Here is a 115,343-nt window from a genome sequence, read left to right as displayed (position 1 = left end):
TCCATTTTTACCCACCTCAATTAAGTTGTAAATGTGTTTAGTGGTCGCGTCAATACCTAAAAGCACGTGTTTTATCTCTGAGTTGGTGTCCATAGGATTCAGTTTAACGTACTGAATTTTTCTGCCTTTGACATTTTGAACGATATCCATGTTGTAGGTATAACCATCTTCATAAAATGAGAGCATTTTACTTGGTGTTATCGTTCCTTCTTCCTCAGTGTTATCTGAAGAAATGGTAACTTCTTCATCTTCCGGACTAATGGTATAAAGTGTAGTGCCATCATATATTCTTGTGATACCCAAAATATTTAGTTTATACTTATTGCCCTCAATAACCACATCTCCACGAGTCTCTTGATTAATATTTTCACTAAGGTTATTGAGCTCGTATTTAAAGTCTAGACTTATATTCTTATAAGTCTTTATTTTAGCACTTACTTCATTTAGTAGTGCTTTTGCTTTACTATCGTTTTGAGAAAATCCAAAACTGCTTACCACTAATACTGCAATTAAAACGATCCTTTTCATTTTATATTTATCTGTACTTGTTATTGTTTTTCATCCTCTAATAGTTGGTCTAATGCAACTAAATCCGGTACTAATACCTGTCTTGCTTTACTGCCTTCAAAAGGGCCTACAATACCTGCTGCTTCAAGCTGATCAATGATACGGCCTGCTCGATTATACCCAAGTTTTAACTTTCGCTGTAATAGCGATGCCGATCCTTGTTGCGCTGTAACTAAAACCTCAGCTGCTTCACGGAATAATTTATCGCGATCTGATATATCAATATCAAGATTTGTGCCACCTTCTTCACCAATAAATTCTGGTAATAGGTGGGCATCAGGATATGCTTTTTGCGCACCAATAAATTCAGTAATTTTTTCTACTTCTGGTGTATCAACAAAAGCACATTGTAGCCTAATAAGGTCGTTACCTTGAGTGTAGAGCATGTCACCTCTACCGATCAATTGGTCTGCGCCAGAACCATCTAAAATAGTGCGTGAATCTATTTTACTTGTTACTCTAAAAGCAATCCTCGCCGGAAAATTGGCTTTTATAATTCCGGTAATTACATTTACAGAAGGGCGCTGCGTAGCAATAATGAGATGTATGCCAATGGCCCTTGCCAATTGTGCTAATCTGGCAATAGGAGTTTCAACTTCCTTACCAGCCGTCATTATTAAATCCGCAAACTCGTCTACCACCAAAACGATGTACGGCAAGAATTGATGACCGTCATTAGGATTGAGTTTTCTTGCTTTAAACTTAGCGTTGTACTCAGCAATGTTTCTACAAAATGCATTTTTAAGCATTTCATATCTGTTATCCATTTCAATACACAGTGAATTTAACGTATTGATTACCTTGGTATTATCAGTTATAATAGCATCCTCACTGTCTGGAAGCTTCGCTAGATAGTGCCGTTCTATCTTATTAAATAGTGTAAGTTCTACTTTCTTAGGGTCAACCAAAACAAATTTAACTTCCGCTGGATGTTTCTTGTACAGAAGTGAAGTCAGAACGGCATTTAGACCTACGGATTTACCCTGACCAGTTGCTCCCGCCATAAGTAAATGAGGCATTTTCGCCAAATCCACGACAAACGTTTCATTACTAATTGTTTTGCCAAAAGCAATTGGTAATTGCATTTTTGAATTCTGAAATTTCTGTGATGAAATAACGGAACGCATCGAAACAATAGTAGCTTTTTTGTTTGGAACTTCTATACCAATAGTGCCTTTACCAGGTATTGGAGCTATGATACGAATACCTAATGCCGCTAACGATAATGCGATATCGTCTTCGAGGTTTTTAATTTTAGAAATTCGTATTCCAGCATCTGGTACAATTTCGTAAAGCGTTACCGTAGGACCAATAGTAGCCTTAATACTGCTTATGCCTATCTTATAATTGTTGAGTGTTTCAACGATTCTGTTTTTGTTTTCCTCTAGTTCTTCTTGATCAATAGATATACCTTCATTATCATATTTTTTAAGCAAATCTAAAGTTGGGAATTGGTAATTGCCTAATTCTAAGGTAGGGTCAAATTGTCCAAAATCCTCAACAAGTTTGTTAGCTTTTACATCAGTGTCGCTTAACTCTTCAGTTACTGTTGGTTCTACTTCTACCGTGAGCTCAGGTACCTCCTTTTTTTCTGATTTAGGTGTCTTTATTGGTTTTATCGGTTCTGAATGGCTAGAAATAGTTGGTTCTGGATTTTCTAGAGGAATCTCAAAGGCAGATTTAATGGCTTCAGCTTCTTCACTTAAACTATTATCTACTGCAGGAATGGTTGCTTCTTCCGCGTTTACAGATTTAATGTCATTCGTAATTTCTCGTTTAGCGCGCTTAAAAACATTGAGAATACTTTGACCTGTGACTTTAAACCGAACAGCTATATATGTAATAAGACCAAAAAGAAGCACTAAAGCCGTACCGATAATACCAATGTAGTCTTGTAAAAAATGATTTATCTCATAGCCTATGGTTCCACCAAGACTATCGTATTTATGTGTAAAAAACCCAAAAAATACAGACAGCCATATGACAGTAAGAATACCCCAAATCCAAGAGCGTAACAGTTTAGTTTTATTGAGGTTTAACGTAACATAAACGCCAGAGAGGAATACCAGTCCCGAGAAAATGAATGACGGTAGTCCAAAACCCTTGGTTATAAAGAACTCACTAACCCATGCTCCCAATTGGCTAGCCCAATTTTTATAAGCGTCTGACCGCTCAGGAAAATTACTTAGGACGCTTTGGTCTTCTTTACCGGTAAAAATGAAAGATAAAAACGATATAAAAAGAAGTACTCCCAAAATAATCAACAGGCTACCGAAAATGAGCTTTTGTTGATTGGATAGTTTAAACGAAGGCCTTTTTAATGAAGCTTTCGATTTGGATTTAGTAGATTTTTTTCTGGTATTTTTTTTTGCCATGTTTACCTAAAGTGTAAACGGTATTTAATAACTAGGGATATCCAAAATTTCCGAAATGAAAATTAACAAATGGACACCTCAACAAAAATACAAATATGTAACGTTTATCCTAGTAGTTTGGTATTTAAAGCAATTTAGGTAAATATATTATACATGCTACGATTACAGCAATTAAAGCCGATATAAATACAGCACCAGCCGCAACGTCTTTTATTAGACCGATTTTTTCGTGTTTTTCTGGATGAACAAAATCTGCAATGTGCTCAATAGCCGTATTCATACCTTCCATGCTCATCACTAATCCAATCATTGTAATTTGGGCTATCCATTCGGTATTAGAGATATTAAAATAGAAACCGCCAATAGTAACGAAAACGGCAATAACGACTTGTATTTTTATACTAGCCTCCGTTTTTAATAGAATAAGCATTCCTTTAAATGCAAAGCCAACACTTTTTAGTCTATTAATTATAAAAGGCTCCTTAGTTTGCATAAAAATTATCCTAAGCTTTCTAGAGCAGCCTCATAATTAGGCTCGTCTCCAGTTTCGCCAACTTGTTCTGTGTAAATAACATCACCAACCGCATTTACTACTACAATACAACGCGAGTGTAATCCTTCAAAGCCACCAGTTTTAAAGGTTACGCCGTAGTTATCTCCAAACGCTCCTGTTTTAAAATCAGATAACATCACTACGTTATCTAAGCCTTCTGCTGCACAAAACTGGTCTTGCGCAAATGGTAAGTCCCTAGAGATACACAATACTTTGGTATTGTCTATACTTGAGGCCCTTTCGTTAAATGTTCTCACTGAGGTGGCGCATACGCCAGTATTAACACTCGGAAAAATATTAAGAACTAAATTATGACCAGCAAAATCGGCCATGGTTTTGGTGCTTAAATCAATCGCTGTAAGTTTAAAATCTGGTGCTTTTGAGCCTGTTTTTGGAAGTGTTCCAACCGTTTCTACAGGCGTTCCACCTAAAGTTATATTTGCCATACTGTATTTTTTAACAAAAATATGCAAACAGAAATTAAATAATCTAAAGAAGTAAATATTTGTTATCTAATATTTTGAAAAAGAGGACTTAACAGTTTGAAATATGTAATGTCTACCATATTGATTTTAAACGTCAAAATCTGCGCTTCATCCCCTTTATTACTCACTTTAAAGAAAAACGGTCATCTTAAAAGAATATATAATACTGATGCCCATTTGTTTAAAGCAACGTAATATTTTTAAGTGCCTTCTACTGGCAATTTTAGGATTATTAATCTGCAATATATTATCTCAGATTTTTATAGGCTACATAGATGTATCCCAAGAGAGCGGATTAAGCATCATCAAAAAGGCATTTGATTTCAATACAGAACATAACATTCCGACCCTTTTTTCTTTTCTTTTGCTTTTTTCAGTTGGATGTTTATCGGTTTTTATTTCTAGCCTAGAAAAGACAACTTACTCGAGGAGATGGCTTCTTATGGGCCTTTTTTTTTATTTTTTAGCGGTAGATGAAATACTTCGTATTCATGAACATCTCAATGTTCCTATGAGAAATTTGTTTGACACTTCTGGTGTTTTTTATTTTGCATGGGTAATTCCCTATTCGATAATTATATTATTACTTGGCATCTATTTCTATAAATTTCTACTGTCACTGCCGGTGAGGACAAAAGTTTTATTTGGTTTGTCCTTAGTTGTATTTGTTTCTGGAGCTATCGGAATTGAGCTTTTGGAAGGCCAACAAGCTGAAGATTATGGAATGGACAATACTACCTTTTTCATTCTATATACCATCGAAGAATCCTTGGAGATGATTGGTTCTTCAATTTTCTGTTTCGCCTTGTTGGATTATATCTCAAAAACATATAAAGAGGTAAACTTGGTCTTCAATTCTAAATGAAAATTGAAAAACATATATAAGTATTAAGTTGAATTTTCCTCTACTAGAACTAACTGAGTATTTTAGAAAGTACCAATAAATCCAATTTGGTTGGGAGCAAAACTTATGTTCCAAGAAATGGTTTTTTCTTTGTGAGGATATTTATAGGCTTTTTCCTTGAATAAATACTTATCAATAGAATCTACAACTAGAATGCTCATTGCGGTACTAAAAGCAACATCGGTAATCCAATGTGCATCATCTATAAGTCTTGATATTGGAGGAATAGCTCCAATAGTATAAATACCAATTTTTACCCAAGTATTTTTAAATTGTTTGGCAATAGAATGGGCCATTGTAACGGCTAATACTGTATGTCCCGAAGGAAAAGAATGGTAAGCACCTTTACTAGAAAAAGGTCTAAAGTCGTAATTATCAATTCCCGGCCCAGGTCTGGCTCTACCTACGGCCGTTTTTAAAAAGGTCTGAAGGAGTCCTGAGGTTATGGAAGATGAGATAATAAGGACGCTTGTTTTTCTAATTTTTTCATTTTTAGTAAACAGGCCCAAACTATAAAGTCCTGCGTTGATCATGAAGTAGTTTTGTGGACTACCAAAATACCAACCAAAATCTCTTACGACTTTAGGGAAATCCTCTTGTTGATTAACAAAAAAATCTCGAGCGGTATTATCTAAAGTGGTAAGTGCAGCAGTTCCTCCAATAAGAATACCGAGTTTTGCAAAGTCGTCACCCTTCCAACGCAATGGTTGTGTTAAGGAATGCCCCACACTTTTAGCAATATTTTTAGTGTCGTACTTTAATAAATCCCAAATCTTAGTGCTATCCTTTTTAGAAACGGTTTCAATTTGTCCAAAGTTTAGAAGAGGCCAAAGAAAAAATAATAGGATAAAACTTGTCTTCATTTAGTGGCTCATACATTATCGTAGTTCGGCGCCAAGCTTATTTTCAAAATTAGCTTGCAGCTTAGACATAATTTTATCTATTTGCTTGTCGGTCAATGTTTTGTTTTCATCTTGCAGTGTAAAACTCACGGCATAACTCTTTTTACCTTCTGGTAAATTCTCACCTTCGTACACATCAAAGAGATTGATATTTTTCAGGAGTTTTTTCTCGGTATTTTTAGCTATGCTATAAATATCATCAAAGCTCACAGTGTTATCAATAAGCAAAGCAAAATCACGTCGAACTTCAGGATATTTAGGGATAGGTGTAAAGGTGATGGCATTGTGCTTGGCCAAACTCAAAATATTGTCCCAATTAAAATCGGCATAGAGTAGTGGTTGCGAGATTCCAAAATCCTTTAAAACAGATTTTTTGACCAAACCAAAATTCACCAGCTTATGCTTTCCTTTAGATATTACCAGGCCTTCACTTAAAATATCTTGCTTGGTAGGTGCGCTTGTCGTTTGGTTTAAGCCCAAGCGTTCTAATACCGCGTCAATAATACCTTTAAGGTAAAAGAAATCACTAGGTTTTACCGTGGCGTTCCAGCGTTCTTCAGTGCTATTTCCAGTAACAAACAAAGATAGGTGCTTGTATTCCTCACGGCCACTCTCGTAATTATGATAAGTTTTCCCGAATTCAAAAAGGCGTAAATCGCTACGCTTTCTATTAATGTTGTGGGCTACAGCTTCTAGACCAGAAAATAGCATGGACTGGCGCATTACGCCCAAATCCTGACTCAAAGGATTGAGCATTTCTACATTGTGATCATCATTGATAGCGTCACTCAAGCTATTATAAGACGCTGTAGTTAGCGAATTGGCCATGATTTCAAAAAATCCTTGCGATGCTAATTGATTGCTAATTACATTTTGAAGCTTGTAGTCTTCAAATCGAGTTGAGTTAGAGATGGAAGCGTTTAATTTTTCCGTAGTCCCTACATTATTATAGCCATAAACCCTCAGGATTTCTTCGATAATATCAGCTTCACGCTGTACGTCGTTTCTATAAGCAGGTACGGTTAAGCCTAATCCGGCTTCGGTAACATTATTCACTTTAATATCCAAGGAGGTTAAAATACTTTTTATGGTTTCCCTTGGTATTTCTTCTCCGATTAATCGCTTGGCATTATCAAAACTCAATCGTACTTCATAATCTTTAATCTTGTTAGGATAGGAGTCTGAAATATCACTCGTAATTTCACCACCAGCGATATCTATAATCAATAAAGCAGCACGCTTTAGTGCGTATTCTGTGATATTTGGGTCAATGCCGCGCTCAAATCTAAAAGAGGCATCGGTATTAAGGCCATGGCGTTTCGCTGTTTTTCTAATACTTACCGGATTAAAATAAGCACTCTCCAAAAAGATATTTGTGGTTTGCTCTGTAACCCCAGAGTCTATACCTCCGAAGACACCAGCGATACACATAGGCTTTTCTGCATCACATATCATAAGGTCTTCAGCATCGAGTTTACGTTCTTCGCCATCTAATGTTGTAAAGCTTGTGCCAGCGGCACAAGTCTTAACTTCAATTTTATTGCCCGAAATTTTATGAGCATCAAAGGCATGTAGCGGTTGCCCAAGTTCATGAAGCACATAATTGGTGATATCTACAATGTTGTTTATTGGCGAAAGCCCAATGGCCCTGAGCCTGTTTTGTAACCAGCTTGGTGAGGCTTCTACTTTTACACCAGAAATAGTCACACCACAGTAGCGCGGACATTTTTCTTTGTCCTTTACATCAACATCTATTTTTAAGGCACGTGCATCAACGTGGAAAGAACTTACCGAAGGTGTAATGAGCTCTAGACTAATTTCTTTTTGCAGTAAGCCTGCCTTAAGGTCGCGCGCTACACCATAATGGCTCATGGCATCTGCGCGGTTTGGCGTTAGGCCAATTTCAAAAACCTCGTCTTTTTCTACTTTAAAAACTGTAGCTGCTGGTGAACCTACTTTTAATTTAGGGTCTAACACCATTATGCCATCGTGAGATTCGCCAAGACCTAATTCATCTTCGGCACAGATCATGCCATGGCTTTCTTCACCGCGTATTTTCCCTTTCTTAATTTTCCAAGCTTCACCTTCTGGTGTGTAAAGGGTAGTGCCAATTGTAGCTACAGGGACTTTTTGTCCGGTAGCTACATTAGGCGCACCACAGACAATTTGTAATGGGTTCTCTTCACCAATATCAACAGTGGTTACTTTTAAGCGGTCTGCGTTTGGGTGTTGCCCACAAGTTAACACTTCACCGATAACCACACCTTCTAAACCACCTTTTACAGACTCAAAAGGCTCAATACCTTCAATTTCCAATCCTAAGTCCGTAAGAAGCTCACCTGTTTTTTCGGCCTTCCAATTAATATTTATAAACTGCTTTAACCAGTTGTATGAAATCTTCATAACCCTTAACCTATTTTAAGTGCCCAAAGATAGCAATTCCCTAGATGTCATGAAATTTGAAAATGGCTTTTTTATGTAAGGGATTTATCGTTATTTCGACCTTTGAATAATGATGATTATGAGAAGAATATTTGGTTTGGTGCTTCTAGTGGTTTCAGCCTCGTGTAAGAACGAGATATCGCCTAAAGTTTTAAAAAATGGGAGTTACCGAGCACTGCTCCAAGTACAAGATGGTTATGAGCTACCCTTTATTTTTGAAGTAGAAGCACCAAAACGTTTAAGGATTTTTAATGCTGAAGAAGTGATTGAGGTCGACGAGATCGATTATCGTAACGATTCTGTATTTATTACCACACCTGTGTTTGAAGGCTATTTTGCCGCTGTTTTTGAAGGTGATAACCTTAAAGGTCAGTTTATTAAGGAAAGTCGTGACCATATCGTACCGTTTTCTGCGTTGTTTAATTCAACGGAACGCTTTACCGAAACTTCCACATCCAATACTGACGTGTCTGGCGTTTGGGAAACTGTATTTAGTCCTAATATTGAGGGTGACGAATACATTGCCAAGGGCATTTTTGAACAAAAAGACGGTAAGGTAACCGGAACCTTTAGAACCGAAACTGGCGATTACCGTTATTTAGAAGGGGTAATGTCTGGCGACAGTTTAAAACTCTCAACTTTTGATGGTGCCCATGCCTTTTTGTTTGTGGCTAAAGTGAAGGACGCTTCTTTAGAAGGTATGTTTTATTCTGAAAATCATTTTAAAGAGCCATTTATTGCCAAGCGCAATGCTAATTATGAGCTCCCAAGTGCAGATGCCTTAACCTATCTTAAAGAAGGTTACGACAGTTTGGCCTTTTCCTTCCCAGATGCTCAGGGTAATATGGTGTCTTTAAGTGATGAGCGCTTTAAGGGCAAAGTAGTGGTGGTGCAGGTTATGGGGACTTGGTGCCCTAACTGCTTAGATGAAAGTAAATACTACACCCAATTTTATAAGGCAAATAAAGACAAGGGTTTTGAAATTGTGGCTTTAGCTTTTGAATATGCCAAAACCGAAGCCAAAGCCTTTGACCGCATCGCACGTTTAACCTCTGGCTTAGAGATAGACTATCCTGTGCTTTTGGCACAATATGGTGGTACAGATAAAGAGGATGCCCAGAAAAAATTACCGATGCTTAATCGCGTATTGTCTTATCCTACCAGTATCTTTATAGATAAAACCGGAAAGGTCCGAAAGATTCACACAGGTTTTAATGGCCCAGCCACAGGTGACAAATACATCGAATTTACGACTGAATTTGAAGATTTTGTCAACCAATTATTGGATGAGTAATTAACCTTGCCGCTTGGCTAAATAATACGCGGTCGTTTTAATGCTTTAAATCAATCTTTAAATGAAGTTTGGGTTTTTTTGAAATGCCACGGATTCAAGGGTTTAGTAATTAGGAATTATTAACAACTCGTGAGGTTAAAGTAAAACAATTAGCGCGTTAAATAGCTTTAAGTTTTGAGTATATGCTCTTTGAGCCGAAACTCACACTTTGGTGAAAAAACGTCCTTTTTAAAATTCAAATTTTGCCATGGTCTGAAAACGGCTGGCACTGCCAAAAGCATCATTAGCCGTTCGTTGCGCTCCCCACATGAATTCTGCCCCTACAGAAAAGTTTCTATCAAACTGATAAATGAGATTTAAGTGGCCAATTCCTCCTCGTTTCAAGGCAAAATCTGCACGTGTCTCAGGCGCATCGAGCCAACCATAGGCATAGTTAAAGTTAGATTCCCATTTAGGCGCCCAGCGGTGCATAAAACCTACCATCGCTGATAGTGCTGAAATACCCTCAAGGTCTCCCTCTTCATTTAAAATAGCATTGGCTTCACTTCCAGTAAAGGATATGATGTTCTCTCCATAGGCGTTACCAGCACTGACATTAAATGTGAAATAATTGTGTTCTCCAATATATTGCCTACCGGCTATCACAAAGGCGATTTGTGGAATCTGATCACTTGGGCCTGTATCCCCACCATCCCAGCGCAGTTGAGCAGCACTCGCACCCAAGAATAAAACCCCGGATTTCCAACGTTTATCCAAGCGCAATGCTAACAGCGGCAGCTGAACATTTGCCTGTCCGCTAAAGCCAAAAGAATTCTCAATCCCTAGGCTACTTAAATACTCCAGCCCAATGGACAACTGGTAACCTTTATCCAATTTTTTTTGATACCTGATCTGTGCAGATCTGCCCCCAAATAGGGCATCACCGGCTGCAAAATCTATCATAAATGCCATAGACTCTAAAAATGACAAGGTGGTCCAGGTTTGTCCTATAATAAAGTCACCCGCCGTGATATAGGCGTGCCTTAGGCGGAAGCGATTTTCATCATTAAAGAAATCACCTTCTACAAATAATTGCAGAGGAATTTTGCCTTCGGTAGTTCGTCTAATATCCACATTAACCCGTGTCTCTCTAGCAAAAAATGACAAATACCCTTCATTGCCAAAGTCAGGTTCTCCTTCCACGGGTATAGTAGACATTAAAAACTGCGATTTATCTCTTGTGCCGTCCACATCATAAACGAAATCTGCTTTTAGGTAACCACCGATCTTCATTTGTAAACCGGTACCGAACATGGGCCAGGATCCGGGGAAATCTGAATTTTTGAGCAATTGACCAGCGGTTTGTAGGACCGCTTCCCTCAAATCTCTATCTGGTATCACTAAACGATTAGTAATGGTGTCCGTTATTATTGTTTGCTGAGCGTAACCATTAAAATATGTAACAATCATTATAATTAACCCAATTAGCGCCTTTTGCTTGAGGAATGAGTTTTTATTCTTTTTCATTTATTGCATTGAATTAGGATTTTGACGAAATACTGTTACCAGGGTAAGGGAATAACAGGAGCAATCGTTAGCCTGAACTGGTGTTGTGGACCAAAGGCATCTGGTGAAGCAACATAATACCAGTACTGAGCACCAAACCGAATAGGTAGTTTTCCAATTTTGGTTACCTTTTGAATTCCAGTACCCAAAGGTAAGGTTAATTTATTTCCACTTGCCGCTTTATGATTATAAGCAAATGTGGGTGAGGCATTAATTTGCCAGCCGTTTTTTAGATTAATAGTATAAAAATATTGCCCACCTGTTATACTCACCCCATCTGAAGCTGTGGTTGCAGTTTGCCACATTGCGTCCGCCAGAATACTTGATGTATTAGGATCGGCATCACTACCGCTACCAACACTCCAGGCTTGAGTAAGAATCATTCCTAAGGCTCCAAAACTTGTAAGCTTTGCCACCATAATTTCCGGTCCAATCGTGGTATAACTGGCTCTTAAGGCTTCATCAGAAGCTGTTTTAAAACCTCCAAATACACCTACCAAAGTAATCCATTTAGAAGGCCAGGTTTTACCAATCGCAACATCTGCACTAATATTTCCCAAGCCTGATTTTTGTTCAAAGCCATTGGCCGTAATTGTGGGTTGTGATATGTACATAGGTATTAAGGGTCTTACATACAGATTGACGCCTTCTGAAATTGGAATGGGTAAGGACGGTTGAAAATTAATAACAGTGGCACTCTGACTGCTTGCATCATTAATATCCCCATTGTAACCAATAAAATCAATTGGGAATAACATTTGTCCTAAAGTCGCATTAGGATTCGCTAGTTCTTTGGCTAAATCAGAAGAACTTTTTTGAGGTGATTCTTCTTCCTGAGCATGAATCACATGATTCATAAATACCAGGCCTACAATAATTAAAATATGTTTAATTGTTTTCATAAATGAAGATTATAATTTTGGATACTTTATTTATTTAGCTCTTCCAGATTATCGAATATTTGATAGAAGAAGCCAATAGATTTAGCATACTCGGCTACCAAAATACGTTCGTTTACCCCATGAAACCCTTTAAATTCTTCGGTGTTCTCCAATTGGATGGCGGTAATGGTATAGACATCTGGTGCAAAATCCCGAGCCTGGAAATGTTTGGAGTCTGATCCACCTACCACAAAGAAAGGCGCAACAATCAAGTCATTGCCATAAATTTGTCGGATGGTTTTTTCCAGCATGTTATAAGCAGGATTACCTACTTCAGCAATGTTGGTTGCGGGTGTAGAAGCCGAAATATCTTTGATCTCAATGCGATCATCTTGAATAGCGTTTTTTACATGTTGTATAATCACTTCTGGTGTATCACCCGGCATGGGTCTAAAGTTAACCACTGCTGTGGCTGTAGGAGGAAGGACATTGTCCTTGATGCCAGCATTAAAGATGGTTGTCGCTATTGTGGTGTGTAGCATCGCTCGAGTAACCTCGTTTTTTGACATCACATCAATAAATTTCTGCTCCATTTCGGTCAATTCATCATCTTTGCCGAAGGCTACCGCAGCATATAAAGGTTGATTTTCCTCATCTAACTCAGGTCCCATATACCGGTATTGAGAGCGCACGGCAGGATGAATTTTGTAAGGGAATTGCGCTGCTTCTAATTTGGTAATGGCTTCAGCCAAAATACCAATATTGGATTCTTCAGGTGGCATCGAAGAGTGACCTCCTATGCCATTGATTTGTAATTGTAGACTAATGAATCCCTTTTGGGCAATACCAATTAGGGCTGTATTGTCATCTATGCCCGGAAAAATACCTGGTGTCAAAGGTGCAGATTCATCCATAACATAGGCAAAGCGTTCAATACCGCGCTGTTCTAAAACATCAGCAATTGCCTTAGCGCCCTCGGCTCCACCGACTTCTTCATCCTGACCAAAGACAAAATAGATGGTCCGTGATGGTTGCCAGCCAGCTGCAATTTTCATTTCCGCTGCTTCAAGAATGGCCTGAACCTGATTTTTATCGTCTAGAACACCTCTTCCCCAGATGTAGCCATCTTTTACAGTCCCTGCAAAAGGATCTTCTTTCCATTGATCCCTAGAGTCTTCAGGGACAGGAACAACATCGAGATGTGCATAAAAAAGGGCTGGTTGCAGTGAGGTGTCTTTCCCTTCCCAGGTGTAGAGTAAACTGTAGGGGCGAGGATCGCCGTGTACTTCTTTTTTCAAAGTTTTATGCACATTAGGATAGGACTCTTCCAAAAACTTGTGATAGGCAAGAAAAGCTTCAGTATCAAAATCTTCCCGATCCTGATTAGAAATAGTTTTGTAGGTGACCCCTTTTGATAAACGTTCTACAGCACCATCCAAATCTACATCAATGGCGACTTGTTCAACACCGGTCATCTGCATGGAGGTGAAATCTTGAGGCATTTCGGTGGAGCTTGTGTCAGATACCTGACTTTTTTCCGATTTCTCACCACAACTTAGACATAAGACTAAGGAAATAAGTATCATAGAAGGACGTGAAAGTAAGTTCATATGTTTATTTTTTAAGGTTAAAAATTAGTTTTAGTGTTAACAGATTATTATTAGTACAAAACTCACAAAAATCTTTAATTTAAGCTTATACTTTTGTTCTAAAAGTTTAACCTATTGTTCACATGTGAAGGGATAGGTGCTGTTACTAAAATAGAATAGCCCTGCAGTGCTTTAAGAGTAAGCCTTGCGTAAAATGCAACCTAACAACAATAATAATCCTAGTCTTTGGATTGTATCTGTTCTCTAAAGTGTTTTGGGGACAGTCCGGTTTCCTCATGAAACATTTTGGAAAAATACTGAATACTAGAAATACCAACTTCTGTGGCAATTTCACTAATGTTCAAATTAGAGGTTTTCAAAAGTTCCTTGGCCTTATTAATTCTAATTTTGCGAATAAGTCGCGTTGTGGACTGATTAGTTAGAGCTTTTATCTTGTTGTGAAGCTGGGTACGACTCATGGCCAGTTCTTGACACATTTGCCTTACCCCAAAGCTTTCATCGCCCAGATGCTCCTGTATAATTTGACGTGCCTTTAAAAGAAAAACATCTTCCTGCGCCAGTTTTGGATTTTGACTTGGTTCTAAATGTTCTAAATTCTTGTAGCGTTCTTGCAATTTTTGACGAAGGTTCAGAAGATTTTTTAATTGTGCCCTCAATTCTCTTTCGTGAAATGGTTTAGTGAGATAGGCATCAGCACCCTCAACCAGACCTGCGACTTTAGAAGCGATGTCAGCTTTGGCGGTTAGTAAGATGACAGGAATATGACTTGTTCGTTCGTCTGATTTTAAGGCCTGACATAAGGCAAAGCCATCCATTCCTGGCATCATCACATCACTAATGATGACATCAGGGACTATTTCAATTGCCTTTTGTAAGCCTTCATTTCCATTTTTTGCCTGAACGCATTCTAAAGTACCTCGAAGCGTAATTACCAGATACTCGCGTACGTCTGAATTGTCTTCTACAATTAAGAGAACCGGTAGCTCCTTTGCATTATTATGTTGAACCAATATGGGGTCAGCTCCTGAGGTCTGAGATTTTAAAGGGATGTGCTGCTTTCTAAGGCTAGTTTGTATGTTTGCATTCCTAGTAAGGGGCAATTCTACTGTGAACCGCGTGCCATGTTCAGTATCACTTTCTACAGAAATTTCACCATCTAAGAGCTGTACCAATTCTTTAACTAGTGTTAAGCCCAGACCCGTGCCAACTCCTGTTTGGCTTATCTCATCTTCAACCTGATAAAACCTGTCAAAAATATGACTCAATTGATCAGCGGGGATGCCCTTGCCCGTATCTGATACACTGAGTCGATACCTTGGCGTGTTTGATTCTGAAATTTCCTCTAGGAATAGCTTCACTTGTCCTGCTTCTGGTGTATGCTTTATAGCATTAGATAAAAGATTAGATAAAATGTGCCTAAGTTTCTCAGGATCATAATCTGCCAAGAGGCTATTTTGTTTGCACTCAAGGGTCAGTGTAATACGTTTATCTTCGGCTAACGAATGAAATGATTCCAGCAAATACTGTAAATATGTCACCAGGTCACCTTGCTGGTAATGTGCATGCATCTTTCCCGATTCTAATTTTCTTAAATCTAAAATTTGATTGACAAGACCAAGAATCTGACGGCTGTTTCGGCGTATAAGTTCTTTTGGGCCTTCAAAACCTTTAATTTGATCCAGAATACCAATAATAACCGTTAAGGGAGTTCTAAACTCATGCGAAATATTGGTAAAGAATCGTGTTTTCGCGCGGTCTAAATATGCTAGTCTATTGGCTTGGTTTTCAATAGTACTTTTATCTTTTTGAATTTGTTGGGTCCTGCGCTCAACTTCTAGTTGAAGTCGTTTTTTCTCTTGTTTGTTCCGTCTTAGCCAGGCGATGGTGAATAACAAAAAAGGAATGAGAATAAGGGCATAAAACCACCATTTTTGATAAAAAAATGCTTGCACACTTACAGGAATTTCCAAAGGACTTAAACTTTGATTGGAGTGTTCATCAAAACCAATAATTTGAATGTTAAAGTCACCTGATGGTAGATTATTGATGGTTAATTCTGAACTGTTACCTAAATTAATCCACGGGGTTTCAATCTCCTGAAATTCATCTGTTTGAATTGGAATGATGCGATATGCATAGTTATGACGCTCAATATTGGTATATACGGATTGTGCATAATCCAATTTTAAATAGTTAGCCTCAGCAGAAATTAAGATTGGACTGTTTAATAGGGTATTAGAGCTAAGGGAAGTCCTTGACGCTTTTTGTTTATCGTAGTACTCGATTCCAGTAAGGTACAGTTTATTTTGATTTCTGTCTGATAAGGTTTTTATAATCACCTTCGGATTTAAAATATTTAAACCATTAATACCGCCAAACACCAAACGCCCGTCAGGGAGTTTCTTAGATGACATTCTGTTAAATTCATGATCACTTAGGCCATCAGATTGGTCTAATGTAAATTGTACAACGCCATTATTGTCCATGACTGATATCCCCGAATAGGTAGCAGCCCATTTATAATTGTCGTTATCTTCCAGAAGACTGACCACCGTATTGTTAGACAAGCCATTTGTTGACTTAATCTGTTGAATAGTGTTTGAAGTGGTATCAAAAATAACAACACCCTGTTTTGAAGATCCCAACCAAAGTCTGCCGTCCTGGTTTATATGGATGGTCATGAGACTTTCGCCCAGTAAAGGATGAATGGTTTTATAGTCCTTTAAAACCTTGTTTGCGGAATCAAAAGACCACAAACCATTTAAGGCCGATAGCCATATGAGACCATTATCAGCTAATTTTATATCAGTAACTTCTGAATTAATACCTATGGGAGCAGTCCCGGATTCAATTTGACTAAGGACTTTAGTATTGGTATTATATGTATATAGCTCACCATATTTTGAGGCTAAAAACATAGTATTCGCATCAAGAAAAAGAAACTTTTCTGAATAGATACCTAAGTCGATCTGTTCACAAAATAAATTATCCAAATCACACTTTAGCATTGTATTGTTTCGTTGAGCTGCCCATAAATTCCCACCCTGTTTTACGACTTTAGACAAGGGTAAGGCCTCCATCTTCATACCTTTAAAAGGTTTAAATTGTCCAGTATTAAGATCGAGTTCATCAATGTTTTGAAAGTCGGTATTCACCAATAAACGCTGTTGTGAGAGGTAATTGATACTGCGCATTCCTACTCTATACGCTTCAAGTTTTTTATAGGTTTTAATCTGCAAGTCTGGGCTTAAAGCTGCAGTGAACAGACCGTTTTCAGTAACCCAGGACATTTCGTAGTTTAAATTGGAGCTAATGAATTTGTCAGGCCTCTCAAAGGCGTGAATTCCGAGGTAAACATCATCATCTAATAAGGTTTCTGAAATATTGCGCCAGCTTCCATCGCGCTTCCAAATCCAGGCTTCGAGTACATCAAAATCATTTGTTGGAACCCCTGTGGTATTTACTGTAGCGGAGATGATTAGAACATTACCAAGATCGTCTTGAGCTAGATGAATTTTAAAAAGTGCGCCGGGTCTTTTAGCTATCGTCCCTTGATTTAAATTTGCTAAGGGCGTCAAAACTGAAGATTCAGTGTCATAAGTGAAAAATCCATTTTTTATCCCTAAATACATTAGCAGTTTACCATTGGGTAAAGCCATCATTTTCCAGGGTTGAACCTCACAGCAAAGATCTGACCAGTGTGGCTGAATATTTGCTGAGGGGTTTAAGTCCTTCCAGGTTTGGAACCTCATTTCCTGCGTTTTAAAATCGATGCACACCATACCTTCGTTCTCGTAAAAAAACCAAGCCTTATCGCCTACAAAACTAAACCCGTAAGGAAATTGAAATAATTCTCTCGCCTTGCTCGGAAAAGGTAAAGCAGCATTTTTGACCCAACTGCCAGAGCTGTTGCTGATAATTTGGAAGGTATCACCCTTTCGCAGTAGCGCAAATAGTACATTCTCGTGATTGGCGTGGAGCCCGATGAGAATCTCACCTGTTTTTAACTGATAATATGCCTGTTCATTCGTATCGGGATGCCATTGAAAAATAACCTCCTCCCCAGTCTTTTGCTGATAATTTAGTCCATACAAGGTGCCGTCATCTGCTATCCCTGAAAGTTTCCAGGCATAGGACCGGTCATTGTTATTGGTCCAATCTGGTTGAAAGTTGTAGCTGAAGGATTTTGTTCCATCAAACTGAAAAAAAGAAAACCCTAGTCCTATGGCCGATTCATCACAGGGGTTAAGCCAAAGTCTTCCGGCTTTATCTTTAAACCCCCTATCGAGGCAGTCTAGCATTAATCCGTCACTTAGGCCAAAATGATCTACAGTGGCTAAAATCGATTTATCCGTAGCCTTGAGCCCCTCTGCCTGTTGAGCTACTAGTGGAACAGATACAACAAATCCAAGTAGCATCAAAAACCTTTTAGGGATTTGACACTTTATCTTGAATGGAGTCCATTCTATCATGAAAATATGAAGAAGAAAAGGCATAGTGCTAAAAGGGCATCATAGATGATTAAATTAATGTCGTAATTTTTATAAAGGCAAAAACAACAGCCTCAGGGTTGATATATTCAAAATTATTGAAAAATATCTTAGGTGTCCATGCTGCTTTTTTCAAATTTATTATGAATAATTAAAATAAGCAGCCCAAAAGACACAGCTCCTACGATCAAGGCATCATTAATTAAGCCGTCCACTGAAAAGGATACTTTGATCAACACCGTAGAGATGATAAACCCAGAGTTTCTAATGATTTTATGAAATTCATTAGAAAAAAAGAAAGAAGCTAATAACAATAAAACATCTACAATAATCAACACGGTAAAAAATTCGTCGAAAAAAATATTATTAATGTCTTTAAAGGCTTCTACACCATTTTGGTAATCTGTAACTACCGCGTCGCCCCAGTGGAATAAGGTGTAAGCTGCTAATACCATTAAAACAGGTACTAGTAAAGTTGCAATGATACGTTTCAGCTGAATAAACCGTCTCAGAGTTGATTCGTTAAAGCCATCTTCGTCGGTTTCAGGTGATGAGGTTTTAATCACATTTTTGTAGAAATAGTAGATAAGGATAAATAGGATTAGCGCACTAATGACGTCATAGGTAAATTGCAGGTCGTATTTTAAATCGAACCAATTAGAGGATAATTCAAGATTAGAGATATCCTTAAAAATGCGCCTTATGACTATTAGGGTAATAATTTCGTATTGCTTTCCAATATAGGAGGAGATGGACTTAGGGAGATAGAATATCAATAAATAGACCTCATAGACTAAAATGAACGAAAAGGGTGTGTAGATGGCAGCGATTGGATTTTCAAAAAAGCTAGAATTTAATTCGATAAAGCCCTTGGCATTAAGAAATATCAATACTAGGTGCGCCAAATAACTGGTTATAGCAATAGCCAGAATGACGCGCTCACTGCGCTCCTTAATTCTTTCAGATAAAAACCAATGAAAAGCTTTATTTACAAAATTTTGGTTGGTCATAAGGTCGTTTTTCAGTCTATCATAGCATGATTTACAGCTTAAAAGCTAAGAATTTAAAACTACTTATGTCGTTAAACCGTTATTAAAACTCTAAAACTTTATTTTTTATTGCTATTTATTGTACCTTATTGGACCTGAACAAAGGTGCTCGAGATAGCTTAAATAATAAACCTCTCCGCCGCCTAGAGTTTCCCCAAAATAGCTTGCCCTGGAAATTTATTTTCAATCAATGTTCCTTTGTTGAGGAGTAAAGTGCCATTAACAATGACAAATTCAACTCCTTCTGAAAAATCTAAGCCATCCTCAAATGTCGCTTTATCAATGATGGTTTCAGGATTAAATACCGTAATATCTGCGTCTGCTCCAATTTGCAATCGGCCTTTTGATTTCATGGCTGGTGCTATATCTTCAAGGCGCTTTGCTGGTAGCCATGTCATTTTACCAAGGGCTTCTTTTAAATCGATTAATTGATCTTCACGCACATATTTACCTAAAATACGAGAAAAGGTTCCTGCAGTCCTTGGATGAGCCAGTTTGGAATAGGGCATGCCATCCGAGGCAATCATTACATTTTTAGTATTAATACCTGCTGCTATCCATTCAGGTTTCATCATATGGATAATGACCAATTCATTATTGGCTTTATTGGTTTTGAATGTACTCTCGGTGAGACGTTCGCCAGTCTTTACCAATTGAATATCAGAATAGCTAATAGCTAATCGCTCCTTCCAACCAGCGTCGAATATAGCTGAATTTAATCCTGTTGATGCCGCTGTGTAGGGATAAACTTCGGTTGTAATGTCAAAACCCTTTTCTTGGGCTAATGCGACCATTTCCAATGTTAAACCAATTTCACCAAGAGCCATACTGTTCATGTGAACAATGTGAAGCGATGCTCCAGATAGCATGGCATTAGCAATAGCCTGCTGAATAGCAACGGCACCACCTGAGCGCACATGGGAAAAGACCAATGAATTATGCTTATTGGCAAATTTATATACTTCAAACACTTCCTCACGCGTTGCCCCATTTAAATATCCAACAGGAACACCAAGGCCAATACCGCCTTCATTCAATGATTTTTCCAGTAGTTTGAGCATCTTTGGATATCTGTCTCGGCTAAGTGTAGTTTCAAATGACGGCATTAGGGCAACAAATAATTCATCTAATTCTAAATAATTGATTTGGTTTTTATTATTCGATTTCTGTGGAATGGCACCCATTGCTTTAGCCCTGTAATAGGGCCAATTAACACTTGCGCCATAATTAATTAAAGCCTTGCCATTACGCTGTGCGTACCATTGCTGTAATTCGGCAACACCCCATTCTAATTCCAGTGCTGTTGTAACACCATCTTTAATTTGGTATTCTTGTTCCTTATTGCTAATGCCATGGACATGCAAATCAATAAACCCTGGAGATACGACGAAACCCTTGACGTCAATAACCTGTTTGCCCGAAAGGTCATTATATGAGATTTCAACTATTTTCCCATCTGAAATCCCAACATTTTTAATAGTATCTAATGCTGTTTCTGGGTCTATGACCCGACCACCTTGCAGCACAATGTCATACCTCATTTGATTTTGGGCTTCCATTGCGGATAGTACGGTTAGTAATACCAGCCCTAAAAGCTTCATTTTAGTATTAACGTTATTGAAATAGAAAGGTTTTAAGTATGCTGAAAAAGAGGCTTTCATAATTGTTGGTTTAGTTGCAGGTACTCAAGGTATTTAAATTTATTTAGATAGGCATATAAATTACCAATAAGGACTGTATGACGAACAAAAAAATAAAAGGAATCACCAAATACCCCATGACATCTCTAGCTTGAATCTTTATGCCCTTGCCCATCACAGGAAAAACCAGTAATAAATAAAACGGCTGTAAGAGATTGCTCGTACTTTCGCCGTAAGCAATGGATAGTGATGCTCTAGAAACCATTTGCGTCATTTGCTCTGGTGACAAACCTTGCGCAATGGATTTAACAGCTTCTATAATACTAGGGCCAACAACTGCAAATTCGCCACCAGCCGAGGGTATGGCAAAATTCATAAAGCCACCTGTGACATACGCAAAAAACGGATAAGAATCTTTGGTCGCCACAGAAGACATCAAATCAGCGATTTGGTCGCCTAAACCTGTATAAAGCATGATGCCCATAATACCTGCATAAAATGGATACTGAAATAGTATCCCTGAAATATTACTGCTCGAGCGTTTCATGGCGATGCTAAATTGCATTGGTGTTTTATGCAATAGCAGGCCAATGATGATAAAGATAAATATCATGATGTTGAAGTTGAGGTCAAAGCTGTTGGTATAAAAATAGTAAGCTATATAAACCACACCGAGTAGAGCCACAGCAAATTGCAGTAACGAGCTGTTGTTAAGTGCATCAGATAAGGTTTTGAATGGAAGTTTAAAACTTTCTGCTTCTTCAGCAATACTTTTGTCCTCTTCGGAAGGATTTTCACTAAGTAAATCTTTTAATTCCTTCACTTTAGTGCCTTTTGGAACAATGATAAATGCAATTAAGGGTACAATTATTAAAAACACAAAAAGCATTGCTAAATTTAGTGGCGAGGTTAAAGTTTGAGCCGTGGGTATGGTCGTGGATAAAATCTCACGCTCTATCAAAAAATTAGCCTCAGTATTTAAAAGCAAAGGTATAGAACTTGAGAGGCCGCAAACCCAAGAGCCACCCGAAAAATAGACGCAAGCGATTAAAAAGGGATAATTTACACCCTTAACACGTAATGCCAATTCCCTAGCTAAAACAGCAGTAATAACAATCCATCCAAAACTAACTAAACTCAAGACCGCGCCAATAAAAACCACAAAAACATAAACATGCTTTGGGTTGGAAATCTTCTTGGCTACGGTATCTATATAACGACTTATAACGGGAGAGAGTGCAATGCTAAAACCAGTGATAATAATAAGTGTAATCTGCATCCCAAAGGTCAATAGGTCAAAAAAGCCATCATACCACGAAGCTATAATTTTTAGGGGACTCGAACCGGTCCATACAAAGGCAATAATAGCTGTAATCAGTGTGAGGAGCAGCGCAAATACAAAAGAGCTCGGCATAAACCGTGTGAACAGGTCTGTAAATTTTTGGCCAATTTTGGTAATCATAGTGAGGGTGTTATTAGCAATGTAAGATATGAAAATTTAGAATTAAGGATTGCAGTAATCGCAATACATAGGGTCTGCTGAGGTTTTCCCGTGCGGTGGTGGTTTTTCTGTATTAAATTCACATTTTAGACATTGATAAATAAGGCTCTGTACGGACGCCGTCGGCATGCTGCACAAATTGCAAGGAAGTCCAGTTTTAGTCTCGATGACACCAAAGCCTGGAGTATTGCATTCTGGACATCTAGATTGAATTTTGTCCACTAACTTTTTGGCTGCTTTGGCAATAACGGCCATGCGGCTTGGATTGAGCATAGCGCGCATATCTGTTTCGGCATAGACTTGGCCGTGCTTCGCAATAAGGTCTTCAAAAGCTGTTTTTAAATTGTCTGCATTGGTGATGCCTTTTACCATATCTTCAGTATTGTCTTTTGAAGGTTTAAGAATTAGGGCATGAGAGGGGAATTTCACCAAGCTAGCGAATTGCACAAGGTCGTTTTCGCTTCTAATGGCCTGGCCGTTAAAATTGGTGTCTGTGCTAAGTTCCCTTACAATAATTTCCAAGTCATTTTTTTTGTCAATAAAAATCAAAAATTCGTCATCAGCCGATGCAAAGAATATTGATGGGTGAGGCCCAAAAGAGCCTTCGCTAGCCACACCCAAATCGCAATTTGTTTTTTCCATGGCCATTAAACACTTTTTTCTAGCGGTGCTCAGTGGATCTAATTGGCGCTGAACTTCACCAGAGAAGGTGCCCAGAGTATCTGTGTCAAAGGTGTCATCTACAAAACAAGCGACACCAAGTTTAGTTTCTAATATTGGCGCTATAACCTCTTGCTTGCGATGCTTTGTAGCAATGATTAGTCTTCGTCCTTTAAACAACTCCATAGATTAGCTGATGTAGTTCCAGATATTTTTGTATTTACCCATTTGCCTGTAGGTGTTCAATATCATTTTATGCTCTTGTAATCCTAAGCTCGGATCTAGTTTTAAGATGTCTTTGGCGTAATTACGTGCTGTATTAAGAATATCTTTATCCTTTACCACGTCAGCTATTCTTAAGTTTAAAACACCACTCTGTTGAGTGCCCATGATATCTCCTGGTCCTCGCAGTCTCAGGTCCACTTCGGCTATTTCAAAACCGTCATTTGTCCGTACCATTGTTTCTAAACGCGTCTTACTAGCCTCACTTAATTTGTGACTAGTCATTAAAATACAATAGCTCTGTTCAGCACCGCGACCAACACGACCACGTAGTTGATGTAATTGCGACAATCCAAAACGTTCAGCACTTTCAATGACCATTACAGAGGCATTTGGCACGTTTACGCCTACCTCGATTACCGTAGTAGCAACCATAATCTGGGTTAAGCCATTGGCAAAACGTTGCATTTCGTAATCTTTGTCAGCAGCTTTCATTTTTCCATGTACTATAGAAATCTGATACTCTGGCATAGGGAATTCTCTAGATATACTGTCGTAACCGTCCATAAGGTCTTTGTAATCCATTTTCTCACTTTCCTGAATTAAGGGGTAGACAACGTAGATTTGTCGACCCTTAGCAATCTCTTCTCTCATAAAGCGGAAAACTTTCAGGCGATTATTATCATAACGGTGAACCGTTTTAATGGGTTTGCGTCCAGCAGGTAATTCGTCAATTACGGAAATATCTAAATCACCATATACAGACATGGCTAAAGTTCTTGGAATTGGTGTTGCCGTCATCACTAAAATATGGGGCGGTGTAAACGATTTTTTCTCACCTTCAGAATCCTTCTTATTTTGAGATGAAGCTTCTGCGCCTTTTTTCCAAAGTTTACTTCTTTGAGCTACACCAAAACGATGTTGTTCGTCTATAATGGCAAGACCTAAATTTTGAAATTTTACTTTGTCTTCGAGTAGGGCATGAGTGCCTACGAGGATTTGTAAAGTCCCATTTTCAAGCTTTTTATGAATTTCTCTCCGTTCTGAAGTAGTACTTGAACCTGTTAGAATTGAAATACTGATATTCAATGGTTTGCAGAGTTCTTGTAAACTGTTATAGTGTTGGACTGACAAAATTTCAGTTGGCGCCATTAAGCAACATTGAAAACCGTTGTCAAGTCCCATGAGCATTGACATAAAGGCTACTATGGTTTTTCCTGAGCCCACATCGCCTTGTAATAATCGATTCATTTGCGCATTGCTGCCTAAATCGGACCGAATTTCTTTCAAAACACGTTTCTGTGCATTTGTTAAATCGAAGGGTAAATGCTCCTTAAAAAAGGTGTTGAAATAGTCTCCAACTTTTATAAAGGTCAATCCTTTTATTTTTGATTTATGGATGAGGTTCTTTAAAATTAATTGTAATTGTATATAGAAAAATTCCTCAAATTTTAATCGAAATTGTGCCTTGGAAAGTAAGTTGGTGGACTTTGGAAAATGAATATTGAATAGGGCATCAGACTTTGATATTAATTTTAAATTGCTACGCAATGAAGAAGGTAAAGTTTCCGAAAACTGACCTTTGGTTTCCAAAAACAGGTTTTGCATGATTTTAGAAATAACCCTGTTAGAAACCCCTTTGTTTGATAGCTTCTCTGTAGACGGATAGATGGGCTGCATGGTGGAACGCAGATTCTTCTCGTGTTCGTTTAAGAGTTCTAGTTCTGGATGAGGCATACTAAATTTGCCGCTAAACCAGTTGGTTTTACCAAAAATGACATAGGGTTGATTGAGTTTTAGGCTTTCGCGTATCCATTTTTGGCCTCTAAACCAAACGAGCTCCATGGTCCCGGTGTCATCCCTAAAATCTGCAACTAGGCGTTTACCTCGTTTTTGTGCTACTTCTCTAAAGCCTGTAATCTTTCCAGTTATCTGCACTTCGGCATTGTTGCGTTGTAGTTCATTGATTTTATAGTATTGTGTCCGGTCTATATAGCGATTAGGGAAAAGATTAATAAGGTCTTGGTAGGTGTGTATGCCTAATTCAGAGCGTAATAAATCTGCTCGGTTGGGTCCAACGCCCTTAAGATAGTCGATAGGTGTTTGAAGATTAACACTCATAAGACGAAATTAATTAATTCCCGCGAGGACTGAAATCTCTTTGCTGATAAATAATTGATTTTGGTCCTATAATTGTGTAGGTTTATTGCATGAAATTATTTGGTTGCCTTTTATTCTTAAGTTTAGGGTTTTTAAGTTATGCCCAACAAACAAAATATGTGGATTTTGAAGAGGCTAATTCTGTGCTGGTGCTAAATCCAGATTCATCCAAGGTTTCTGGCTTGGTGACTTATCAGATGAAGGCTTTGCGTTCTGTAGATTCTGTTTTTATTGATGCTAAGGCCATGCGCTTTCCGGGCGGTATCTCAATTAATAATACAGGTGTTGATTACAAGAATGACCAACAGCGCCTTTGGATTTACAATCGTTTCGAGAAAGATAGTACTTATAGAATTACCTTTAATTATGAATGTTATCCAAAACAAACCCTTTACTTTTTAAAACAAAAGGGTGTTTGGAATATCTGGACACAAGGCCAAGGTAAATATACCAGTCATTGGTTCCCAAGTTTCGATGATGTCAATGAAAAAGTGGTGTTCAAAATTGGCACGGCATTTAAGGCAGGTTATGAGATTCTTTCAAATGGTAAAAGGTTGCAGGGCTCAAGTGATAAGGGAGTCAATACTTGTGTTTATGTTATGCGGAAACCCATCTCTAGCTACCTTTTGGCGCTTGTAATAGGTAAATATTATAAAAAAACAGAAAGCTCTAAGAGCGGTATTCCGCTTGAATTTTATTACTATCCTGAGGATTCTTTAAAATTAGAGCCCACCTATCGCTACTCTAAACGTATGTTCGATTTTTTGGAGGCTGAGATTGGATTTCCTTATCCTTGGCAAAATTACAAGCAAGTACCTGTACATGATTTTCTTTACGCTGGTATGGAAAACACTAGCTTAACTATTTTTTCCGATGCCTTTATGGTGGATTCCACAGGGTTTAATGATAAGAGTTATGTAAGCGTTAATGCTCATGAGTTAGCGCACCAATGGTTTGGTAATTTAGTTACCGCAAAATCTGGTGAGCATCACTGGTTGCAAGAAGGTTTTGCAACCTACTATGCGCTATTGGCAGAACGCGATATTTATGGTGATGACTATTATCATTTTAAATTAGTTGAATCGGCAGTAAATTTAGGGCGTCAAGATTTGTCTGGTGATGGCACATCCTTGTTAAATCCAAAATCGAGCAGCTTAACCTTTTACCAGCGTGGCGCTTGGGTACTACATGCGTTACGAACTAAAGTGGGTGACAAAATCTTTAAAGCTGCCGTAAAGAATTATTTGACAAAGTTTCAGTTTGGTAGTGCAGAGACTTCCGATTTTATTCGGGAGGTTGAGAAGCGCTATGGCCGAAACCTTAATAATTTTAAGCAAAAATGGATTTTAAATAAGACCTTCCCAGTAGATGAGGCTATTGCCATGTTGCAAAAACAGTCGCCTTATGTGCAGGAGTATATTATGATAGATTGCGAAGTGAAGTCGGGCAAGTGCAATGAGTATTTAAAGTTCTACGCTTCTGATGACGCAAAAGTCAAGGTGATTTCTCAAGCGCCAGAATTAATCACAGAAGACACGTTTAAGCAAAGTTTAAAAGTGCGACAAGCGATATCTCAATACCTCAAAACCATTCCTAAATCGCTAAAAGCACCTTATGAAACCTTATTGGATGATGCTTCGTATATCACCATTGAAAATGCGCTCTATAATTTATGGGTAAGTTTTCCGGAAGACCGCCCTAAGTATTTAGCTAAAACTCGTGGTGTCTATGGATTTAACGATTTTAATGTGCGATTACTCTGGATAGTTTTAAATTTGAATACACCGTTTTATGAAGCCGATAACAAACAAGGGCTGTACAATGAGCTTGTTGGATACACGGACGAGGGAAATACTATGGAATTGCGCATGAATGCCTTTAGGTATCTCAATATGATTGGGACATGCGATGCGCAATGTAAATCGAACTTAGAAAATGCAAAAACCCACCATAATTGGCGTATGGTAAAGTTTGCTAAGGATATGTCTAAACAATTGGAAGAAAAAAAGCAATAATGAAGGCTCTGGTTATTTCAGGAGGTGGTAGTAAAGGTGCTTTTGCAGGTGGTGTTGCACAATACCTAATGCAAGAAGAGAAACGTACCTATGATTTATTTCTTGGCACTTCAACAGGGAGTTTGCTCGTTCCTCATTTGGCAGTTAATAATATTCCGAAACTTTACAAAATTTATACTAATGTGCAACAGCACGATATTTTTAGTGTGAGCCCTTTTGTACAGCGCAAAAAAGGAGATAGGGAATATGTCTCCATAGATTTTGTAAATTCGTTGTGGCAGTTTATAAAACGTAAACGGACCTTCGGTGAAAGCAAGGCCTTGAAACGTAATATTAAGCGTAATTTTACTTATGAAGAATACCTTGCTATAAAAGAGAACAAGCACGATATTGTAGTAACAGTCTCTAATCTCTCTTTAAATCGGGTAGAATATAAATCTATCAATGACTGTTCTTATGAAGAATTTTGCAATTGGATCTGGATTTCTTGTAACTATATACCATTTATGTCCTTGGCTACGGTTAATGGCTATGAGTATGCAGATGGAGGATTGGGCTGCGTAATTCCTATACGTGAGGCTATCTTAAGAGGGGCCACTGAGGTTGATGCGGTTATTTTAGAAGCGGAAAATTTAGAAAAGCAAAAGGTGCTCGGTCGTAATCCGTTTTCCTTAATGCTTAATCTTTTTGGGCATTTGATGAATCAGGTGGAACGAAGTGATATTACAATTGGTAAGCTGGCAGCAACTAACAACGATGTAAAATTGAATTTATATTACACGCCAACTACGCTCACAGAGAACTCTTTGATTTTTAGCAAGCGACTTATGGAAAAGTGGTGGAAGCAAGGCTTTGAATACGCCAAAAGAAAGCACAACGCTTGTTAAAAAGAAGATGCTCTAGGCACATAACGACATTTATTTGTAATAACAAAGCGCTCTCATTTTAGTCTACCACATTTCACCAACCTCTTTTTTGATGAAGGAAAGCGCGGCATTACTAGGAGCAGAGGTTTCCATTAATTCAGTAAGAATAACCTCTCTAAGTTTGTTGGCTGAATCTGTTTTTTCGTTCATGTTAGCCTTTCTAATTAATTGAATCGTGGCATTTTTAGCAGCAATAATAACGGTCCAACAATCGTCACTTAAATAGATTTGTTGAGATAGGTTATGTTCAAACTCTTGTTGAATGCTTGCTACAAGTAAAGCTTCATAATCCTCTTTATTAGAAGATGTTGGGTTGACTCTAGTCAATAGCTTTGATGGTGTTATACGCTCCAAAAACAACGCCATACGTTCATAAGCTTGTAGCCTAATCGGAAAGGATTCTTTCTGTCTATCTTTTTGTAAAAGGAAGCGTCTTCTGCCAGCTTCGTTTTCAATATGTTGTTTAAAGAAATAATAGGCAATAGCTCCTACAATGGCAGCAGGTAATAGGTTAAATAAAATGTCAATGATTCGTTCTAGTTCCATATGTTAGTTCAACTTGGTATTAATATTTATGCCAAGATAATGACAATCTTTTAAAAATTGTTCACCATCGGAAGCCACTCACTCCTTTTGGTATTGAAAAATTTCATTGAATTTTCTTGTTAATTATTCAAGTAGTCAAATGTAATTTGAGTAAAAGCTCTAACACCAAGAAGCATACCACTATCGTCAATTCTAAAGTCTGGAGTATGGTGCGGGTAGGGTTCTGTCGTTCCAGGAGACATTCCACCTAGAAAGAAATATACACCTGGCACCTTTTCTTGAAAATATGAAAAGTCCTCTCCACCTGTAGTAGCTTTCATTAGTTCCACCTTCTCTTTACTGGCTACCTTCTGTAGAGAAGGAAGTATTTGAGCTGTTAGCTCAGGGTCGTTGTAGGTAATGGATGTATTATTCTGAAAGCTAATTTCCACTTCTCCACCATAGGCTTCTGCAATAGATTTAGACATTTCTCTCATGCGATTAATAATCATTTCCCTCATTTTTGGGTCTAAGGTTCTAACGGTACCAATAAGTTCAGCAGATTCTGGTATAATATTAAAGCGGGTACCTGCTGTGATTTTACCAACGGTAATTACCGCAGCCTCGTCTGTTAATTTGGCTTCTCTACTAATAATAGTCTGGAGGCCATCAATAATTTTAGCTGAAATCATAATCGGGTCTACGCCAGACCATGGTTGGGAGCCATGAGTTTGTTTCCCCTTTACAGTGATGACAAAGCGCTCCACCGAAGCCATAATACCCTCGGTTTTGTATTTTATAGTGCCAACTGGAGTTTCGGAATTGATATGAAGCCCAAAAATGGCATCAACCTTAGGATTCTCAAGGGCACCTTCTTTTATCATTAATTTGGCTCCGCCTTCTTCGCCAGGTGGAGGACCTTCTTCAGCGGGTTGAAAAATAAATTTAACGGTACCTTTTATCTTGTCCTTGTGTTTAGCTAAGATTTCAGCCGTTGCCATTAGTATAGCAATGTGAGTATCGTGCCCGCAAGCGTGCATTACACCAGTTTCAGTATTTAAAAATGTGGTTCTCACCTCAGATTTAAAAGGAAGGTTGTTACGCTCGGTAACAGGAAGTGCGTCTATATCTGCACGTAGGGCTATAACTTTGCCAGGTTGGTCACCTTTCAAAATACCAATTACACCAGTTTTCGCAATACCTGTTTCTACATCAAGTCCGAGATTTTCAAGATGCTCGGCAATCTTTTCTGCGGTTTTATACTCACGGTTGGAAAGTTCTGGATTTTGGTGAAAATAATGACGCCAATCTATTAGTTTTTCTTCAACATTGGCAATGTCTTTGTCAATATTAGCTTGAGAAAATACCACGCACGGCAATAAAAGAAGTAGGGTTAAAATGTATTTCATGTGGATTAAAATTTTCACTAAGATATTGAAATTTCAGTTACCTCTGTTTTTGAAACATTGTTTATAATTAATAAGCATTAGTCATGGAAAAACTTAGGACAATACGTATTTTCACAGCTGAAAAAAATTGATTTTGGAGAAGTATTTAAGTCAACTTAACGAGGCGCAGTTAGCACCAACCCTGCAGAAGGATGGTCCAATGATTGTAATAGCTGGTGCGGGCTCTGGTAAGACAAGAGTTTTGACTTTTAGAATTGCCTATCTCATGAGTCAAGGGATTGATCCATTCAATATTCTGGCTTTAACCTTTACCAATAAGGCTGCTCGTGAGATGAAGGGCAGAATTGCCAGTATCGTTGGAGATTCTGAAGCAAAAAATTTGTGGATGGGCACCTTCCATTCCGTATTTGCCAAGATTTTGAGAATTGAATCTGACCGCTTAGGCTATCCCAGTAATTTCACCATTTATGACACTCAAGATTCAGACCGTCTAATTTCATCCATTATTAAAGAAATGGGCTTAGACAAGGATGTTTATAAGTACAAACAGATTAGGTCTAGGATTTCTTCTTACAAAAACAGTTTAATTACGGTTAAGGCCTATTTTAATAATCCTGAATTGATGGAGGCGGATGCTGCTGCGCGAAGACCTCGGATTGGTGAAATCTATCAAAATTATGTAGAGCGTTGTTTTAAGGCTGGTGCTATGGATTTTGATGATTTGTTACTGAAGACCAATGAGCTTCTTACGAGGTTCCCAGATGTTTTAGCAAAATACCAAGACCGATTCAGGTATATTTTAGTAGATGAGTACCAGGATACCAACCATTCTCAATATCTTATTGTAAGGGCCTTGGCAGACCGGTTTCATAATATATGCGTAGTTGGCGATGATGCTCAGAGTATTTATGCTTTTAGAGGCGCTAATATTAGTAATATTCTCAATTTTCAGCGCGATTATGATGATGTGAAGGTGTTTAGATTGGAACAGAATTATAGGTCCACAAAGAACATAGTTAATGCGGCCAATTCTGTAATAGATAAAAACCAAAATAAACTCGATAAGATTGTTTGGACAGCCAATGAAGAAGGTCCAAAAATAAAGGTTAATCGCTTAATGACTGATGGTGACGAAGGACGTTATGTCGCAAGTACCATTTTTGAAGCCAAGATGCAACATCAGTTACAGAGTCAAGACTTTGCAGTGCTGTATAGAACTAATGCACAATCAAGAGCTATAGAAGATGCCTTGAGGAAGCGCGATATAAATTACAGAATTTATGGAGGTCTCTCTTTTTACCAAAGAAAGGAAATAAAGGATGTATTGTCCTATTTACGGTTGATTTTGAACCCAGCAGATGAAGAGGCCCTTAAACGAATTATAAATTTTCCAGCTCGTGGCATAGGCCAAACTACTTTAGACCGTTTAGTTGTTGCTGCTAATGCATATGATATTTCCATTTTTGATGTTATAAGGCGTATTGATGAACTTGATGTAAAAGTAAACTCTGGAACTCGCAATAAGTTGAAGGACTTTGCGACCATGACTGAAAGTTTCCAGGTGATGAATGCTAATGCCAATGCTTTTGAATTGGCAGAGCACGTTGTTAAAGTTACCGGGTTGATTAGGGAATTTAAAAAGGATGGCACTCCAGAGGGTATTGCCAAAATGGAGAATATTGAAGAATTATTAAATGGTATAAAAGACTTTGTAGAAGGACAGGTGGAAGTTGCAGACGCTACAGCATCTCTATCCGAGTTTTTGGAAGATGTGGCGTTGGCAACGGATTTAGATTCCGATAAAGGCGATCCTAATCACGTTGCTTTAATGACAATACATTTGGCCAAAGGATTAGAGTTTCCGCATGTATTCATTGTAGGTATGGAGGAAGATTTGTTTCCTAGCGCTATGAGTATGAATACACGAAGCGAGCTTGAAGAAGAACGACGTCTATTTTACGTGGCTTTAACTAGAGCAGAAAAACAAGCCTATCTCACCTATACCTTATCGCGTTACCGGTGGGGAAAACTCATCGATGCAGAACCTAGTCGGTTTATAGAAGAAATAGATGAGCAATACCTAGATGTTATAACACCGTTGCAAGAGCAGCGCTTTAATCCTATGTTAGATGCTTCGATTTTTGGAGATATAGAACCGAACAAAGTACGGTTTGCAAAACCAAAGTCTCCAAAACTCCAGAAAAAAAGCAATCAGAAAAAAGCCGAACCGTTTAAAATTAGTACACCAAAAAAATTGAAACCAGTGACTAAATCTAAAGGAAGTTCTAATCTGTTTGATGGTAAGTTAGCTGTAGGAAACATAGTTAACCATCAGAGATTTGGTCGAGGTGAGGTGCTAAAAATTGAAGGGGTAGGAAGTGATTTAAAAGCCGAAATAAAATTTAAAAATGGGGATACCAAAAAGCTTTTACTTCGGTTTGCTAAACTGGAGATTTTGGGTTAGATTGTTTTACAGATTTATTTATGGCTGACTTTATCAAAATATATCCCGAGAACCCAAACCCAAAAGCGATTCAAAAAGTGGTAGATGTGTTAAAAAAGGGAGGTCTCGTTATTTACCCAACAGATACGGTTTATGGCTTAGGTTGCGATATTACTAATATCAAAGCTTTGGAGCGCATTGCAAAAATTAAGGGTGTAAAACTCGAAAAATCTAACTTCTCTTTCATTTGTGAAGACCTTAGTAATCTTAGTGATTATGTTAAGCAAATAGATACCACAACATTTAAAATATTAAAACGAGCCTTGCCAGGACCGTATACCTTTATTCTTCCAGGTTCTAAAAACTTACCAAACCCATTTAAGAAGCGCAAAACAGTTGGGATAAGAGTGCCCGATAATCCAATTACCTTGGCCATAGTTAACAGTTTAGGGCATCCACTCGTATCAACTTCCATACGAGATGATGATGAAATAGTGGAGTATACCACTGATCCTGAGTTAATTTTAGAAAAATGGGATAAGCGCGTTGATCTTGTTGTTGACGGTGGGTACGGAGGTAATGAGGGTTCTACCATTATTGACCTCTCTGAAGGCGAGCCCATTATCGTTAGACAAGGGAAAGGCAATTTAGAGATTTTTTAAATCTGTTTTAAAAGTTTGGTAACTCTATTGCTGTTAGAATAAAAGAGTAGCAATGATATCATCCCGCAGACCAAGAATCCTGCGAAAAGCGGAATTACTGAATCCTTTACAAACCCACCAATAAAATCGGCAATCGGAACTGCCATAACGGTAGAAATAAAACCATTTAATGCCGAACCAACTCCTGCAATGTGCCCCATTGGCTCCATGGCTAAAGCTCTGAGATTACCAAAAAGAAAACCTATTGTAAAAAATTGAAGTGCAAAGAAACCAACTAAGATTTCTATAGGTGGGTTCAGTTGAGAATTAAAAATCAATAGGAATATTAGTGATATACTAACAAAAGATAGCATAGCTGTGTGTACTATCCTTCGCATGCCATACTTAATTACGAGTTGGCTATTAAAGAATGTGGCTAATCCAACGGAAATAGCCAAGCTGGCAAAAATTAAAGGAAACTCCTCAGCGAGCCCATATTGATTTTCAAAAATTTGCTGAGATGTGCTTAAGTATACCATAAATGAACCGGTTATTAGTCCCGATAAAATGGTATAAATAACAGCAGAGCGTATTTTAAAGAATTCAATAGCTCCTGTTTTAAAGATGCTTAGCCGATAGGGTATTTTATATTTTTCTTTGAGGGTTTCCTCCTGCCTAAGCCAAAACCAAAGCATGACAATAACGCCGAAACCAAGTGTAAAAATGAATATGGATTTCCAACTGAAATACACCATTAATAGTTGCCCTAAGGTTGGTGCTATAACCGGTACTAGGATAAAAATCATCACAACAATCGATAATATTTTAGCCATATAATCGCCACTGTAGCTATCCCTTACCATGGCAATACACATGGTTCTTGGTGAAGCAAGACCAATACCTTGAAGTATTCGGCCAAAAATCATCATTTCAAAACTCTTAGTGGTGATACAAATGATAGATGCAATTATGAATACCACAAATCCCATATATACAATGGGCTTGCGTCCAAAACTATCTGAGAGAGGTCCAAAGACAAGCTGGCCCATACCTAATCCCAAAAAAATCATTGTTATGATTTTTTGATTATTGCTAGGATCTGTAACACTTAGATGGTCACCAATATTTGGCAAGGCTGGTAGTACTGCGTCAATAGACAGTGCTACAATAGACATTAATGCTGCCATCAATACTACAAATTCTGCTTGAGACCGATTTTTCATGGCGCAAAAGTAAGTCAATTATCAACTATTATTTGAAGGAAGAGACATTTAAATCAAATATTAAGATCTAATACGTATTTAAACCTACTTTTGCACCCTCCAAGGTTCAGCATTTACATTACGATTAGCCTTTATTAAATTAAAACAAGGCGTTAAAATGTCTAGTGCTAGCTTTAAACAAAGGTTAAGTTTTAGAATATTTAATACAATCAGATGCCATGAAGCATTTAAAAGACAAATCCAAACCATCTCAATCGAATAAACCTAAAGTTACAATGGCAACCGCCTTTAAGACTATTATTTGGCCTAGACGTAATCTTGTTTTTATTGGGTTGGTACTTATAGTTATAAGGAGTTTATCTGGCCTTATTTTGCCATGGCAAAGTAAAGTGTTGTTGGATGATGTGGTTCCTAATAAGGATGTCGATGCCTTATATGTGCTTATTGCAATAGTTCTAGCGGCCATTTTGGTACAAGCGGTGACTTCGTTTTTGCTTACACGTATTTTGAGTGTGCAAGCACAGTATTTAATTTCGGAATTGAGGGCACAAGTTCAAAAGAAAGTGTTATCGCTTCCAATTCGTTTTTTTGACAATACAAAGTCGGGTGCTTTGGTATCTCGTATTATGAGCGATGTTGAAGGTGTAAGGAATTTAATTGGTACAGGTTTAGTGCAGCTGGTAGGAGGCTCCTTCACAGCCATAGTATCATTGGTGATTTTAATAAAATTAAATCCTTGGATGACACTTTTTGTCTTCGTACCTCTATCTATTTTTGGACTAGTGGCTTTAAAAGCCTTTAAATTTATACGTCCGGTTTTTAGAAATCGTGGAAAAATCAATGCCGAAGTTACTGGTCGTTTGACGGAAACCCTTGCAGGTGTTAGGGTTATTAAAGCTTTTAATGCTGAGGAACAAGAAAATAAGACTTTTGAGAAAGGCGTGGAGCGTTTGTATGAAAACGTAAAAAAGAGTTTGACGGCAACCGCCTTAATGACGAGCTCTTCAACCTTCTTAATAGGTGTAGCAACCACTGGTATTATGGGTATTGGAGGTTATTATATGATAAGTGATAGCATGACCACTGGAGAATTTTTATTTTTCACTTTGATTCTTGGTTTCATGATCGCACCTATTGTTCAAATGAGTAATATAGGTAGCCAGCTCACTGAGGCTCTAGCTGGTTTAGACCGAACAGAAGAGCTAATGAATTTAGCTGCTGAAGACGAACAACCCGAAAGGACCATTCAATTAGATGGTATTCATGGTGATATAAAATTTAGTGACGTATCCTTTGCTTATGAAGAAGGAAAGCCAGTATTGTACAATATTGATTTTGAAGCACCATCTGGCACGGTTACGGCTCTGGTGGGCAGTTCAGGCTCTGGTAAATCTACCATCGCTGGTTTGTCGGCAACCTTCTTAGATCCAGAGTCAGGATTAATTACTATTGATGGTCATGATTTATCAAAGGTAAAGCTCAATAGTTTTAGGCAGCACTTAGGCGTTGTGTTGCAGGATGAGTTTTTGTTTGAAGGTACGATACGAGAAAATATTATGTTTCCAAGACCAAATGCGACTGAAGCTCAACTTCAAAATGCAGTGAAAGCGGCTTATGTTAATGAGTTTACAGATCGTTTTGATGATGGCCTAGATACCTTAATAGGTGAGAGAGGTGTAAAACTATCAGGAGGACAACGTCAGCGTATTGCGATAGCTAGGGCGATTTTGGCCGATCCTAAAATCATTATTCTAGATGAGGCAACTTCTAATTTAGATACCGAAAGTGAGGGATTGATTCAGAAAAGCTTATCTCAATTAACCAACAATAGAACCACTATTGTTATTGCCCACCGCCTGAGTACTATAAAAAGAGCAGATCAGATTTTGGTCATAGAAACTGGTCGTATTGTAGAACGTGGTACACATGATGATTTATTAGCGTTGAAGGGCCGCTACTATGATTTGTATACATTCCAGGCAAAAATATAGACTTAGGGGAATGTTGTCTCAAAAAATTTATAGTTTTATAATGCCATCGTTGTTCTATGTGTTATCAAACCCGACAAATAAGAACTATAAAGGATTTGGAGTTACGTTACAATGTAACTTTGAGTAATCCATCTTATGGCCCTTTATTTGATCAGCCAGCCTATCATCTTAATGGATTTTCCCACCCCAATATGCTGGTGATTCCCCAACAAAAGCCAGAAGTAATAGCACCGGGAATTTGGGGCATAGTTCCTTCTAATAAACAACCAGAGGAGATTAAAGCTTATTATAAAGAAAGTATTCGGTATGGTTCGGGTTTAAATGCACAAAGTGAAAAGCTCTTTCAACATTTTATTTACAAACATTCAGCACTAACAAAGCGTTGTATTATTCCAGTTAATGGATTTTATGAACCCCATACCGTAGACAAGAAAAAATATCCTGTTTTCATTCACAGAGATGACGATTCTATTTTTTCGTTGGCGGGAATATACACTGTGATAGGAAAGTATATTACCTTTACTATACTAACCAGAGAAGCCTCGCCATTTTTTGAGCGTATTCACAATATAAAAAAGCGTCAACCTGTCCTTATATCAGAAAAAGACGAGAAACTTTGGTTAGATGACAGCTTGAAACAAAATGATGTTTTAGAAATTATTGGTAGGGAATTTAATGATAAACAACTTGAGGCCTATACCATAAGTAAAGACTTATATAGACCTCAAGTAGATAGTAACCACGATACTATTGCGGAGCCAAAGACATATTCCGAATTGGACTATACCTATCTATAATGGTATATTGCCATGTTTTCGTTTAGGTCTATTAACTTGCTTATCCTGTAACATGCTAAAAGCTTTTATCAATTTACGTCGTGTGTTTTTTGGCAAAATCACTTCATCAATAAAACCGCGTTCAGCGGCGCTATAAGGATTTGCGAATAATTCGGCATATTCAGCTTCTTTTTCTTTCCATTTAGCTTCCTTGTCCTCTGCGGATGCAATTTCACGTCTAAATATGATTTCGGCCGCACCCTTAGCGCCCATAACGGCAATTTCAGCAGATGGCCATGCAAAATTCATGTCGGCACCAATATGCTTAGAGTTCATAACGTCATAGGCACCACCGTAAGCTTTTCTTGTAATTACGGTAACTCTTGGTACCGTTGCTTCACTAAAAGCATATAATAATTTAGCACCATGAACAATAATTCCATTCCACTCTTGGTCTGTACCGGGAAGGAATCCTGGAACATCCTCTAATACCAACATAGGAATGTTGAATGCATCACAGAACCTCACGAATCTAGCCGCTTTTTTAGAGCTTTTAACCCCAAGAACACCAGCCAAAAACATAGGTTGGTTGGCAATGATACCAATTGATTTTCCGCCTAATCGTGCAAAACCAACGATGATATTCTCTGCGTAGTCCTTGTGGATTTCGTAGAAGGAGTCCTCATCAATGATGCCGTTAATAACATCATGCATATCATATGGTTTATTGGGATTATCTGGAACAATAGTAGATAAACTATCACGTACCTCGTCCTTAAGCTCAAATTCTAAATCATGTGGTTTTTCTCTATTGCTTTGTGGGAGGTAGCTTAGTAATGTCTTTACATCTTCTAGGCACTCAATATCATTAGATGAGGTTTTATGAGCTACACCAGACTTTGTAGAATGTACACTAGCACCACCAAGTTCTTCGCTTGTAACCTCTTCATTAGTAACCGTTTTAACCACGTTAGGTCCGGTAACAAACATATAACTGGTATCTTGAACCATTATGGTAAAATCTGTCATTGCAGGGGAGTAGACAGCACCACCAGCACAAGGACCCATTATAGCTGAAATTTGAGGAATTACACCAGAGGCTTGCACATTTCGATAAAAAATATCGGCATAACCACCAAGTGATTTAACCCCTTCTTGGATACGTGCTCCACCAGAATCATTTAATCCAATAACAGGAGCACCTACATTCACTGCCATATCCATAATCTTGCAAATCTTCTCGGCATGCGTTTCAGAGAGCGAACCACCAAAAACGGTAAAGTCTTGAGCGAACACGTAGACTAATCTTCCTTCTACTGTGCCATAACCAGTAACAACACCATCGCCATAAAATTTTTGTTTATCCATACCAAATTCTTTGGTACGATGTGTTACCAAGGCACCAATTTCTTCAAATGAACCTTCGTCGAGTAGATATAGGACACGTTCTCTAGCGGTTAATTTCTTTTTTTGATGTTGCTTGTCAATACGTTCTTGACCACCTCCTAATTTGGCTAAATCAAGCTTTTCGTTAAGAGTTTTTATTTTTGAATCCATAGTATCTTAATTAGGTAGTCTTAATAGTGTTTTATCCATTAGATATTCTTTGAGAGCTATCTTGGCCGCAATTTCAGCTTCTTTAGCATGTTGTTCTTCTAACAGGGCTGGTGAGTAGTAGTTTTTTACAAAGTGGGTATCGAAGTTTCCACTTGTAAAGGCTTCATGTTCACAAACGAAACGGCCAAATGGTAAAGTGGTCTCAACCCCTTTTACATGATAATTGTCAATAGCCTTAATCATAAGTTGTATAGCTTCATTTCTAGTTTTGCCATAGGTAATTAACTTAGACAGCATAGGGTCGTAATAAATAGGAATATCCATTCCCTCTTCAAAACCATTATCAACTCTTATATTTTCACCAACAGGGAGTTTGTAAACTTCCAATTTTCCCACGCTTGGTAAAAAGTCGTTCATTGGGTCTTCTGCGTAAACCCTAAGTTCTATGGCATGCCCATTTATTTTTAAATCCTGTTGTTTTATTTGAAGTTCTTCGCCTCTGGCTACGTTAATTTGTAATTCTACTAAGTCTACTCCAGAAATCCACTCAGAAACAGGGTGTTCTACCTGTAGTCTGGTATTCATTTCTAGAAAATAAAAATTATGATCGGCATCCATTAAGAACTCAACCGTACCAGCACCTAAATAATCACAGGATCGTGCAACGTTTATTGCGGCTTGTCCCATTCTTTCTCTCAGTTCTGGAGTTAGAATTGCTGAAGGTGCTTCTTCTACTACTTTTTGATGTCGGCGTTGAACAGAACATTCGCGCTCAAAGAAATGTAATATATTACCATGGCTATCTGCCATAACCTGAATTTCTATATGTCTTGGTGAGCTCACATATTTTTCTACAAAGACAGAGCCATCTCCAAAAGCAGAGGTTGCTTCGCTTATAGCGCGTTTCATTTGACTTTCGATGTCCTTTTCATTTTCTACAACGCGCATTCCTTTTCCACCGCCACCCGCAGCCGCTTTTATTAAAATGGGAAGTCCTATTTGTTTAGCGATTTCAACAGCTTCTTTTGGGTCAGTAACGGCGTGATCTACACCTGGAACCATTGGGATGTCATAGTCCTTAACCGCATCTTTGGCAGCGAGTTTATCACCCATCATTTTTATGGCCTTTGATCTTGGTCCTATAAAAATGATATCGTTTTTTTCGCAAAGCTCCGCAAAATCAGCATTTTCACTTAAGAATCCGTATCCGGGATGGATGCCTTCCACGTTTAATGCCTTCGAGATTTCAATGATCTTGTCACCTCTTAGGTAAGATTCATTGGAAGGAGCTGGGCCTATACAAACGGCTTCATCTGCGTATTTTACATGAGGTGCATTTCTATCCGCTTCAGAAAATACAGCTACGGTTTTTATTCCCATCTTTTTAGCAGTACGCATAACGCGTATAGCGATTTCGCCTCTGTTGGCGACTAATATTTTTTTCATCTTATTCGAATTCTATTAAAAGAGCATTTTTATCAACAGCCTCACCTTGTTTTACCTTTAAGGATTTAATGACGCCGTCTCTTGGTGAATTGAGAACGTTTTCCATTTTCATGGCTTCAAGAATCAATAATGGGTCATCCTCTTTAACCTCTTGACCTTCATTTACGTTGATTTCTAAGATAAGTCCAGGCATTGGAGCCTTAATGTCATTTATTTTTTTAGAAGCGCCTAATGCAAATCCCAAACTAGCAATCTGTTGATCTAGAGTGTCCTGTATAGATACTTCATAGGTGTTATTATTAACCATAACACTGTATGTCTTTTCGTTAAAATCTGAACGCAGCACTTTTGCCTTTATGGATTGATTATTCTGAAGAATGTGATAGGTGTTTTTTGAGGTAGACACCACATCAAGTTGTTTTGCATCTTCTTCACTAATATCAAAATTGTGAGAAGCATTTACTTTTGTTTTATACATGTACTTCGAATTATTAAACTTGGGCTAAATTAGAGATAAGCCTTTCCCTAAAATATGAAATTAATCATGTTTCAGAAAAACTTTACATAGATTTAAACTTAGAATCCCTTTGATGATTAATAATGGCTTTTCTAGAAAGAAAAACACCAATCATTAAAGAGATAATGGCACCGATAGATATACCTGGAATAAATCCAATAAATAAAAAGAAATCATAAGTTCCATGAAAAAGGACTGCTAGGAGCAAACCCGTAATATTCAACCAAAAACGGTTGTTGGAAAACTTCGCTTTACCCATAAAATAACCCATTAAAATACCAAATGTGGCGTGTGCTGGCACCGCTGTAAATGCCCTTATGAGTGCAACATCGTAACCGCCACCTATAACATATAGTACGTTTTCTGTACAGGCAAATCCCATAGACACCATAACGGCATAAATAATGCCGTCGTAGGGCTCGTTAAACGCTTTTCTTGGTTGAGCAAAATATCTTACCACAATGTATTTACTGAACTCTTCAGAGAACCCAACAATTACAAATGCCTTTATAAATTGTTGCCAAATACTGTATTTGTCTGTGATAGGAATGAGCTCATCTGTAACTAAATAAATAAGGGTTACAATAATTACGCTTACAATGGCACCAAATACAAAACTCAAAAGCAGAAGACCTAGAGGTTCTTTATCATATTTATCTTGTAGATAGATGAATATAATAATAACCAATATAGGTGCTACAGCACTTAGAATTATATTCATAGGTGCAGATGTGCTTTGATGCTGTCAATAACAAACCTATAATAGTTTCGATTGCTGGCAATAAAGTGATTGTTATTTTGGCTACCTTCCAAAAGATTAAAGAATTCCTTAAAGCTTACTAATTTTAGTGCTTCAACTTCATCTTCTTGAGGTACCAAGTCCTCTAGCCTTATTCTGAGTTGAGCGATAAATATTTGGTGAAATTCGAAATCCTTAATTTTGCCGTTGTTATAGTTTGATTTGTGAAGTTTTACACCAATTTTAATAAGGTCTTTTTTACCTATGGCTAAGCCTATTTCCTCTTGAGTTTCTCTCACAGCGGCATCTATAAAACTTTCGCCAGCATCAATATGTCCTGCTACGGACACGTCCCAGAGTAGAGGATAGATTATTTTTTTGCGAGACCTCTGTTGTAAAAGTACTTTACCACTTTTGGTATAAAACCAGACATGTATAGTATTGTGATACCATCCATTTTTATGGGCATCAGATTTTAAGGCTACTTTACCAGTGGGTTCTCCGGTTTTGGTAACAATATCTATGAGTTCGTCCATGTAAAAAAGATTCCCACTTTCGTGGGAATTAGTTATTCGAAATAGCTAAAGGTATCTCCATCCTTTATTTTAAGCAAGGACTCATAAATTAACCTAATTACATTTTCTACATCATCTCTATGCACCATCTCAACGGTAGTATGCATATAGCGCAATGGTAAAGAAATCAAAGCAGATGCTACACCACCATTACTATAGGCAAAGGCATCAGTGTCGGTCCCTGTGGCTCTTGACAAAGCGGCACGTTGGAATGGAATTTTCTTATCTTCAGCAGTATCGGTTATCAGATCTCTTAGTTTTTGTTGTACGGCAGGAGCGTAAGCTACAACAGGACCCTTACCAATTTCTGCATATCCTTGTTTTTTCTGGTCTATCATTGGTGTGGTTGTATCGTGAGTTACGTCGGTAACAATAGCCACATTTGGTTTTATAGTTTGGGTAATCATCTCCGCACCTCTGAGGCCAATTTCTTCCTGTACAGAATTTGTAACATAAAGACCAAAGGGTAATTTTTGCTTGTTTTCGTGAAGTAAACGTGCTACTTCCGCTATCATAAATCCACCCATTCTATTGTCTAATGCACGGCAAACAAACTTATCGCCATTTAGGATGTGGAACTCATCTGGATACGTGATAACACAGCCAACATGCACACCCATTTTCTCAACCTCTGCTTTGTCTTTGGCGCCAATATCAATGCAAATATTATCTGGTTTTGGTGGTTCTTCTTTTGCTCTGTTCCTAGTATGTATGGCTGGCCAGCCAAATACGCCTTTCACAACACCTTTTTTAGTATGGATATTAACTATTTTACTAGGTGCAATTTGGTGATCGCTACCACCATTTCTAATCACATACAGAAGACCTTTGTCAGAAATGTAATTGACGTACCAAGAGATTTCATCAGCGTGGCCTTCAATAACCACCTTGTACTTTGCCTTTGGATTAATAACTGCAACAGCGCTGCCATAGGTGTCTGTTACAAATTCATCTACATAGGGTTTAAGATAGTCCATCCATATTTTTTGACCATCCCATTCGTAACCTGTTGGAGAGGCATTATTTAAATATTTTTCTAAAAAGTCTATAGACTTTTTGGTGAGTAAACGCTTTTTTGCCATGTGGTAAATTTTTTCCTAAAAATAATAATATTAATAGGATTATAAGGTTTAATGGTGGTATTAATTCTTAATTTTGGAATAGGTATTAATCTATGCATTGGTACGGTTTTGGTCCAAGGTAAAAGAGATGAAACGACTAGTTTATTTGATCATAGTTTTAGGCCCAATGGCTTGGGCTCAGATTTTGCCTGTTGAGCAAGATTCAACAAAGGTTGAATATATTATTATTGAAGGCGACTCCATTCCTCGCAGGTCTATAGATTTAGACGAAGTTATTCTTCTGCCAGACTTGAGTTTTGATAATAGGGATGCCAGAATTCGGTATTTGATTTTAAAACGTAAGACCTTAAAGGTTTATCCTTATGCTAAGCTAGCAGCCGAGCGCTTAGAGGCGCTGCAAGAGCGCCTTGCCACCTTAACACGAAAGCGAGATAAAAAAAAATATGCTAAGGTCATTCAAAAATACATTGAAGAAGAATTCTCTGCAGAATTAAAAAAACTCACAAAAACCGAAGGGCAGATTTTAGTAAAACTTATCCATAGGCAAACAGGAAAAACTACGTTCTCGCTTATTAAAGAGCTTCGCAGTGGTTGGCGCGCATTTTGGTACAATAATACGGCAAGCTTGTTTGATATCTCATTAAAACGAGAATTTAGTCCAATTAATGTTTTGGAAGATTATTTGATTGAGGACATCTTACAACGTGCCTTTCAAAACGAACGCTTGGAGCGCCAAAATCCTGCTTTCGATATTGATTTTTATGCCTGTGTTAACAAATGGGCAAAACCAAAAAATAAGAATAAAAGTTAGTGCGTAGACAAACAACAACAGAAGAACGGCTTAATGCTATATCTCATGGTATTGGTGCGGGATTAGGTATTGCTGCACTCGTATTATTAGTTGTTAACTCTAATTTGGATGTTCCGAGGCATCTTTTTAGCGTTATCGTTTATGGGGTTTCTTTAATTGTTTTATTTACAGCCTCTACATTATATCACTCGGTAAGAGATGAAAGACGTAAGCACTATTTTAGAATTGTAGATCATGTTAGTATTTATTTACTTATAGCTGGTACATACACACCAGTATTGCTAATTTCTTTAACTAATAGTCTTGGTTGGACGCTCTTTTGGGTGGTTTGGGGTGTTGCGGCGTTTGGAGTGGTTTTAAAATTGTTTTTTACGGGGAAATATGAAGTATTCTCTACATTGCTATATCTTGTAATGGGATGGTTAATCGTCTTTGATTTTTCTAACCTTTCAAACGCAATTGGGTCGAACGGCGTATTGTGGTTATTTGCTGGAGGCCTATTCTATACAGTCGGCATCATTTTTTATGCCGTTGAAAAGATTCCATACAATCATGTAATCTGGCATCTATTTGTATTGGGTGGAGCAATAAGTCATTTTTTTATGATTTTTAATCACGTCATTTAGACGCTTCAATCATTTTATTGAGAACGACTATTTGTCCTAGATGGTAGTGGGTGTGCTCAATAAGACCAAGGATATTGCTGTAGTAGGATCCATATTTTTCGTCCGTAAAGAATGTATTCCACTTGGAATTTGGAAAATTTACAATGAGATCAACGAATTCTTTAGCTTCTTGCCACATGCTTTGCTGTAACTGCTCCCATTCTTTTTGGTTAGTAATTTTAGGATGTTGGTAACTGAATTTATCACGAATATCAAGACTTTCACCTTTAAAGACTTGGGCAACACCTTTAATAAAATAGTGGATATGGAACGAAAGCGCTAAAATGGTATTAAAACCTTGGATCTTATGATTTGCTACGTCTATATTAATTTTAGAGATTGTGTCCTTAACATTTACCTCGGCCCAGTTACCACCAAAGTAGGCTTGCTCTATATGTTTTGAGAGTTGCTGTGATGTTGTCATGAGAATTAAGATTTACTAAAAACTAGGCAATGTTGCCAAGGCAAATTATCAATGTTTTCATCTAATTTAAAACCTGCAGCCTTCATTTCTTTCACGGCCTGCGCTTCAGACATTTTGTGTACTTTTTTTATTGGAACGGTTTCATCCTCACCACGGTATTCTATGAGATAAATTTTGCCATTTGGTTTTAAGGCCTTTTTTATTGACATTATCATTTCAAAAGGATAATTAAACTCATGATAAACATCGACCATTAAGATTTTATCTATAGAATTCTCTGGAAGATTCACACTTTTTTCGTCGCCTAGTATGGTTTTAATATTGTTGAGCTTCTTGTAAATATTATTAGATGTAATAGCCTTTAGCATTTCGGGTTGTATATCTACTGCATAGACCTTACCATTAGCTGCTAACGGTGCCATTTTAAAAACATGATAACCAGAACCAGCACCGATATCTGCGATGATATCTGTAGTTTGGATATCCATGTTTGATAGTAATGTAGAAACATTTTCTTCAGCCTCGCGTTCAGGACGTTCTAGCCATTTGATGCCTTGATATCCCATTACATAGGCAATTTCTCGTCCTAGATACCATTTCCCTATACCATTATAGTCACCTTGTTTATAGGTATAGCGCTCATCGTTGGTTTGCTGGCAAAAACAAAGGCCACATAAAAAAAGACATATTATCTGGGTAGATATTGTAAATTGCTTCATTGTCATTTCATCTTTATTCCTTTATAAATCTAATTGATTTTAGTGAGCTTATTCTTAAAAAATAAATTCCAGGTGTTAAGGTTTGAATATTAATTCTATTATCAGGCTTGATAATTCCGGTTTTAACAATGCGACTATCAAGGCTGTAAATAGTAAATGGTAGAATTTGGTTTATGCCAGTTGCTTGTAAGTAATTGCTCGAGGGGTTTGGAAATAGCGATATGGGGTTTTTATTAAACTCTTCTGTACTGAGGATAAAGCAATCTAAGCTAATAACATAGTTGTTAGAACCAAAAAAGAAAAAGGAAGAATTAATATTAGCGTTGACATAGTCCACATCATCTACCTGAACACAATTTAAATTAGGGCAATCCGAAGCACCAAGTAGCATATTGGTGTTATTTCCATTTTGGATATTGACCTTAAGCAGAGTATTCATTTGTGCACAGTCTAAAAGTTCTAGATTGTTATTTTGTGATACGTCAATTGTGGTCAAAAGATTTCGAGATAAATCCAAGGTTTCTAAAGCTGCAAAAGCTTCTATTCCTGTTAAATCAGAGATATCAAGGTCTTCGAGTTGTAGACTAGTGACAGTATCGATATTAGAAGTAAGCACTTGATTATCTAAAATATCATCATAGCCAAAATCTATTAAGGCTTGTTCAAAGTTATTGTCTGGTATAAAGGTGTTTTGGGCGAATGAATTTAGACCAAAAAGTAGAATGAGAATTATTAAAAATTTATTCAAAATGAGTTATTTATGAAATGCAAATTAAAAAAGCCTCCTAATAGGCCAATTTTTGAACCGCGAAGATATGGAATGTAGGGCTTTTTTAAGATTATTTAGAAATGCAAATTTAAAATACTGTTTATTAATCTAGGACCATTTCTGTGACCTCAAGTTTGTATTCAAACCTATTTTCGGTTGGTTCCATAAAAACCCAAAGTTCATCGTCTATTGGATTCTGTGCGTATACTAGGATAAAACTTTCATTCTCGTTTTTGTAAAGCTTAATACTATTAAAAACCAAGGATTGGGAAGGTGGAATAGGTAAGGTCTCTGAGTTAAGTTCGCTTGCCAAGGTAATTATTCCGTCTTCTGGAACATTTATAAAGTTATTAGATGCAGTTAAATAAAACAAGTCTATACCAGTACTGTTTTCTATATAATAGGTGGTTTCAAAGCCAGAATTTTCATCAGCTTCACATTGCATCGCTAATAGGAAAGGAAATAGGAACAGTATTACAGATATCTTTTTCATCTTTTTATTTATAGATGGAAAACTTATAAAAGGGTTGCTTTAAAACAAAAGCTATTTTTTTCAAGCTCAAACCTTTTTGCACAATTAGTTTTACTGTAATCTAGCGCATACCTCTGTGCTGAGCCCCATCAACAGAAACGCATTCTCCTGTAATCCAACTTGCTCGCGAAGAGGATAAAAAAACCGCTACATCAGCTACTTCATCTGGTGTACCCAAACGACCGGCAGGAATCATTGATTTTGCCATGTCATATAAATCGGGTTGCTCTTTTTTTATCATATCCCAGACACCACCTTCAAACTCTGTTGAGCCTGGTGCTATAGCATTAGCCCGTATATTCTGTGGTGCATGCATTACCGCTAACTTTTTTGCATAAGCAATCAAAGCTGCTTTCGCGGCTGTATAACCATAATCTGGAGTAGGATCGCATTCTAGTCCAGAGGTAGACGATACTAACAAAATTGAACCGCCACCAGCTTCCGTCATCCAAGGGATTACTGTGTTACAGGCATTGACTGCTCCCATCAGGTCTACATCAATACTAGCTTTCCAATCATTAAGAGTAGGGCCTAACGCTAAAGCTGACGCATTGTGAACTAAGATGTCCACGCTGCCAAGATGGCGTTTAGAGTTAATTAAAAAGGATTCTAATTCATCAGAACTACCAACATCACAGGTTTGTGAATATACTCTTACTCCTGTTTTTTCTATTTCAGCGGCAGTGTTTTTTAAGGTGTCTTCACCTCGAGCGCATATAGCTACATTGGCGCCTTCTTGTGCTAATATTAGAGCGATACTTTTGCCTATACCCTTACTGCCTCCGGTAATTATGGCATTTTTGCCTTTTAAGTTTAAATCCATATGCTAAGGTTTTAGTAAACTATTCTTAGTTGTAAACCGGTTGTTTCACAATAGTAGGAATAACAAAATAATTTCGGGCAACTCCTTAAAGATAATTAATTTCAACACAATGGAAGATTTTTAAACCATTTTAGCTTTGTAGCTAAATAGCTTAAAAATATTTGATTTACTTTTTCGGTTTCTTTAGCATAAGCAGAATGCTAGCTAAAAAAGTAACTCCATAAATAATGGCTAATGCAGGCTTTTCAATAGTTAAATTTTGAAAATCGATTTGCCTAAATAAGGCTGAACCTACTATTAATGCAACGACAATAAAGAAAAAGTTTGGTCTTAATTTATATTTCATTGGATTAAAAAGGTAATGTTAAATTGATTTAAATTGAAAATCGCAATGCTATATAAGAACCTAAAATAAGTTTTAATATTAAATTGCTCTTAACAGCGCTATCTATATCTAAACTAATTTAAACGGCTCTTATCTACAGACAAATATCTGTTTTTCTGAGGTGTCGGTAAATGGACCTTCCTCAAAATCTCCAAATTTATGAGCAATGGTAAAACCGGACTGTTCTAAACATGAATCTAATTCTTGAGGAAAAAAAAGTCTCATATCCAGATTTTGAATAGAATGAAAGGCACCATTAATATAATAATGCCACGCAATGCGATTAACTTGGGTTGTACTTTCATAGCGCATAATTTCTTTGATTACAACCTGTCTACCGTCTTTAGTTGTATATTCCGAAATTTTCTTTAGCTCTTTTTCCCCTTCAACAATAAATTGAATATTGGGATTAAAACAATCTAACAGAAATAAACCGTCTTCTTTAAGATGCTTTTTAACCATTTTGAAAGTTTTTAGCACATCTTCGTTTTTATATAGATGATGAATTGAGTTAAACGGAATAAATATGAGGTCGTATTTTTCTGGTAACTCTAAAGTTCTAATGTCTGCTTCAATAAAGGTAATGTCCAGTCCGAATGCAGCAGCATTATTACGTGCTTTTTCGAGCATTGAAGTTGTGAAATCTACACCTGTAATATTGTAATCATCTTTACCAATGGGAATCGTAAGCCTGCCCGTGCCACAACAGAGTTCAAGAATGCGAGTGTTCTTTTGTTTTGGTAACCAACGTTTGATAAATGGTAAATCGGCTAGATTGGTATTCATTCCATCATAAATATTAGCGTCATACAATAAATCACCAACTTTATATTTACTATCCATATTACCTTATAATTTCTGTTTATTAACTATTTGTATTTCTTTTTCAAATCACCTTTTTTGGCATGTTTTCCCTTTTTAGTTTTTTTCACATTTAATACTTAATGCTTTAATTTTAAATGAAAATTTGTCCTTTCGTTTGAACTAAAGCTACAATTATTATTACATGCACCAGGTATTTACAAGACGGATAAAGATGTTGAATATCAAAACAAATATAAACGTTTAAAAGATTGAGATGCTCTATTGGAGTTGACTATTGAGTGTAATCTAAGATTTAATGACATCCTTGTACTCCATAAAAAACGCTTCAAACAGTTGCATGTTAGAATTAAAGAACTCCATAACCTCACGCCATGTGCCTTTATCGTGTATGGAAACCTTTTGGTCTAATAGAGGGACATAAATTCTCGAAATCTCCTTACCATTATCTAAAATGTAGATTTCTTCATAAATGGTATTAGGCAAATAATCATTTTGCAGAATCCCTTGCAGAGCAACTAATCGTTCCCAGCAATTGATTCGGTTTTCTAAATCATCTTCTAAGTCTAAAGCTACTAAGGCCCTTTTTGTGTCAAAGTAAAATTTAAAACTAAGCCCTTTTATCTTAGTGTTGTACAGTAGCCATTTTCGTGGAAAGGATTTCCCGAAGCTTGTCCAGAAGTTTTCACGTAGTTTTCTGCTTTCTTCCTTGCTAAACATGATTAGAATAAATAGGCAATAAAAACACCAAGTGCAATTGCCAGTAATTTAGTGAGATTAAATTTGTGACCTTCGCCAGATTCAAACAAAATTGTAGTGGAAATATGCAAAAATATACCAATAACCACTGCATTGATGAGAATTATGGAATCTTGCGGTAATGTATTGCTATTGGAAATAAAGGTACCTAAGGGTGTCATGGCCCCAAAGACTACTAAAAAAGATATTACCTGTAGCTTACTAAAAGGAGCTTGTAAAAGAAAAGCGGTTATTAGGGTCGCAATAGGTATTTTATGAATGAGTACGCCATACACCATGTCGTTATGCTGGTGAATAGGAAAACCTTCTAAAAAACTATGTATACAAAGACTGGCAAATAATAACCATGGAAACTCACTTTGGGTTTGGTGAATGTGTACGTGGCCATGTTCGGCACCTTTGGAGAAAAGCTCTAAGATAATCTGTAAAAGGATACCTACCATTATAAAAAGGCCTGTTTGTTTGGCTTCTAAATCCTCATAAACCTCAGGAAGCAATTCAAAGAGTGTCATTGCCAAAAGGAAGGCACCACTAAAAGACAATAGGAGCTTATTACCCTTAGATTTCTGTTTTCTGGTTAAAAGCGCTATAACAACACCAATGATGATGGCGTAAACAGGAAACAAGTACTTATTCATGCCTGCAATTTACTTAAAAATCATTATCAAACGTTCTGAAGATTCTGGATGATAGGCTTGCAATTTGTAGTCACCAAAAACATCTAATAGATGCACGCCGGCTTTTTCAAATAAAATTTTAAAATCCTTAAGGTTCAAAGCTTTAACGCGTTCTTGAAATTCAAAGGACTTATCCTCTGCTGTAAATGAAATATCCTTAACAATGTAGCCGTTCTCTAAACGTCGTTTTTGATGAAACTCAATGTCATTGACAGTTTTAATATTTTCGGCAACAAGGTTATCTATTACATATTTAACATTCATAAAATCAATAACACCGAATCCATAAGTGTTAAGCTCAGACTTAATAGCTTTTATAGTTTTAAGATTGCAAGACTCATCCTCAAAATAGCCAAAACTTGTAAATAGATTAAAGACAGCATCAAACCTTTTGGGATAAGGCTTGGTCATATCGTGAACTTCAAAGTGCAAACTATCGTTTTCATAAGATTTGGCAGCTGCAATACTTTGTTCAGAAAGGTCTATACCTGTGACGTCATAACCTAATGTATTAAGATAAATAGAATGCCGTCCTTTGCCACAGGCCAAATCTAAAATTTTACCTTTCTCGGGTAGATTTAGATAATTAGTGAGATTATCCATAAAGAGTTGTGCTTCGGAGTAATCTCTGTCTTTATATAAAATATGGTAGTATGGTGTATCAAACCAAGATGCATACCATTGATGGGTCAATTTTGTCATGCTGCTTAACTGTGGCACAAAAATACTGTATTTTTGCAACGCATTAGACGAGACGTATGGACAATAATTTTAAAATGGTAGCCAAGACCTTATTTGGTTTTGAAGAAATCCTAGCTAAAGAACTAACGCAGCTTGGCGCCATGGATGTAGAGAAAGGTATACGCAGTGTAAGCTTTGTCGGTGATAAAGGCTTTATGTATAAGGCTAATATGGGATTACGCACAGCCATTAAAATTTTAAAACCCATTGCGCAGTTTAGAGTCGTTAGGGAAGATGATCTTTATAAAAATGTAAAGGCTATGCCATGGGAAAAATACCTAAAAGCAGCAGGTAGTTTAGCAGTTGATGCAACAGTACATCATAGTGTATTTAACCATACCAAATACACGGCCTTAAAAGCTAAGGATGCTATTGTTGATCGGTTTAGGGAAAATTCTGGTGAAAGGCCTAATGTAGATTTAAGATTTCCGGATTTAAAAATTAATGTACACATTGATAGACAACGTTGTACGGTGTCTTTGGATACTTCTGGCGAATCGTTGCACAGACGTGGTTATAAATTGGCCACCAATATTGCACCTATTAACGAAGTTTTGGCAGCAGGTTTAATATTAATGAGTGGTTGGGATGGACAATCGGATTTTATGGATCCCATGTGCGGCAGTGGAACCATTTTGGCGGAGGCGGCTATGATTGCATGCAATATACCACCAAATTTGATGAGAAAGGAATTTGGTTTTGAGCGCTGGAATGACTGGGATGTAGATTTATTTGAAAAAATAGAGGAATCCTTACTAAATAGAACGAGAGATTTCCATCATAAGATATTAGGTTATGACAAGTCACCATCGGCCGTTAGAAAGGCGAAAGAAAACATTAAAAATGCTCACCTAGATGAGTTTATAAGCATTAAGCATGAAGATTTTTTTAAGACTCAAAAAGCAGGAACGGATAAATTACACATGGTGTTTAATCCACCGTATGGTGAACGATTGGAGAATTTGGATGTTGAGGAATTTTATGGTCAAATCGGTACAACATTAAAACATGGCTATCCCAATACAGAAAGTTGGCTAATTACTTCTAATCTTGAGGCCCTTAAGCACATTGGACTTAGACCATCAAGGAAAATAAAAGTTTTTAACGCCAAGCTAGAGGCACGTTTTGTAAAATATGAAATGTACGAGGGTAGCCGTAAAGCTAAAAAACAAACGGCTTAAAACACCTTATCATCATCAGGATTTTTCTGAACTTGGGTTTTAGGATAGGTTTCAAATAAATCCTTGACTAAACCGGCAATATATGGTTTTAATTGTTTTTTAGGTTTATTGAAATCGCAAATAATAGAGGCGTGCCATAAGACTTTATTGGTTTTAAAATCTGCAATATAGACAACTAAAGTTTCTTCTTCATAGGTTTCTTCATGGATAGTGCAGGTTTCCCAATATTGTAAATCCTCAGAATGTTCACAGTTCTGAAATTGTGCGGTTTGTTCTTTAATAAGGATCCGAAATCCCGCTTGTAATTGAGGATCAAATACGTTGGTTCTGTGACCTGTATTTTTCATTTCAACTTCCACAGCATCGCCAATGATTTGTCGGGTTTCTTCGGTATCTAAATTGGGATGATTATCATGCTCCACGAAGAAGTCGTCCATACAGAGGACAAACGTATCGTATTGATTAAAATCCACATCTATATTATAATCATAAATAACCTCACTAGTTGAAGCGCAGCTCATTACAAAAAGTAATAAGAATGCTGAAATCACACTTTTAATTCCCATGACGTCTTGATTTAGAATGAGATTAAATTTCGGGATTCTAAGGAATAATAACTATGACAAATGTCATTTGAACTAATGTGCTAACTACGTTTTTTAATAATCCACAAGTCTTGAGGTACCCAATCTTTTGTGTCTGAGCTGAGTTCTATATGCTCTAAGATATCAACATCTCTAAAGAGTTTTTGCATAAAAGGTTTTGGCTGAAATGCACAGTAGGTACGGTGTCCTTCCTTAACGGTTCCCCTTACGACTAAAAGGCCTTTGTTGTAATTTTCAAGTTCTGTTTGTTCTAGTTTTACCTTATAATTGTCACCGTGAGTACTAAGTAAAATAATACCTTCTGGTTTGAGTACACGTTGTAGCTCATTAATCCAGTCGGTATGCATTTGCTCAGATAGATGGGTTAGAATAGAAATCCCATAAATAGCATCAATAGTGTTGTCTTTATAAGGTAATTGAGCTTTCAGAGGGTTACAGTTAAATCCCACATTTGGAATGTTGGCTTTGCACCACGCTATAGATTTGGAGTTATAGTCTGTACCATAAAACGTACAATTGTTGCCAATAACCTCAGGCATATGCCTTATAATACGACCTGGACCGCAGCCCCAATCTAAAATGGCTTGGTTGGCTAAAGAGGTATGTTTTCTAAGGTGCTCTGCTACCCAAACAGCCATGCGACGTCCTCCGTTATAATATTGGTCATAGTCAATACTGAACGATTCGTACATGAGATAATCTGGAGGTAAGATTACATCAGGGTGCTTAGCCCCGAATTTTTTATTTTTATTGTAATTCTTAAATTTTAGGATATAAAATCTAATCCAGTCTACAATGTAGATTAGCTGCAACTGGCGTAATATGTTAGAGATTTGTCCTTTTTTCATTTACAGTCGTAGACACAATTTTTTATGAAGGCGTAAATATAGGGATTAAAGGGATGTTTCTCCCAGGGCATTAAGTTGTAATTGATAGTCGTACTGTAAATCCTCATGTAGTGTTTCGATTTTTTTAGAAATAGCCAAGCATTGACGTTCATAGAGATTATTCAAAGTTCTGTTGCGATGAATAGAAGGCTTTAAGGTATTCAGCCTTTCACAGAAATAGAGTAGGAGTTCTACTTCTGTAGATTTATGGTTAGAATATCTGGCGTAGGTTCTAAGTTGCCTCAATATTTTTCTAATGGTTTTTTTCATGTAGAAGTAGCTGTCGGTATTCATACTATCAAACAGCTCATCCAACGTTTCCTTGACACTTGCTATATAGCTATCTTCGTGGTGGGCCTCAAACAGTAGATAAGTCATCAGCGCTTTGTTATCTTTTTTAAACTTTCCTAGACGAAGGCATAGTTCTAAAAGATCTTCGCGATTTAATTCTTCTAGTTCTTTTCTAATGGTTACGATAGACGCATTTTTCATGGTGTAGTATCGGATGAGCTACAAATTTAAGGCTTTTAAAACAGCTTTTTTATAGGTTTGACCAACAGGAATATTTTGATTGCCTACCATAATCTGGTTACCAGCAAGATGGCTCATGTGATTCAGATTTATGGAAAAAGATTTATGAACGCGCAGGAAATTTACTGGTAAACTTTCGAGAAATTTACTAAAGGTACTGTGCGTAACTATAGTCTTAGAATCGGTATGTACTTTTACATAGTCACCAAAGGCTTCAACAACACTAATTGATTGTAATTCTAATTTATGAAAGGTTTTATTTTCTTTAAGTACAATAAATGCTGGTGTTTGGTCAACATCATTATTAAGTGCTATGGCTTTATTGATTGCGGTAAGAAAGCGCTCATAGGCAATAGGCTTTAAGAGGTAATCTACAGCATTGACCTCAAAACCTTCTACCGCAAATTGAGGATATGCCGTTGTGAAAATGACTTTGGGTGGTTTTTTTAAGGTTTTATAAAAGTCTAAACCAGATTGTTGAGGCATATTGATATCTAAAAAAATCAATTCTATACCAGGATTGAGTTGTAAATATTTAAAAGCTTCGGAAGCATTATTACATATTGAATTTAAAGCCAATACCTCCGTTTGTTCAATGAAATGCTGAAGCACGCGTTGAGATGATTTTTCATCATCTACAATAAGACAAGAAATTGGTTTACGTGAGCTCATTATCTATTGTCAAAGTTACATTAAACTGATCATTTTTGTTAACAATATTAAGGCTGTGCTTGTTGGGGTAAACAAGGTTTAAATTATTTTTAAGATTTTCTAGTCCTACACCAGAATATTTATCTTCAATGGCATTTTTGGTATGGAGTATTGGGTTAGAAATAGAGAAGGTAAACCATTCGTCTTTTTGTGATACAACTATTTTTATCGGTTCGGTTTCTTTACCAGAAAGCGTTCCATGCTTATAGCTGTTTTCTACCAATGGTAGTAATAGCATTGGATAAATTTTGAAGTCTTCGTTTTCAACTGAAGTTTCTAGGATAGTAGGTTGCAATGTATTAATTCGGTGATTCTGAAACGCAATATAATTTCTGAGTAAAGTGATTTCATCCTTTAAGGCTACTCGCTCTGTATCACTATCGTAAATTACATATCTTAGAATATTGGAGAGTTCTACAATGGCTTTAGTGGTGGTTTCTTTTTTATCAAGCGCCAAAGCATAAATGACATTTAACGAATTAAATAAAAAATGAGGGTTAATTTGTGAACGTAATGCCGAGAGCTGGGTTTCAAATTGTAGGCTTTTAAGTTGCAATAATTTGTTTTGATTGCTATTAAAATAAAACCAGTCTTCAACCAATTTAAACAAGGTACTACTCACTAAAAATATCGCTATTACTATAATTAGGTCGTTACCCGAGAGATAAGAAACAAAAAAATAGGATGGGAACAATACATCTAATATGGTCTGAAAAAAGAAATAGATAACAGCCCCAAATATTAAAGCATTTGCTATGAATCCTGTGAGGTAAAATATGTATTGTTCTTGTTTTAAAAATTTAGTAATCAAGACATAAAAATTAATACAAACAGGAACAGCAATAATGACAAGAAAGCTGAGAGTATATAATACATCGATTATTACAGGTGTCTTACCTTTTGAGAACACAAAAATGAGAATGACAAAAGCCAATATCCACAGGACACTATGAAATAATAGTGGTCTGTGGACATTTCTTGTTTTCACAATTTTATTTAGACTAAGGCTGTGCATTTACCGGTTTTAACGTTTTTGTGGAATCTTTATCCCATTTATTTTCAATGCTAGGAGTCATGAATTTTTCTAGGAATCGGTATAATTCCTCGCTAGTAGCTGTGAGCACAAAGTCCTCATCAATGCCTGTAATTTCATGCTTTATCCGTATTTTATTCTCGTCAATAAGTTTACTCACTACAGACTCGTCTAGCCATCTCAGTTTTACAGAACCATCATCTTGAAAATCTACAAAGGCTGCAGAATGTGTTTTTAAAAGATGCTGGGCCGCAAGTGAATTTAAATCTTCGGACTGATACTCAAATGGCGTAAAATCTAAGAATAAATGCTCCCCAACCATGAAAGGCATAGCAATGAACATCGCTTCCTTTTCGGAACTAGTATAGGTTATAAAATAGGAATCTTTATAAGTTTTATAAGCCTTTTTTTCTTCCTCAGAAATTTCTGAATTGTCTTTGTTCTCCTTTTTCCAAGCTTCCTTGAATGAAACAATTTCCCATGTGCTAGATTTTCCGGTTGTCCAATTTCCCACTAAGTTTTTATTAAACTTTATGTGCTCCTTTAAGTAAAATGGTTTTAAGGATTTAACTATGCATGAGCTGAAAAGAACTAGGCTTAAAATTAAAATGAAATGTTTTGCTTTCATGAGCTTTGATTTTAAAATTCTATGCTAAATTGAAAAAATACATCACTCTTAACAATAATTTTCGACAAACGCAGATCTGCTCATGCCGAACCATTGGATATGCTATATTTTGTAATGGTTTCTAATGTGTCTTCTCACGCGTATCAGCCGATAAACTCCAATGACAAGAATAAATATTGAAGACACAACGAGGATTACACCAAAAGATTTTAAGTCTTCAAAAAACTCTAATTTTATCAGTGTCACACCTGTTCCTAGTATTACTAAAAATGTTCTGAAGTACGCCAAAAATGTGCGTTCATTGGCTAATTTAGTGCGTTCAATAGCTAACCAATCTCTTGTAATTAGATCTTGTTTTTCATTAGTTTCCGACATTGTAATTTTGACTTGAATAGTGTCCTCTAAAGATAGAATAAAAAAAAGCACTTAGATGATAAGTGCTTTAATCTAAATAATTTTTATAGATAAACTCTAAAACAAATTAATTATAGAATTTTCATTTTCCTTTTTTATTTCAACCAATAGCTTTTTAAACCCTAAGCTATTCACTTTATACACTTTTGTTCCAACTGTCCATTTTTCATTCCGTTTGGAATAGGGCATCATAGGAAAACCATAACTAAACTTTGAGCCATCTGGCTTAGGGCCTTCAACGTAGAATTGGTTTCTATTATTAGAATTATTTTTGATTTTGAAAGTAATGTATTCAGCTTCTAAAGTTTTTGCCTTGTCCTTATCTCCGTAAGCAAGAACTTGACCTCCATTTTTTGCACGAACTTGAAATTTCTGTGGCTTATTTAAATATAACAAGGTCCCGTCATTAGACACCTCGGCCCAAAGACTTTCTTGCGGATCAATAATAATATTTCCATAACTCCAAAGATTGACAAAAACGTCCCTTGCTTTAACCTTAGAAGCATCGATTGTGGCAAGCTCCGATCCAAGACGCAATTCTTTAGTTTGTCCTTGAAGAATAATATGCCCTAATGGTGCCATAACTTGCAGATAATCAGCATTTAGATTAATGATTTGGGTGGTATCGTGCGTGCCCTGCTCTAATCTTCTGAGTTTAGGAGCTCCAACCGTAATTATTATATCCTGTGATGGTGAGATCAATTCTAATTGATCGATATGTAGTTCACCATTCTCAACAGTTTTACCTATATAATCAAATAGGTTGGAATCGGCCGTTATCGTCAATCCTTCACTAAGGGATTGGTCAATGGTAATTTTTGCGTAAAGATTCGTTTTTATGCTCTCTATACCTTTTGCTTTATAGGTTCTGGTTTCAATGGTTTTGTTGCCTCGTATTTGTGCTATGCTGGTCATTGCAACCAATAATAGCAATAGACTCAAGTTTTTCATTTCAATTATCAGTTGCGGGTTATCGTTGTGTATTCTTTAGTATCGAATTTCGCCTTGTAAATTATAGTTTCGGGCTTATATTCAAAGGATAAGCTTCTGTTGGGTTGGTCAGTGAGCTCAAATTGGTTGTTATTGTTTACAAACTTAAATTCAATGCCGTTATTGGCTGTGTAAATTGTAAATTCTCCTTCATAAATCTTATCACCGTTTGTATCCTCTAAATACGTAGTCTCTTCCCAAGAAAGTGGGTACTCACCTCTGATGCCAACTTGCCTAGGGTTTTCTAAGGTGGTCATATCTAAAATTACCGTAATGGTTTTTTGAGGTGTTTTTTGCACACAGCTAGATAAGAGGAGGCTGCTTAATATGATAATGTAATAATGTAATTTCATGATATTATAGTTTTGTAAATTGATATCTGTTTCTTGTAATTGATTTGCTGCTGTCATCGTATAAGACATCTTTAGTGATACTGTAACTGTTTTTGTTGAATTTATGGGTGATAAATAGTGTTGCGGCTCTGTTATTATCCTTTTCCTTGAACATGGTTTTTATGATTCTAAATCCGTTTAGGACTTCATTGGAGACAACGCGCTCATTTCCATAATAAGTGCCGCCATTCTTTAGTTTTAACTTGGAAGTTCGGTTTTTATGAGGCTCGTAACTGTATTGTATAACCGTTTTAATGGTATTGCCCTTTATTGAAATTTGCATGGTGGCATCGATTGGTGTCCATTCTCCCGATTGATAATCCTTATAGGTCAATTGGCCTGTCCATTTCGTGTTGTCTAGTATTTCTAAATCTGATAATTGTACAAAAGCATCTTGGCCTTGACCAATGATATAGCAAGCTAATGTTAATAGTGAGAATAAAACTTTCATGATAAAACTATTTTATTTTTTTACTAATTATAAAATCTAACCCAAACCGACCAGAGCCGAGTACTAAATTGTAAAGTGCCACCCAGAGAAATCCTAGGGCAGGCAGCATGCTCCAAAGACCTTGGTTCCATTTTTGCATAAAAATGGCAACCAACATTGTGCACATAATTAAAAATGAGGCAAGTCTTGTTTTAAGCCCTAGTAATAAGAATAATCCTCCAACGGCTTCACTAAAAGCACCCATCCAAGCAAAAAACACAGGAGCTATGGCAAATAGGCCTCCATATTGAGCTACATCTTCTGGAAACCAAGCAGCAACTTCAAAAAGATTAAGGTTTTGGGATTCAGTCGTCCATGGCATACCAAATTTATCAGCACCAAACATGCTTGTTAACCAAAATCCACAAAGTATTCTGGGAATGGCAATAACCAAATCAGCAAACCAATGGCTTTGAATTATTGGAGTGATAAGGATTTTAATAAAAGATTTTAATTGTGTCATTGTACATTAAATTTTAATGATGAAACCATCAGAATTACTCAATGACACAAAATTGCGAGGAATTGCGGTTATGAACGACTTAAAACGTATTGGCAGGTCTTACATACGATTTGAGACGTCTCAATAACTAAGTGAATTTAAATATTCAGTAGGTGAGTGGTGGGTGATTTTTTTAAAGACACGGTTGAAGGTGGCTTTACTATTAAAGCCGCATTCTTGGGCTATACCGAGCAATGATAGCTGTTGGTGTTTCTTTTCCTTAAGCATATTTTTAAAGGCTTCAACACGGTACTCGTTTACAAAGTCATTAAAGTTTTTATTAAAACCAGAATTTATTGTTTCGGAAAGTTGTGCCCTACTCATTTGTGCCATTTTCGCCAAATCGGAAAGGTTTAACTCCGGGTTTAAGTATGCTTTGTCATTGTCCATTAATGCTTTCACTTTATCAATATCCGACCTTGAAATTGATTCCTTAGTTTGGTCGCCATGCTCATCTGGTATGGCAATTGACTTTGGTGAGAAGGAAAAATCAAGTGTATTGAGCTTTGTAGTATCCGTAAAATATCCTTTTACCCCAACATAAAGCGTCGCTAAGGCCATTAACAAGTTTAGCCACCAACGCTCCTCATAGTTAAGGTCAGTAAAAAAGGAGCCCACAATATCCTGTATGGTGCCATAGAGAAAAAGGATACTAAAAATAATGAGAAAGCTTAAAATCCAATTGAGCTCTAATTTGTAGGTATTAGAAAAATACTGCTTTATTTTCTTCCTGTAATTGTAAAATAATTGAAATGTAAATGCTAGAAATAGCAGCATAAATGGTGTTTCAATAAAACCAGAAATGGTCTGCACATAGGTTTCGTCAAGCTCAATTTTTAATACACCGTTTTGAGTATCGCTAAACCCTGGTTGTAAGGCATCATAAGTAAATATACTTAGGCGATAAAACACAAAAGCTATGGCAGGAGAAAAATACCACCAATACACCTTTTTGAATTTAAAGTCGCTTTGGGTAATAGATTTTACATATAAGTAGATTAATGGGCCAAGGGCATAGGCAATATTAATAAGGAAATAATTGATTTTTGTAGTCCTAAACTCGTTGTACCAACCCATAAAACCAACGGTATAACAAATTTGAGAATAGCAGGTGAGTAGCAAAATAAGACCAAGGAATAAATCTGAAGTCACATGCTTTCTATAATAACGGGCAAACAATAGAACAACAAATATTAATCCCTGTAACACAAGGATTAGAAGGGGTAAGCTATGTCTATTAAAATCAGGAAACATTGTACTTAGACAGCACAAGTTAAGAAATTAATTTTTGCATGATGTTCTTGTAAATGAACACATATTATTTGTCACCTTCAATAATAGAACGGTAAGTTTGATGTTTAATTTTTGTAAGGTCCTTTACCTCATAAGGTATTTTATCTAGTATATATTCAAAAGCTCGTATACGTGCGTTCGTTTTTCTATTGGCCTTAATAATTTTCCAAGGTGCCGCTTTTTGTGTGTTTTCAAACATGGCTTCCTTGTACATGGTATATTCATCCCACAAAGTCAATGCTTTTCTATCTACAGCGCTATATTTCCATTTTTTATGTGCTGAAGTGATAATATCCTTAAAACGACGTTCTTGTTCATTTTTAGTTATAGAGAAATACAGTTTTAACAAAATGATTCCTGAATCTTGGATCATTTTTTCAAATTCATTCACCTGACCCATAAAAACGCGATATTGTTCCTTGGTACAGAATCCATTTACAGGTTCTACGATAGCTCTATTATACCAACTACGGTCAAAAAAGACAATTTCGCCGCTATTGGGCAATCGATTTATATACCGCTGAAAATACCATTGGCCCATTTCCGTTTCATTGGGCTTTGGTAATGCCACAACTCTAATGGCTCTGGGAGGGAGGTGTTGTATAATTCGCCTTATGGCGCCACCCTTGCCTGCAGCATCCCTGCCTTCGAATAGGATGATTACTTTCTTGTTGTTATTGGCCACCCATTGCTGCAAAATCAGCATTTCTTCCTGAAGCTTCTCTAGTCGCTTTTCATATTTTACGTTGCGTATGCTCTTTTTTACGTCTAATCGATTTAATCGTAATAAGGCTTCGAGACCTTTCTTAGAATTAACTATTTTAAGATCTTTTTCCGAAAGTGTAGATGGAGTTTCCATTAGCGGTCGAGTTGAATGGTGTTTCTAAAATAGCGATGTACAATATTTGGATCTGGTAAAATGGTTTTACAATTGGTACCCTTATTATCGTATTCAAATAGGCTCAATACATATTTAATACTTTCTAACCGTGCCTGCTTTTTATCATTTGCCTTTATAACTACCCAAGGGCTAAAGCTATTATGGGTACGCGAAAACATCTGATTTTTGTATTTAGTAAAGTCATCCCAAAGTTCCTGGCCTTTCTCGTCTACTGGGCTAAATTTCCATTTTTTCAGTGGATTCTTTAATCGCTTTTCAAACCGTTGTTGTTGCTCTTCTTTAGATACGGAAAACCAAAATTTAATCAAGATAGTTCCGGATTCGTAAAGCATATTCTCAAATTCAGGGACTTGAATAATAAATCTATTGTATTGCTTGGGAGTACAGAAACCCATTACAGGTTCTACTACGGCGCGGTTGTACCAACTACGATCAAAAAAGACAATCTCGCCAGCATTGGGCAACTCCTTAATATAGCGATTAAAATACCATTGGTTTTTTTCAATTTCAGTGGGTTTGTTAAGGGCAACAACACGCATGGCACGTGGATTGAGATGCTCCTTAAAACGTTTTATACAACCGCCTTTTCCAGAGGCATCTCTACCTTCAAAAATGATAGCTATCTTTTTATTTTTCTTTTGGACCCAGCGTTGAAAGTCCACCAATTCAGCCTGTAATGGCAGCAATTCCTGTTCGTAAGCATGCTTTTCTAAAGCGGATTTAAAAACAGGATTACTGTCTTGGTTTTCTTTTAAATAGTGGACAAAGTCTGATTTCTTCTTAAACGAAGTGATAAGTTCTTCTGTTAGCATCAAGTTTATTTTCGATTCTTATTTCGAAAATAATGGTATCAATAGTATTTTTATATGATATATATCATATCAGGGATAAAAAAAGAATAAATGGTTAATTGGCTAAAGCCCTATCTCAGCTTTGGATAATCCGTAGGATTCACTTCATGCATTACAAGGTAAACCGCTTCAAAGATATCTTCGGTCGACGGTTTTGTAAAATAATCGCCATCTGTACCATAAGCTGGTCTATGCGGATTGGCAGCTAAGGTTTTTGGTTGGCTATCTAAGTATTGGTAAGCATTTTGTTCATTGAGAATCTGGTCTAAAATATATGCTGAAGCGCCACCTTTAACATCTTCATCTATAATCATAACGCGATTGGTTTTGGCTAAACTTTTTACAATATCTTTGTTTAAATCAAAAGGTGATAAAGATTGAATGTCAATGACTTCGGCAGATATACCTACCTCTAAAAGTTCCTTTGCTGCTAGTTCTACCAAGCGAAGGGTAGAGCCGTAAGATACTAAAGTAATATCTTCACCCTCTCTTATGGTTTCTACAACACCGATAGGGGTTTTAAATTTACCAATATTATTTGGGCGCTTTTCTTTTAAACGATATCCATTAAGACATTCCACAATTAAGGCCGGTTCGTCACTTTCTAGCAGTGTATTGTAGAAACCAGCAGCCTTGGTCATATTCCTTGGTACAAGGACATGTATACCTCTTACAAGGTTTAAAACACCTCCCATTTGAGAACCTGAGTGCCAAATCCCTTCTAGACGATGACCACGAGTTCGTATAATTAAAGGTGCCTTTTGACGTCCTTTGGTTCTATAATGAACGGTTGCCAAGTCATCACTCATGAGTTGTAAGGCATATAATATATAGTCTAAATATTGTATTTCGGCAATCGGACGCAGCCCTCGCATGGCCATGCCAATACCTTGTCCTAAAATAGTAGCCTCACGTATACCTGTGTCAGAAACCCGTAATGCTCCAAATTTTTCTTGAAGGCCTTCTAATCCTTGATTTACATCGCCAATATGTCCTGAGTCTTCTCCAAATACCAAAGCCTCTGGATAGTTGTTGAAAATGGCTTCAAAATTATCACGCAATATAATGCGTCCATCAACCTCTTCAGCATTATTGTCATAGGTTGGTGATACCGCTTCTTGATTGGTGGCCCTTAGGTCGGAATGGCTGTGTAAATGCGAACTGTATTTTGGTTGAATTTCTTCTATATAATTTTTAATCCACTCTTGCAGCTCCAATTTAGCATCAGAATCTTCTGTAACTACATATCTTAAAGCTTTTCTCGTCGCTGATAAAATATCCTTCCGCAAAGGTTCTTCAATTGCAGCAAGATCATTACGGAGTTTTGTGATAAAAACACCGTTGGAGCTAGAGGTAATAAGTGCATCTAACTTTGTTAAAGCTTCTTTGCGTTCTTCTAATATAGGATTGATAAAAGCAGACCATGCAGCCTTTTTACCATTTCTCACGGCTTTTTTAATCTCTTTTTCAATAGCCACAAGCTCCTCTTCAGTAGAAATATTATTGTTAATCATCCACTGGCGCATCTGCACGTTGCAATCGTATTCTGCTTCCCAAGCCAGTCGCTCTTTGTCCTTGTAACGTTCATGAGAACCAGATGTGGAGTGACCTTGTGGCTGTGTTAGTTCCTTAACATGAATCATTACAGGAACATGGTCTTTACGAGAAATTTGAGAAGCTCGTTGGTAAACATCAATTAACTCTGGGTAATTCCAGCCATTAACTCTAAAAATTTCATAACCATCACCATTCTCATCGCGTTGAAAGCCTTTAAGAATCTCTGATATATTTTCTTTAGTAGTCTGATGTTTAGCATGAACCGAAATGCCGTACTCATCATCCCAAACGCTTATAACCATTGGGACCTGTAAAACCCCTGCAGCATTTATGGTTTCAAAAAATAAACCTTCACTTGTACTGGCATTACCAATGGTTCCCCAAGCTACTTCATTGCCATTTTTTGAAAAATTGGTAGTATCAATACCTTCAACATTTCTATAAATTTTTGATGCTTGGGCCAGACCAAGTAAGCGTGGCATTTGTCCTGCAGTCGGCGAAATATCTGCACTAGAATTTTTTTGCGCTGTAAGATCCTTCCAATGACCTTTCTCATCCAAACTATGCGTTGCAAAGTGACCACCCATTTGGCGCCCGGCAGACATAGGTTCTTCTTTTAAATCAGTATTGGCATAGAGCCCTGCGAAGAACTGTTCAATGGTAAGTTGACCTATAGCCATCATAAAGGTTTGGTCTCTGTAATAACCACTTCTAAAATCACCATTTTTAAAAGCTTTAGCCCATGCAATTTGAGGGACTTCTTTACCATCGCCAAATATGCCAAATTTAGCTTTACCGGTTAACACCTCGCGTCGTCCTAAAAGGCTGCATTCTCTACTAGTAACAGCAAGCTTATAATCATTTAAGACTTCTGCCTTAAAATCTTCGAAAGTTATCTCTGTTTTAATATTAGGATTGCTCTTCATAGGACGTCAATTTATGCTTTGCAAAAGTAGTCAATAATGAAAATATACACAATAGCTAAAACTGTTATAAAAATGAATAATTCTTATAAAAAGAGGGTATTTAAAGATAAATATTTAAAAAACCTTTAAATATTAACATTTAAGTAAGAATATGTTAATACCATCTACGTCTAAATAATCCCAGTAGAACTTGTGGGTCAACAGTAAACATAAAACGAATTCTTTGGTCGTAATTGGGTTGCGCAATTTCCCATCCACGATTTGAATAGAGTGGAAAATAGATTTCAAAATAGTCCTCAACGAGATTCAGGCGAATACCTGAATCGTAAACAAAATTAGCCGAATCGAATCTATTTTTTACAAATCCAACATCTCCGTAGGCTTGGATATAGCGCCAAATGGAAGTACTAAAATTTGCCGTAGCCATCCATTGGTTAGCAAATGGCGTGTCTAATTGCGACTTAAACCCACCTTCGGCAATTATGATTTGTTGACTGAAAAGCCCTGAGGCTTCAGAGCGCCCCAAATAATTTAGGTCAAATAAATAATCCGTTGGTCGGTCTAGTGCAAAGCTGAAATAATCGGAAGTCGGGTCGCTATTATTTTCTAAAAATACACCTGCAAAGAGCCGCAAGTTAACGTTGCGGTTGCTCTTAGTCAATTTTCTAAATTCGTAATTTACTGAAAGCTTGCTGAATTTATCTGCGATTTGAAAATCGGTAGCAAAGCGAGAAAAGTTTATAATTCCTGGATTAGATCTAACGTATCTTAGGTTAAAAACACCATAGTCGGGCTCATCAATCTCTACAATAGCATCTGGGCCAAGTTCTCTTTCGATACTCACATATCTAGCGATTATCCGGTCAGTTCTATCCTTTCTAAAATCCTTATCATCTCTAAATGTAAATGAGATAGAAGGTCGTATTCTTGTAAAAAAGGCATCCTGAGCAAAAGATTGGTATCCAGCTGAAATACCATAGGTAATATCAAAAAGATTTTGGTTCTCTAGATTATGTGTATAAAATACAGAAGCAGAGCCAGTCAATGATTTTGAGCGTGTGGCATATTGCGGCGAAAATCTATAATTAAGGCGTTTTCTCAGAATGGTTTTATTATAAATCTTAGAACCAAGGGTGAAGCCGTCATAGATGTTATTAAATTCTATGAGAGGCATTAAAAAAACTTGATTGTAATCTGGGTCCTCAATGTCCTTAAACAACCTAAATTGAAAAGGCTTATTGTTTAAAAAGGCACCTTTTTTGCTTCTGTAGTTATCACGTTGATTAAACTCAGGAATTATGTTGTAATAGTCTAAAATAAACATGTCAGAACTATCCTGAGGAATCACTACAGTCTTCGTACTGTCAATATTTTCTACCCACATTTTACCTATAACACTATCATTTTTTAGCTTAAATAATGATATAGGCATGGTATTCTTACGCTTGTTTTTAATTGTGAGCTTTATGGAGTCACCTTTTGTGTCTAGAGCTTTTATTTTAAAATCTATTTTTTTGCGCGAATTTATGTAGTCCGTAAAAAACCAATCTACATTTTTATCAGTTTTCGAATTTATAAATGCTTCAAAATCTTTTGTGGAAACCGGTTGAAGTTTATAGGCTGAAAGAAAAGCTGTCAGCTGTTCAGACAGTTCTATATCCTCGGCAAAATCATCTAAATAGTTAAGGCCTAAGCCTGCCTTATATTTTCCCGCAATGTTGGCATTAAACTTTATTAAGGAGTCTTTAGAAGTAGTTAACGGCTGGTCTCTATTTTTTCTCGCCATTTCCATGAAGTACAAAAAGTACTGAAAATTGAAATCTAAATCTGCTGCATGAAAAGCACGTAATCCCCAGACATTGGCCAAAGAGCCAAATAATTTCATGTCGGGATAGTACATGTTAACGTATTTCATTAAATAATAAATCTGTAAACCATCGGAAAGCCAATACTCTTTTCTAGGGTTAAGAAGTAAGGTATTATCTATATACTTTTTTAGTGCCGTTTTAAGCAATTTTAATTCATACTGAAAGTTATCTGGAAAAGGCCTCAAGAAATCAGGTAGTTGGTTAAGGCCATACAACGGATTTTTATTGTAATCAATGTTGGTAACTAGTAGACGTTTATGAGGATATGAGCCAAAGTTATCAGTTAGAAATCGTGTTATACGGTCGGTTAACAGCGCTTTTTCATCAACAGGAAGACCTTTTTCGCTAATATTGGAGACTAAAATAAAATCATCTGTTTGGACAAAACTGAACCGTGGAAATTTATTCAAAGACAAAAAAGTTTCGATTCTATTTCTGCCATAATGAACGGTGGTCTGTCTTTTATTCTCGTAATCTGGTATAATATTGACGTAATCTAAGGCCGTGGTTACGCTATAATTCATCGGATGGTTTATGCGTAAACTTATATCTGCTTTGGGTATGAATAAATCATCAAGATTTTTATTGCTATAATAATGCCATTTACCATCGTAAACTGCAGGTGTAATATACCAGTACTTTAGGTCAAAATCTTTATTTTTTGTAACGCCATAATCCGTAAAAGTAGCATCTGGTACCAATAAACTGTAGCTTAGCCTTATTTCATAAGATTCTCCAGGAAGTAAAGGTGAATTAAGCCAAACCTTTATAACGTCAGGGTGTTGTTCTGGGCGTTCGTAATTGAGTTCACGAGTTTTATTATCTTGTAATTGGGTAATAGCTGTAAAACCACGTTGATCATTCTTGGCCAAATGAAATTTGGTGCTAAATTCCTCTTCAAAGCGTTTGGCTAATGGTGTGGATTTTGTCGAATAGCTATTATTCCAGTCGTTAAGATAAACTTGTTCTAGTGTATCGGATGTGGTGTTGTTATAAACAATCTTTTGGGTAATTTTAATGGTTTTGGTATCAACATCTACATAGGCATCTATATCTAAAAGGTTTTGCCCTTGTAAAACAAAGGAACATAACACAAAAGCACATACTATGTAAAAATTTCTATTCACTATTTCACAAAGAATTTAACCGGTACTATAGCCGATTTTTCAATAAGCGCAAAATACATACCACTTTCTAAATGGGCAACATCAATAGTTTTTTGGTTTTCGGTGTTAAATTCAACATCCATAACGCGCTGACCAAGTCCATTATAGATGACTATATTACGGTTAGAAAGTTTAAAATCTGTATTGAGAAGAGTCAGTTTATTGTCAACTAAGGTTTCTCTTAAAAATGCCACTTGGTTTAATGTTCGGTCGTCAATACCTAATAAAGTTGCATCAGTCTCTAGTTCTACTGTAACAGGTAAATGATCACTAAAATTATGCAGTGCGTCACGAATTTCAAAAGAAAACTGAGAGCTTGGGATTGCGCATGCCGAGGAATTGATTGCGCTATTATAACAAGCCGATAAACCATTATTACCGTATACTTGGTAAGAATCTGCCACGTAGGTTACATCAGCTGAGGCTAGCATATTTTCTGAAGTTAAAATAAAATCAAAGCGGTCATCAAACCCTCCTGCTGTGCCACCTAGTCCAAATTGGGTCCTTGTAGATTGTGTAAAGACATCTACGAAGTTAGGGTTGTTAGACCAACTGCCCACACGATTAGAAGGGTCTGCAAAAGTAATGTAGTTAGTAACGTCTAATAGCTCCTGAAAAGCTGGTTCTGATGCAGTATAGAGATTAAGATCTCCTCCCAACAGTACCATGGCATCTTGTGGAAGCGTGTTGAGGTAATTATCTAGCTCTACTACCATATTAAACCGTCGTAACTGATTTTCCGTACCATTAGATGCTTTTAAGTGGCAAACAACGGCATAGAATTCAATAGGGTTAGTGTCTTGATTAACGGTATTGAGCTTTAATTTGTAGACATTAAAATCTCTTAAATCCGTAGGTACAATAATCTCTTCTTCTAAAATAAATTTAGAACTATCGTAATACAATAAATTCTGTAAATCATTCTGATTACTCCCTAAATCATCCGAAGTGTTAGATACGTAGGTGGCCATTTCATAATTACTATTAATACTAGTTCTAGCAATATCCAATACGGCATTGGCACCTGTAATGTTATTGAGCTCGCAGACCATAAATACATCGGGTTGGTAGTCAGAAAGCACGAAAGCAAGATCAGTTTCTCGGTTGGGGACGGCATCTTCTAGAGGATAGTTCAGCAAATTGTAAAACATCACCTTAAAGGTTTCCTGTGCAGAGACCTGTAATATGGCCAATAGACCAACTAGAAAGCATCCTATTAATTTCTTTTTCATAGCGTTTAATAAAGGATAACTTAAAAATTAGGACTCAATCTGTAGTCTTTGTAGAAAGCGTTTAATATTTCAATTACATCATCTGCGGTATCTACCACATGGAATAGGTCTAAGTCTTTTGGACTAATATTACCAGCCTGCAATAACGTATTTTTTATCCAATCCACTAAACCACTCCAAAAGTCTGTACCTACTAAAATTATAGGGAATTTTTCAATTTTATGGGTCTGTATCAATGTCATGGCTTCAAAAAGTTCATCTAAAGTGCCAAAACCACCAGGCATAACAACAAAACCTTGGGAGTATTTTACAAACATTACCTTTCTTACAAAGAAGTAGTCAAAATCTAAACTTTTATCGCTGTCTATATAGGGGTTATCGTGCTGCTCAAAGGGTAGGTCTATATTTAGACCAACCGAAGTACCACCAGCAATATGGGCACCTTTATTTCCGGCTTCCATTATACCTGGGCCGCCTCCTGTAATAATGCCATAACCGTGTTCTACAATGCGCTGGGCCACCTCGTCAGCTAATTGGTAATACTTGTGGTCAGGTTTGGTACGTGCTGAGCCAAAAATAGAGACACAAGGCCCTATTTTACTCAGTTTTTCGTAACCGCCCACAAACTCTCCCATAATTTTAAATATGGCCCAAGAGTCATTGGTTTTAATTTCGTTCCAACCTTTGTGTTTATGTTCTTTCCTCATAATCCTATGGTTATGTAGATTTTATTTAACCCTGCAATATATATTTAATTCAGTTCCTTCTTTAAAAATTTAGCTGTGTAGCTCTTTTTATCCTTTATAATTTGCTCTGGAGTGCCGGTGGCTACAACTTCACCACCTCCCTTACCACCTTCATAACCAATATCAATGATATAATCTACGGTTTTTATAACGTCTAGATTATGCTCAATAATTAACACGGTATTCCCTTTATCGGCCAGCTTATTCAGGACTTTCATCAGTACGTTTATATCTTCAAAATGTAAGCCGGTTGTGGGTTCGTCAAGGATGTAGAATGTATTTCCTGTATCGCGTTTACTCAATTCTGTAGCCAGTTTAATCCGTTGCGCTTCACCACCAGATAATGTTGTGCTCTGCTGACCTAAGGTGATATAGCCTAAGCCAACATCTGCAATCGTTTTAACTTTCCTATAGATTTTTGGTATATGTTCAAAAAAACTAACAGCTTCCTCGATGGTCATATTCAAGACATCACTAATGGATTTACCTTTATAACGTATTTCTAAGGTTTCTCTATTAAAGCGCTTGCCCTGGCAGGTTTCGCATTCTACATATACATCAGGTAAAAAGTTCATCTCAATAACACGGACGCCACCGCCTTGGCACGTTTCACAACGTCCTCCTTTTACATTAAAGCTAAAACGCCCAGGTTTATAACCTCTTATCATAGCCTCTGGGATTTTAGAAAACAAACTACGGATTTCACTAAATACTCCTGTATAGGTTGCTGGATTACTGCGAGGTGTCCGACCTATAGGTGACTGGTTAATATCAATCACCTTATCGATATGTTTTAGGCCCTTAATACTTTTATAAGGCATTGGTTTTTTAACGGCGTTAAAAAAATGTGCATTTAAAATAGGGTAGAGTGTTTCGTTAATCAATGTAGATTTTCCACTTCCAGAAACACCAGTAACACCAATCATTTGACCTAATGGAAAAGAAACATCTACATGCTTAAGGTTGTTGCCCGAACAGCCTCTGAGGACTAATGTTTTACCGTTGCCCTTGCGCCTTTTCTTTGGGATTTGTATAGCCTTTTCACCACTGAGATAATCCGCTGTAATGGTATGGTGGCTTAAAATTTCTTTTGGTGTGCCTTCGCTGATTATTTCACCGCCATGTTTACCAGCGTAAGGACCAATATCAATAACGTGGTCTGCACGTTCTATCATATCCTTATCATGCTCTACTACAATCACGGAATTTCCAACATCGCGCAAGGATTCTAGAGAATTGATAAGCTTTTCATTATCGCGTTGGTGCAGGCCTATACTAGGTTCGTCCAAAATATAAAGCACACCAACTAATTGAGAGCCAATCTGAGTAGCTAAGCGAATACGTTGGGCTTCACCACCAGATAAAGATTTAGAACTTCGGTTTAAAGAGAGGTAGGTAAGACCTACATCTAACAAAAACTGAACCCTGCTTCGGATTTCTTTTAAAATTTCGTCAGCGATTTGGATTTGCATATCGGATAAGCGTGTATGCAGGTCTTTAAGCCAATCCGCAAGTTCTACAATATCCATCTTTACAAGGTCTGCAATACTCTTACCATCAACCTTAAAATATAGAGACTCTTTGCGCAAGCGAGACCCTTCACAGACATCACACTGTACTTTATCCATATATTCCTTGGCCCAACGCACTAAGGACGTGGAGTTGGATTTATACTGGTTTTCAATGAAATTAGCAACCCCTTCAAAATCGATTTTATATTCACGTGTTACACCAAGCAATTTACTTTCTACTTTAAACTTGTCTTTACCGCCATACAAGATCATGTCTCTAGCGTCTTTGGGAATATCCTTCCAAGGGGTGCTCAGGGTAAAATCAAAACGTTGGGCAATGGTATCGAATTGTTTAAAAATCCAGCTTTTCTTTTCTGGGCCGTGAGGAGCTAGTGCACCAGCTTTAATAGACAAGGTATCATCAGGCACCAGTTTCTTTTCGTTAACCACATATAACTCGCCAATGCCATTACAGTTAGGGCAAGCTCCTTTTGGAGAATTAAAGGAAAAATTATTAGGCTCTGGGTTAGGGTAGGAGATACCCGAGGAAGGACACATTAAATTCCTACTAAAAAAACGCGGTGTATTGGTATCGTGGTCTATTACCATTAGTACATCTTCCCCGTGATACATAGCCGTGTTAATAGACTCCATTAAACGTTTTTCGTTCGACTTGGAACCGTCAATTTTTAAGCGGTCAATTACAATTTCTATATCATGGGTTTTGTAGCGGTCTAACTTCATGCCTTTTTCAATATCTACAATAACGCCATCGGTACGCACCTTTACAAAGCCTTGTTTTGCAATTTGGTCAAATAGTTCTCGGTAATGTCCTTTTCTAGAGCGTACTACAGGTGATAAAATATTAATGCCCTTGCCATTATAAGCCTCTAGAATCAATTGCTTAATCTGTTTATCACTATAGCTTACCATTTTTTCGCCAGTTTCATAACTATAGGCATCGGCAGCTCTAGCAAATAAAAGCCGTAAAAAATCATAGATTTCTGTAATGGTGCCCACTGTAGAACGTGGTGATTTACTGGTAGTCTTTTGTTCTATGGCAATAACAGGAGAGAGACCATCTATTTTATCGACATCAGGACGCTCTAAACTCCCTAAAAACTGTCTGGCATAAGCCGAAAAGGTTTCGATATAACGACGCTGCCCTTCAGCATAAATCGTATCAAAGGCCAATGACGATTTTCCACTACCTGAAAGTCCCGTAATAACCACAAGTTTCTCTCGAGGTATTGAAATATCAATATTTTTAAGGTTATGTACACGTGCACCTTTTACCTCAATGGCATCGTTATATGTTGTCATAGCAATCTAACATCATTAATAAAACTAAGCGTATTTGTAAGCAGAATTCGTTTAAAATTAGCCAAGTTGTAAAGGTACAATTTTAGATGTTAAATTGGTGTGAAGGTTTAATCTAGAATTGCTATAATTGTAAATAAATTTACATTATGAAATTACTAGGTATAGGCTCACGTATCAACCATAAAGATTATGGTAAAGGTGTAGTAACTAATGTTACTTCAAAGCATTATTGGGTGACTTTTATAGACCGTGGTTTGGAAACCATTGATATAGATACGGGATTTGAAGTCATAGAGGCCTCAGAAGATGATGTAGATACCGTAAGTTTTTATGAGGTAGAAAGAAGTTTAAGGGACATCCTTAAAAAATGGTCCGATGTATCCGAAGTGATTACTATTGCCGATAAATGGAAGGGTGGAAAACTCATTTTAGAACCAGGAGATACCAATTTACAAGGGAAAGAGTTGCCTATAGATACCTTTTTCCATAAAATCACCATGGTGCGTGACCGCTTGCGGGTTATGGAACAAAAAATAAATTCGAGTAAAAATTTAGACGAACAAGAAAAGATAGACTTGCAGCAATACATTACACGAAGCTATGGCAGTCTTACCAGTTTTAATGTACTTTTTAAATTAAAGAGCCAACAGTTTGTAGGGCAGAAAAGTTAATAGGGTAGACTCTATTACTAGAAACGAAAAAGCCAAAACAATCTCAATGACGCACGGTTTCAAAAATGGATTGAAGTTGCAGGTAACCTAAAGATTAAGCCCTTTAACACCACTCATTTCAATACCAAAAAATAGAAGTTTATGAAAAGTAGGGAGCTGTGTGCCACTTTCCGTTATAATCCAGTCTTCCCATGTGGCTTCCACACCACCTATGGGTAAAATGGACACCCACATTTGAAAGCTCTTTGGGCGGCCATGGTCATTCAAATGCCATAAATAGGAGTCGCCTGGTGTTGAGCCTCCACTAGTATAGGTAACAAGAAGTGCGTCTTTACCTGCTTCGGTTTTAACAAGACGACGTTCTGTACCTTTATCAAACACCTTATAAGGTGCTACCAACCAAAACGAATCATTATTAAAATAATCGGTTGCCTTTTTAATATACAAGTCTTTTTCAATCCCGTCGTAGTTTTGCCCAGCGACAAATACCTTGGAGTTAGTGCTATCCTCTAAGTCTAACACAACGGTTAGCTGGTCCCAAGACACCTCACATTCTTTAGTGGACTTATACCACTTGTAACTATGCATACCTTTAAAGGTCCACTCGATATAATCTGTATTGAGATAAGCCGACTCATCTAGAGCAGTTAACATGGTTTGGGCCAAAGCATCAGCTTTTGCACCAGTCTCACCTTGAGGAAGGTCTTCATTGTATTTGAGATATACAAAGCCGAAAAATAACAGTGAGGGCAGGGTAAAAAAGATAATAATACCGACAATGACTTTTAGAAGGCGTTTGGTTTTAGATGGTTTTGACACAATGATGTATTAATAAAAATTAAACCTGGAATTTATACCCCTAAGGTAACAAGTTTTTTATGGATGGCCTTCGCTAGTACCTTTGCCGCTTGTGGATGCAGTCTAAACCATAATTCGGGTTCAATAAGCTCAAGTTCAGAAATGGCGAGTTCATTGTTGTTATCTATAAATATATCAACACGAGCGTATATTGGTAACTCTGGACAAGCCTTAACAGCCTTCTGAGCAAATTGTATTTCTGCTTCTGTGGGTTGATATTGGTAGACCGTTCCTCCAAAATCATCCTGGACTCTAAAGTCTCCAGCTTTGGCTTTTTTTAGAACTGCATGCGTAAACTCACCATCAAACAGCATCAGGGACATTTCACCTTGTTTTACGATATGGTGTTGAAAAGTTTGTAACATCATAGCCTCTTTAGAAATCAAATCCTTAAAAAGGATTTCGTATTCGTCTAAGTTGGTTGAATCCAATTTATAGGTATGACGGCCTGCACCAGAAACACATGGTTTCAAAACAGTTTTTGTCCAACCCGAGCGACTGTGTAACTCTTTTAGACTAGCTTTAGAACGAGGCTCAATAAATTCGGTTTCGGGAATATTGATTCCTTTATTTTTTAAATGCTGTAAATAATGTTTGTCCAGATTCCAGCGAATTAAGGCCTCACTATTTATGAGGTATGTTTGTGTTGCAACTGTATTCAACCAATTGGAGAATGCATCAAAGCGGTCAAAATAATCCCAAGTTGTCCTGAAAATAATGCAACGTGTTTGCGACCAATCAAAAGTAATATCGTCCCAAGCCTTGCGTTCTGTTTTTAACCCTTCATCCTTAAGAGCTTTTACGACCAATTTATCCTCATAATAGACATTATGCTTATAGGGGTCGTCTGAATCATTCAGGTATCTGTTATCGGTTAATACAATGCAATCGTAAATCATGGTATGAGTCGTATGGCCTCCCTTTGGCTTAAAGGCTTTAAATTATTATGTTTTAAAAAATTGAGAACGGCTTCTGGCTGTATTTTAGAATACTCCCTTAAAGCCCAACCAATAGCTTTTTGGATGAAAAATTCGTTAGATTTTCCATGTGCTTTACAAAGCTTGAATAAAATTGCATTATCAGTTTGAGACTTATAAGCAAGCTGAAATAAAATAGCGGCTCTATTTAACCAAAAATTTGAGCTATTTGAATATTTATTGATAACAGCAGTTCGTTGGTTTTGGTGTTCCATTAAAAACTGACCAAGAATGTGCTTTGCAATAAAATCTACAGTATCCCAGTGGGAGTGTGTTAGAATGAGATAGGTTATATCATCTATGTCTGATTCTTGGTAGTGTTTTTTCTTAAAACGCGCATAAAGTTCCATAGCGCAATAATGATATTCACGTTCATGTTTTCGGTACAAGGATTTTGCTAGTTGAGCCGGTTGGTTTTCTACCTCATTTTTATGAGCGTTTATAGCCTTCCTCAGAATAGATTTTCTAAGGACAGATTTTATGCCAAGGAACGGAAACTTGTATTTCATGTACTTGGACATAGGTTCCGCATTATTTGGACTTCGGTGAGTTTCTAGTTGTTTAGAAAGGGTTTCAATAAAGGACATAGTAAAAAGACCCACCCTCAATTGCTTAAGGGTAGGTCATACAATTAGTTATCATTTTTATAGCCTTCAGGTCTTTTCCATCGAATAGGAGGTGCCGGTTCTGGTTTCATTTCAAATTCATTAGACTTTAGCATATTCATAGCTTCTTTAACGGCACGTTCTAACTGAGGGTCGTTGCCTTTGGAGGTTTCTTTTGGGTGCTGAATAACTTCTATATCTGGTGCAACTCCGTCGCCTTCAACGGCCCATTTGCCGTCAACATCAAAGAAGCCTCCTCGTGGTGCTACCATACGTCCGCCGTCTATAAATCGAGGTGTGTCCCAAGTACCTACAAGTCCGCCCCAAGTGCGTGTACCTACTAAGGGTCCAATGTTTTTCATTTTAAACATATAGGGTAATAAGTCGCCACCAGAACCTGCGCGTTCGTTAATTAACATCACTTTTGGTCCCCAAATACCTGCCATAGGTGTTGTCCATGGACGATTATCATTGGCTTTACTATTAAAATACCCAAAGAGTTCCCTAGACATAATATCAATCATGTAGTCTGCAGCAGACCCTCCACCGTTGTTGCGCTCATCGATGATGGCACCTTTCTTGTCTTGTTGCGAAAAATAGTAACGGTTAAAGGATGTAAAACCACCATTACCAGTATTAGGTACATAAATGTAAGCGAGTTTACCATTGGACATTTTATCCACTTTACGACGGTTATTCTCAATCCAATCAATTGACCTTAAACCGCGTTCATTAGAAATAGGCTTTACCAAAACTTCTCTGGCATCTGACATTGAGGGTTTGGAGTTCACTGTAATCATTATTTCGCGACCAGCCGTTTGCTCTAAAAGTTGATAAGGATTAGTATCTGAACTGAGCATCTCACCGTTTATAGCAAGAAGATAATCGCCTTCATTTACATCAATTCCTGGTTGTGCTAGTGGTGCTTCAATATTTGGATTCCACCGTTCTCCGTTATAGATTTTAGATATTCTGTATTTCCCATTGTTAATTTCAAAATCACAACCTAAAAGGCCAACAGGCACATAATCTACGTCTGGGAGATCACCACCACTTACGTAAGAGTGCCCAATGGCAACCTCACCGCTCATAATATCCACAACATAATTGAGGTCTGTTCTATGCCGCACGTGCTCAATCCATGGTGAGTACCATTCGTATATCTCATCCCAAGGAGCACCGTGTACATTGTCTACATATAAGAAATCGCGCATGTAACGCCAACCTTCTTTAAAGATTTGATGTGCTTCTTCCTTTGGGTCTAATTTAATTTTAAGATTAATTTTTAAATTGTCTTTCCCGGGTTTTGGTGCAGCACCTGTAGATGTTAACACCCAATTGCCATTTTGTCTCAACAAAATAGATTTTCTATCTTCAGAGGCTACCATTTCAGATACGCCTTTTGCAAAGTCGGTGGCTTTTTCTTTTTCAACATCATAGGAATGTACCTTGAGTCCACTTTCATTTGCTACGGATTCTGCGATAAAAACCTTGTGTTCAGGACCTTTAAGTAGCGTTACATAATTTCTCGCCGGAAGTTGGAGAGCCACGGCACGATCATATATTCCTGTTTCATCTATAGTGACTACAACTTCATTACTATCTTTTTTATCATCCTTTTTTTCATCTGCATCTTCCTTTTGTTCAGCTTCTAAATCATTTTTGGGAAGGTTAGGTGCTTTGTCTTTTGAATTTAGGACTATGGCGTATAAGCTTCTGGTAATATTCGAGCCAGGATCATACGAGCTCATGTCCAGCCAACCAGACTGAAGTCCGTAATTGGTGCTTGCTAAGGTGTAAAGATACTTTCCTGAAGCATCCCAAACAGGTGTTATAGCATCAGCAATTGGATCGGTAATTTGAATCGTCTTTTTACTACTTATATTATAGCCGTAGATTGCTTTAAAGTGACTTGCTTGTTGTTTGGAATAAGCAATCCACTGGCTGTCTGGAGACCAAACCGGATTCATAGCTCGGTTAGGATGTGCATATCTGTCTGTATCAACAATAGACGTCTTTTTTGTTTCTAAATTTACTATCCAAATGTTATAGTGGGTGTCTGTATAGGCGATATGCTTTCCATCTGGTGACCAATCTGGCTGAAAATAAAATGTAGCATCAGGAAGCGAAATAGCCTCAACATTTGAACCATTTTGGTCCGCTAACATTAACTGATATTCGCCACTCTTATCAGAAAACCAAGCCACTTTATCTCCCTTAGGTGACCAAATAGGAGCGCGGTCTGCCACTCCAGGTGAGTTGGTAAGATTCATCCAAGTGCCATTCTCTTTTGGAACTGTAAATATTTCGCCTCTATATTCAAAAATGGCACGTTTCCCTGTTGGAGAAACATTAGGATTAGATAGGCTACGCCCTGAGACATTATCCCATTTTGTGCGGTAAAAGTTGAGGTCTGCCTTAACTTCTATATTTAATTGTCTAGAACTGTTACTTAATGCATCATAGATGTGTAAATATCCACCTTGCTCATAAATGAGTTTATCTGCACTAGCATCTAAGCTTTTGACATCGAATTTTTTGTGAAATGTGATTTGTTTTTCTTCTTTGGTCTTAGGATTAAAGGACCATATATTCATGGTATAATCCCGTTCTGACATAAAATATACGATACCATTTAACCATACTGGATCTAAATGGCGTTCTTGCGTAGGTTGTGATGTTCTTATTAATTCTTTTGTTTTTAAATTGACTACCCAAATTGGCATAGCCTGACCACCACGATAGTTACGCCACTCAGCATCCCATCCTGTTATGGGTGTATAGGCTAGATGTTTACCATCGTTAGACATTTCACCATAAGCTGCACGAGGGATGTCTACAGCTTCAGGCATTCCACCATTCATGGCAACGGTGAAAAACTTGCTCGTCATAGTCGGTTGACTCTCCCGATTAGAGCGAAAAAGTACTTTGCCATCTGGTGTCCATCCTTGCACAAAATCTCCTGCAGGATGATATGTAAGTCGTTTGGGCTCGCCACCTTCGGAAGGGATTACGAAGACATCAATATTACCATCGTATTGCGCTGTAAATGCTATATGTTTTCCGTCGTTAGAGAAATGTGGGCTAGATTCGTAACCATCATCACTGGTTAATCTAACTGCTGTACCACCGTTTACGGAAGCTCTCCATAAATCGTTGGCATAAACAAAAACTACTGTGTCCTCATGAAGTGTTGGTTGTCTTAGCAGTTGAGTGCCTTGGGCAAAACTGTAATTAATAGTAAGAAATAAAAATAAGGATAAGACTCGCGTCATAATTGATTGGATTTAGAAGTGCATTAAGTGAAGGTATTTTGGGAACTATAAATATACAATAACGTCCGTGCTCAAAGTTTAAAAAGTTGTTAAAAACTCAGAAACCTACAGCTGTATCGTCTCCGCGTTTATCTGCACCACCTTCTAGACTTCCATCTCCACGAATGAGTATCGCATCTACTTTTCCTATAATAGGAGTGCGTTTAAAATTTAACGTGTATTCCTTGGTTTTAAGTTGTTTTATGATTTCCTCCGAAAATCCAATAGGTTCCATGCGTATTTCATCTGGCAACCATTGGTGGTGAAATCTGGGTGCATTAACCGCTTCTTGCATAGTTAGTTCGAATTCATGCACATTTAAAATGGTTTGTAAAACCGATGTGATAATGGTAGAGCCACCCGGTGTGCCTAAGACCATGTAAAGAATTCCATTTTTCTCAATGATAGTGGGTGTCATAGAGCTAAGCATCCGTTTTTCTGGTGCGATACTATTGGCTTCAGCGCCAATTAAGCCATAATAGTTTGGTTCTCCAGGCTTACTGCTAAAATCATCCATCTCGTTATTTAAGAAAAAACCGAGCTCATCTGCATAGAGTTTAGAACCATAAGCTCCATTAAGTGTGGTGGTCATTGCGATAGCGTTTCCAAATGGATCTACTATAGAGAAGTGGGTAGTTTCATCGCTTTCATAGCCTTTAATATAACCATGAGAAATAGCATCTACTGGTGTGGCTTTTTCGAAATTGAAGTCAGCCATTCGCTTATTTAAATAGGTTTTGCTTGTTAGGTTTTTTGACGGAATGTCTACAAAATCTGGATCGCCTAAATAAAAGCTTCTGTCGGCATAGGCTCGTTTTTCTGCTTCAACTAAAACTTGAATGGTTTTTAATGAATTGTGCCCAAATTCTTTTAAATCAAAAGGCGCTATCATGCCCATGATTTGTTGAAGAACAATACCGCCAGAAGATGGTGGTGACATGGATGTTATTTTTAAATCATCATATGTGAAAGTTATCGGGTCTCGCCATTTGGCTTCGTATCTATTGAGGTCTTCAAGAGTTATTATAGCACCGTGTGATTGGAGGAACTCAATTAATTGCTCTGCAGTCTGTCCTTTGTAAAATTCATCTCGTCCATTTTTTATAAGACGTTCCATGGTTTTCGCTAATGCCAAATTTTTTATGGTATCGTCTACAGATTTATTATTAAGTAAAATACCTTTTTTATTGACAGCTTTGAAAATGCTATCGTATTTACCAAAAGCTTGCCCCTGTAACTCAGTAACACGGTAACCCTTTTTAGCTAAATTAATAACAGGTCTGAGAATGGTTTCTATGTCGAGATTGCCAAATCGTTTTTGAGCTTTAAATATACCAGCTATGGTACCCGGGACTCCTATAGCTAAACTGCCCTCAGTGCTTTTCCCTTTAATTATATTATCATTAGCATCTAGGTACATATGTTTAGTAGCCGCTAGAGGTGCTTTCTCCCTAAAGTCTAAAGCGCCTTTTGTACCATCAGCAAGACGATAAACGATAAAACCACCACCTCCTAAATTGCCTGCATAAGGATACGATACGGCCAAAGCCATAGAAGTGGCCATCATGGCATCAAAGGCATTACCGCCTTTTTTCATAATCTCAACTCCAATCGAAGACGCTTCTTTTCTGGCACTAACGACCATGGCCTTAGCGCTAATTACACCAGTTTGGGGCTTAACTATTCTGTTAGTAGTTTCAGGATTTTTACATCCCAAAAAAAATAGGATAACAAAAAGAAGAATATAGGGTTTGGTCATCTAATATTAAATTGGTTTTCGAGTATAAGTCGTTTTTCTAGAGTGGCAGTTTGTAATTCGTTGAAAAATATAAAAAAATCAGCTTCAAATTCTGAATAATATAACTTCAGTTCCTTTGTGGATTCATTCATTTTGGATTTGTATTTTGTTCTCCTATTCATGCCGTTTAGTACGGATTGAATTCCTTCTAAAGAGGCATACCCAAGTAACCAATTGTCTTCTATCATATATGGTGACAAGTGTTGAAATTTTGCTGGAAGAATATTCATATGCTTATCTAGCATCGCATAAAAGTTGCCTACGAACAAGCGTAGCTCTATGTCGCTGTACTTTGACCAGTTTTTAGCTAAAAAGTGATCATAAAAGATATCTACGATAACGCCGCTATAGTGTCCATATGGTTTATGCAGTCGCTTTGTACTCTGCCTAAAAACAGGATGTGCGTCAGTGTAAGTATCAATAAAACGATGCAGCAAAATACCAGCTTGCATTTCCTCTGGGTAGTCTAGGTATTTTCTTCCTCTAACACCATCAGCAACAAAGTTGCCAAGAGTGAGTAATTCATTATTGCCAGAAAGATAAATATGGGCCAAGAAGTTCATTGGTCGAATTTACAAATTCATAATAACAAAAAAGATGGAGTTGGTTATATTTGCGGAAAATAGATGGAATGACTCTAATAAAATCAATATCAGGAATACGCGGAACTATAGGAGGAAAAGTTGAAGAGAATCTTACACCCATAGATGCGGTTAAATTTGCTTCGGCTTATGGTACGTGGTTAAAGCAACAGCGCCATAAGGACAATTATAGAGTTGTTGTTGGGCGAGATGCGAGAATTTCTGGAGATATGATACAGAATCTCGTTATGAATACTTTGGTAGGTCTTGGTATCCATGTTATTGATTTGGGTTTATCCACTACACCTACTGTAGAAGTGGCCGTTCCTATGGAGCACGCTGATGGCGGAATTATTTTAACGGCAAGTCATAATCCTAAGCAATGGAATGCTTTAAAATTACTCAACGCTAAGGGTGAGTTTTTAAATGGAGCAGAAGGCCAAAAAATCTTGGAGATTGCAGAATCTAATGATATGGTTTTTACCGATGTAGATTCTTTAGGAAAAATTACCATTAACGATGCCTATATTGATTTGCATATTGATGAAGTTTTAGACTTGCCACTGGTAAATAAAAAAGCTATTGAATCTGCAAAACTGAAAGTGGTTGTAGATGGTGTTAATTCAACTGGTGGTATAGCAATTCCAGAATTGCTTGAGCGTTTAGGCGTTTATGTCGTTAAGCTTTATTGTGAGCCTAACGGACATTTTCCGCACAATCCAGAACCTTTAAAAGAGCACCTTACAGATTTATCAGAAGAAGTTAAAAAAGAACATGCCGATTTAGGTATTGTTGTAGATCCAGATGTTGATCGTTTGGCGTTCATGGACGAAAATGGTGATATGTTTGGTGAGGAATATACCCTTGTAGCTTGTGCTGATTATGTTCTTGGTCAAACACCCGGAAATACAGTAAGCAACATGAGTTCGACAAGAGCCCTAAGAGATGTAACTGAAAAACATGGCGGTACTTATAATGCTAGTGCTGTAGGAGAAGTTAATGTTGTGGAACTAATGAAAAAGACCAACGCTGTTATTGGAGGAGAAGGAAATGGAGGTATTATATATCCAGAATTACATTATGGACGAGATGCTTTGGTTGGAGTGGCCCTTTTCTTAAGTCTTTTAGCAGACAAAAATCTTAGTGTTAGCCAGCTTAAGGCAACATATCCCTTGTATTTTATGAGTAAGAAGAAAATAGAACTTACGCCGGCCTTAGATGTTGATAGTATTTTAAAAACCATATCGGAGACTTATGCCAATGAAAACGTAAATACTATTGATGGTGTTAAAATTGATTTTGCTGATAGTTGGGTTCATTTAAGAAAAAGTAATACTGAGCCTATCATAAGAATTTATACCGAGGCACCTTCTCAAAATTCAGCAGATGAATTGGCTGCCCGGTTTATTTCTGAATTAAAACAGATAGCTGGTATTTAGTATCTTTGTTGATATTGATAAAATAAATTGTTCATGTCTGAAACTGCAACCCAACATCTAACGGAATTAGAACAGTATTTTAATACGTTTAGGCAACATATTATTGGGCAGAACCAAACTTTTGTATCGCCTTTTGGAGAACAAAAGATTATTTACACAGACTGGACAGCTTCAGGGCGTTTATATAGACCTATAGAAGACAAGCTACTGCACGATTTTGGACCTTTTGTAGCAAATACGCATACCGAAACTACCGTGTCTGGCACAGCAATGACCAAGGCTTATCATAAAGCAAAGCAAATCATTAAAGCCCATGTGAATAGCAATGATGATGATGTGCTTATTGTATCTGGTAATGGCATGACAGGCGTAGTTAATAAGTTTCAGCGCATTTTAGGTCTTAAAATCCCAGAAAATTTAAAGGACTTAACAACCATACCAGACGAGATGCGGCCTGTTGTTTTCGTATCTCATATGGAACACCACTCTAATCATACATCTTGGTTAGAAACTATGGCAAAGGTTGAGGTTATTCCACCAGGGAAGGACGGACTGTTTAGTCTAGATAATCTTGAAACATTGCTTGAGCAGTATAAGGACTGTACTATAAAAATCGCCTCAGTTATTGCAGGATCTAACGTTACAGGTATTCAGAATCCATATCATGATATTGCTCGATTAATGCACAAACATGATGGTGTTTGTTTTGTGGATTTTGCTTGTTCGGCGCCGTATGTAGATATTAATATGCACCCAGAATATGAGGAGGAACGCTTGGATGCAATATTCTTTTCACCTCATAAATTTTTAGGAGGACCTGGGTCGTCAGGAGTTTTGGTTTTTAGTAAAAAGCTATATAAAAACATGGTACCTGATTGTCCTGGAGGTGGCACGGTTAGTTGGACTAATCCTTGGGGAGAACATAAGTATATAGATAATATTGAAGATCGTGAAGATGGAGGTACACCAGGTTTTCTTCAAACCATAAAAACAGCTTTGGCCATTAAGCTAAAAGAACAAATGGGAGTTGACCAGATTTTAAAGCGCGAACACGAACTATTACATATCATTTTTGAGAGATTAACACCTTATGAGAATATACATATTCTAGCGGGTCAGCATAAGGATAGATTAGGGGTTATTTCGTTTTATATTGATCATTTACATTATAATCTTGGTGTAAAATTACTCAATGATAGATTCGGTATTCAAACACGTGGTGGTTGTAGTTGTGCTGGTACTTATGGTCATTATTTGTTACATGTAGACTACCAAACATCTCATGAGCTCACCAATGAGATAACAATTGGAGACTTGGTACGTAAGCCAGGATGGATCAGACTATCTATTCATCCTACAACTACCAATTCTGAAATAGAATTTGTGTGTGATAGCATTATTAGACTTGCTACTCATCATAACGAATGGGCTAAGGAATATGATTATTCAAAATCCAATAATGAATTTGTTCACAAATCACAATCAGGAAAAGAGGACCAATCTACGGTATCAATTGAGTCTTGGTTTGAAATTTAATCCTGAAATTCTTTAGGGACTTTATCTCTGTGTTTCCAGCGTTTATGTGTCCAGAGATAAAATTGCGGGTTTTCTAAAATTTGTTCTTCTACTAGTTTGAAAAAAATATCGGTTATTTCAAAGTCTTTAAATGTCCTTGGATGCTCTGTTATAGTTTTAAAAGTAGTTTCATAGTAACCCCGTTTTAAACGTCTTACACCAAAAAACACTACGGCCATGTCTAGTTTTTTGGCTAAGGTTTCGGCGCCAGTATACATAGGAACTTTGATACCCATAAAAGAACTCCAGTGTAAGGCTTTATCGGCCTTTGGTGATTGGTCCGAAACAAAACCGTTAATAGTCAGTTCACCTTTCTTTTTACTATTACTAAGCACCTTAAAGGTTTCTTTAGTTGTAATTAAATAGGTATTATGCCGAGCACGTATACGCCTAACTAAGCGATCAAAGTACTTATTTGCTAAACGCTTATAAACCGCATAACCTTTATGATTTACATATTTCTGTAAAATAAAAATCCACTCCCAGCTACCATAATGAGCGCACATAAGAACAATACTTCTGTTTTTATTTTCGAGCTCATTAAGCACTTCAACATTAGAAAATGTAAATCGTTTTCTAAGTTCTTTTTCAGAAATCGTCATTGATTTTATGGCTTCTAAAATCATATCGCAGAGGTGTCTGTAAAACTGCGAAGTAATTGTATTGATTTCGGTCTCGGATTTACCAGGGAAAATCAAATTCAAATTTGCTCTAACCGTAGTTTTACGGTATCCAAAAATGTGATAAATGAAAAAGTACAATATGTCAGACAACCCATAAAGCAACCTAAAGGGAAGAATTGAAATTAACCAAATGAATGGGTAAATTATAACATAGGTAATCAGTTGCATGGTGCTGTATTAAAACTGTAGGCAAATATATTATATTTGAAGCAATAGAAAATATATGTACAATTTAGATTTGGTTACCGGAATAATTATCGCAGCTAATGTTGCAATGTCTTTAAAAGGTTTTGATAACAGGACATTTTTTGAGCGCTATAAATTTAACGTGGGCCAAATTAGAAGGGGAGATCAAATCCGTATGTTTAGTTCTGGATTTTTGCATGTAGATATAACACACCTACTATTTAACATGCTTACGCTTTATTTTTTTGCACACACCGTTATTTTACAATTAGGGACTTTAAATTTTATAATTATTTATGCGGCTAGTCTAGTTTTTGGAAACTTATTAGCCTTGTATTTTCATAAAGATGAATATTGGTATAGTGCTGTTGGAGCTAGCGGAGCGGTAACAGGTATACTTTATGCAGCTATTTTGTTATATCCTGAAATGAAATTATACATGTTCTTTGTGCCAATTCCTATCCCAGGTTATGTTTTTGGAGTAGGGTATCTTTTATATTCAATTTATGGTATGAAAAATCGATTGGGTAACATTGGACATGATGCACACTTTGGTGGTGCTGTTGGAGGTTATGTGATTACACTAATTTTGTTACCAAGTCTATTTAAAACAGATTCAGGGCATGTTGCTCTATTGGCCGTACCGATTCTAATTTTATTTGTTTTATATAAAACGGGTAAGCTTCATTAAAAAAGCCTGCTTCTGCAGGCTTATTGTTTTTTAAAGTTCTAACAGTTCCCTTATTTTCATATCTAAAGCCGGCCCTCTCAGATTTTTTGCGACGATATTACCTTCGCTATCTAATATATACGTTGCTGGAATCGCCTGTATATTATAAGTTTTAGCAATCGGGTCACTAAAGTATTTTAAATTAGACACTTGGTGCCAAGTAAGCTTGTCTTCTTCTATGGCATCTAACCAAGCTTGTTTCGGGTCTTTTTGTCTAGACTGGCCATCTAAGGAAACGCCTATAATTTCTAAACCTTTATCATGGTACTCATTATAAATTCTCACCACATTTGGATTTTCCTTTCTGCAAGGACCACACCAAGCCGCCCAGAAATCAACAACAGTGACTTTACCTTTTTTAATAACTTCACTAAGAGATATAGTTTTTCCCTCAGGATTTGGACCACTAAATTCTGGGGCTTTCATACCAATCTGTAATTTTTTATTGGCTTCATAATCTAATTTCATTTTCATCATAGCAGCATTAAGCCGAATGCCTTTAGAAGATGTTTTAAGAGACTCATCAAAAGCATTAAAAATATCAATCATTCTCTGGTCATCTCTTTCGCGCAGTTGAGTCTGCATTTCATAAATTTCAAGAGAAACGAAGTCGTTGGGATGATTTTCCATAAACTCATATGGGAATTCCTTAGCGCTTTCTGTCAGTTTTTCAAGTTTTTCCAATTCTGTTTTAATGACTAAGCTGTCCTTACCATACAAGGCCTTATTATATTCCTTGCCCTGTGCCATTAATTCTTTTTGGTTTTCCCTGTACTTTTCTGCAAACGCCATGTAATTATCATGGGACTCAGATCCAGTTACGATTGTATTTTGAAGATTCGTTTTATCTATGGTCATTTGCATTTCGCCGTTCTCTAACATCACTGGGTATCTGCCAGGTACACTGTTCATTGTAAGGTATACGACTTTAGGATATTTTAAGGCCCCTTCAAACGTAAAACTCTCATTCATAACCATAGCTGTGTCGATTGGAGTTAAACGACCTCGCTGGTCTACATTATTTAGATAAATTCGTATTCCATTGTACACCTCTTTAGCTGTACCCTCTACTACGTAGGCATCTTTAATGGTCTTGGTTTCGCACCCAAAAAACATGGAAATAGCTGCAATTAGTACAAACGTTCTTTTCATTTTTGTCACATTTATCATTAATAAGTTAAACATAAGGACAAATATACGGTCTTAGTTGTATTTTTCAGAGTAAAAATATTCCAAGCTTTATTTCTATTGAAAGTCAATATTCAAACTCTGAAATTACCCTATTTTTGCAATAACCAAGTATAGATGATGATGCACACAGATACTATTATTGCTTTAGCTACACCTTCAGGTAGTGGTGCTATTGCTGTTATAAGGTTGTCTGGTCCTTCGGCCATAGATTTAGTTTCCAAGAATTTTAAATCGGTTAGTGGAAAAGATTTGAAAAAACAATCCACTCATACCATTCATTTAGGTCATGTAACAGATGGGCCGAGAACTTTAGATGAGGTTTTGGTCTCTATATTTAAAAATCCCAAGTCTTACACTGGAGAGGACGTTGTGGAAATTTCTTGTCATGGATCCACCTATATTCAACAAGAAATTATTCAGTTATTTCTGCGTCAAGGTTGCCGTATGGCTACTGCTGGTGAATTTACTCTGAGAGCATTTCTTAATGGGAAGCTGGATTTAAGCCAAGCTGAAGCAGTTGCGGATTTGATATCTAGTGATAATGAAGCGGCACATCAAATCGCCATTCAGCAGATGCGTGGCGGTTTTTCTTCAGAAATATCTAGGCTTAGAGAAGAACTTATGAATTTTGCCTCTCTTATAGAATTAGAGCTGGATTTTGCCGAAGAGGATGTAGAGTTTGCAGATAGAACTCAGTTTAAAGAATTAATTGAACGCATCAGCTTTGTATTAAAGCGTCTTATAGATTCTTTTGCCGTTGGTAATGTGATTAAAAACGGTATTCCAGTTGCCATTGTTGGTGAACCCAATGTTGGTAAGTCTACTTTATTAAATGCATTATTAAATGAGGACAGGGCAATTGTCTCTGAAATTGCCGGAACCACAAGAGATACCATAGAAGACGAAATCTCAATCGGTGGTATAGGGTTTCGCTTTATAGATACAGCAGGTATAAGAGAAACTAAGGATGTGGTGGAATCCATAGGTATAAAGAAGACGTTTGAAAAAATTGAGCAGTCACAAGTCACGATATACTTATTTGATGCTCAAAAGAACATCAAGAATCTTGAAGATGTTAGAGTTGAAATAGAGAAAATACGAAACAAATACCCTCAGAAACCACTTCTAGTCATCGCAAATAAAATAGACGTATTGGACGATACCCAACTAGCCGAAATCAATACAACAATTGCAGATGTTCTCCTATTATCTGCTAAAACAGGCTTTGGGGTTGAGCAATTAACCAACGCTCTGCTCAATCTAATCAATACAGGAGCCTTAAGAAACAATGACACCATTGTTACCAATACGCGTCATTATGATGCTTTGCTAAAAGCTTTTGAAGAAATTCAAAAAGTAAAAGAAGGATTAGAAACAGGCTTGTCTGGTGATTTAATGGCCATTGATATTCGCCAAGCGTTATACCATTTTGGTGAGATTACTGGTGAAATCACCAACGACGACTTATTAGGAAATATATTTGCTAATTTCTGTATCGGAAAGTAAGGTATCCTAATCTAATCTTAATTAACTTCTAATTCACCTACAGATTCAAAAAGCTCTTCGATAATATGCTGGAGATTGCTTGGTGTAACTTCTCTGAAATACCCAAGTAAGTCCAGAGTTGTAGCATATCTATCAGTCTGCATTTTTAGTTTTCCATTAATTGTATTCCAATCTCCAAGAAATCGCTTTAACGCTGTATTTATCTTTTCTTCTCCAATGATTTCCTGAAATTTAAACATATTAATGGCACCTTTTGCATAATAAATATGGTCTTGGTTATCTACTAAAGCTAAAGTTGGTTCTACTCCAGATTCTCTGAGTTTCCCTTCTTTGTATTTCTCTAATTGTAACTCTAAAAATTGCTGAATCTTTTCTTTTGGATAGTGCTTTTTTAAAACCATTATTGCTGCATATTGAGAAAGCGTTTCCAAAATAAAGTATTGCCCTTTTACATTTGCCGCTTCCACTTGCATAGCAAACCATTGGTGGGCAATTTCGTGTGCAGTTACATAAAATGCCATATCTACATCGGTTTCATCATCAATATCTAAAACAAAACCTATAGATTCTGAGAATGGAACAGTGCCCGGAAATGATTGTGCAAATTGCGCATAACGCGGAAACTCCATGATACGTAACTGTTCATATTGATACGGACCGAAATTTGTGCTGTAGTAATCCAATGAGGCTTTCATAGCCATCATCATTCTATCTATGTTATACTCATGACCTTTATGATAGTAGATTTCTAAATCTACTTGTTTCGAAATAGCATCAAATTTTGAAATCCATTTGTCTTTTTTTATGTCATACCTTGCTGAAACAATTGAGTAAAAATCAATCATTGGAATTTCCATTTTATAATGAAAATAATTACGATTATTTTCTGTCCACTCCCTCAATAAATTCCCAGGAACCAATGCTGTTTGGTCAATTTCTGTTCCTATGACCATTTCAAAATGAATACCGTCAGAATCACTACCAGATCTCGCATTATCTAATTCTTTAGGATCATTTCTATTAGCTCTATTCGTTCTTTCAGGTAAATTATATTCTGAACGTTCATCCCTATCACTTAGCTCATATTTTCTGTTGTAACCTAATGTTGGAAAGTCTTTATTGTTAAAGAATGTTCCATTTTCAACAATATTAGCATTTGAATTACCTGCTTCAAACCCATTTGTAGTGAATGATTGCTTAAAGTTCATTTTAATTGAATCTCCAGGATTCAAAGGGCTATGCAACTGATAGATGGTATAATCGTAGGTAGCGTATGTATTATTTTCTGTTGCACCTCCATCAAAAGTGACAGTATCTAATGTGATATTCTCTTCAATTAGTTTCTGAATATGAATCTCATTAATGGGTTGCGCATTGGTGTTTTTTAATATATAATACCCTTCCGCAGTATAATCTCTTGATGAAGGATACAATTCCACTTTTAAATTCACATCTACTATTTTGGGCTGTGGTATATATTCAAACTGTTTGAGTTCTTTTTCATAAGCTACTCTAAATTTAGTTGCTTTAGTATTGGTCCAATAGGTGTTTAAAATATTCGTATTGTAAAAGATTAAACTTCCCATTAGTATAAATACTAAAAAGACCATAGAAGCAACTTTAAAAAGCGGCTTGCTCAATCTGTTTTTGCTAGCTCTTATGCGTTGTATTAAATTGGTTTCAGTACCTCTTACGTTTACTAAAGACCCAATAATTAGTAATAGTATTCCGAAGAGAAACCAATATGATTTAATTAACAGATAGGGTTTTAAAAAATGACCATAACCATTCATATCAGAATACGTTCCTAAAGCACTGCCTCCGAAAAAATATAAATCGTGATCAAACCCGAATAAACCTAAAGCAACATTGGCTATAAAAAATACAATCACCAACATTATGCCTACAAACTTATGGTTTACCACAGATTGAATAAAAAAGGCAATGCATGTATACAGTGCTAAAAACGGTAAAATTTCTAAGAAGAAACCAAAAAAATAGACTTGGAATTCATATATGTAATACCCACTTAATGTTTGAAATAGAATTCCTGAACCAATTAGTGCGAGCATTAATACTACATACACTACGTTTAATCCAATGTATTTACCCAATAGTTTTATAAAACTTGACATTGGTGTTGCGTCATAGATCAAATCTAATTTAGCACCTCGCTCTTTCCATACCAATTCACCTGAATAAAACACTAAAATTATTATGAAGAAATATATAGATGTCTCTTTGAGTTCTTCGACAATAAAATAGGTTGCTGGATAGCTATCCACACCATACACAGTTCCAAGATTTACGGAATTAATGAGAATGATAATCATCCCACAAATAACAATTCCCCAAAATGATGCTTGCTTGCAAATACTGATAAAGTAAAACCAAGAAAATTGTTTTAATTGATTCCATTTTGAAAGTAATTCATATTGCTTTGTAGCTACAGGAATTTCTATATCACTAACAACATTAGTGCTTTTAGCAACTAATTTTTCAACTTGCTTTCTCTTTGATTGCTTTTCTTTAACAACATTAAAATTGAATTTTTTATACCCATAGATTAGTGCCAGTATTCCTAGAGAAACCCAAAACAGTTTGTTATAAAGTATGGTTCCAACAAAAGGAAGCTCCTGGGTACTTTTTTCTAACGCTGACCAAGACTTTGTCGCAAAAGTGGTTGTTGTTAGCGAAAATGGATCTAGAATGGCTTGCCAAAATTCATTAGTGATAGCTTTGGTTAGCATAAAAATCACAAATAAAATAATACCTTGTGTATAGACTACCACCAGGTTTCTGCTTAAAGCACCTGTAACAAAAAATAACGAAGCTCCAAAAAACAACGTTGGTAACGTTACCATTAAAAACGTCTTTATATAAACAAAGGCATTAAACCCTAATAGATCTTCTGGATTATGCCATGGCATAAATTCGCTTAGCATCATGCCAAATAAAATACCTGTAAATGCAAATAGCAAAACTGTAAACGATCCTAAAAATCGACCTAGTAAATAATCTTTTTTGTTGATTGGTGCAGAAAATAGCAATGATTCTATATTGTATTTAAAATCCCTTAGTACGGAAACGCCCATTATCATTGAGGCTAAAATCATAAATATACCGGTAATGGCTCCCATTGTTTTTGCAATCACTATGGGTGAGTTTTTTTTCATAAGACCCATGTCTGAACCTTGAAAAATAAAGTCAACACCAACAATTGAAAATAGAAATAGAAAAAGGAAGAATATATAGGTGTCCGGTCGTTTAATTCGGTATTGTATTTCGAACTTAAAAATAGTATACCACATAACTAAATAGATTTAAGTTTAGTATTATTGAATATTTCCGAAAAATAGACATCCTCTAATTCGGCATTAATAAGTGAAAAGCCGTCTCCTGGATTCGTATCACTTACGATATGAATGGTTGGTTTTCCAAGAAATAATCGTTCACTGATGACCTGATAATTTTCTTTATATAGGTTCAATTCTGATTTCTCGATTGTTTTTTGATAAACTCTACCTTTTAAACTTTCTAGAATCTCTAGAGGCTTTCCTTTTAAACAAACTTGCCCTTTATTAATAATGGCCATATTTGTGCAAAGCTCTTTAACATCATCTACAATGTGCGTCGATAAAATAACCACTGTTTTTTCTCCTAATTCGCTCAATAGATTGTAAAACCGATTGCGTTCTACAGGATCTAATCCAGCCGTTGGCTCATCTACAATCAATAGTTTTGGATTATTCAATAAAGCTTGTGCAATTCCAAAACGTTGTTTCATCCCACCAGAAAAACCTTTAAGGTTTTGTTGTCGCACGTCATATAAATTGGTTTTATACAAAAGTGCTTTCACCAATTCTTGGCGTTCATTTTTATGAGTGATGCCTTTAAGGACTGCGAAATGATTGAGTAATACCTCGGCAGATATTTTTGGGTACAAGCCAAATTGTTGCGGCAAATAACCTAATACCCGCCGCAGATTATTTTTTTGTTGTAAGACATCGATGTCCCCAAGAACAATGGAACCAGAATCGGCTTCTTGCAGTGTTGCAATGGTTCGCATTAACGTAGACTTGCCTGCACCATTTGGGCCTAATAGACCAAACATCCCTGTTGGTATATCTAGTGAAATGTTTTGTAACGCTTTAATCCCGTTTGAATACGTCTTTGATAGATTGTCAATTCTAAGTTCCATACTGTTCGTTTTTTGATTGATTGAGACAAACATATAAGCGTTTTTAGGCTCTAAAAAACGTTAGTGACACAAGTACATGCATTAGTGACAAACCCATTTTTTTAAGTTATGAAGACACTTCAAAGCACATTTATGGTGGTTTGTCACTCATCACATACTGTTTGTCAACTTATTTGTAAAGGGTACTTTATTTAAGTAATATTGAATATGAATTTTAAAATACCAGAAAGAAAAAGGAAAACTATAAAGCGCTTTTTCAACATAGCGCTAGTACTTATAGGCCTCCTCCTTGTCATTTTTAATGATACTTTAGGCAAATTAGAAGGATTTGAAGAGTTCATTGCACTGTATTTTCTAATCCTATTTATCACCATTGCAAATTGGATTTTTAAGCAAATCAAAGCACTTATAAGATTAAAGAACGAAAAAACAAAAACAGAGTTAATGCATTTAAAAAGTCAAGTGAATCCACATTTCTTTTTTAATATGCTGAATAACCTTTACGGTTTAGTAGATAAGGATGCTAAGAAAGCTCAAGAGCTCATCTTAAAACTTTCTGATATGATGCGCTATAGTATTTATGATGGCGATAAAGACACCGTGTTATTGTCTGAAGAAATTACCTATCTCGAGAATTATATCGAACTTCATAAAATGCGTTACCATAAAGCGATTGATATACAATTCAATATTGATACAAACAATACTGATTATGAGATCATGCCGCTTCTTTTTATTATTCTTTTAGAAAATGCCTTTAAGCATGGTGTGGAAAATTTAAGAGAACATGCGTATGTTCATATCACATTAACAGCGCATAATAATGAAGTGACCTTTGAAATAGAAAATAATTTTGATGAAGCACAAGATAGTCCTGATATAGGAATTGGATTAAAAAACCTAAAACGAAGATTAGAACTGGTATATCCAAAAAAGCATACCTTAACACTATCTAAAACAGATACAATCTATAACGCTACATTGAATATTAAAGGCTTATGATTACATATATCATTATAGACGACGAACATATTGCACACGATATTATAAAAGGCTATTGTGATATGTTGCCAAATTTAGAATTCAAAGCCAATTGTTATGATGCTATCGAAGCTATCGACTATTTAAGCAAACATGATATTGACCTTATTTTTTTAGATTTGAATATGCCTAAATTAAAAGGATTTCAATTTTTAAAAACCTTATCATCTCCACCAAAAGTTATTGTAACGACTGCCTATAGTGAATTTGCGATTGAAGGCTACGAATTAAACGTTGTAGATTACTTATTAAAACCGTTTAGTTTTGAACGCTTTTTAAGTGCTATTAATAAAGTGACCGCTGCTGACTCAAGAGGAATAAGAAAAGAAAGTAAAGAAACTATAAAACCTGAAGGGCAACATATCTTTTTAAAGCAAAATAATAGCCATATTCAGGTTGATGTAGATGATATTCTGTTTATTGAAGCTTCAGGTAACTATACCAAAGTTGTAGCGGGTAATACTACTATAAGTATTCGTGAAAAAATATCGGATACCATCCAATTGCTTTCTGATAATGATTTTCTTCAAGTTCATAAGTCATTTGCCGTTGCAAGAAAACACATCGATAGGGTAGAAGGTAATAGAATTTATATGGGTGATCATACAGTACCTATTGGTGAACTTTATAAAGCAAATGTTAATCAACTTTTTAAATAAGCTTTAAGGTTCATTTAAAAAATTGGCGAACTTGCAAATATGCCTTAACTTCGATTAAGCAACTAATTAGCTATGAGCTATATAAGTTGTTGCCAACCGTGTTTTCTACAATATTATCAATTCTCTTGATTAATGTAGATTAAACCTTCGTACAAAGCTATTAATGGTACAGAGCGATGGTTTTCCTTGTCAAAATACTTTATTTCGACATTTAGAGGTTCTTCCGATTTCTTTGTAATTAATTCATAGAGATAGTCGTGTCTTTTTTTATTCCGCTCGTAACTAGCCTTTCCTTGATTGGCAGTAGCTATATAAAGTTTTTTATTAAATGATGTTGATGAAATAGAATCAACTTTGTTTTTCATCATCTCTTCACTCCACCAAATACTTGGGTCTATAGAAATGTAAGCATTGAAAACGCTATTTTTATCCATATAAGAATTTAATGTAAGTAGACCTCCTAAAGAATGTCCAATGAGAGTTCTAGACGGTTCTGTTCTATAATTTTCATCAACATATGGTATTAGCTCTTTCTCAATGAAATTCAAAAAATTCCTTCCACCTCCCATAGTATTCGGTCGTTTGGTCTTAATTTTTGTAACTGTAAAATCTCGTTCTCGGTCAACATTCTCTATGGCTATAATAATACTTTCTGGCATTAAATTGTTTCGGTTTCTATTGGAACTCATAAAATGTACTATTCCAGATGCTGTTTTAAAATGAGTATATCCATCCAATAATATGATAATTGGATATTTTTTCGCCACTTCAGTTGAATCATTATATGAATCAGGTATACTTATTAAACAAGTTCTTTCTTCATTTAAAATACTAGATTTAATAACGAACTTACTTCCTACTATAATATCTGTTTCATTCTGTCCAAATGTGGTTTGTACTCCTGAAAGAAGAATATATAAAATTACAAATGTCAAATTTTTCATAGTTTGCTTTATACGTTTGGTAAGGGTTTTGTATAAGATTGGTTGCGTGGTTTAAGCAAATAAAATACAGATAGACAGTCCGCGAGGGCTTTCGTAAATTGGTTAAAACCAGTAATTAATTTTATACGGTGTTATCACTTTTTTTTCTGTTCAATACTTTAATTCCAAGTGTAATTAAGATTGCTATTAATGCAATAAAGAATATACTTGTTGAAATGCTTTTTATAACTGAAAATATATTGGTTGTATAAACTGCAGTCTCTTTCAACTCGGGATAGTTTTTAAGCATTGTGATAATTCCGATATTTTCCAAATAATCTGCAATTCCGGCAATTATCGGTATTACGCAGAGATAAATATAATTGGAATTTAATTTGTTCAATTTTTTCAAGAAATAACCCAAAAGGAGACAATAAGAAAGTCCGAATAGCAGTGGGTAAATCATATCAACAGGTATTTGATTGGTTAGATACGTCAAACGTCCATTTTCGCCAAGCGAAGTGAATAATTCATTGACATAATTCAAATCATATCCTGTGGGCATCATATCCAATAATTTCATTCCGTTAGAGAATTCCATTGTTTTGGGAATAGTGACAGTCAGCATAAAGGCGTAAACAAGATTGGTCAAGATAAAAAGTCCTAAAACCTTCTTGCCCGAAATATTCTTTTCTATGAATTTTCTTAATCGTTTCATTGTTTTCTGAAATAAGTCTTAACGATAAATTTTATGTTTAGTGGCAGACTGCTTGGTAGTTTCCTCTAAGACCTATAATCTACCACTAATCATATAAAAATAGGTTTGGTTATTTTCCTTTAAGTTCCTCTATTCTTTTCTTGTAGCCATCGTCACTACTTATTTCAAAAGCTTTAGTTACATATTTAATGGCATTAGCAATGTCGCTTTGTGCTTCATAATAATCTGCCATTGAATTATAGGCACTTGCGTTGTTGGGATAATAATTAATATTCGATTTGAAAAACATAAATGCCTTTTCAGGTTGCCCCATTTGTAAATTCATATAGCCATAGCCACTAAACAATTCCTCAATCATTGGAGGGAAGGGATAACCGAAATGCGTTGAATAGATTTCTTCTTGTTTTTCCAATAGCTTAACCAATTCTTCTACTGTCGTTTCAGGATTATTATATTTTTGCGGAGATTTAAACTGGTACCATTTAAAAAGAAAAATCAATCCATCTCTCATCGTTGGGAGCGGAACAGTACCATGTAAATCTTCATTGTACACCTTCCATGAGAAATTTAATCCACTCTGTTTTTGAGAGGTCGCAAAAGTTGAAAAGTCAATGATTGAACGTGCAAACAAGGTGAATTCTGAAGCGTCGTCCATAATATTCTCCATGGTTATTTCTTCATCCCACATATGTAGCTGTTCTGCTGCTAAAGACACATAAAGAGATTTGCCTTTATAACTTTCTGAACTCAGCTTTTCTTTTGCTTCGTTCAATAACTTTTGGTCGTCCCAATCCAAACTTGGATCTATGGCTATATAGTTTTGAAAGAGATGCTTATGATTAATCAGCATATTTATCGTAAACAGTCCTGCATATGAATGGCCAATTAATGTACGGTAAGGCGAAGAGGGATATTTGTTGTCAATGTATGGGATTAGTTCTTTTTCAATAAAGTGGCTAAAGTTTTCAGCACCACCAGTATCTATATCCATTGCCTGCCCACGCCTCATTTTAATCTGTGAAGTAGTCAAGTCCCTTATTCTGTCAGTTTTGTTAGAAATTCCAATTAGAATCATATGAGGTAAATAATGTCCCCAATAATTGTCATAAACTGCTTCTAAATTATCTTTCAAAGAAAATCCATCTAACAAATAAACAACAGGATATTTTACATTAGCATTTGGGTTATAATTCTCAGGGAGTTTAACCCAAAACTCTCGATATTCTTTCAATGTCTCTGAATATACGGTATCAATAATTTCAGTTTGGAATTCACTCGATTGATTCAACTTCGATTGTGCCGATATTTCTTGAAAGACAATAATGAATCCTATTGTCAATACTATTTTTAATACTTTGGTCATATTATTATAAATTGTTATGTGTTTTTTTATTGGAGGATAAAGTTCTAAAGCTATGCATTTTTAAATTTTTAAGATTAGCTTTTCAATTAATTTAAAATTTTTAGTATTCGGAACATGTTTTGAATCTTCTAGCAAGACGATGTCATGTAGTGATGGAAAAATTCGTTTGGCGCGTTTTACCATTTTTTTACCGGGAAACATAATGTCTTTTTCCATAGCGAAAACTGTAATTGGTGTTTTGATCTCTTTTGCTGAACCTTTTTGAATTACTGGCAAAGGAGAAAAATCCATATTGCAATTTTGAAACGTCGTTGCCATAAATTGGATGGCAAAATCATCATACTCTGAAAAAAGTACATTCATGACTTTTTTAATGTACTGTTGATTATTGGTTTTTATGAATTTCTTTAAAGGAATAAACATCTTAAATAAGCCTACAAAAGGACTTCCATTTACGATGTAAACTGGAGCTATTAAAAAAACGCGTTTTATGAGCCTTTCGTTAAATTCTAAAGTCTTTAGAGCAATTAAGCCTCCAAATGAAAATCCTACTAAAGTAACGTCTTTTAATCCTAATGCGATTATGACGTCAGTTAACCATTCACCATACTCTAGTGACTTAATATCTAATCTGTTCTCAGCACTTTTATTAGGTTGGGCAAGTACGTCAATAGCATACACACAATATGTTGATGATAAATTCGAGAACGATTCCAAAATTAGAGGAGCGCATCCGCCTGTACCATGAATAAGAAGTAGCGGTGGTTTTTTTGCATTGCCTGTAATAAGAACATTTGTGGCTCCAAACTTTGTTTCTAAAGTTTTTTCGGAATAGTCGATATTCAGCGTATTTAACCTCTGGTTGTAAAGAGTAATGATTTCGTCTTTTCCTTCTTTTGATTTGAAAAACATGTACTGTTCGTTTTTTGATTGATGATTATGATTGATATATTTAAAATATTATGATGAGCGATGAGTGGTATTTATTACACTTTAATTTTAATTGTTAATAGCACAATTTTTGTTTCTATAAATATCTATCAAGAAGTAATATACTTATAAACCCTTATGAAGCCTTATGTATAAAGTTTGCTCATAGATTGAAAATTATGACGCAGTTGTATAAATTATGATGCAAACGAGCCTTTCTATTAGATCTTATTTTAATTTTTTTAATTGTATTTACATTACTATTAGTAATTTATTTTTCAATGATTAAGTTTTCCAAATACCTGAGTGCAGTTGCTATCATGTTCTTTCTGTTTTTAGCTTTTTCATTAAAAGAATCCAAAGTCTCTCTGTTTAATTTTCGCCCTTTTATAAAAATATAATTGGGTTTCTTAAGTGAAGACAGCGTTACCAGTGGATTCTGATCCACCAATAGCAAATTAGCAACTTTGCCCTCTTCAATAGTTCCTAGTTGATTCATTATTGAATGCGTTTTAGAAGCGTTAACAGTAGCTGTTTTTAAAACGTCATAGTTAGAAAGACCAGCTTCTTTGTAAAAGGCCAATTCTTTATGAATTGAAAAACCAGGAAGGGTAACTCCAATTCCTCCATCAGTTCCAGAAATGATAGTTACACCTGCTTCATGTAGCTTTTTAACAACAGTTAAATGAAAATCATGCTGACTTTTAATCCTATTAACAATTGCAGGATCTTTTTGTTTGGCATTAAACCAACGCTCAAACTGTCTTTGACTATCATCCATTTTAATGAGTGGATTCATATAATTCAATGGTTCTGAATCTAAAATGGCATCATCCATCATCATTTGATAGATATTATTAAACACTGTAAGTGTAGGACTGTAACTCGTGTGTTTGGATTGCGAAATGGAATCAATTATCGGTTGCAGTTTGACAGTGTCTAAATCAAACTGTAAAGGTTGCTGTACAATTTCTTCAGCATGTTCAATGGATTTGATTTGTGAATTCAAATGATATGAAAAGGGCACTTTTTGAGAAGGATGAGCCACAATGTCCATTTCAGAAATTTGGGCTTGTTCAATCACTGCATCAAAAATCGCTTTATCCAATCCATAATACGTTTTGATAAAATCATAACCTTTGTCTTTATATTCAATAATCTTGTCTTTAGCTTCGCTAGGATGACCTAGATTTAAATTGTCATCACCAATAAATTCTGAGCCTGTTAATTTTGGTCCTGTCGTAAAAAACGATGGTGAAAAAATATGTTCTTCCATTACATCGTCTTTAATTCTTAAATGCATTGGCATACCCCAAAGATTTCTAACTGCTGTTACACCATTGGATAGGTACAGTCCGAGTTCATATCTATCCCACACATGCACATGCATATCGATAAGCCCTGGTGTGAGATACTTATCCTCTCCGTCAAAAATTTCGATGCCTTTGACCTCAATAGTATCCGCAATCTTTTCGATAATTCCTTCTTTTATATACACCATTTTACCAACTAAAACAGTGTCTTTGTTCATTGGGATGATATTGACGTTCTTAATAAGAAAAGAATTATTGGATACTGATGTATTCTTATTAATATCAAGATAATTTGTGCTTGATGCATCAACCCAAAGTGTAATGATTCCTATTAGCACAAGAAGACCGATGAGAGCGAAGACAATTTTTAAAAGTCGTTTTATTATTTTCATTGGTATAAATTTAAACAATGGATTATATCATTTATAAATAAGAGGTATTTGTGGTTTTATTTTTTTCCTTTCCTTCTATTGACTTAAAAACAGACATTGTTCGGTTTTTGATGTATTAATTATTTGTGCTTAAATTTTTGTGGTTGAAAATTTGAACAATACTTTACAAATATGGTGAACCAACTACATGAAAAATCAAATCCCAAACAATATGTACAATTATTGCCACAAGTAAACCCATTTAGTGCCTAAAAAGGCAATGAATATCCTAAACCCTTACAGACGTCCAAACAATCAAAATATCAAGATATTTTTCATTTGCCATACTTCGCATAAGGATTCGGTATTGTCTTTCTATCAAAATTTAAAGGAAGGTGTAAATACAAAAAAGAATTATTATAAAGGATTGGAAGCGTATGTGAACATTAAAGCATCATCATCCAAAAAACACTTCATTAAATTTACCAACGAAAACAACCCAATACCAGAAATAGTTGAAAAGTTAGAGAGCTTAACCTTCGACCACGATAATATAAAATATGCAGCGTTCTATATAAGTCCTTTCGATAAGTTTACACCAAATCCCGAAGACCGAGACATCTATATTCAAATTAAAGAACTCTTTCTAAATGAAGGCATTGTTACACAGGTTGTAGATTATGAAAAAATGGTGGTCAATATCGAGAATCAATACAACTTCCAATTTTCATTGCAAAATATGGCGTTGGCTATTCACGCCAAATTAGGTGGCGCACCTTGGAAACTCGCAGTAACCGATAAGAAGGAATTAGTAATTGGTGTTGGTGCATTTACCAATCAAGGCGAAAACAGACGGTATATAGCAAGTGCCTTTAGTTTTCAAAACAATGGTTTGTTTAGAAAGTTCGAGTATTTTGACCAAAGCGAAACAGACCTTTTAGCGGGTAGTATATGTAAAGCTATTAGAGATTTTACATCGGTTGCAGAAGCAGATAAAGTTGTTATCCACTTTTATAAGGAAATGAGTTACGAGGAATTAAAACCTATTATAAAAGGGATGCACACATTAGGATTAAAAATTCCGCTCTACATTTTAAATATCAATAAAACAGAAGCAGAAGATATTATTGCTTACGACCTCAATTGGAACAAAAAGCTAATGCCTATAAGTGGCACATACATACGTATTAGCGAAAATCAATTCCTACTGTTTAATAATGCGCGTTACCCTAATTCACAGCGATATGCAGATACAGATGGTTATCCGTTTCCAATAAAAATTAAGGTAAGCAGTCCAGATGAAGATGCTTTTGAAGATGCAGATGTAGTGTTAGAATTATTAACACAGGTATATCAGTTTAGCAGATTATATTGGAAATCGCTTCGACAACAAAATATACCAATCACTATAAAATATCCAGAAATGGTTGCACAAATAGCACCACGATTTAATAATGGCGTTCCAGACGATGCTAAAGATGCTCTATGGTTTTTATAAAAGAATGATATGTCAAGATTAAGAAGAAAAGAAACACTTGCATCTATAATGGGATTTGGTTTTATCCATTTTGAGTTTCATTTAATTGAAGATTATATGAATCATATGGAAACTCATTTCGAAAGAGAATTAAAAAATATAGAGGTTGAGTATGATAATTTTCAAAAATCCAAAGAGGTTGATAAATCAGAATATTCCGAGGAATATTTAGACCACATACAAGATTCCTTTATTGACAATGTTTTTATGTTTAATGATGTTTACATCAAAAATTACAGAAACGCTCAAATCATACAACTGTATTCTTTTTTTGAAGATATTTTAAAACGTGGTTGTGATAGATTCGCATCCTATAAACAAACAGACTACAGAGTAGATGACTTAAAAGGCAATAATGATATTGATAAAGTAAAAAAGTTCTTAAAGCAGTCTGCTAAAGTTGATTTTTCTATACTTAATCCTGAATGGAGTTTTATTGATAATTTTAGACAAGTTCGTAATTTAGTTGTACATCACAAAGGGGTAATTAAAAACAACGATACTGTCAATAATAGCGATAGAAAGTTCAATAATATTAAGAGTTTTAGCAAAGGTCGGTTTATGTTAAAGGAATATGTGTCTTCACAAAATAGATTTGAAATAGTATTTGATAATCCACAGTTTTTTAAAGAGATAATAAACAACATCGAAAGTTTATTAGATAAAATAGGTAGTAAAGAAATGCCATTAAACGAATTATAAAAAATACCTTCTAAAATGGGTAAATGGTGATTTATCAAATTTTTCAACCTCTAAACTTCTGTTAAACAAAATCAATATTTGTTAAAATTTTATACCTTTGAAAATAGATATGAAGCAATTTTTCCATAAAATAATGTCTTTAGCAATGGCTTTTGTAGTGTTATTCTCTACAATGTCATTTACTGTGAATATGCATTATTGCGGAGATACTTTAGTAGAAACTGCCATATTTCATAAGGCCAAAGGGTGCGGAATGGAAATGGAAAAGCCTTCAACCGAAGGATGTTCTATTACCAAGAAAAATTGTTGTGATGATGAACAATTATCAATTGAAGGTCAAGACGAATTACAATTGCAAGTTGACAAAATCACATTTGAACAACAAGTATTTATAGCTTCATTTGTTTACACTTACATTAACCTTTTTGAAGGTTTAGAAAATAACGTTTCTACTTACGAAGAATATAAACCGCCACTCGTCATAAGGCAACTCTACAAGATTGACGAAACATACTTAATTTGATTTTTAAACAATAGACTTTTTTATCCTATGACTGCAATGTCGTAAGGATAATTCGTTGTATTCGGTGTTGTCGTAACACCAATGTCTAACTGTTTAATAATCAAAGCCAATGCTGAATAAAAGCATCAAATTTTTAATAGAAAACAAACTCGTAGCAGTTCTGCTACTCGTCCTTTTTGTAGGATGGGGAACGGTTAATGCACCTTTCAATAGGGATACTGGTTTCTTACCAAGTAATCCAGTTGCTGTAGATGCCATACCAGATATAGGCGAAAACCAACAAATCGTTTTTACCAAATGGGATGGACGTTCGCCACAAGATATAGAAGACCAAATTACCTATCCATTAACCACATCATTATTGGGTATTCCTGGAGTAAAAACCATTCGTAGTTCCTCTATGTTTGGCTTTTCAAGTATCTATATCATTTTTGAAGAGGATATAGAATTTTACTGGAGTAGAAGTCGTATTCTCGAAAAACTTAATTCCTTACCAAGTGGTTTATTGCCCGAAGGTGTTAATCCTGCTTTGGGTCCAGATGCAACAGGATTAGGACAAATATTTTGGTACACTTTAGAAGGTCGTGACGAAAAAGGAAATGTAACTGGTGGTTGGGATTTGCAAGAGTTACGCAGTATTCAGGATTACTATGTAAAATATGCTCTATCTTCTGCAAGTGGTGTTTCAGAGGTTGCTTCTATTGGTGGCTATGTTCAGGAGTATCAAGTGGACGTAAATCCAGAACTAATGCGTCAGTATAATATTGGATTGCATCACGTTGTAAAAGCGGTTAAGGAAAGTAATAAAGACATTGGTGCACAGACTTTGGAAATTAACCAAGCCGAATATTTAGTGCGTGGTTTGGGTTATGTGAAATCCATTTCAGACATCGAAAATGCAGTAGTCACTTCAGAAGATTATACTTCAATTAGGATAAAGGATATTGGTAAAGTTTCATTAGGTCCTGCAACAAGACGTGGTTTATTAGATAAAGAAGGTGCAGAGGTTGTTGGTGCTGTTGTGGTGGCTCGTTATGGCGCAAACCCAATGGAAGTCATCAATAATGTGAAAGAGAAGATTAATGAATTAAGTGCAGGATTACCTTCAAAAGTATTGGCGGATGGTAGAACTTCCCAAGTAACAATAGTCCCATTTTATGACAGAACAGAACTGATACAAGAAACTTTAGGTACACTCAATGAAGCATTGACTTTAGAAATCTTAATTACCATCCTGGTAATTATCATTATGGTATTTAATCTTCGAGCTTCCATACTAATTTCTGGACTTTTACCAGTAGCGGTTTTAATGGTGTTTATTGCGATGAAACTCTTTGGTGTTGATGCTAATATTGTGGCATTATCAGGTATTGCTATTGCTATTGGTACAATGGTCGACGTAGGTGTCATACTATCAGAAAACATTATAAGGCATTTGGATGAAAACGAAAATGTCATTCCGACAGAGCAAGGAACGAGCGACGAGGAATCTCATAAAAAGTTACCCATAAACACAGTAGTCTATAACGCAACAGCTGAAGTGTCTGGTGCAATCGTAACCGCAGTTATGACAACTATTATCAGTTTCATTCCTGTATTTACAATGATTGGAGCGGAAGGAAAACTATTCAGACCATTAGCCTTCACAAAGACTTTTGCATTAACAGCTTCTATAATAGTAGCGTTGTTTTTAATTCCACCGTTTGCTGCATTTTTATTCAGAAAGAAAAACATCAAAAACACTTTTAAATATGTTTTAAATGGTGTTTTAATAGCATTGGGAATCGTAGCCATAGTCTATGGATATTGGTTAGGATTAATTTTAATTGCGTTTGGGATTACAGCATTTCTCAATCTTCAAAGTAAGATAACAGACAAGCAAGCTAATCTTATCAATATCATTATTTCGGTATCAGCTATTGTATTCTTGTTAGCCGAATATTGGAGACCATTAGGCGTTGATAAAAGCATTTTCTGGAATCTCATTTTCGTTAGTGTTATTTGCTTTGGTTTATTAGGTGTTTTCTCATTATTTATAAAATACTACACACGTATTTTAAGGTGGTGTTTAGATAATAAGTTATTGTTTTTATCTGTACCAACGGCTATTGTAATTGCAGGTTTTTTCATTATGAAAAATACAGGCAAAGAGTTTATGCCCTCATTAAATGAAGGCTCATTTCTACTAATGCCAACCTCGATGCCTCATTCTGGCGTGGAAGAAAATAAACGTGTTTTACAGCAATTGGATATGGCAGTAGCCAGTATTCCAGAGATTGAAACCGTAGTTGGTAAAGCAGGTAGAACAGAATCAGCGTTAGACCCAGCACCTTTGTCGATGTATGAAAATATCATTCAGTATAAACCAGAATATATGCTGAATGAAAACGGAGTACGCCAACGCTATAAAGTCAATGATGATGGTGAATATGTGTTAAAAAACGGAATGTCATTGCGAGCGGAACAGCGTGAAGCGTGGCAATCTCTTAAAGCAAAAGAACAACTCATTCCAGACGATGATGGCGAGTTCTACCGTAATTGGCGACCAGAAATACAGTCGCCGGACGATATTTGGAATGAAATTGTAAAAGTTACCAAATTGCCAGGCGTAACCTCTGCACCAAAGCTACAACCTATTGAAACCCGATTGGTAATGCTTCAAACAGGAATGAGAGCACCTATGGGAATTAAAGTAAAAGGTCAAGACTTAAAGCAGATTGAAGCGTTTGGTGTGCAATTAGAAAACATCATCAAGGAAGCTGAAGGTGTTAAAAAAGAAGCTGTTTTTGCAGACCGTATTGTTGGTAAACCCTATTTGTTAATTGATATTGATAGAGAGAAAATTGCACGTTATGGCATTTCGATACAAGATGTTCAAGATGTATTAAAAGTAGCAGTTGGTGGTATGGTCTTAACCCAAACGGTAGAAGGTCGAGAGCGATATGGTGTTCGAGTACGATACCCAAGAGAATTACGTGCAAACCCAACCGACTTAAAACAGATTTATGTGCCAGTTGAAAAAGGTAGTCCTGTGCCATTAAGCGAATTGGCAACCATTCGCTATGAACAAGGTCCACAAGTCATTAAAAGTGAAGATACTTTTTTAGTAGGCTATGTCTTGTTTGATAAAATGGATGGCTTTGCAGAAGTAAGCGTTGTTGAAAATGCACAAGCATTGATTCAAGAAAAGATAGATTCTGGTGAATTGATAGTTCCAAAAGGAATCAACTATGCATTCACAGGAACGTATGAAAATCAATTAAGAGCAGAAAAAACTTTGTCGGTTGTTGTACCGTTAGCATTAGCCATCATTTTCTTAATTCTGTATTTCCAATTCCGTTCTGTAGGGACATCACTAATGGTATTCACAGGTATCGCAGTAGCGTTTGCAGGTGGTTTTATAATGATTTGGCTCTATGGTCAAGGTTGGTTTTTAAACTTCAATGTCGCTGGGGAAAATATGCGAGACTTATTTCAGATGCACCCAATTAATTTAAGTGTAGCAGTTTGGGTTGGGTTTATTGCACTATTTGGTATTGCAACAGATGATGGTGTAGTAATGGCAACTTATTTAACCCAAACATTCGATAGAAACACACCAGATAATAAAAAGGAAATTAGAGCATCAGTAGTGGAAGCAGGAGAAAAACGTATCAGACCCTGTTTAATGACTACAGCTACAACCATTTTAGCATTATTACCAGTATTAACTTCTACAGGTCGAGGAAGCGATATAATGATACCTATGGCAATACCAAGTTTTGGTGGAATGCTTATAGCCTTAATAACCTTATTTGTAGTTCCAGTATTATATAGCTGGAAAGCCGAAGTTCAACTTAAAAGAACTGTAAAATGAAACAGATAAAATCACACATAAAAACAGTCTTTATTCTTTGTTCGTTATTCTTTGTTCTCATTGGAAATGCACAACAATTAGAAACACTTATAGATGAAGCCTTAACAAACAATCCAGAAATTCAAAAATTTGAGTTACAATACAAAAGAGCTTCCGAAAAAGTAAACGAAATAAATACCATTCCTAATACCGAATTTGGTGTCGGTTACTTTGTAAGTGAACCGGAAACCAGAACAGGTGCACAACGCTTTAAGGTATCTGCTAAACAAATGTTACCGTGGTTTGGGACTATTACATCGAGAGAAGACTATGTGAGTTCATTGGCAGATGCTAAATACGAAGACATTGTTATTGCAAAGCGAAAACTAATGGCTTCGGTATCACAATCCTATTATAATCTATACGCCAACAAAGCAAAGCAAGAGGTCTTAACTGAAAACATTAAACTATTAGAAACTTATGAGACGTTAGCACTAACATCTGTTGAGGTTGGTAAAGCATCCGCAGTAGACGTGTTGCGATTGCAAATGCGTCAAAACGAAATGCAACAATTAAAAGAGGTGTTGCAACAACAATTTTTAGCAGAACAAACTAACTTCAATAATCTATTGAATAGAAATAATGATGTTACCGTGAATGTGATAGATAGTTTAATGATACCTTCAGAAGACTTTGATATGAATTCTGAAAATTTAGCATTACATCCTGAATTACTAAAATATGATAAACTCTATCAATCCATAGAGCAATCTGAATTATTGAATCAAAAAGAAAGCAGTCCTATGATTGGTTTCGGGTTAGATTATATCAATGTTTCCAAAAGACCAAATATGGATTTTACTGATAACGGTAAGGATATTGTAATGCCAATGGTTTCGGTATCTATCCCAATTTTCAATAAGAAATATAAATCCCAAACCAAACAAAATGAGTTGCAACAACAGGAAATTACGGCTCAAAAACAGGAACGTTTAAATGCATTGGAAACGCTTTTAGACAAAGCGATTAACGAACGCATTTCTGCAAGAATAAGTTATGCTACCCAAACCAAAAACCTACAGCAAGCCAAAGATGCAGAAGACATTTTAATCAAAAGCTATGAAACAGGAACGATAGATTTTAATGATGTTTTGGATATTCAAGAACTACAACTAAAGTTTCAAATCAATCAAATAGAGTCTATTAAGACCTACTATGTGCAAAGTACAATCATTAATTATTTAATTCAGTAAACTATGAAAAATAATAGTAAACTAATTGGCACAGGAATGTTAACTGCTATAACTGCTTCTCTATGTTGTATTACCCCTGTTTTAGCTCTTATTGCAGGAACAAGTGGAATTGCTTCAGCATTTTCTTGGATAGAACCCTTTAGACCTTATCTAATTGGGTTAACAGTTTTTGTATTAGGATTTGCTTGGTATCAAAAACTAAAACCTCAAAAAGAAATTGACTGTGAATGTGAAACGGACGAAAAACCAAAATTCATACAATCAAAGAGGTTTTTAGGAATTGTTACTGTATTTGCAATTGTAATGTTGGCTTTCCCATACTATTCAGGAATTTTTTACACAAATACAGAAAAACAAATAACCGTAGTTTATAAATCAGACATTAAAACAACTGAATTTAAAATCGACGGAATGACCTGCGCCAGTTGCGAAGCACACGTAAACCACGAAGTTAATAAACTCAACGGTATTGTAAACTCAAAAGCATCCTACGAAAAAGGTAACGCTATCATTGAATTTGACAAAACCAAAACCAATGAATTAGAGATTGAGAAAGCAATTAATTCTACAGGTTATAAAGTAACTGATAAAAAATAAAATTGATGCAACCTATATTAAAATCAGAAATCACTTGTCCAAACTGCGGACATAAAAAAGTGGAAGAAATGCCAACAAATGCTTGTCAATTCTTTTATGAGTGTAAAAATTGCAAAACGGTTTTGAAACCAAAGGAAGGCGATTGTTGTGTTTATTGTTCTTATGGAACTGTCCCTTGTCCGCCAATTCAGAATAATAAAAATTGTTGTTAAAATGAAACATACATATCATATACACGGAATGACTTGCAACGGTTGTCGCAGTCACGTTGAAGAAACGCTCTCTAAAGTGGAAGGTGTTTTAAAAGCAACGGTCAATTTAGAAAAGGCTGAAGCTACCATCGAAATGGAATCGCATATTCCTATAGAAAAGTTTCAAGAAGCCTTAAAAAAGGATGGTGATAGATACAGTATTCATAAACAAGGTGAACAACATCAACATTCAAATGATAAAAAGAAAGAGCAATCCAAAGGAAAAGGCACAGGCACATTTTATTGTCCTATGCATTGCGAGGGCGATAAAACTTATGATGCACCAGGCGATTGTCCTGTTTGCGGAATGGATTTGGTGGAAGAACAAAATCTATCCACAACTTCAGCAGAACAATGGACGTGTCCTATGCATCCAGAAATTGTCAAAGACGAAGCAGGTTCGTGTCCTATTTGTGGGATGGATTTAGTGCCAATGGAAGCAGATAGTTCAGCAGAGGAAAAAACGTATAAGAAGCTATTAAAGAAATTTTGGATAGCATCTGTATTCACATTACCTATTTTCTTAATTGCTATGAGCGAAATGCTTAATAACAATCCATTGTATAATATAATGGAACAGAAAAATTGGAATTGGATTCAATTTGCACTATCCATTCCAGTTGTTTTTTATGCTACTTGGATGTTCTTTGAGCGTGCTTATAAAAGCATAAAAACGTGGAATCTCAATATGTTTACACTCATTGGAATCGGTGCAGGTGTGGCTTGGTTATTTAGTGTATTTGGGATGTTGTTTCCAGATGTATTTCCTGAACAATTTAAAACTGAATCAGGTGCAGTTCACGTCTATTTTGAAGCAGCAACAATTATTCTAACGTTAGTGCTTTTAGGTCAGTTGTTAGAAGCTCGTGCGCATAGTAAAACCAATTCGGCAGTAAAAGAGTTACTAAAGTTAGCACCTAATAAAGCCATAAAAATAGTAGATGGTGAAGAAATTGAAGTCAGTATTGACGAGATAGAATTAAATGATATTCTAAAAGTGAAACCAGGAGATAAAATTCCTGTGGATGGTGTGATAACTGAAGGCGAAACAACTATTGACGAATCTATGATTACAGGAGAACCTATTCCTGTAAACAAATCTCAAGAAGATAAAGTAAGTAGCGGAACAATTAATGGGAATCAAGCCTTTTTAATGAAAGCCGAAAAGGTAGGAAGTGACACGCTATTATCGCAAATCATTCATATGGTTAATGATGCCAGTAGAAGTCGTGCACCTATTCAAAATTTAGCGGATAAAGTTTCGGGTTACTTTGTGCCAGTCGTAGTCATAATTTCTCTACTAACTTTTGCAGTTTGGTCAATTTGGGGACCAGAACCAGCTTATGTGTATGCGTTGGTCAATGCAATTGCAGTTTTAATTATTGCGTGTCCGTGTGCATTAGGTTTAGCAACACCAATGTCTGTAATGGTTGGTGTGGGTAAAGGTGCTCAAAATGGTGTATTGATTAAAAATGCCGAAGCACTTGAAAAAATGGATAAGGTAAATACGCTTATCGTTGACAAGACAGGAACAATTACCGAAGGAAAACCAACAGTTGAAACCGTTGGTGCTTTTAATAATGCTTTAAGCGAAAAAGAAGTGTTACAATACATCGTTTCATTAAATACAAATAGTGAACATCCTTTGGCAGAAGCGACAGTTAAATATGGCAAAGAACACAACGCAGAAATTTTAAAGTCCGAAGATTTTAGTGCTGTTACAGGAAAAGGTGTTGAAGCTAAAATTGATGGAAAAAATGTAGCATTAGGTAATCCTAAAATGATGGAATATGTGAAAGCAGAAATTGCTTCTAAAATGAAAGACGAAGCTAAATCTTACCAAAAACAAGGTAAAACAGTTTCTTATTTGTCAATAGATGAAACCGTCGTTGGGTATGTAGTTATAGGCGATAAGATAAAAGAAACAAGTGCCAAAGCTATTAAGGCACTTCAAGATAAAGGCATTGATGTTATAATGCTTACAGGCGATAATCACGATACTGCACAAGCAGTAGCATCAGAATTAAATCTGGCAGATTTTAAAGCCAGTATGCTACCAGAAGACAAACTCAAAGAAGTAGAGAAACTACAAAAAAATGGAAAAGTAGTTGCTATGGCAGGTGATGGAATTAATGATGCACCAGCATTGGCAAAAAGTGATGTAGGTATTGCAATGGGAACAGGAACAGATGTAGCGATAGAAAGTGCTATGATAACATTGGTAAAAGGTGATTTAAACGGAATTGTAAAAGCAAGAAATTTAAGCGATTCCGTAATGAAGAACATTAAGCAAAACCTATTTTTTGCACTTATCTACAACACATTGGGTGTACCTATTGCAGCAGGTGTGTTGTTTCCATTCTTCGGAATACTACTCTCGCCAATGATAGCAGCTTTAGCAATGAGTTTTAGCTCTGTTTCGGTAATAGCAAACGCACTACGATTAAGAACAGTAAAAATCTAATAATATGCAGAAAACAGTTTTCAAAATATCAAAAATGGATTGTCCTTCTGAAGAAAATCTAATCAAGATGAAGCTATCTGATATAGATGGTATCAAACAACTTGATTTTAATTTAGAAGAAAGAATCTTAACATTATATCATAATGCTGATGCGAATGTAATAAGTAATTCTATAAAAGAATTAAAACTTAATGAAACATTAATCAGTTCAGAAGAAACAGACACAATCATTACTGAATCTACGAGGAATCAATCCAAACTGTTGTGGACAGTTCTTATTATCAATTTTGCATTTTTTATTATTGAAATGAGTACAGGTATCATCTCAAAATCAATGGGTTTGGTAGCTGATAGTTTAGATATGTTGGCAGATTCATTTGTTTATGGATTGAGTTTAATAGCGGTTGGTGGCACGGTTTTAAAAAAGAAACGTATTGCAAAATATGCAGGCTATTTTCAGATAACACTTGCAATTATCGGAATCGTTGAGGTAATACGTAGGTTTTTAGGCTATGAAGCGCTGCCTGTATTTTCAACAATGATTATCGTTTCAATATTTGCTTTGATTGCAAATGGCATTTGCTTGTACTTATTGCAAAAATCTAAAAGTCAAGAAGCACATATGCGTGCCAGTATGATTTTTACCTCTAACGACATTATAATAAATCTTGGTGTAATTGCAGCAGGCGTGTTGGTCAATTGGCTGCATTCTGGTATTCCAGATTTAATTATAGGAATCATTGTATTTGGATTGGTGATACAAGGTGCATTCAGGATATTAAAATTAAGTAAGTAAAAAGTTTAACTATAAAATCAAAAAATATGGGAAATTCAAAAGAACACTCAAACAAAGCAAATTACAAAACCTTCTTTATAATGTTGGCTTGCTCATTTGTAGCAATGTACATCACAATGTATTTAAACACCTATTCCATAGACCACGTATGGTTTAGTTTAACACGATTCTATATGACGTGTTTAGGAATTTCAACAATGGCAGTAATAATGTGGTTTTTTATGCGAAAAATGTATAACGACAAAAAGAAGAATATCGCCATACTCGCAGGTAGTTTTATTCTGTTTGTAGGTGCATTAGGGTTGGTGAGAACACAAGCACCAATTATTGGTGATGTCCTTTGGATGAAAGCAATGATACCACATCATTCTATCGCTATTTTAACAAGTGAAAGAGCAGATATTCAAGACCCAGAAGTTAAGAAATTAGCAGAAGACATTATAAAAGCACAACGTAAAGAAATAGAAGAAATGAAAGCAATGATAAAACGATTAGAGAATGAAAAATAATAAAATAGTCATATATATTGGCATACTCGTAGTAGGTGTGTTATTGGGTTGGTTGCTTTTTGGTGGCTCATCAAAAGAAGGAACAGACCATAATCACGATGCGGTTGCAGCAACTAATCAACTATGGACGTGTTCTATGCATCCACAAATTATGCAACCAGAACCAGGCGATTGTCCTATTTGTGGAATGGATTTAATTCCTGCAGAAAATGGAAGTGATGGCTTGTTAGCAGACCAATTCAAATTGACTGAAAACGCAATGGCTTTAGCTAATATTCAAACATCTATTGTTGGTAAAGGCAATGTTGAAGGCAATACTATCAAATTATCTGGTAAAATTGCTGAAAACGAAGAAGCAAATGCAGTACAGGTAAGTTATTTCGCTGGAAGAATTGAACGTTTGAATGTGAGTTTTACAGGCGAAGAAGTTGGTAAAGGTCAATTATTGGCAACCATTTATTCGCCAGAACTCTATGCAGCACAACAAGAATTAATTACAGCAGCATCTTTAAAAGAATCACAACCTGCTTTATACAAAGCAGTCCGTAATAAACTGAAATTATGGAAGCTCTCTGAAAATCAAATCAATCAGATTGAAGAAACAGGAAAAGTAAAAGAAAACTTTCCTGTGTATGCAACCGTTTCGGGTACTGTTACAGAAAAATTGGTAGAGCAAGGCGATTACATCAAACAAGGACAACCCTTATTAAAAATTGCCAATCTCAACACAGTTTGGGGAAACTTTGATGTGTATGAAAATCAGATTGACCGCTTTAAAAAAGGACAGGAAGTGATGATAAAAACCAATGCTTATCCTAATAAAGAGTTTAAAGGTAAAGTTGATTTCATTGACCCAGTTTTAAACACGAAAACAAGAACTGTAACCTTACGTGTTGTTTTAAGCAATAAGGACGATGTATTTAAACCAGGAATGTTTGTAACCGCAAATATTGAAGGCAGTACAGCTAAAAATGACGAAGTATTAACAATTCCTGCATCTTCTGTGTTATGGACAGGTGAACGTTCTGTGGTGTACCTTAAAACAAATCCAGACCAACCTATTTTTGAAATGCGTGAAATTAAATTAGGCAATCAAATTGGTAATGAATATGAAGTTGTAGAAGGTTTATTTGTTGGAAATGAAATAGTGACTAACGGTACATTTACGGTTGATGCAGCAGCACAATTACAAGGAAAAAAGTCGATGATGAATAAGGATGGTGGAAAAGTAATGACAGGTCACGAAGGTCATTTGGGTATGGATAAGGTGACAGAAAAAATCGATTTTAATAGAAATGTAGAGAAATCATTTCTACCTGTAATTAATGCTTATATCAATTTGAAAGATGCATTAATTCAATCTGATACTTTTTTAGCTTCTGCCAAAAGTGAAGCATTTAGAAAAGCATTAGAAGAAATACCAGTAAAACAAAGGGAACAAACTCATAATTATTGGTCAATTTTACACAAAACATCTAAAGGGATAAATGAAAATGTGAGTTTGGAGCACCAACGCAAACAGTTTCAAATTGTTTCAGATACGATTATTGAGATGGTCAGAAACTTTGACGAAATGAATGATAAGTTATTTGTACAGTTTTGCCCAATGGCAGATAACAATAAAGGGGCCTATTGGTTGAGCAAAGAAGAAAAAGTAATCAACCCATACTTTGGCGAAGCAATGCTAACCTGTGGTGAAGTAAAACAAGTAATAGAGTAATAACAATTAAATTTTAAACAATGAAGAGAGTAATTTTAAGTATCGCTGTAATAGCAGCATTAGGTTTAACAAGTTGTAAAAACGAAACCAAAAAAGAAACAGAAACCACAACTACTGAAATGTCTAAAGATATGGCAATGACAGACCTGTCTTTTGGTGTAAGAGGAAATTGCGGAATGTGTAAAAACACTATCGAAAAAGCAGCTAACGGTGTTGAAGGTGTTGCAAGTGCTAATTGGGATGTCGATAAAAAGAAGATTGATGTGTCTTTTGATGATACAAAAACCGATGCAATGGCAATCCATAAAGCAATCGCAGCTTCAGGATATGATACCGAAAAAGTAGCAGGTGATGAAGAAGCATATGATGGTTTACCAGGTTGTTGTAAATACGACCACGAAATGATGATGAATCAATCTGGTGAAGAAAAAAGTGATGACCATTCAAATCACGACCATTAAGCAATAATGAAAGAGTCTTTTTCGGAAGGCTCTTTTTTATTCCCCACAACCC

The 115,343-nt window shown here is 36.2% G+C and carries 98 protein-coding genes (1 of these 98 only partly in view); 30 read left to right on the top strand and 68 right to left on the bottom strand.

The window, feature by feature from the left end:
* The 4 genes from lolA1 to tpx all read right to left on the bottom strand — a co-directional run.
* A protein-coding gene (gene lolA1, locus J4050_RS07070; RefSeq protein ID WP_208153721.1) for an outer membrane lipoprotein periplasmic chaperone LolA1 crosses the window boundary here: on the bottom strand, nt 1-528 show its 5' portion. The gene continues 114 nt to the left of window position 1, outside the view; 528 of the gene's 642 nt are visible here — the first part of the coding sequence; it begins with the start codon at nt 526-528; its stop codon lies beyond the left edge, outside the window.
* A gap of 20 nt (nt 529-548) precedes the next feature.
* Nucleotides 549-2,942, bottom strand: a complete 2,394-nt coding sequence (locus J4050_RS07065) for a DNA translocase FtsK (RefSeq protein WP_208153719.1) — start codon at nt 2,940-2,942, stop codon at nt 549-551.
* 124 nt (nt 2,943-3,066) lie between these two features.
* On the bottom strand, nt 3,067-3,435 hold the full coding sequence (locus tag J4050_RS07060; RefSeq protein WP_208153717.1) for a diacylglycerol kinase: 369 nt from the start codon (nt 3,433-3,435) through the stop codon (nt 3,067-3,069).
* A 5-nt stretch (nt 3,436-3,440) separates the two neighbouring features.
* Complete coding sequence (tpx, locus tag J4050_RS07055) at nt 3,441-3,941, bottom strand: thiol peroxidase (protein ID WP_208153715.1); 501 nt, start codon at nt 3,939-3,941, stop codon at nt 3,441-3,443.
* A 208-nt stretch (nt 3,942-4,149) separates the two neighbouring features.
* Between tpx and J4050_RS15415 the strand changes: the two genes are divergently transcribed.
* The gene (locus J4050_RS15415; RefSeq protein ID WP_498370600.1) at nt 4,150-4,845 is read left to right on the top strand and encodes a DUF8692 domain-containing protein; all 696 of its coding nucleotides are present in this window, start codon (nt 4,150-4,152) and stop codon (nt 4,843-4,845) included.
* 62 nt (nt 4,846-4,907) lie between these two features.
* Here J4050_RS15415 and J4050_RS07045 read toward each other — a convergent pair whose 3' ends face one another.
* Both J4050_RS07045 and pheT read right to left on the bottom strand, forming a co-directional pair.
* Entirely contained in the window at nt 4,908-5,747 is an 840-nt protein-coding gene (locus tag J4050_RS07045) for a phosphatase PAP2 family protein (protein ID WP_208153711.1), read from the bottom strand.
* A gap of 15 nt (nt 5,748-5,762) precedes the next feature.
* Nucleotides 5,763-8,189 (bottom strand): phenylalanine--tRNA ligase subunit beta, encoded by a 2,427-nt coding sequence (gene pheT / locus J4050_RS07040; RefSeq protein ID WP_208153709.1) that lies wholly within the window; start codon nt 8,187-8,189, stop codon nt 5,763-5,765.
* 118 nt (nt 8,190-8,307) lie between these two features.
* Between pheT and J4050_RS07035 the strand changes: the two genes are divergently transcribed.
* On the top strand, nt 8,308-9,522 hold the full coding sequence (locus tag J4050_RS07035; RefSeq protein ID WP_208153707.1) for a peroxiredoxin family protein: 1,215 nt from the start codon (nt 8,308-8,310) through the stop codon (nt 9,520-9,522).
* A gap of 228 nt (nt 9,523-9,750) precedes the next feature.
* Here the strand turns inward: J4050_RS07035 and J4050_RS07030 are convergent, their stop codons facing one another.
* The 9 genes from J4050_RS07030 to recG all read right to left on the bottom strand — a co-directional run bounded on the left by J4050_RS07030 (nt 9,751) and on the right by recG (nt 25,241).
* A complete protein-coding gene (locus J4050_RS07030; RefSeq protein WP_279588373.1) occupies nt 9,751-10,815 on the bottom strand; it encodes a DcaP family trimeric outer membrane transporter in 1,065 nt (354 codons plus the stop codon).
* Between the two features lie 248 nt (nt 10,816-11,063).
* Nucleotides 11,064-11,969 (bottom strand): hypothetical protein, encoded by a 906-nt coding sequence (locus J4050_RS07025; protein ID WP_208153703.1) that lies wholly within the window; start codon nt 11,967-11,969, stop codon nt 11,064-11,066.
* 26 nt (nt 11,970-11,995) lie between these two features.
* Nucleotides 11,996-13,558 (bottom strand): M20 family peptidase, encoded by a 1,563-nt coding sequence (locus tag J4050_RS07020; RefSeq protein WP_208153701.1) that lies wholly within the window; start codon nt 13,556-13,558, stop codon nt 11,996-11,998.
* A 218-nt stretch (nt 13,559-13,776) separates the two neighbouring features.
* On the bottom strand, nt 13,777-17,976 hold the full coding sequence (locus J4050_RS07015) for a hybrid sensor histidine kinase/response regulator transcription factor (RefSeq protein WP_208153699.1): 4,200 nt from the start codon (nt 17,974-17,976) through the stop codon (nt 13,777-13,779).
* A gap of 182 nt (nt 17,977-18,158) precedes the next feature.
* Entirely contained in the window at nt 18,159-19,058 is a 900-nt protein-coding gene (locus tag J4050_RS07010; RefSeq protein WP_208153698.1) for a hypothetical protein, read from the bottom strand.
* A gap of 182 nt (nt 19,059-19,240) precedes the next feature.
* On the bottom strand, nt 19,241-20,758 hold the full coding sequence (locus J4050_RS07005) for an amidohydrolase family protein (protein WP_208153696.1): 1,518 nt from the start codon (nt 20,756-20,758) through the stop codon (nt 19,241-19,243).
* Nucleotides 20,759-20,801: 43 nt separating this feature from the next.
* Nucleotides 20,802-22,199 carry a short-chain fatty acid transporter gene (locus J4050_RS07000; RefSeq protein ID WP_208153695.1) on the bottom strand — a complete coding sequence of 466 codons (1,398 nt, stop codon included), beginning with the start codon at nt 22,197-22,199 and terminating at the stop codon, nt 20,802-20,804.
* A gap of 42 nt (nt 22,200-22,241) precedes the next feature.
* A complete protein-coding gene (locus J4050_RS06995; protein ID WP_208153897.1) occupies nt 22,242-23,078 on the bottom strand; it encodes a DUF6671 family protein in 837 nt (278 codons plus the stop codon).
* A gap of 9 nt (nt 23,079-23,087) precedes the next feature.
* Nucleotides 23,088-25,241, bottom strand: coding sequence for an ATP-dependent DNA helicase RecG (recG, locus tag J4050_RS06990; protein ID WP_208153693.1), 2,154 nt, complete (start codon nt 25,239-25,241; stop codon nt 23,088-23,090).
* Between the two features lie 89 nt (nt 25,242-25,330).
* Between recG and J4050_RS06985 the strand changes: the two genes are divergently transcribed.
* Both J4050_RS06985 and J4050_RS06980 read left to right on the top strand, forming a co-directional pair.
* Nucleotides 25,331-27,295 (top strand): M1 family metallopeptidase, encoded by a 1,965-nt coding sequence (locus J4050_RS06985; RefSeq protein ID WP_208153691.1) that lies wholly within the window; start codon nt 25,331-25,333, stop codon nt 27,293-27,295.
* Entirely contained in the window at nt 27,295-28,182 is an 888-nt protein-coding gene (locus J4050_RS06980; RefSeq protein WP_208153689.1) for a patatin-like phospholipase family protein, read from the top strand. The genes J4050_RS06985 and J4050_RS06980 overlap by 1 nt, the downstream gene beginning before the upstream one ends.
* 63 nt (nt 28,183-28,245) lie before the next feature.
* Here J4050_RS06980 and J4050_RS06975 read toward each other — a convergent pair whose 3' ends face one another.
* Nucleotides 28,246-28,767, bottom strand: coding sequence for a DUF7935 family protein (locus J4050_RS06975; RefSeq protein ID WP_208153687.1), 522 nt, complete (start codon nt 28,765-28,767; stop codon nt 28,246-28,248).
* 119 nt (nt 28,768-28,886) lie between these two features.
* Complete coding sequence (locus tag J4050_RS06970) at nt 28,887-30,155, bottom strand: amidohydrolase (protein ID WP_208153685.1); 1,269 nt, start codon at nt 30,153-30,155, stop codon at nt 28,887-28,889.
* Nucleotides 30,156-30,288: 133 nt separating this feature from the next.
* Between J4050_RS06970 and J4050_RS06965 the strand changes: the two genes are divergently transcribed.
* Both J4050_RS06965 and J4050_RS06960 read left to right on the top strand, forming a co-directional pair.
* Complete coding sequence (locus J4050_RS06965) at nt 30,289-32,619, top strand: ATP-dependent helicase (RefSeq protein WP_208153683.1); 2,331 nt, start codon at nt 30,289-30,291, stop codon at nt 32,617-32,619.
* Nucleotides 32,620-32,639: 20 nt separating this feature from the next.
* On the top strand, nt 32,640-33,260 hold the full coding sequence (locus tag J4050_RS06960; RefSeq protein WP_208153681.1) for an L-threonylcarbamoyladenylate synthase: 621 nt from the start codon (nt 32,640-32,642) through the stop codon (nt 33,258-33,260).
* On the opposite strand, the gene J4050_RS06955 is transcribed toward J4050_RS06960, so the two are convergent.
* Nucleotides 33,257-34,462 carry a multidrug effflux MFS transporter gene (locus J4050_RS06955; protein ID WP_208153679.1) on the bottom strand — a complete coding sequence of 402 codons (1,206 nt, stop codon included), beginning with the start codon at nt 34,460-34,462 and terminating at the stop codon, nt 33,257-33,259. The genes J4050_RS06960 and J4050_RS06955 overlap by 4 nt on opposite strands.
* Nucleotides 34,463-34,680: 218 nt before the next feature.
* Between J4050_RS06955 and J4050_RS06950 the strand changes: the two genes are divergently transcribed.
* Nucleotides 34,681-36,453, top strand: coding sequence for an ABC transporter ATP-binding protein (locus J4050_RS06950; protein ID WP_208153677.1), 1,773 nt, complete (start codon nt 34,681-34,683; stop codon nt 36,451-36,453).
* Nucleotides 36,454-36,509: 56 nt separating this feature from the next.
* Nucleotides 36,510-37,250, top strand: a complete 741-nt coding sequence (locus tag J4050_RS06945; protein WP_208153675.1) for an SOS response-associated peptidase — start codon at nt 36,510-36,512, stop codon at nt 37,248-37,250.
* Here J4050_RS06945 and J4050_RS06940 read toward each other — a convergent pair.
* From J4050_RS06940 to J4050_RS06915, 6 genes are all read right to left on the bottom strand, one after another.
* Nucleotides 37,245-38,786 carry an acyl-CoA carboxylase subunit beta gene (locus tag J4050_RS06940; RefSeq protein WP_208153673.1) on the bottom strand — a complete coding sequence of 514 codons (1,542 nt, stop codon included), beginning with the start codon at nt 38,784-38,786 and terminating at the stop codon, nt 37,245-37,247. The two genes, J4050_RS06945 and J4050_RS06940, sit on opposite strands and share 6 nt — an antisense overlap.
* Nucleotides 38,787-38,792: 6 nt before the next feature.
* Nucleotides 38,793-40,232, bottom strand: a complete 1,440-nt coding sequence (accC, locus tag J4050_RS06935) for an acetyl-CoA carboxylase biotin carboxylase subunit (protein ID WP_208153671.1) — start codon at nt 40,230-40,232, stop codon at nt 38,793-38,795.
* A gap of 1 nt (nt 40,233) precedes the next feature.
* Nucleotides 40,234-40,710, bottom strand: a complete 477-nt coding sequence (locus tag J4050_RS06930; protein WP_208153669.1) for an acyl-CoA carboxylase biotin carboxyl carrier protein subunit — start codon at nt 40,708-40,710, stop codon at nt 40,234-40,236.
* Between the two features lie 82 nt (nt 40,711-40,792).
* Complete coding sequence (locus tag J4050_RS06925; RefSeq protein ID WP_208153667.1) at nt 40,793-41,470, bottom strand: PrsW family intramembrane metalloprotease; 678 nt, start codon at nt 41,468-41,470, stop codon at nt 40,793-40,795.
* The gene (locus tag J4050_RS06920; protein ID WP_208153665.1) at nt 41,467-42,024 is read right to left on the bottom strand and encodes an NUDIX hydrolase; all 558 of its coding nucleotides are present in this window, start codon (nt 42,022-42,024) and stop codon (nt 41,467-41,469) included. Before J4050_RS06920 ends, J4050_RS06925 begins: the two co-directional genes overlap by 4 nt.
* A gap of 32 nt (nt 42,025-42,056) precedes the next feature.
* On the bottom strand, nt 42,057-43,145 hold the full coding sequence (locus J4050_RS06915; protein ID WP_208153663.1) for a M42 family metallopeptidase: 1,089 nt from the start codon (nt 43,143-43,145) through the stop codon (nt 42,057-42,059).
* A 127-nt stretch (nt 43,146-43,272) separates the two neighbouring features.
* On the opposite strand from J4050_RS06915, the gene J4050_RS06910 reads away from it, so the two are divergent.
* Nucleotides 43,273-43,956 carry a DUF4294 domain-containing protein gene (locus J4050_RS06910; protein ID WP_208153661.1) on the top strand — a complete coding sequence of 228 codons (684 nt, stop codon included), beginning with the start codon at nt 43,273-43,275 and terminating at the stop codon, nt 43,954-43,956.
* Nucleotides 43,956-44,582 carry a PAQR family membrane homeostasis protein TrhA gene (trhA, locus tag J4050_RS06905; protein ID WP_208153659.1) on the top strand — a complete coding sequence of 209 codons (627 nt, stop codon included), beginning with the start codon at nt 43,956-43,958 and terminating at the stop codon, nt 44,580-44,582. The genes J4050_RS06910 and trhA overlap by 1 nt, the downstream gene beginning before the upstream one ends.
* On the opposite strand, the gene J4050_RS06900 is transcribed toward trhA, so the two are convergent.
* The 10 genes from J4050_RS06900 to J4050_RS06855 all read right to left on the bottom strand — a co-directional run bounded on the left by J4050_RS06900 (nt 44,575) and on the right by J4050_RS06855 (nt 51,233).
* Complete coding sequence (locus tag J4050_RS06900; RefSeq protein WP_208153657.1) at nt 44,575-45,045, bottom strand: DinB family protein; 471 nt, start codon at nt 45,043-45,045, stop codon at nt 44,575-44,577. The two genes, trhA and J4050_RS06900, sit on opposite strands and share 8 nt — an antisense overlap.
* Nucleotides 45,046-45,050: 5 nt before the next feature.
* Nucleotides 45,051-45,764, bottom strand: coding sequence for a class I SAM-dependent methyltransferase (locus J4050_RS06895; RefSeq protein WP_347879105.1), 714 nt, complete (start codon nt 45,762-45,764; stop codon nt 45,051-45,053).
* 13 nt (nt 45,765-45,777) lie between these two features.
* Nucleotides 45,778-46,512, bottom strand: coding sequence for a T9SS type A sorting domain-containing protein (locus J4050_RS06890; RefSeq protein WP_208153653.1), 735 nt, complete (start codon nt 46,510-46,512; stop codon nt 45,778-45,780).
* A 124-nt stretch (nt 46,513-46,636) separates the two neighbouring features.
* Nucleotides 46,637-47,026 (bottom strand): hypothetical protein, encoded by a 390-nt coding sequence (locus J4050_RS06885; protein WP_208153651.1) that lies wholly within the window; start codon nt 47,024-47,026, stop codon nt 46,637-46,639.
* Between the two features lie 100 nt (nt 47,027-47,126).
* Nucleotides 47,127-47,888 carry an SDR family NAD(P)-dependent oxidoreductase gene (locus J4050_RS06880; protein ID WP_208153649.1) on the bottom strand — a complete coding sequence of 254 codons (762 nt, stop codon included), beginning with the start codon at nt 47,886-47,888 and terminating at the stop codon, nt 47,127-47,129.
* Nucleotides 47,889-48,054: 166 nt separating this feature from the next.
* The gene (locus tag J4050_RS06875; RefSeq protein ID WP_208153647.1) at nt 48,055-48,234 is read right to left on the bottom strand and encodes a hypothetical protein; all 180 of its coding nucleotides are present in this window, start codon (nt 48,232-48,234) and stop codon (nt 48,055-48,057) included.
* 129 nt (nt 48,235-48,363) lie between these two features.
* Nucleotides 48,364-49,116 (bottom strand): class I SAM-dependent methyltransferase, encoded by a 753-nt coding sequence (locus tag J4050_RS06870; protein WP_208153645.1) that lies wholly within the window; start codon nt 49,114-49,116, stop codon nt 48,364-48,366.
* 267 nt (nt 49,117-49,383) lie between these two features.
* On the bottom strand, nt 49,384-49,815 hold the full coding sequence (locus J4050_RS06865; protein ID WP_208153643.1) for a DUF4268 domain-containing protein: 432 nt from the start codon (nt 49,813-49,815) through the stop codon (nt 49,384-49,386).
* Nucleotides 49,816-49,817: 2 nt separating this feature from the next.
* Nucleotides 49,818-50,492, bottom strand: coding sequence for a ZIP family metal transporter (locus J4050_RS06860; protein WP_208153641.1), 675 nt, complete (start codon nt 50,490-50,492; stop codon nt 49,818-49,820).
* A 9-nt stretch (nt 50,493-50,501) separates the two neighbouring features.
* Nucleotides 50,502-51,233 carry a class I SAM-dependent methyltransferase gene (locus J4050_RS06855; RefSeq protein ID WP_208153639.1) on the bottom strand — a complete coding sequence of 244 codons (732 nt, stop codon included), beginning with the start codon at nt 51,231-51,233 and terminating at the stop codon, nt 50,502-50,504.
* Nucleotides 51,234-51,289: 56 nt separating this feature from the next.
* Between J4050_RS06855 and J4050_RS06850 the strand changes: the two genes are divergently transcribed.
* Nucleotides 51,290-52,453, top strand: a complete 1,164-nt coding sequence (locus J4050_RS06850; protein ID WP_208153637.1) for a THUMP domain-containing class I SAM-dependent RNA methyltransferase — start codon at nt 51,290-51,292, stop codon at nt 52,451-52,453.
* Here J4050_RS06850 and J4050_RS06845 read toward each other — a convergent pair.
* From J4050_RS06845 to uvrA, 19 genes are all read right to left on the bottom strand, one after another.
* Nucleotides 52,450-53,019 carry a DUF4136 domain-containing protein gene (locus tag J4050_RS06845; RefSeq protein WP_208153635.1) on the bottom strand — a complete coding sequence of 190 codons (570 nt, stop codon included), beginning with the start codon at nt 53,017-53,019 and terminating at the stop codon, nt 52,450-52,452. The two genes, J4050_RS06850 and J4050_RS06845, sit on opposite strands and share 4 nt — an antisense overlap.
* Nucleotides 53,020-53,099: 80 nt before the next feature.
* Nucleotides 53,100-53,906 (bottom strand): class I SAM-dependent methyltransferase, encoded by an 807-nt coding sequence (locus J4050_RS06840; protein ID WP_208153633.1) that lies wholly within the window; start codon nt 53,904-53,906, stop codon nt 53,100-53,102.
* Between the two features lie 45 nt (nt 53,907-53,951).
* Entirely contained in the window at nt 53,952-54,437 is a 486-nt protein-coding gene (locus J4050_RS06835) for a hypothetical protein (RefSeq protein ID WP_208153631.1), read from the bottom strand.
* Nucleotides 54,438-54,455: 18 nt separating this feature from the next.
* Nucleotides 54,456-55,148, bottom strand: a complete 693-nt coding sequence (locus tag J4050_RS06830; RefSeq protein WP_208153629.1) for a LytR/AlgR family response regulator transcription factor — start codon at nt 55,146-55,148, stop codon at nt 54,456-54,458.
* Nucleotides 55,135-56,175: a histidine kinase gene (locus tag J4050_RS06825; RefSeq protein WP_208153627.1), complete on the bottom strand. Its 1,041-nt coding sequence runs from the start codon at nt 56,173-56,175 to the stop codon at nt 55,135-55,137. The genes J4050_RS06830 and J4050_RS06825 overlap by 14 nt, the downstream gene beginning before the upstream one ends.
* Before the next feature lie 13 nt (nt 56,176-56,188).
* Nucleotides 56,189-56,848: a hypothetical protein gene (locus J4050_RS06820; RefSeq protein ID WP_208153625.1), complete on the bottom strand. Its 660-nt coding sequence runs from the start codon at nt 56,846-56,848 to the stop codon at nt 56,189-56,191.
* A 102-nt stretch (nt 56,849-56,950) separates the two neighbouring features.
* Nucleotides 56,951-57,223 carry a DUF202 domain-containing protein gene (locus J4050_RS06815; RefSeq protein ID WP_208153623.1) on the bottom strand — a complete coding sequence of 91 codons (273 nt, stop codon included), beginning with the start codon at nt 57,221-57,223 and terminating at the stop codon, nt 56,951-56,953.
* A 96-nt stretch (nt 57,224-57,319) separates the two neighbouring features.
* Complete coding sequence (locus J4050_RS06810) at nt 57,320-58,213, bottom strand: GIN domain-containing protein (protein WP_208153621.1); 894 nt, start codon at nt 58,211-58,213, stop codon at nt 57,320-57,322.
* 8 nt (nt 58,214-58,221) lie between these two features.
* On the bottom strand, nt 58,222-58,605 hold the full coding sequence (locus J4050_RS06805) for a hypothetical protein (RefSeq protein ID WP_208153619.1): 384 nt from the start codon (nt 58,603-58,605) through the stop codon (nt 58,222-58,224).
* Between the two features lie 4 nt (nt 58,606-58,609).
* Nucleotides 58,610-59,095 carry a hypothetical protein gene (locus tag J4050_RS06800; protein WP_208153617.1) on the bottom strand — a complete coding sequence of 162 codons (486 nt, stop codon included), beginning with the start codon at nt 59,093-59,095 and terminating at the stop codon, nt 58,610-58,612.
* A 7-nt stretch (nt 59,096-59,102) separates the two neighbouring features.
* Nucleotides 59,103-59,597 (bottom strand): DoxX family protein, encoded by a 495-nt coding sequence (locus tag J4050_RS06795; protein ID WP_208153615.1) that lies wholly within the window; start codon nt 59,595-59,597, stop codon nt 59,103-59,105.
* Between the two features lie 120 nt (nt 59,598-59,717).
* Entirely contained in the window at nt 59,718-60,713 is a 996-nt protein-coding gene (locus tag J4050_RS06790) for a helix-turn-helix domain-containing protein (protein WP_208153613.1), read from the bottom strand.
* Nucleotides 60,714-60,954: 241 nt separating this feature from the next.
* Nucleotides 60,955-61,788, bottom strand: a complete 834-nt coding sequence (gene ppk2, locus J4050_RS06785) for a polyphosphate kinase 2 (RefSeq protein ID WP_208153610.1) — start codon at nt 61,786-61,788, stop codon at nt 60,955-60,957.
* Complete coding sequence (gene ppk2, locus J4050_RS06780) at nt 61,788-62,642, bottom strand: polyphosphate kinase 2 (protein WP_208153608.1); 855 nt, start codon at nt 62,640-62,642, stop codon at nt 61,788-61,790. Before ppk2 (J4050_RS06780) ends, ppk2 (J4050_RS06785) begins: the two co-directional genes overlap by 1 nt.
* Before the next feature lie 110 nt (nt 62,643-62,752).
* Nucleotides 62,753-65,164, bottom strand: a complete 2,412-nt coding sequence (locus tag J4050_RS06775; RefSeq protein WP_208153606.1) for an alpha-ketoacid dehydrogenase subunit alpha/beta — start codon at nt 65,162-65,164, stop codon at nt 62,753-62,755.
* A 154-nt stretch (nt 65,165-65,318) separates the two neighbouring features.
* Nucleotides 65,319-68,159, bottom strand: a complete 2,841-nt coding sequence (locus J4050_RS06770; protein WP_208153604.1) for a gluzincin family metallopeptidase — start codon at nt 68,157-68,159, stop codon at nt 65,319-65,321.
* Nucleotides 68,159-69,430: a T9SS type A sorting domain-containing protein gene (locus J4050_RS06765; protein WP_208153602.1), complete on the bottom strand. Its 1,272-nt coding sequence runs from the start codon at nt 69,428-69,430 to the stop codon at nt 68,159-68,161. The genes J4050_RS06770 and J4050_RS06765 overlap by 1 nt, the downstream gene beginning before the upstream one ends.
* Nucleotides 69,431-69,450: 20 nt before the next feature.
* Complete coding sequence (locus J4050_RS06760; RefSeq protein ID WP_208153600.1) at nt 69,451-70,137, bottom strand: LOG family protein; 687 nt, start codon at nt 70,135-70,137, stop codon at nt 69,451-69,453.
* Between the two features lie 44 nt (nt 70,138-70,181).
* The gene (gene uvrA, locus J4050_RS06755) at nt 70,182-73,010 is read right to left on the bottom strand and encodes an excinuclease ABC subunit UvrA (protein ID WP_208153598.1); all 2,829 of its coding nucleotides are present in this window, start codon (nt 73,008-73,010) and stop codon (nt 70,182-70,184) included.
* 146 nt (nt 73,011-73,156) lie between these two features.
* Here uvrA and J4050_RS06750 point away from each other — a divergent pair, with 146 nt between their 5' ends.
* The gene (locus tag J4050_RS06750; protein ID WP_208153596.1) at nt 73,157-73,681 is read left to right on the top strand and encodes a DUF8685 domain-containing protein; all 525 of its coding nucleotides are present in this window, start codon (nt 73,157-73,159) and stop codon (nt 73,679-73,681) included.
* 87 nt (nt 73,682-73,768) lie between these two features.
* Here the strand turns inward: J4050_RS06750 and J4050_RS06745 are convergent, their stop codons facing one another.
* The 6 genes from J4050_RS06745 to J4050_RS06720 form a co-directional block, all read right to left on the bottom strand.
* Nucleotides 73,769-74,500: a hypothetical protein gene (locus tag J4050_RS06745; RefSeq protein ID WP_208153593.1), complete on the bottom strand. Its 732-nt coding sequence runs from the start codon at nt 74,498-74,500 to the stop codon at nt 73,769-73,771.
* A 32-nt stretch (nt 74,501-74,532) separates the two neighbouring features.
* Nucleotides 74,533-75,438 (bottom strand): ATP-grasp domain-containing protein, encoded by a 906-nt coding sequence (locus J4050_RS06740; protein ID WP_208153591.1) that lies wholly within the window; start codon nt 75,436-75,438, stop codon nt 74,533-74,535.
* Entirely contained in the window at nt 75,435-76,118 is a 684-nt protein-coding gene (locus tag J4050_RS06735; protein WP_208153589.1) for a DNA alkylation repair protein, read from the bottom strand. The genes J4050_RS06740 and J4050_RS06735 overlap by 4 nt, the downstream gene beginning before the upstream one ends.
* A gap of 29 nt (nt 76,119-76,147) precedes the next feature.
* Nucleotides 76,148-79,396 (bottom strand): S41 family peptidase, encoded by a 3,249-nt coding sequence (locus J4050_RS06730; protein ID WP_208153587.1) that lies wholly within the window; start codon nt 79,394-79,396, stop codon nt 76,148-76,150.
* A gap of 97 nt (nt 79,397-79,493) precedes the next feature.
* Nucleotides 79,494-81,194, bottom strand: coding sequence for a gamma-glutamyltransferase (gene ggt, locus J4050_RS06725; RefSeq protein ID WP_208153585.1), 1,701 nt, complete (start codon nt 81,192-81,194; stop codon nt 79,494-79,496).
* Nucleotides 81,191-81,796 (bottom strand): acyl carrier protein phosphodiesterase, encoded by a 606-nt coding sequence (locus tag J4050_RS06720; RefSeq protein ID WP_208153583.1) that lies wholly within the window; start codon nt 81,794-81,796, stop codon nt 81,191-81,193. The genes ggt and J4050_RS06720 overlap by 4 nt, the downstream gene beginning before the upstream one ends.
* Before the next feature lie 68 nt (nt 81,797-81,864).
* On the opposite strand from J4050_RS06720, the gene glmM reads away from it, so the two are divergent.
* Nucleotides 81,865-83,253: a phosphoglucosamine mutase gene (gene glmM / locus J4050_RS06715; RefSeq protein ID WP_208153581.1), complete on the top strand. Its 1,389-nt coding sequence runs from the start codon at nt 81,865-81,867 to the stop codon at nt 83,251-83,253.
* 33 nt (nt 83,254-83,286) lie between these two features.
* Entirely contained in the window at nt 83,287-84,789 is a 1,503-nt protein-coding gene (locus J4050_RS06710; protein ID WP_208153578.1) for an aminotransferase class V-fold PLP-dependent enzyme, read from the top strand.
* Here J4050_RS06710 and J4050_RS06705 read toward each other — a convergent pair.
* Nucleotides 84,786-85,679 (bottom strand): lysophospholipid acyltransferase family protein, encoded by an 894-nt coding sequence (locus tag J4050_RS06705; RefSeq protein ID WP_208153576.1) that lies wholly within the window; start codon nt 85,677-85,679, stop codon nt 84,786-84,788. The genes J4050_RS06710 and J4050_RS06705 overlap by 4 nt on opposite strands.
* A 55-nt stretch (nt 85,680-85,734) precedes the next feature.
* On the opposite strand from J4050_RS06705, the gene J4050_RS06700 reads away from it, so the two are divergent.
* Nucleotides 85,735-86,388 carry a rhomboid family intramembrane serine protease gene (locus J4050_RS06700; protein WP_208153574.1) on the top strand — a complete coding sequence of 218 codons (654 nt, stop codon included), beginning with the start codon at nt 85,735-85,737 and terminating at the stop codon, nt 86,386-86,388.
* A gap of 30 nt (nt 86,389-86,418) precedes the next feature.
* Here J4050_RS06700 and J4050_RS06695 read toward each other — a convergent pair whose 3' ends face one another.
* Nucleotides 86,419-87,579 carry a TlpA disulfide reductase family protein gene (locus J4050_RS06695; RefSeq protein ID WP_208153572.1) on the bottom strand — a complete coding sequence of 387 codons (1,161 nt, stop codon included), beginning with the start codon at nt 87,577-87,579 and terminating at the stop codon, nt 86,419-86,421.
* Between the two features lie 156 nt (nt 87,580-87,735).
* Here J4050_RS06695 and mnmE point away from each other — a divergent pair, with 156 nt between their 5' ends.
* Nucleotides 87,736-89,124, top strand: coding sequence for a tRNA uridine-5-carboxymethylaminomethyl(34) synthesis GTPase MnmE (gene mnmE / locus J4050_RS06690; RefSeq protein ID WP_208153896.1), 1,389 nt, complete (start codon nt 87,736-87,738; stop codon nt 89,122-89,124).
* A 17-nt stretch (nt 89,125-89,141) separates the two neighbouring features.
* Here the strand turns inward: mnmE and J4050_RS06685 are convergent, their stop codons facing one another.
* Both J4050_RS06685 and J4050_RS06680 read right to left on the bottom strand, forming a co-directional pair.
* On the bottom strand, nt 89,142-92,435 hold the full coding sequence (locus J4050_RS06685; protein ID WP_208153570.1) for an ABC transporter permease/M1 family aminopeptidase: 3,294 nt from the start codon (nt 92,433-92,435) through the stop codon (nt 89,142-89,144).
* Between the two features lie 2 nt (nt 92,436-92,437).
* On the bottom strand, nt 92,438-93,325 hold the full coding sequence (locus tag J4050_RS06680) for an ABC transporter ATP-binding protein (RefSeq protein WP_208153568.1): 888 nt from the start codon (nt 93,323-93,325) through the stop codon (nt 92,438-92,440).
* Between the two features lie 207 nt (nt 93,326-93,532).
* On the opposite strand from J4050_RS06680, the gene J4050_RS06675 reads away from it, so the two are divergent.
* Entirely contained in the window at nt 93,533-94,327 is a 795-nt protein-coding gene (locus tag J4050_RS06675; protein ID WP_208153566.1) for a sensor histidine kinase, read from the top strand.
* Complete coding sequence (locus J4050_RS06670; protein ID WP_208153564.1) at nt 94,324-95,025, top strand: LytR/AlgR family response regulator transcription factor; 702 nt, start codon at nt 94,324-94,326, stop codon at nt 95,023-95,025. Before J4050_RS06675 ends, J4050_RS06670 begins: the two co-directional genes overlap by 4 nt.
* A gap of 116 nt (nt 95,026-95,141) precedes the next feature.
* Here J4050_RS06670 and J4050_RS06665 read toward each other — a convergent pair whose 3' ends face one another.
* From J4050_RS06665 to J4050_RS06645, 5 genes are all read right to left on the bottom strand, one after another.
* Nucleotides 95,142-95,969, bottom strand: coding sequence for an alpha/beta hydrolase (locus J4050_RS06665; RefSeq protein WP_208153562.1), 828 nt, complete (start codon nt 95,967-95,969; stop codon nt 95,142-95,144).
* Nucleotides 95,970-96,090: 121 nt separating this feature from the next.
* Nucleotides 96,091-96,666 carry a hypothetical protein gene (locus tag J4050_RS06660; protein WP_208153560.1) on the bottom strand — a complete coding sequence of 192 codons (576 nt, stop codon included), beginning with the start codon at nt 96,664-96,666 and terminating at the stop codon, nt 96,091-96,093.
* Nucleotides 96,667-96,775: 109 nt separating this feature from the next.
* Nucleotides 96,776-98,029: an alpha/beta hydrolase-fold protein gene (locus tag J4050_RS06655; RefSeq protein WP_208153559.1), complete on the bottom strand. Its 1,254-nt coding sequence runs from the start codon at nt 98,027-98,029 to the stop codon at nt 96,776-96,778.
* Between the two features lie 60 nt (nt 98,030-98,089).
* Nucleotides 98,090-98,941, bottom strand: a complete 852-nt coding sequence (locus J4050_RS06650) for an alpha/beta hydrolase (RefSeq protein WP_208153557.1) — start codon at nt 98,939-98,941, stop codon at nt 98,090-98,092.
* Between the two features lie 289 nt (nt 98,942-99,230).
* On the bottom strand, nt 99,231-100,664 hold the full coding sequence (locus tag J4050_RS06645; protein ID WP_208153555.1) for an amidohydrolase family protein: 1,434 nt from the start codon (nt 100,662-100,664) through the stop codon (nt 99,231-99,233).
* A 244-nt stretch (nt 100,665-100,908) separates the two neighbouring features.
* Here J4050_RS06645 and J4050_RS06640 point away from each other — a divergent pair, with 244 nt between their 5' ends.
* From J4050_RS06640 to J4050_RS06590, 12 genes are all read left to right on the top strand, one after another.
* Nucleotides 100,909-102,141, top strand: a complete 1,233-nt coding sequence (locus J4050_RS06640; RefSeq protein ID WP_208153553.1) for a Piwi domain-containing protein — start codon at nt 100,909-100,911, stop codon at nt 102,139-102,141.
* 9 nt (nt 102,142-102,150) lie between these two features.
* Nucleotides 102,151-102,882: a hypothetical protein gene (locus tag J4050_RS06635; RefSeq protein WP_208153551.1), complete on the top strand. Its 732-nt coding sequence runs from the start codon at nt 102,151-102,153 to the stop codon at nt 102,880-102,882.
* A gap of 109 nt (nt 102,883-102,991) precedes the next feature.
* Nucleotides 102,992-103,405 carry an HYC_CC_PP family protein gene (locus J4050_RS06630; protein WP_243878571.1) on the top strand — a complete coding sequence of 138 codons (414 nt, stop codon included), beginning with the start codon at nt 102,992-102,994 and terminating at the stop codon, nt 103,403-103,405.
* A 109-nt stretch (nt 103,406-103,514) separates the two neighbouring features.
* Nucleotides 103,515-107,261, top strand: a complete 3,747-nt coding sequence (locus tag J4050_RS06625; protein ID WP_208153549.1) for an efflux RND transporter permease subunit — start codon at nt 103,515-103,517, stop codon at nt 107,259-107,261.
* The gene (locus J4050_RS06620) at nt 107,258-108,493 is read left to right on the top strand and encodes a TolC family protein (RefSeq protein WP_208153548.1); all 1,236 of its coding nucleotides are present in this window, start codon (nt 107,258-107,260) and stop codon (nt 108,491-108,493) included. Before J4050_RS06625 ends, J4050_RS06620 begins: the two co-directional genes overlap by 4 nt.
* A gap of 3 nt (nt 108,494-108,496) precedes the next feature.
* Nucleotides 108,497-109,090, top strand: coding sequence for a mercuric transport protein MerTP (gene merTP, locus J4050_RS06615; protein WP_103051063.1), 594 nt, complete (start codon nt 108,497-108,499; stop codon nt 109,088-109,090).
* Nucleotides 109,091-109,095: 5 nt separating this feature from the next.
* Nucleotides 109,096-109,302 carry a GDCCVxC domain-containing (seleno)protein gene (locus J4050_RS15280; protein ID WP_103051064.1) on the top strand — a complete coding sequence of 69 codons (207 nt, stop codon included), beginning with the start codon at nt 109,096-109,098 and terminating at the stop codon, nt 109,300-109,302.
* Nucleotide 109,303: 1 nt separating this feature from the next.
* Nucleotides 109,304-111,805, top strand: coding sequence for a heavy metal translocating P-type ATPase (locus tag J4050_RS06610; protein ID WP_208153547.1), 2,502 nt, complete (start codon nt 109,304-109,306; stop codon nt 111,803-111,805).
* Nucleotides 111,806-111,809: 4 nt separating this feature from the next.
* On the top strand, nt 111,810-112,601 hold the full coding sequence (locus J4050_RS06605) for a cation efflux transmembrane domain-containing protein (RefSeq protein WP_208153546.1): 792 nt from the start codon (nt 111,810-111,812) through the stop codon (nt 112,599-112,601).
* A gap of 26 nt (nt 112,602-112,627) precedes the next feature.
* The gene (locus J4050_RS06600) at nt 112,628-113,110 is read left to right on the top strand and encodes a DUF305 domain-containing protein (protein WP_208153545.1); all 483 of its coding nucleotides are present in this window, start codon (nt 112,628-112,630) and stop codon (nt 113,108-113,110) included.
* Complete coding sequence (locus tag J4050_RS06595; RefSeq protein ID WP_208153544.1) at nt 113,100-114,830, top strand: efflux RND transporter periplasmic adaptor subunit; 1,731 nt, start codon at nt 113,100-113,102, stop codon at nt 114,828-114,830. Before J4050_RS06600 ends, J4050_RS06595 begins: the two co-directional genes overlap by 11 nt.
* A gap of 20 nt (nt 114,831-114,850) precedes the next feature.
* On the top strand, nt 114,851-115,291 hold the full coding sequence (locus tag J4050_RS06590) for a heavy-metal-associated domain-containing protein (protein ID WP_208153543.1): 441 nt from the start codon (nt 114,851-114,853) through the stop codon (nt 115,289-115,291).
* The last annotated feature ends 52 nt before the right edge of the window (nt 115,292-115,343 follow it).

It is taken from the genome of Winogradskyella pelagia (genome assembly GCF_017581965.1).
Taxonomy (GTDB): domain Bacteria; phylum Bacteroidota; class Bacteroidia; order Flavobacteriales; family Flavobacteriaceae; genus Winogradskyella; species Winogradskyella pelagia.
This window is presented reverse-complemented; position numbering and strand designations above follow the sequence as displayed.

Excerpts from the sequence above, each read along its gene's own strand:
- J4050_RS07065 (WP_208153719.1), bottom strand. The coding sequence starts at position 2,942 with ATGGCAAAAAAAAATACCAGAAAAAAATCTACTAAATCCAAATCGAAA.
- J4050_RS07060 (WP_208153717.1), bottom strand. The coding sequence starts at position 3,435 with ATGCAAACTAAGGAGCCTTTTATAATTAATAGACTAAAAAGTGTTGGC.
- tpx (WP_208153715.1), bottom strand. The coding sequence starts at position 3,941 with ATGGCAAATATAACTTTAGGTGGAACGCCTGTAGAAACGGTTGGAACA.
- J4050_RS15415 (WP_498370600.1), top strand. The coding sequence starts at position 4,150 with ATGCCCATTTGTTTAAAGCAACGTAATATTTTTAAGTGCCTTCTACTG.
- J4050_RS07045 (WP_208153711.1), bottom strand. The coding sequence starts at position 5,747 with ATGAAGACAAGTTTTATCCTATTATTTTTTCTTTGGCCTCTTCTAAAC.
- pheT (WP_208153709.1), bottom strand. The coding sequence starts at position 8,189 with ATGAAGATTTCATACAACTGGTTAAAGCAGTTTATAAATATTAATTGG.
- J4050_RS07035 (WP_208153707.1), top strand. The coding sequence starts at position 8,308 with ATGAGAAGAATATTTGGTTTGGTGCTTCTAGTGGTTTCAGCCTCGTGT.
- J4050_RS07030 (WP_279588373.1), bottom strand. The coding sequence starts at position 10,815 with ATGTTCGGTACCGGTTTACAAATGAAGATCGGTGGTTACCTAAAAGCA.
- J4050_RS07025 (WP_208153703.1), bottom strand. The coding sequence starts at position 11,969 with ATGAAAACAATTAAACATATTTTAATTATTGTAGGCCTGGTATTTATG.
- J4050_RS07020 (WP_208153701.1), bottom strand. The coding sequence starts at position 13,558 with ATGAACTTACTTTCACGTCCTTCTATGATACTTATTTCCTTAGTCTTA.
- J4050_RS07015 (WP_208153699.1), bottom strand. The coding sequence starts at position 17,976 with ATGCTACTTGGATTTGTTGTATCTGTTCCACTAGTAGCTCAACAGGCA.
- J4050_RS07010 (WP_208153698.1), bottom strand. The coding sequence starts at position 19,058 with ATGACCAACCAAAATTTTGTAAATAAAGCTTTTCATTGGTTTTTATCT.
- J4050_RS07005 (WP_208153696.1), bottom strand. The coding sequence starts at position 20,758 with ATGAAAGCCTCTTTTTCAGCATACTTAAAACCTTTCTATTTCAATAAC.
- J4050_RS07000 (WP_208153695.1), bottom strand. The coding sequence starts at position 22,199 with ATGATTACCAAAATTGGCCAAAAATTTACAGACCTGTTCACACGGTTT.
- recG (WP_208153693.1), bottom strand. The coding sequence starts at position 25,241 with ATGAGTGTTAATCTTCAAACACCTATCGACTATCTTAAGGGCGTTGGA.
- J4050_RS06985 (WP_208153691.1), top strand. The coding sequence starts at position 25,331 with ATGAAATTATTTGGTTGCCTTTTATTCTTAAGTTTAGGGTTTTTAAGT.
- J4050_RS06980 (WP_208153689.1), top strand. The coding sequence starts at position 27,295 with ATGAAGGCTCTGGTTATTTCAGGAGGTGGTAGTAAAGGTGCTTTTGCA.
- J4050_RS06975 (WP_208153687.1), bottom strand. The coding sequence starts at position 28,767 with ATGGAACTAGAACGAATCATTGACATTTTATTTAACCTATTACCTGCT.
- J4050_RS06970 (WP_208153685.1), bottom strand. The coding sequence starts at position 30,155 with ATGAAATACATTTTAACCCTACTTCTTTTATTGCCGTGCGTGGTATTT.
- J4050_RS06960 (WP_208153681.1), top strand. The coding sequence starts at position 32,640 with ATGGCTGACTTTATCAAAATATATCCCGAGAACCCAAACCCAAAAGCG.
- J4050_RS06955 (WP_208153679.1), bottom strand. The coding sequence starts at position 34,462 with ATGAAAAATCGGTCTCAAGCAGAATTTGTAGTATTGATGGCAGCATTA.
- J4050_RS06950 (WP_208153677.1), top strand. The coding sequence starts at position 34,681 with ATGAAGCATTTAAAAGACAAATCCAAACCATCTCAATCGAATAAACCT.
- J4050_RS06945 (WP_208153675.1), top strand. The coding sequence starts at position 36,510 with ATGTGTTATCAAACCCGACAAATAAGAACTATAAAGGATTTGGAGTTA.
- J4050_RS06940 (WP_208153673.1), bottom strand. The coding sequence starts at position 38,786 with ATGGATTCAAAAATAAAAACTCTTAACGAAAAGCTTGATTTAGCCAAA.
- accC (WP_208153671.1), bottom strand. The coding sequence starts at position 40,232 with ATGAAAAAAATATTAGTCGCCAACAGAGGCGAAATCGCTATACGCGTT.
- J4050_RS06930 (WP_208153669.1), bottom strand. The coding sequence starts at position 40,710 with ATGTATAAAACAAAAGTAAATGCTTCTCACAATTTTGATATTAGTGAA.
- J4050_RS06925 (WP_208153667.1), bottom strand. The coding sequence starts at position 41,470 with ATGAATATAATTCTAAGTGCTGTAGCACCTATATTGGTTATTATTATA.
- J4050_RS06920 (WP_208153665.1), bottom strand. The coding sequence starts at position 42,024 with ATGGACGAACTCATAGATATTGTTACCAAAACCGGAGAACCCACTGGT.
- J4050_RS06915 (WP_208153663.1), bottom strand. The coding sequence starts at position 43,145 with ATGGCAAAAAAGCGTTTACTCACCAAAAAGTCTATAGACTTTTTAGAA.
- J4050_RS06910 (WP_208153661.1), top strand. The coding sequence starts at position 43,273 with ATGAAACGACTAGTTTATTTGATCATAGTTTTAGGCCCAATGGCTTGG.
- J4050_RS06900 (WP_208153657.1), bottom strand. The coding sequence starts at position 45,045 with ATGACAACATCACAGCAACTCTCAAAACATATAGAGCAAGCCTACTTT.
- J4050_RS06895 (WP_347879105.1), bottom strand. The coding sequence starts at position 45,764 with ATGAAGCAATTTACAATATCTACCCAGATAATATGTCTTTTTTTATGT.
- J4050_RS06885 (WP_208153651.1), bottom strand. The coding sequence starts at position 47,026 with ATGAAAAAGATATCTGTAATACTGTTCCTATTTCCTTTCCTATTAGCG.
- J4050_RS06880 (WP_208153649.1), bottom strand. The coding sequence starts at position 47,888 with ATGGATTTAAACTTAAAAGGCAAAAATGCCATAATTACCGGAGGCAGT.
- J4050_RS06875 (WP_208153647.1), bottom strand. The coding sequence starts at position 48,234 with ATGAAATATAAATTAAGACCAAACTTTTTCTTTATTGTCGTTGCATTA.
- J4050_RS06870 (WP_208153645.1), bottom strand. The coding sequence starts at position 49,116 with ATGGATAGTAAATATAAAGTTGGTGATTTATTGTATGACGCTAATATT.
- J4050_RS06865 (WP_208153643.1), bottom strand. The coding sequence starts at position 49,815 with ATGTTTAGCAAGGAAGAAAGCAGAAAACTACGTGAAAACTTCTGGACA.
- J4050_RS06860 (WP_208153641.1), bottom strand. The coding sequence starts at position 50,492 with ATGAATAAGTACTTGTTTCCTGTTTACGCCATCATCATTGGTGTTGTT.
- J4050_RS06855 (WP_208153639.1), bottom strand. The coding sequence starts at position 51,233 with ATGACAAAATTGACCCATCAATGGTATGCATCTTGGTTTGATACACCA.
- J4050_RS06850 (WP_208153637.1), top strand. The coding sequence starts at position 51,290 with ATGGACAATAATTTTAAAATGGTAGCCAAGACCTTATTTGGTTTTGAA.
- J4050_RS06845 (WP_208153635.1), bottom strand. The coding sequence starts at position 53,019 with ATGGGAATTAAAAGTGTGATTTCAGCATTCTTATTACTTTTTGTAATG.
- J4050_RS06840 (WP_208153633.1), bottom strand. The coding sequence starts at position 53,906 with ATGAAAAAAGGACAAATCTCTAACATATTACGCCAGTTGCAGCTAATC.
- J4050_RS06835 (WP_208153631.1), bottom strand. The coding sequence starts at position 54,437 with ATGAAAAATGCGTCTATCGTAACCATTAGAAAAGAACTAGAAGAATTA.
- J4050_RS06830 (WP_208153629.1), bottom strand. The coding sequence starts at position 55,148 with ATGAGCTCACGTAAACCAATTTCTTGTCTTATTGTAGATGATGAAAAA.
- J4050_RS06820 (WP_208153625.1), bottom strand. The coding sequence starts at position 56,848 with ATGAAAGCAAAACATTTCATTTTAATTTTAAGCCTAGTTCTTTTCAGC.
- J4050_RS06815 (WP_208153623.1), bottom strand. The coding sequence starts at position 57,223 with ATGTCGGAAACTAATGAAAAACAAGATCTAATTACAAGAGATTGGTTA.
- J4050_RS06810 (WP_208153621.1), bottom strand. The coding sequence starts at position 58,213 with ATGAAAAACTTGAGTCTATTGCTATTATTGGTTGCAATGACCAGCATA.
- J4050_RS06805 (WP_208153619.1), bottom strand. The coding sequence starts at position 58,605 with ATGAAATTACATTATTACATTATCATATTAAGCAGCCTCCTCTTATCT.
- J4050_RS06800 (WP_208153617.1), bottom strand. The coding sequence starts at position 59,095 with ATGAAAGTTTTATTCTCACTATTAACATTAGCTTGCTATATCATTGGT.
- J4050_RS06795 (WP_208153615.1), bottom strand. The coding sequence starts at position 59,597 with ATGACACAATTAAAATCTTTTATTAAAATCCTTATCACTCCAATAATT.
- J4050_RS06790 (WP_208153613.1), bottom strand. The coding sequence starts at position 60,713 with ATGGGTTGGTACAACGAGTTTAGGACTACAAAAATCAATTATTTCCTT.
- ppk2 (WP_208153610.1), bottom strand. The coding sequence starts at position 61,788 with ATGGAAACTCCATCTACACTTTCGGAAAAAGATCTTAAAATAGTTAAT.
- ppk2 (WP_208153608.1), bottom strand. The coding sequence starts at position 62,642 with ATGCTAACAGAAGAACTTATCACTTCGTTTAAGAAGAAATCAGACTTT.
- J4050_RS06775 (WP_208153606.1), bottom strand. The coding sequence starts at position 65,164 with ATGAAGAGCAATCCTAATATTAAAACAGAGATAACTTTCGAAGATTTT.
- J4050_RS06765 (WP_208153602.1), bottom strand. The coding sequence starts at position 69,430 with ATGAAAAAGAAATTAATAGGATGCTTTCTAGTTGGTCTATTGGCCATA.
- J4050_RS06760 (WP_208153600.1), bottom strand. The coding sequence starts at position 70,137 with ATGAGGAAAGAACATAAACACAAAGGTTGGAACGAAATTAAAACCAAT.
- uvrA (WP_208153598.1), bottom strand. The coding sequence starts at position 73,010 with ATGACAACATATAACGATGCCATTGAGGTAAAAGGTGCACGTGTACAT.
- J4050_RS06750 (WP_208153596.1), top strand. The coding sequence starts at position 73,157 with ATGAAATTACTAGGTATAGGCTCACGTATCAACCATAAAGATTATGGT.
- J4050_RS06740 (WP_208153591.1), bottom strand. The coding sequence starts at position 75,438 with ATGATTTACGATTGCATTGTATTAACCGATAACAGATACCTGAATGAT.
- J4050_RS06730 (WP_208153587.1), bottom strand. The coding sequence starts at position 79,396 with ATGACGCGAGTCTTATCCTTATTTTTATTTCTTACTATTAATTACAGT.
- ggt (WP_208153585.1), bottom strand. The coding sequence starts at position 81,194 with ATGACCAAACCCTATATTCTTCTTTTTGTTATCCTATTTTTTTTGGGA.
- J4050_RS06720 (WP_208153583.1), bottom strand. The coding sequence starts at position 81,796 with ATGAACTTCTTGGCCCATATTTATCTTTCTGGCAATAATGAATTACTC.
- glmM (WP_208153581.1), top strand. The coding sequence starts at position 81,865 with ATGACTCTAATAAAATCAATATCAGGAATACGCGGAACTATAGGAGGA.
- J4050_RS06710 (WP_208153578.1), top strand. The coding sequence starts at position 83,287 with ATGTCTGAAACTGCAACCCAACATCTAACGGAATTAGAACAGTATTTT.
- J4050_RS06705 (WP_208153576.1), bottom strand. The coding sequence starts at position 85,679 with ATGCAACTGATTACCTATGTTATAATTTACCCATTCATTTGGTTAATT.
- J4050_RS06700 (WP_208153574.1), top strand. The coding sequence starts at position 85,735 with ATGTACAATTTAGATTTGGTTACCGGAATAATTATCGCAGCTAATGTT.
- J4050_RS06695 (WP_208153572.1), bottom strand. The coding sequence starts at position 87,579 with ATGAAAAGAACGTTTGTACTAATTGCAGCTATTTCCATGTTTTTTGGG.
- mnmE (WP_208153896.1), top strand. The coding sequence starts at position 87,736 with ATGATGCACACAGATACTATTATTGCTTTAGCTACACCTTCAGGTAGT.
- J4050_RS06685 (WP_208153570.1), bottom strand. The coding sequence starts at position 92,435 with ATGTGGTATACTATTTTTAAGTTCGAAATACAATACCGAATTAAACGA.
- J4050_RS06680 (WP_208153568.1), bottom strand. The coding sequence starts at position 93,325 with ATGGAACTTAGAATTGACAATCTATCAAAGACGTATTCAAACGGGATT.
- J4050_RS06675 (WP_208153566.1), top strand. The coding sequence starts at position 93,533 with ATGAATTTTAAAATACCAGAAAGAAAAAGGAAAACTATAAAGCGCTTT.
- J4050_RS06670 (WP_208153564.1), top strand. The coding sequence starts at position 94,324 with ATGATTACATATATCATTATAGACGACGAACATATTGCACACGATATT.
- J4050_RS06665 (WP_208153562.1), bottom strand. The coding sequence starts at position 95,969 with ATGAAAAATTTGACATTTGTAATTTTATATATTCTTCTTTCAGGAGTA.
- J4050_RS06660 (WP_208153560.1), bottom strand. The coding sequence starts at position 96,666 with ATGAAACGATTAAGAAAATTCATAGAAAAGAATATTTCGGGCAAGAAG.
- J4050_RS06655 (WP_208153559.1), bottom strand. The coding sequence starts at position 98,029 with ATGACCAAAGTATTAAAAATAGTATTGACAATAGGATTCATTATTGTC.
- J4050_RS06650 (WP_208153557.1), bottom strand. The coding sequence starts at position 98,941 with ATGTTTTTCAAATCAAAAGAAGGAAAAGACGAAATCATTACTCTTTAC.
- J4050_RS06645 (WP_208153555.1), bottom strand. The coding sequence starts at position 100,664 with ATGAAAATAATAAAACGACTTTTAAAAATTGTCTTCGCTCTCATCGGT.
- J4050_RS06635 (WP_208153551.1), top strand. The coding sequence starts at position 102,151 with ATGTCAAGATTAAGAAGAAAAGAAACACTTGCATCTATAATGGGATTT.
- J4050_RS06630 (WP_243878571.1), top strand. The coding sequence starts at position 102,992 with ATGAAGCAATTTTTCCATAAAATAATGTCTTTAGCAATGGCTTTTGTA.
- J4050_RS06625 (WP_208153549.1), top strand. The coding sequence starts at position 103,515 with ATGCTGAATAAAAGCATCAAATTTTTAATAGAAAACAAACTCGTAGCA.
- J4050_RS06620 (WP_208153548.1), top strand. The coding sequence starts at position 107,258 with ATGAAACAGATAAAATCACACATAAAAACAGTCTTTATTCTTTGTTCG.
- merTP (WP_103051063.1), top strand. The coding sequence starts at position 108,497 with ATGAAAAATAATAGTAAACTAATTGGCACAGGAATGTTAACTGCTATA.
- J4050_RS15280 (WP_103051064.1), top strand. The coding sequence starts at position 109,096 with ATGCAACCTATATTAAAATCAGAAATCACTTGTCCAAACTGCGGACAT.
- J4050_RS06610 (WP_208153547.1), top strand. The coding sequence starts at position 109,304 with ATGAAACATACATATCATATACACGGAATGACTTGCAACGGTTGTCGC.
- J4050_RS06605 (WP_208153546.1), top strand. The coding sequence starts at position 111,810 with ATGCAGAAAACAGTTTTCAAAATATCAAAAATGGATTGTCCTTCTGAA.
- J4050_RS06600 (WP_208153545.1), top strand. The coding sequence starts at position 112,628 with ATGGGAAATTCAAAAGAACACTCAAACAAAGCAAATTACAAAACCTTC.
- J4050_RS06595 (WP_208153544.1), top strand. The coding sequence starts at position 113,100 with ATGAAAAATAATAAAATAGTCATATATATTGGCATACTCGTAGTAGGT.
- J4050_RS06590 (WP_208153543.1), top strand. The coding sequence starts at position 114,851 with ATGAAGAGAGTAATTTTAAGTATCGCTGTAATAGCAGCATTAGGTTTA.